The organism is Burkholderia anthinoferrum (genome assembly GCF_002925705.1).
In the GTDB taxonomy this organism is placed as follows: domain Bacteria; phylum Pseudomonadota; class Gammaproteobacteria; order Burkholderiales; family Burkholderiaceae; genus Burkholderia; species Burkholderia semiarida.
Genome location: NZ_LFZP01000028.1, coordinates 1 through 86791 on the forward strand (window position 1 = coordinate 1; position 86791 = coordinate 86791).

The window sequence follows — 86791 nt, forward strand, 5'->3', positions numbered from 1 at the left end:
GGAGCGGTAGTTCAGTCGGTTAGAATACCGGCCTGTCACGCCGGGGGTCGCGGGTTCGAGTCCCGTCCGCTCCGCCAAACAAACAACAATGCCCGCCTCGTGCGGGCATTGTTGTTTGTGCGTTGTGGTTTTGCGCCCGCTGGCGGGCGCGTGACTGCGGAGTGGAGGAAGGCGCCTGCGCGGCTTCCGGCGGGACTCGAAGGGTTGCGCGTGCACGCGCAACCGCGGCCTGCAGGATGTGGGCGAGTCCCGTCCGCTCCGCCAAACAAACAACAATGCCCGCCTCGTGCGGGCATTGTTGTTTGTGCGTTGTGGTCCCGCATGCTGCATCGAGCACCGCGCCCCTACGAGAAATTCGCGATTGCATCCGTACGCGACTGCGCTATCGTGGCGGGATGCGTTTCCGACTCCTGCGCGATGCTCGATCCGACCGACCTGCGACTCCTGTATCAGCTCCGGCCCGCGGAGCCCGATGATTTTCCGTATGCCGAAGCGTTGACGCACGGCAACATGGGCGGCTACTACAAGCGCCATGGGCTCGTATGGCGCAGCGACCTGTTCTATGCGAGCTGGCGCGAATCCGAAAACTTCATCCTCGAGGCCGACGGCGAGCGCATCGGCGTGCTGCGCGTGACCGAGGAGGGCGATTCGCTGCATATTCGCGACGTGCAGATCGCGGCCGGCCATCGCGGGCAGGGCGCCGGCACCTACATGCTCGAGATGTCGCATCGCTGGGCACGTGCGCGCGGGCTGCACGAACTGCAGTTGCGCGTGTTCGTCGACAACCCTGCCGCGCGTTTGTACCTGCGCATGGGCTACCAGGTGACCGGCCCGCGGCTCGCGCAACTCGGCTCGATCCGCCACATGGTGCGGCCGGTCTGACGGCCCGGCGCGCCGGCGCGCGAGGGTCAGCGCGCCGTGTCGATCGCGCCGTCGTCGTCCCGCGCGTCGTCGTCCGCGCCGCGGCCTTCCGGGCCTCGATGTTCGTAGCCGCGCAGCATGAACGCACGCGGGCTTTCGCCGAATGCCCGGCGGAACATGGCCGAGAACGCGCTCTGGCTCTGGTAGCCGAGTTCGCGCGCGATATGCGACAGCGGGCGCCCTTGGTTCAGCAGCGGGATCGCCCGCGCGAGCAGCGCCTGCTGACGCCACTGCGAAAAGCTCACCCCGAGTTCCTGCTTGAAGAGCCGCGAGATCGTGCGCGTGCTCGCGCCGACCTCGCTCGCCCAGTGTTCGAGCGACTCCGCATGTGCGGGATGCGCGAGTACCGATTCGCACAGAAGACGCAACCGTTTCTCGTCGGGCATCGGCACTGCGAGCGGCAACGGTTCGGCATGACTCAGTTCGTCCAGCACGAGCCCGCACAGCAGGTGCTCGCGCGCGGTGCTCAGCTCGCGCGCATCGAGTGCGACGATCAGTTCGCGCAGCAGCCCCGTCACCTCGACGACGCGGCACGCATCGAGGCCGCCCGGCACGATCGATTCGTCGATGTACAGCGTGCGCAAGTAGGCCTCTTCGACGATCGTGACTTCGTGCGTCACGTGCGGCGGCACCCAGATCGCGCGGGACGGCGGCACCATCCAGGTCGTGCCGGTCGTCGCCACGCGCAGCACGCCGCGCGATGCGTATGCGAGTTGCGCCCACGCATGCGTGTGCAGCGGAATGCGGTGGCCGGCATCGACCTGCCGTGCGCGCACGCGCATCGGATGAACGGCGGTCGGCGCGAATTCCGGCGGGATGTCGATGACGTCGTACGGGTTCGATACGTCGGCTGGAGCGGGCGGATTCATGAACGGTTCGGGCGGCGCGGCGGCGATGCCGTCATTTTAGAAGGCGCAGCGCGTGCGCATGCGGCGGTTTGTCGGGTCATCATGCCGGGTTCAAATGAACTTTGTGTGGGCATCGGCGAATCCGGAGCGGCGCCGCAGCCGCGCGCGCGACCGTTCGAACCATCGGGCCGGTATCGCGGTCTATCGATGCGTGCGCCAGATCGCGCCCATCGCGCACCGATCGCACGCAAACACGGCAACACACGAATTGAAGAGGAGAACCACGATGCGCCACGTATTCGTCTATGGCACCTTGAGAGCCGGACAGGCCAACGACATCGGCCATGCGGCCGCCCGCCACGGCATCGCCGCGCCGACGCTGCTGGGCGCTGCCGCGCTGCCGGGTGAGCTGTACGATTTCGGCACGTATCCGGGCATGATTGCCGGGACGGTCGGCAAGTCGCTGGTGTGGGGCGACGTCTACGAGGTCGGCGAGCGGCTCGTCCCGGTGCTCGACGAGATCGAGCGCGTCTATCCGGGCGTCGACTCGCTGTTCAAGCCGCAGGAGGTAACGGTCGAGCTCGGCGGCCGGCAGTATGCCTGCCTGTATTATCCGGTCGCCGCGCACGCGGCAGCCGGGCGCCCGCGCATCACGTCGGGCGACTGGGTCCAGCACCGGCGCGAGCAGGAAGCCGCCGCCTGAGCGTGCCTGCCGGCGGCGGCTGGCATCGCCGCAAAAAGGAAGCGCCCCGCGGGGCGCTTCCTTCATGCCGTCCTCCATGCGGCCGGCGGTGCGGCGTGGGGCCGGCCGCCGATCGCAACGGACGTGCCGTCAGATTTCCTCGTACAGCGGCAGCGTCAGGAATTCGGTGAAGCCTTCCGACGTCGACATCTGCTCGAAGATCGCCGCGGCGCGTTCGTACGGCTGCGTGTTGCCGCCGACCGCGCGCTTCACGTTGTCGAGTTCGATCTTCGCGAATTCGCGCACGAGCTCGGCCGTGACCTTGCGGCCGTCGTCGAGCACGCCCTTCGGCGAGCGGATCCATTGCCACACCTGCGAACGGGAAATCTCGGCCGTCGCCGCGTCTTCCATCAGGTTGTGGATCGGCACGCAGCCGTTGCCGTCGAGCCACGCGCCGAGGTAGTGGATCCCGACGTTGATGTTGTTGCGCAGGCCGGCTTCGGTGATCGGCGCTTCCGGCTGGAAGTCGAGCAGGTTTTTCGCTTCGACCTGCACGTCGTCGCGCTGCTTCGCGATCTGGTTCGGCTTGTCGCCGAGCACCTTGACGAATTCCTCCATCGCGATCGGCACGAGGCCCGGGTGCGCGACCCAGCCGCCGTCGTAGCCGTCGGTCGCGTCGCGCTGCTTGTCCGAGCGCACGCCGCCCATCGCCTTGTCGTTCGCTTCCGGATCGTTCTTGATCGGAATCAGCGCGCTCATCCCGCCGATCGCCGGCGCGTTGCGCTTGTGGCAGGTCTTCAGCAGCAGCAGCGCGTATGCACGCATGAACGGCACCGTCATCGTGATCTTCGAACGGTCGGCCAGGCAGAAGTCGCGGTCGTTCTTGAACTTCTTGATCGCCGAGAAGATGTAGTCCCAGCGGCCGGCGTTCAGGCCCGAGCTGTGCTCGCGCAGCTCGTACAGGATCTCGTCCATCTCGAACGCGGCGAGGATCGTCTCGATCAGCACCGTCGCGCGAATCGTGCCGCGCGGCACGCCGACCGCTTCCTGCGCGGCGACGAAGATGTCGTTCCACAGGCGCGCCTCGAGATGGCTTTCCATCTTCGGCAGGTAGAAGTACGGGCCCGAGCCGCGCGCGAGCAATTCCTTCGCGTTGTGGAACAGGAACAGCGCGAAATCGAAGATGCCGCCGGACACGCGCTGGCCGTCGACCGTCACGTGCTTCTCGTCGAGGTGCCAGCCGCGCGGGCGCACGATCAGCGTCGCGACCTTGTCGTTCAGCTTGTACGACTTGCCGTTCTGTTCGAGCGAGATCGTGCGGCGCACCGCGTCCTTCAGGTTGATCTGGCCGTCGATCTGGTTCGTCCAGCTCGGCGCGTTCGAATCCTCGAAGTCCGTCATGTACGAATCGGCGCCCGAGTTCAGCGCGTTGATGATCATCTTGCGCTCGACGGGGCCCGTGATCTCGACGCGGCGGCATTGCAGGTCGGCCGGCAGCGGCGCGACCTTCCAGTCGCCTTCGCGGATCGCCTTCGTCTCGGCGAGGAAATCAGGGCGTTCGCCCGCGTCGAGGCGCTTCGTGCGCTCGACGCGGGCCTGCAGCAGCGCCTGGCGACGCGATTCGAACGCGCGGTGCAGCGCCGCGACGAGTGCCAGCGCGTCGGGCGTCAGGATCGCTTCGTAACCCGGCTTGATTTCGCCGGTGATCGTCATGCCTTGCGGCAGCGTGATCGGGGTGCTCATGAGTCTCATCTCCTTGGTCGGTCAGTTGCGGTTTCGGTGAAGGGGGAAGGCGGCATCCGCGAGCGTCATGCACCCGGGCTGGGGCGCGTGCGGTTCGCGGGTCTGCCGGACGGAGCCGGGGCGGGTGTGGCGAGGAAGGCGAGCAGGTCGGCCATGCTGGTGCCGGCGCCGTCGGGCGGCGCGCCGAGCTCCTCGGCGGGCGCGCCCGTGCGGTTGAGCCAGAACGTCGTGTAGCCGAACCAGGTCGCGCCGGCGACGTCCCACGCGTTCGACGATACGAACACGATGTCGCGCGGGTTCGCCCCGAACGCGGCGGTGCCGAGCGCATAGGCGGCCGGACTCGGCTTGTACGCGCGCACGGTGTCGGCCGACAGCACGCGATCGAACAGGCCGGACATGCCCGCGCTCTTGATCGCGATGTCGAGCATCTGCGGGGTGCCGTTCGACAGGATCGCGAGCGGCCGGCGCGGGTCGAGCGCGCGCAGCTTACGCAGCGCGGGCACCGTATCGGGATAGGTGGACAGGCACGCGTATTCGTCCATCAGCCGCTTCTCGGCCGCGCCGTTCAGCACGAGCCCGAGCCGGCGCGCGGCGAACCGCAGCGCATCGAGCGTGATGTCCCGGAACGGGCGGTAGTGCGCGCCGGCCGGATCGGCGAGCGTGCGCAGCTGCGAGTATTCGATCTGCTTGCGTCGCCACAGCTGCGACAACCGTTCCCCGTGTCCGGGGAACATCTGCTCTGCCGCGGCCAGCACGGCACGCACGTCGAACAACGTGCCGAATGCGTCGAAGAGAATGGCGTCGGGAGAGGAGAGTGTCGTTGTGGCCGACATAGCCTTGCGCTCCAGTTTCAGAGGTCGGGTCGATTGTATTCGTGATAGAAGATGCTAAAAAATACGCTAAACATCACTTGATCTTTTACTTTCATATACCTAATCTGAGCGGCTCAAGCTATTTGAAGGGCGGCGATGCCGTCCTCTCGCGAGCGTCATGGACCGGTTCAAACAGATCGAAACGTTCGCCGCTGTCGCGGCAAAAGGCAGCCTGTCGGCGGCCGCACATGCGGAAGGAGTCGCGCCGGCGATCATCGGCCGCCGCCTCGACGCGCTCGAGGAGCGGCTCGGCGTCAAGCTCCTGGTGCGCACGACGCGCAAGCTCACGCTGACGTTCGAGGGTTCGGCGTTTCTCGAGGATTGCCAGCGCATCATCAACGACATGCAGAACGCGGAAGCGAGCGTGTCCGCCGGCGGCGTGAAGGCCAGCGGCCACCTGCGCATTTCCGCGCCAGCCGGCTTCGGCCGCCGACACGTCGCGCCGCTCGTGCCCGAATTCAGCGTCGGGCACCCGGACGTGTCGGTCACGCTCGACCTGTCCGACCGGATGGTCGATCTCGTCAACGAAGGATTCGATTGCGCGGTGCGGCTCGGCGAGCTGCCCGACTCGTCGCTGGTATCGCTGAAGCTCGGCGAGAATCGCCGCGTGTGCGTCGCGTCTCCCGCATATCTCGAGCGGCGCGGCATGCCGGTCACGCTCGCGGAACTGGCGCGGCACAACTGCCTCGCGCTCGCGGCGAACGCGAACCAGCAGCGCGGCTGGACGTTCCAGGAAGACGGCAAGGTCGTGTCGATCCGCGTGAACGGCACGATGGAATGCTCGGACGGCGCGGTGCTGCACGAGTGGTGCCTCGCCGGCCATGGCCTGGCGTGGCGCTCGTGGTGGGAAGTCGGCGAGGACATCGCGGCCGGCCGGCTCGTCAGCGTGCTCGATGCATTCGCCGCGCCGCCGATCGGCATCCATGCGGTGTTTCCGCAGCGCCGGCATCTGCCGTTGCGCGTGCGCCTGTTTCTCGATTACCTGAAGCATACGTACGAGCGACCCGGCTATTGGGGCGGGTAGGCGACGCGCGCCCGCGTGTTTCCGATATGAGGGCGAACCCGCTGGCGGCGCGGCGTGCGCGGTTTCGCGCACTACAATCGTAAGAGGCATGCGCGCCGTGTCGCGGCCGGCTCGGCCGGCGCCGCGGCGTGTGGCGTGCAATCGACGAAGGAGGGCGCGATGTTCCGGCACATCCTCGTTCCAACCGACGGTTCCGAACTGTCGCAAAAGGCGATCGACGGTGCGATCGATCTGGCTCGCGCGGTCGGCGCGCGCGTGACGGCCTACGCGTGCCTGCCGCAATACCCGTACTCGCCGTTTTCCGAAGTGATCATCGAGCCGCCCGCGGATTTCCGCGCGCGCAGCGAGCGCGAGGCGCGTGCGCATCTCGACGAGGTGGAAGCGGCCGCGAAGGCGGCCGGGGTCGCGTGCGACACGTGGACGAGCGTGCATCCGTCGCCGTATCTCGGCATCATCGAGGCGGCCGAACGCGGCGGGTGCGACGTGATCTTCATGGCGTCCCACGGACGCCGCGGGCTCGGCAGCCTGCTGATCGGCAGCGAGACGCAGCGCGTGCTGACCCATACGAAAATTCCGGTGATCGTCTATCGGTAGGGCAGCGCCGGCCGTGGCCGGGCGGCTGCACCGCGGAAAAAGGGCGCGCCGGACCAAGCCGGCGCGCATCGTTGCTGGCGGCCCGCAGGCCGCGCGGCCGGTCGCGCGATGGGACTCGCGCGCCTGCCGTCTCCTCCCTGATTGTTGTTCCGGTGGCCGACGCCGCGGCGTCGCGAGACGCGGCGGGCATCGGCGTAGCGCCTGCGCGCGTTATGCAACCTTCTTGCCGTCGAAGAACTGTTCGTCCTCGGTCGACCCGTGCAGCGCGGTCGTCGACGCTTCCCGTTCGACCGTCTGCGTGACCGCGTCGAAGTAGCCCGTACCGACCTCGCGCTGATGCTTGACGGCCGTGAAGCCCTTGTCGGCGGCCGCGAACTCGGCCTGCTGCAGTTCGACGAACGCGCTCATCTGCGTGCGGGCATAGCCGTGCGCGAGGTTGAACATCGAGTAGTTCAGCGCATGGAAGCCGGCCAGCGTGATGAACTGAAACTTGTAGCCCATCGCGCCGAGTTCCTTCTGGAACTTCGCGATCGTCGCGTCGTCGAGGTTCTTCTTCCAGTTGAACGACGGCGAGCAGTTGTACGACAGCAGCTTGCCCGGAAACTGCTTGTGGATCGCTTCCGCGAACTTCTTCGCGTACTCGAGATCCGGCTTGCCCGTTTCGCACCAGATCAGGTCCGCGTACGGCGCATACGCGAGGCCGCGCGAGACCGCCTGCTCGAGGCCCGGCTTCGTGCGGAAAAAGCCTTCCACCGTGCGCTCGCCCGTCAGGAACGGCTTGTCGTTGTCGTCGACGTCGGACGTGATCAGGTCGGCCGCTTCCGCGTCGGTGCGGGCGATCAGCACGGTCGGCGTGCCCATCACGTCGGCCGCGAGACGCGCGGCCGACAGCTTCGCGACGGCTTCGCGCGTCGGCACGAGCACCTTGCCGCCCATGTGGCCGCACTTCTTCACCGACGCGAGCTGGTCCTCGAAGTGAACGCCCGAAGCGCCTGCCTCGATCATCGCCTTCATCAGCTCGAACGCGTTGAGCACGCCGCCGAAACCGGCTTCCGCATCGGCGACGATCGGCGCGAAGAAGTCGACGTAGCCTTCGTCGCCCGGGTTCTTGCCTTCCGACCACTGGATCTGGTCGGCGCGCATCAGCGTGTTGTTGATGCGCTTCACGACGAGCGGCACCGAGTTCGCCGGATACAGCGACTGGTCCGGGTACATTTCGCCCGCGACGTTGGCGTCGCCGGCCACTTGCCAGCCGGACAGGTAGATGGCCTTCAGGCCGGCCTTCACCTGCTGCATGGCCTGGTTGCCGGTCAGCGCGCCGAGTGCGTTGACGAACGGCTCGTTGTTGACGAGGCTCCACAGTTTTTCCGCACCGCGCTTGGCCAGCGTGTGTTCGATGGGGACCGAGCCGCGCAGGCGGACCACGTCCTCAGCCAAGTAGCTGCGCTTGATGCCCTTCCAGCGCGGATCGGTTTCCCATTGTTGTTGCAGTTCCTGTGCCTGTTGCTGACGCGACATGATGAGCTCCTTGATGCGATGTATGCCTGCCGAATCTGACGGTGATGCTGTTCGCGAAGCGGGGAAGCAGTGCGTTCCGTTTCGTGAAGTCTTGTATAAGAGTCTAGGCAAATCGACGGGAGTGAAACAGGGGCCGGTTCGTGACGTGCGTAATTTTTTAATTGTTTTGAATCAATGGCTTGTGTGCGTAGTTTCGAGATAAGAAATGCATTTTCCTATCCTGCAATCGCGTGGGTTGTGCCGTGCAGCATGATTTTTTACGACACAAAAATTTTTTCCGTATTGTGAAATATACGGAAGGGACGAAAAAAAAAACCGGCGCGGATGCGCCGGTCGGCTGGATGGGCGGGTTGCCGATCCGCTGGGCGGCCGACGGCCGCCCGTGTGTGCTTACGATGCCGAATTGCTGCGGCGCGGGCCGCCGCTGCGCTGGCCGTCGCGACGCGGGCCGCCGTCGCGGCTGCCGCCGGGCTTGCCGCTCCAGCCGCCGCCATTGCCGCCGCCGTAGCTGCGGCCGTTGCCGCTGCCGCCATAACCGCCGCCCGGCTTGCCGCCGAAACGACGACCGCCGTTACCGCCGCCCGGACGGCCGCGGCCGCCGGTGCCGCCGTTACGCGGGGGCGCCTTGCGCGGCTCGAAGCCTTCGATCACGTTGACCGGCAGCGGCGAGCGCACGAAGCGCTCGATGCGCTTGAGCGCGCCTTGCTCGGCGTGATGCACGAGGCTCACCGCGATACCCGAACGGCCTGCGCGGCCGGTACGGCCGATACGGTGCACGTAGTCTTCCGCGAACTTCGGCAGGTCGTAGTTGAACACGTGCGTGATACCCGGGATGTCGATGCCGCGTGCCGCGACATCGGTGGCCACCAGCACGCGCACGCGGCGCTCGCGCAGCGCACGGATCGTGCGGTTGCGCGCGCCCTGCGGCAGGTCGCCGTGCAGCGCGGCCGATTCGAAGCCTGCGTCGGCGAGACGGCCGGCGAGCTGGTCGGCGTCGATCTTGGTCGCCGTGAAGATGATCGCCTGGTCGAGCGCGTCGTCGCGCAGCAGGTGATCGAGCAGGCGATCCTTGTGATCGCGGTCGTCGACGTAGTGGACGGTCTGCGCGATGTTCGCGCGCGATTCGAGGCGCTGCTGGATCTCGATGCGTTCCGGATCCTTCAGCAGGCGGCTCGTCAGCGAACCGATCTTGCCGTCGAGCGTGGCCGAGAACAGCATCGTCTGGCGCGATTCCGGCGTGGCGGCGACGATCGTTTCGATGTCTTCGATGAAGCCCATGTCGAGCATGCGGTCGGCTTCGTCGAGCACCAGCATCTTCAGTTCCGACAGGTCGATGCGGCCGCGCTCGAGGTGGTCGAGCAGGCGGCCCGGCGTGGCAACCAGGATTTCCGGGTTCTTCGCGAGCAGCATCAGCTGCTGGCCATAGGCGACGCCGCCGAGGATGCTGACCGTGCGCAGGCGCTTCAGGTGCTTGCCGTACGTCGACGCGGCCGTCGTGACCTGCATCGCGAGTTCGCGGGTCGGCGTCAGCACGAGCAGGCCCGGGCGCGCGACGGGTTGCGGGCGGCGCGCGCGGCGATCGCCCTGGTTCGGTTCACGCGGCGCGCGCGGTTGCTGCGCCTGCGTCTTCTGGAGCTGCGCGAAACGTTCGATCGCGGGCAGCATGAATGCGGCCGTCTTGCCCGAACCGGTCGGGCTCGACACCAGCAGGTCGCGGCCGGCGATGCCGGCCGGAATCGCGCGCTGCTGGACCGGCGTCGGCTTCACGTAGCCGGCGGCCTGCAGCGCGGAGACGATCTCCGGCGACAGCCCGAGCGACGCGAAGCTCGGCTCGTCCGACGCCGGTTCGATCGCGGCCGGTGCGGCGGCGGCGTCGAGACCGAGCGCCTGGTCGGCGATCGCGTTGAGCGGGCTGGTGTTGATGCTCGAAGTCATAACAATCCTTGAAACACAGTGGGTGAAACGTCGGCGCCAATCGCGCATACCCAAGTCGTCGGATTCAGCGAGCAAATCGGGAAACGGGTGCAATCCGCCGAACCGTCGGCGGATGAGGCATTAGAAGCTGTTTTGGGTGCGGCGCGCTTCAGGAGCGGGGCCGCCAGCCTAGTTGACGACCGCAAGGGTCGAAGCAGGAGGGGACAGGTTCTAAACCGGATTGGAGCTTAACGCTACGAGGCGTCGGGCCGGAACGGCTTGCGAGCCGAGCGCGGGAGATGACGCAGGCAGCATTATAAAGAAATTTGCTGCGCTGCGCCACTGATTTGATTGCCTATTGCGATGACCGTGATTCGGTCAGGACGCCGTGCCGTTTTTCAGCGATTCGACGAGTTCGACGTACTGTTGCTTCGCCGCATCCTGCGACGTGCCCTTCAGGGCTTCCCAGGCATCGTACTTGTATTTGCCGACGATGTCGGTGAAGCCGGGCTTGTCGCCGTGCGCATCGCCGTCGGTCGCCTGCTTGAAGAGCGCATACAGGCGCAGCAGGGTCAGGTTGCCCGGCCGTTCGGTCAGTTGCTTGACGTCGATCTGGGCCTGGTCGAATTGCGCGGTCAGGTCGCTCATCGGGTGTCTCCGTAAGGGTTTCAGGTCGGCCGATCTTAACAAGCGGACCGCCGCGCGGGGTCGAGCGATCCTTCCAAACTGCGGGCGACGCCGCACGCGCGACAGATCGGGCCCGATCGCCCGTGGGAGCGGGGCGGCGCATTACAATGTCGCCCATGACGCAAACAGTGCTCCTCGCCATCGATACGTCGACCGAATACTGCTCGGTCGCGTTGCTGCGCTCGGCCCACGCCGATGACGCCGTTTCCCCCCCGCAAACCTGGGTCCGTCACGAGCTGACGGGTGCCGTGTCGAGCACGCGCGTGCTGCCGGCGATCCAGGAACTCTTCGCCGAATCCGGGCTGACGCTCGCCGACTGCGACGCGATCGCGTTCGGCGCGGGCCCGGGCTCGTTCACGGGCCTGCGGACCGCGACGGGCATTGCCCAGGGCCTCGCGTTCGGCGCCGGGCTGCCGGTCGTGCCGATCGGCACGCTGCTCGCGTGCGCCGAACATGCGCGGCTGCGTACGCCTGGTACGACCCGCGTGCTCGCCGCGCTCGACGCGCGGATGGACGAAGCCTACTGGGCGGATTTCGAATGGGACGCCGCCGCCGGCGACTGGCGCACGCGGCATCCGGCGTCGCTCGACGCACCGGGCGCCGTCGGCGTGCCCGACGCGCCGTTCACGCTCGCCGGCAATGCGGCCGCGGCGTTCGGCGCGCAATTGCCGGCCGCCGCGCGGGCAGCCGCGATCGACGGCGATGCGCTGCCGCATGCGCTGGCGGTCGCGCATGCCGCGCTGCGCGCGTTCCGCGCCGGGCGTGCAGTGCCGGCCGACCAGGCCGCACCCGAATACGTGCGCGACAAGGTCGCGCAGACCACGGCCGAGCGCGTCGCGGCACGAGCGGCACAGACGGGCGGGGCGAAGGGATGACGGGCGTCCTGCTGAGCGACCGCTATCTGGCGCCGATGACGGACGCCGATCTCGACGAGGTCGTCGCGATCGAGCACGTCGCGTACGAATTTCCGTGGAGCCGCGGCAACTTCGAGGATTCGTTGCGCAACGGCTATCTGGGCGTGTGCCTGCGGCACGTGACGGGGTCGCTCGTCGGCTATTGCGTGCTGATGCCCGTGATCGACGAGATGCATTTGCTGAACCTGTGCGTCGCGCCGGCCGCGCAGCACGCGGGCGCGGGCCTCGCGCTGCTGCGCGAGGCGGTGCGCATTTCGCGCGCGGAGGGGCTCGACGGCGTGCTGCTCGAAGTGCGGCCGACCAATTCGCGCGCGATTCATCTGTACGAACGCTTCGGCTTCGTGACGATCGGCCGGCGCAAGAATTACTATCCGGCGAAGCATCGCAGCCGGGAGGACGCGATCGTGATGCGTCTGACGCTGAACAAGGACGGGGGGGACACGCATGGCGTGGGCTGAAGCGGCGCTCGAGGAACTGGGTCTCGCGCAAGTCTGGGTGCGGCGCGGGCAGCGCGCGGACGAAGGCGCGGCCGCCGACGCGCCGGCCGTCGTACAGGCCGCGACGGCCGACGATGGTCGCGCTGTCGCGGCCGAGCGGCCGGTGCGCGCCGCGCGGGCGCCGGTGCGGGACGATGCGCCCGCGGCCGTCGCGCATGGCGCGGCCGGCGGTGTGCCGGCTCGCGAGTCGCTGGCGGCGCACGGCGTCGTCGATCGCGATCGCCCGCCCGCGCGGGCCGCATCGACCGCATCGGCGGCATCGCCCGATACGATGCCGCCGAAGGGTGACGCGCCGCCGGCAGGTGACGACGATTTCGCGTGGTTCGACGCGGCGCCGCCGGGCGAATCCGTGCCCGTGCCGGCCGTCGAATCGCGCCCCGCCGGCATGCCGGTCGCCGCGCTCGACTGGGATGCGCTGGCCGAGCGCGTGGCCGGCTGCACGCTGTGCCGCCTCTGCGAGAAGCGGACTAACACCGTATTCGGCGTCGGCGACCGCGAAGCGGACTGGATGCTGATCGGCGAAGCGCCGGGCGAGAACGAGGACAAGCAGGGCGAGCCGTTCGTCGGCCAGGCCGGCAAGCTGCTCGACAACATGCTGCAGTCGCTGTCGCTCAAGCGCGGCGACAACGTCTACATCGCGAACGTGATCAAGTGCCGGCCGCCCGGCAACCGCAATCCGGAGCCGGACGAGGTCGCGCGCTGCGAGCCGTATCTGCAGCGCCAGGTCGCGCTCGTGAAGCCGAAGCTGATCGTCGCGCTCGGCCGTTTCGCGGCGCAGACGCTGCTGAAGACGGACGCGAGCATCGCGTCGCTGCGCGGCCGCGTGCATGCGTACGAGGGCGTGCCGGTGATCGTCACGTACCACCCGGCCTACCTGTTGCGCAGCCTGCAGGACAAGGCGAAGGCGTGGGCCGACCTGTGCCTCGCGCGCGACACGTTCCGGCGTGCGCAAGGCGCCGACGCGAACGGTCCGACCGGGCCATGACGACCGGCGCGGCGTACGCGTTCGTCGATACGCTGCATGACGTCGCGGTGCGCGATCTGGGCTGGCTGCTGGCCAGCCCGAGCCTGCTCACCGCGGTACCGGGCGCGCCGCTCGCGCGCCCGTGGCCGGATGCGGCGGGCCAAGCGGCCGTCGAAGCCTGGCTTGCCGCGCTCGATGCGCACCCCGGGCCGCTGCATCGCGCGCTCGACGGGTTCCGGCCCACGCGGCTCGGCCGCTACGCCGAATGCCTGCTCGAATACTTTCTGACGCACGGGCCGGCGCTACGGCTCGTCGCGGCCAATCTGCCGCTGCGCAGCAATGGCCGCACGCTCGGTGAAGTCGATTTTCTGGTCGATGCGCCGGACGGCCGGCGCCTGCACTGGGAACTCGCGGTGAAGTGCTATCTGTGCGCGCCGGTGCGCGGCGGCGCGGCGCTCGCCGACTTCGTCGGCCCCAATCTCGTCGACCGCTTCGACCGCAAGCGCAGCCGGCTGCTCGACCACCAGTTGCGGCTCGGCCAGCACGACGCTTTTGCCCGGCTCGGCTACGGCGCGCCGTCCGACGCGCAGATGTTCATCAAGGGCTGGCTGTTCCATCCGCACGGCGCGCCGGTGTTGCCAGTATCCGCCGAAATCGCGCCGGATTACCCGCGCGGTTTCTGGCTCACGCACGCGCAGTGGCCGGCGTGGGCGGCCGCGCAGCGTGACGGTGCCGCATGGAGCGTGTTGCCGCGACTGGCGTGGCTGGCGCCGCGGCGTGCCGTCGCCGGCGCCGGTTTCGAGCCCGAGCCGCTGGCGAGCGCACCGGAGTTGCCGGCCGTGCTGGCGGCGCGCGGAGCGCCCGACCTGATCGCGATCCACGAAAGGACCGGCGACGGCACGTGGCGCGAGACGGCGCGCGGTTTCGTCGTGCCGGACGACTGGCCGGCGCGCGCGCAGGCGTTCGCCGCACAGGATCGCTGACGCCGCGCGAGCCGCCGCTCACCACCAGCGATGAAAATGGTGGACCGGGCCGACGCCGTGGCCGACGTCGAGGTGGGCGCTCGCGACGATTGCGCCGGTCAGGTAGGTCTTGGCCTCGCGTACCGCGCTTTCGAGGTCGGGCTGCTGCGGCAGCAGCGCCGCGATCGCCGACGACAGCGTGCAGCCGGTGCCGTGCGTGTTGCTGACCGGCACGCGCGTGCCGTCGAGCCGCACGGTGCGCGTCGTTTCGACGAGCCAGTCGGGGCTCGCGGACGCGTCGGGCAGGTGGCCGCCCTTCATCAGCACGGCGCGTGCGCCCGTCTGCAGCAAGGCCCGGCCTTGCCGGACCATGTCGTCTTCGGTGGTGGCGGGTGCGTCGTTGAGCAGCGCGGCCGCCTCGGGCAGGTTCGGCGTGACGACCGTCGCGAGCGGCAGCAGCGTGTCGCGCAGCGCGTCGACGGCATCGGGCGCGAGCAGCGCGTGCGCGCTCTTCGAGATCATCACCGTGTCGAGCACGACGAAGCGCGGCGCGTAACGGCGCAGCGCGTCGGCCACCGCCTGCACGATCGCCGCGTTCGCGAGCATCCCGATCTTGACCGCATCGATGCGGATGTCGCCGAACACCGCGTCGAGCTGCGCGGTCACGAAGGCGGCGTCCGGCGCATGCACGCCCGTCACGCCGCGCGTGTTCTGCGCGGTCAGCGCGGTGATCACGCTCGCGCCATACGCGCCGAGCGCGGAAAACGTCTTCAGGTCGGCCTGGATGCCCGCGCCGCCGCCCGAATCGGAGCCGGCGATCGTCAGGATGTTGGGTATCGGGTGCGTCATGAGGGCAATGCGCCGGTTCGAGGCCCGGCGCCGGCGGACGAAAACCGAAAGTGTAGCGTCAGTGCCGCGATTCGCCGATCAGCGCCACCGAGTCGAACTGACGCTGGTTCGCCTGATGGCGGCGCATCACAAGCCACATCGTCAGGCAGACGAACGTGCCGAACAGCACGATCACGACGCCGACCGGCACGTCGAGCCACACGAGCACCGCATACAGGCACAGCATCACGAGCACCGACAGGTTCTCGTTGAAGTTCTGCACCGCGATCGAATGGCCGGCCGACAGCAACACGTGGCCGCGATGCTGCAGCAGCGCGTTCATCGGCACGACGAAGTACCCGGACAGCGCGCCGACGCCGATCAGGAAGATGTAGGCGACGATCAGGTAGAACGGCAGGCGCAGGTGGCCGACATGCACGGCCCAGTGCGACGGGAACAGGTCGCGCGTGTAGAACGCCATCAGCATCACCGCGATGCCCATGATGATGCCGACGGGCAGCACGGTCAGCGACTTCTTCAGCGGGATCCGGGCGGCGGCGGCGATCGCGCCGGCCGCGACGCCGACCGCGACCACGGCCTGCAGGATCGCGCCTTCGGACAGCGACATGTTGAGCGACACCTCGGCCCACTTCAGCACGATGAACTGCAGCGTCGCGCCCGCGCCCCAGAACAGCGTCGTGACCGCGAGCGAGATCTGGCCGAGCTTGTCGCGCCAGAGCACCATGAAGCAGTCGGCGAAATCGGTGAGCAGCTTGACCGGGCCGCGCTCCTGCTTCGGATAGCGGGCTCCCGTGTCGGGAATGCGCAGGTTGAACAGTGCGGCGACCACGTAGATCGCCATGATGATCGCCATCGCCGCTTCGGCGGGCGTGCCGATCCAGGCGGGCGTGTGCGCGATCACGTGGGACGCGATGTGCGGGCTGATCAGCGCGCCGCCGAGCACGGTGCCGAGGATGATCGAGCTGACGGTCGTGCCTTCGATCCAGCCGTTCGCGGCGACCAGCCGGTCGGCCGGCAGCAGCTCGGTGAGAATGCCGTACTTGGCCGGCGAGTAGGCTGCCGCGCCGAAGCCGACGATGCCGTACGCGATCAGCGGGTGGGCGCCGAACAGCATGATCAGGCAGCCGATCACCTTGATCGAGTTCGTGATGAACATCACGCGGCCCTTCGGACGCGAATCCGCGAACGCACCGACATACGCCGCCAACACCACATACGACAACACGAAGAACAGCTTCAGCAGCGGTGTCATCCAGTTGGGGGCGTGGAGATCTTTCAGCAGGGCGATGGCGGCGATGAGGAGCGCATTGTCGGCCAGCGACGAAAAAAACTGCGCGGCCATGATGGTGTAAAAACCTTTTTTCATCTGATGCGATGCTTTCGTCGCTGCGGCAGGGCCGCGTAGGCCGCCTGGTATGCGATCGGCTTATTCCGTTCGAAATGGGTTGTGCGCACGGCTTTATAACATGAAAATACGCGAATTCGGACTAGCAAGATTCCCCGATCGTTCCGCAAATTGTCGGCTTCGGTGCTCAAAAGGCGCGGTAAGCTGATGATTCGCAAGCGTCTTTACGTAAATTTCCCATGCCGCGCCCGATCTCCGCCACCATCCACACCGCCGCTCTCGCGAACAATCTCTCCGTCGTCCGCCGCTTTGCCGGCCCGTCCAAGGTCTGGGCGGTCGTCAAGGCCAACGCGTACGGCCACGGTCTCGCCCGCGTGTTTCCGGGCCTGCGCGGCACCGACGGTTTCGGCCTGCTCGACCTCGACGAGGCCGTGAAGCTGCGCGAGCTCGGCTGGGCCGGCCCGATCCTGTTGCTCGAAGGCTTCTTCCGCTCGACCGACATCGACGTGATCGACCGCTACAGCCTGACCACGACGGTCCACAACGACGAGCAGATGCGGATGCTGGAAACGGCGCGGCTGTCGAAGCCCGTCAACGTGCAGCTCAAGATGAACAGCGGGATGAACCGGCTCGGTTACGTGCCGGAGAAATACCGCGCCGCTTGGGAGCGTGCCCGCGCGTGCCCCGGCATCGGCCAGATCACGTTGATGACCCATTTTTCGGACGCGGACAACGAGCGCGGCGTCGCCGAGCAGCTCGCGACGTTCGAGCGCGGCGCGGAAAACATTGCCGGCGCGCGCAGTCTCGCGAATTCGGCGGCCGTGCTGTGGCATCCGGATACGCACTTCGACTGGGTGCGGCCGGGGATCGTGCTGTATGGGGCGTCGCCGTCCGGGCTGTCGTCCGACGTCGCGGACACGGGGCTGAAGCCGGCGATGACACTCGCGTCGGAGCTGATCGCGGTGCAGACGATCGGAAAGGGGCAGGCGATCGGCTACGGCTCGACGTTCTCCGCGCAGGCGCCGATGCGCATCGGCGTCGTCGCGTGCGGCTACGCGGACGGCTATCCGCGCGTGGCGCCCGAAGGCACGCCGGTGATCGTCGACGGCATCCGCACGCGGATCGTCGGCCGCGTGTCGATGGACATGATCACCGTCGACCTGACGCCGTGCCCGCAGGCCGGCGTCGGCGCGCGCGTCGAGCTGTGGGGCAATGCGCTGCCGATCGACGACGTCGCGCGCCATTGCGGGACGATCGGCTACGAGCTGATGTGCGCGGTCGCTGCCCGCGTGCCGGTGCGAGCGGAATAAGGGCGTCGCGCGTGGCCAAACAGAAAACCGTATACGTCTGCAGCGAGTGCGGCGGACAGACCCCGAAATGGCAGGGCCAGTGCCCGTCGTGCCAGGCGTGGAACACCCTCGTCGAATCGGTTGCCGAGTCGCCGGCCGCCCATCGTTTCCAGTCGCTCGCGAAGCGCGCGCCGGTGCAGCGCCTCGTCGACATCGAGGCCGCCGACGTACCGCGCTTCTCGACCGGCATCGGCGAATTCGATCGCGTGCTGGGCGGCGGGCTGGTGCCGGGCGGCGTCGTGCTGATCGGCGGCGATCCGGGCATCGGCAAGTCGACGTTGCTGCTGCAGTCGCTCGCGGATATCGCGAGCGAGCGGCGCGCGCTCTATATCAGCGGCGAGGAATCGGCCGCGCAGATCGCGTTGCGCGCGCAACGGCTCGCGCTGCTCGACGGCGGCGCGCCGGCGGCCGAACTGAAGCTGCTCGCCGAGATCCAGCTCGAGAAGATCCAGGCCGCGATCGATGCGGAGCGGCCGGACGTAGCCGTGATCGACTCGATCCAGACCGTCTATTCGGAGGCGCTCACGTCGGCGCCCGGTTCGGTCGCGCAGGTGCGCGAGTGCGCGGCGCAGCTCACGCGCATCGCGAAACAGTCGGGCACCGCGATCATCATGGTCGGGCACGTGACGAAGGAGGGCAACCTTGCCGGCCCACGCGTGCTCGAGCACATCGTCGACACGGTACTGTACTTCGAGGGCGACACGCATTCGTCGTTCCGGCTCGTGCGTGCGTTCAAGAACCGTTTTGGCGCGGTCAACGAGCTCGGCGTGTTCGCGATGACCGAGCGCGGGCTGCGCGGCGTAGCCAACCCGTCCGCGCTGTTCCTGTCGCAGCACGAGCAGGTCGTGCCCGGCTCGTGCGTGCTCGTCACGCAGGAAGGCACGCGCCCGTTGCTCGTCGAGATCCAGGCGCTCGTCGATACGGCGCACGTGCCGAACCCGCGCCGGCTCGCGGTCGGCCTCGAGCAGAACCGGCTCGCGATGCTGCTCGCGGTGCTGCACCGGCACGCGGGCATCGCGGCCTTCGATCAGGACGTGTTCCTCAACGCGGTGGGCGGCGTGAAGATCACCGAGCCGGCCGCCGACCTCGCGGTGCTGCTCGCGATTCACTCGTCGATGCGCAACAAGGCGCTGCCGAAAGGGCTGATCGTGTTCGGCGAGGTGGGTCTGGCGGGCGAGATCCGGCCGTCCCCGCGCGGGCAGGAGCGGCTGCGCGAAGCGGCGAAGCTCGGCTTCACGTCCGCGCTGATTCCGAAGGCGAATGCGCCGAAGCAGCCGATCGAAGGGCTGAACGTGATGGCCGTCGAGCGGCTCGAGCAGGCGATCGACCGCGTGCGCGATCTTGAATGAGCGGCCCGGCCCGTGCACGGGCCGTATCGAGCCGGGCGATCTGTCGCGTAATTCGCTGTAAACAATATGTAGGCTGATGTAACCCGCCGGACATCGCTTTTCCCTATCCTTGGCCGGATTGTCGAACCGCGCAATGCGAAGGGAACCTATGTTGAAATCGTATGGGGAAGCGCCTGGCGGACGCCTTTACAACCTGCGCGGCTGCCGCGTGTCGGAGCCGATCCGCCAGCCGTGGGGCGGCGGATGCCGGATCGTCGAATGGATCGACGAAGAAGGGCGGCTGGCGCGTAAGGTCGTGTCCGAGGACGTGACGGAAGCGGAAGTCGCCGCGGCGATCCGCCGGCCGATCAAAGGGCGCCGGCACCTGATGGGCGACGACGAGCAGATGCCGCGCGACACGCTGCCGCGCCGCTGAGCGGATGGTGCGGCGGGCATAAGGGCCGGCCGCCGCAGCCGCGTCGAACGCAGCCGTGACAAAGAGGCCGGGCCAGCGCGCCCGGCCTCGTCGTTTCCGGGGGCGGGGCGCGGCCAGGCGGGTTCGTGGGGCGTCGACACCCGACCGCCGCGGCGCACCCGCCGCCGATGAAGCGATCGGCTACGGCGCCCGGGCCGCGTTCAGCCGATCTGCTCGAGTTCTTCCTGCACGGCGAGCCAGTCGGCCTCGACCGTCTCGAGCCGAGTCGTGACTTCGCCGAGCTTGCGGATCGCGTCGGTCAGCTCCGTCTTGCGCGCGGCCTCGTAGCTCGCCGGATCGGCGACGAACGCGTCGAGGCGCGCTTTCTCCGCGTGCAGCGTTTCCATTTCCTTTTCGAGCTTCGTGATGCGGTTCTGCAGCGGCTTTTTCAGTTGCGACAGCCGCTGGCGTTCCTCGGCGGCCAGGCGTTTCTGATCCTTGCGGTTGATGCCCGGATCGGCGCCTGCGGCTGCCGCGCTGTCGGCCTTCGCGGCCGCGCGTTGCTCGGCCGCATGCTGCAGCAGCCAGTCGCGGTAGTCGTCGAGGTCGCCGTCGAACGGCTGCAGCCGGTGCTTCGCGACCAGCATGAACTGGTCGGTCGTCGCGCGCAGCAGGTGGCGATCGTGCGACACGAGGATCAGCGTGCCTTCGAATTGCGCGAGCGCCATCGTCAGCGCGTGGCGCGTTTCGAGGTCGAGGTGGTTCGTCGGTTCGTCGAGCAGCAGCAGGTTCGGCTTTTGCCAGATGATCAGCGCCAGCGCGAGGCGGGCTTTCTCGCCGCCCGAGAACGGCCCCACCGGGCTGGTCGCCATGTCGCCCGAGAAATTGAAGCCGCCGAGGAAGTCGCGCAATTCCTGTTCGCGCGTGTCGGGTGCGAGCCGCGCCAGGTGCGCGAGCGGCGAATCGTCCTCGCGCAGCGTTTCGAGCTGGTGCTGCGCGAAATAGCCGATCGTCAGCCCCTTGCCGTCGCGCACGTGCCCCGACAGCGGCGCGAGCGTGCCGGCCAGCGTCTTGATCAGCGTCGACTTGCCTTGGCCGTTCGCACCGAGCAGGCCGATGCGCTGGCCGTTCTGGATCGACAGCGCGACGCGCTCGACGATCGGGATGTCCGTTCCGTCGTCGGCGTGGTAGCCGCAGCGGACGTCCTCCATCACCATCATCGGGTTCGGCGCGGCGTCGGGCGTGCGGAATTCGAACGTGAACGGCGACGCGATGTGCGCGGGCGCGATCAGCTCCATCTTCTCGAGCGCCTTCATCCGGCTTTGCGCCTGCTTGGCTTTGGTCGCCTTGGCCTTGAAGCGGTCGACGAAGCTCTGCAGGTGCTCGATCGTCTTCTGCTGCTTTTCATAGGCGCTTTGCTGCAGCGCCAGTTGCTGCGCGCGCAGTACCTCGAACTGCGAGTAGTTGCCGCCGTAGCGCTTCACCTGGCGATTTTCCAGATGCAGCGTGACGTTGCAGATCGAATCGAGGAATTCGCGATCGTGCGAGATCACGACGAGCGTGCCGGCGTAGCGGTGCAGCCAGTCTTCGAGCCAGACGATCGCGTCGAGGTCGAGGTGGTTCGTCGGTTCGTCGAGCAGCAGCAGGTCGGAGCGGCACATCAGCGCCTGCGCGAGGTTCAGGCGCATGCGCCATCCGCCGGAGAAGCTCGCGACGGATTCGCGCGTTTGCGCGAGCGTGAAGCCGAGGCCGAGCAGCAGCGCTTCGGCGCGGGCCGGCGCGGTGTAGCCGTCGGCATCGGCGAACGCCGCGTGCGCGTCGGCTTCGGCCGCGCCGTCATGCGCGGCCGACGCGGCGGCGATACGCGCCTCGATCTCGCGCAGCGCGGTGTCGCCGTCGAGCGTATAGTCGAGCGCCGAGCGGTCGACCGCGGGCGTTTCCTGCGACACGTGGGCGATCCGCCACGACGGCGGCATCGAGAAATCGCCTCCGTCGGAATGCAGCTCGCCGCGCAGGACGGAAAACAGCGTCGACTTGCCGGCGCCGTTCGCGCCGATCAGGCCGGCTTTCTCGCCGGGATTGAGCACGAACGAGGCCGACTCGAACAGCGGCTTGGTGCCGCGCGCAAGGCTGAACTGATTGAAACGGATCACGGCGGAAATGGCTGGCCAAAACCGCTATTCTAGACTGCGCGCCGCGTGCGCCGGGCATCGGCCGATCGGCGGATGCCGCAACGGCGCAATTTCGCCTAGACTCCACGTCGATCCGGTTTCGTAAAAGGAGTGCCCGATGTCCACCCTGTATTCGTTCAGCGCGGAGACGCTCGCCGGTGCGCCGGTATCGCTCGACGCATATCGCGGCAAGGTGCTGCTGATCGTCAATACCGCGAGCGAGTGCGGTTTCACGCCGCAGTACGCGGGCCTGCAGAAGCTGTACGACCAGTACGCGGCGCGCGGCTTCTTCGTGCTCGGCTTCCCGTGCAACCAGTTCGGCAGGCAGGAGCCGGGCGACGCCGCGCAGATCGGCGCGTTCTGCGAACGCAACTACGGCGTCACGTTCCCGATGTTCGCGAAGATCGACGTGAAGGGCGACCATGCGCATCCGCTGTATCGCTACCTGACCGACGAGGCGCCCGGCATTCTCGGCCTCAAGGCGATCAAGTGGAATTTCACCAAATTCCTGATCGACCGCGAAGGGCGCATCGTCAAGCGCTACGCGCCGTCCACCAAGCCCGACGAAATCGCCGCGGACATCGACAAGCTGCTTTGACGGTGACGCGCGGCATGCGCCGCGGCCGTTACAGGATCGGCGCGAACAGCCGCGCGACGTGCATCGCGATGCGCCGCCAGGCGGGCGACCGACGGTATTCGTCCGCATCGACCTCGTACGCCTGCGCGAAGTCGGCATCGAGCATCGCTTCCACTTCGTCGGCGAACGCGCGATCGACGGTCATGACCATGACCTCGAAATTGAGGCGGAACGAGCGGTTGTCGAGATTCGCGCTGCCGACCGCCGCCGCGATGCGGTCGATCAGCACGACCTTCTGGTGCAGGAAGCCGGGCCGGTAGCGGAACACCTTCACGCCCGCATCGACGAGCTCGCGTGCGTAAAGCTTCGACGCCTCGAACACGACGTAGTGATCGCGCCGGCTCGGGATCAGGATGCGCACGTCGACGCCGCGCATCACGGCGAGCTTCAGCGCGCAGACCACGGCTTCGTCGGGAACGAGGTACGGCGTGGTGATCCAGACCCGTTCGCGGGCGGCATTGATCGATTCGACGAAGAACAGCGAGCCGGTTTCCTGCTTGTCGGCCGGCCCCATCGGCACCGCGAGGCAATGCATGCCGTCGCCAGGCTGCGCGGGCGGCGGCAGCGCGATGGGCGGCAGCTTCTGCGTCGCCCAGTGCCAGTCTTCGGCGAACACGTATTGAATACTCGCCACCACGGGCCCGCGGATCTCGATGTGGGTGTCGCGCCATGGCGACAGCCGCGAATTCGCGCCGAGATATTCGACGCCGATGTTGTGGCCGCCGACGAACGCGCGATTGCCGTCGACGACGACGATCTTGCGGTGGTTGCGGAAGTTCAGCTGGAAGCGGTTGACGAATTTCCGGTTGGTCGCGAACGGATGGACTTCGACGCCGCCCCGGCGCAACGCGTCGACGTAGCGGTGCGGCAGGTCGAAGCTGCCGATGCTGTCGTACAGCACGCAGCAGCGCACGCCGGCCGCCGCACGCGCGAGCAGCGAGTCGCGCAGCATCCGGCCGAGCGCGTCGTCGCGCACGATGAAGAACTGGACGAGCACGTAGTCGCGCGCGGCGTCGATCGCCGCCAGGATGGCCGAGAACGTCGCGTCGCCGTTGACGAGCGTGCGCACCGAATTGCCGCCGAGGAACGGCATGCCGCCGAGCCGCGTGAGCGCGAGCACGGCGGCCTGTCCCAGCGCGTCCGCGGCCGGCCCGTCGGTCGCGTCGGCGGTGCGCCACGGCGAGCGAGGCGTGTGCGTGCGCAACATTTCCAGCTCGTGGCGCCGGGCGTCGACGTAGCCGGAGAATTTGCTGCGGCCGAGGAACAGGTACGGAACGAGCGTCAGGTACGGCATGGCCGTGAGCGAGACGGCCCACGCGATCGCGCCTTGCGACGTGCGCGTGTTCATGATTGCGTGGCACGCCGCGACGATCCCGAGCACGTGGATGATCAGGATCAGGGTGCCGAGATGTAGCCAGTCGAGGGTCATGAGTGCGTAAAGAACTGCCGAGGGACTGCCGGGAGAGCTCCCGAAGGGATTCCGCAGGTCGTGCGGCCGGGCGGCCGCCTACGCGCATCTTACCCAACCGTGCGGCGCAACGGTGCGCCGCACGGCGGATGGCCCGCACACGCTCAGGCCTTGCGCGGCAGGTCCGATGCCTGGATCAGGAACACCGCGTCGTCGCCCGCGCTGGTGGGCAGCCACGTGAGCTCGAGGCCGCCGAACGCCGCTTCGACGTTCTCGCGTTCGTTGCCGATCTCGACGACGAGCACGCCGTCGTCATGCAGCCAGCGGTGCGCGTCGGCGACGATGCGCCGCACGATGTCCATCCCGTCGTCGCCGCCGGCGAGCGCCATTTCCGGCTCGTGCCGGTATTCGGGCGGCAGCGCGGCCATCGACGTGGCATTGACGTACGGCGGGTTCGTCAGGATCACGTCGTAGCGCGAGTCGGGATCGGTGCGGAACGCGGGCAGCGGGGCGTAGAGATCGCCACGGTGCAGCCCGATGCGATCTTCGAGGCCGTAGTCGCGCACGTTGATTGCCGCGACTTCGAGCGCCTTGTCCGACAGGTCGACCGCGTCGATCTCCGCGTTCGGGAACGCGCTCGCCGCGAGGATCGCGAGGCAGCCGGAGCCGGTGCACAGTTCGAGCACCGCGCCAACCTGCTCGGGATCGGCGACATACGGCTGCAGCCCGTCGTCGAGCAGTTCGCCGATGAACGAGCGCGGCACGATCACGCGTTCGTCGACGTAGAAGCGGTGGCCGTGCATCCACGCTTCATGCGTGAGGTACGCGGCCGGCACGCGATCGGTCGCGCGTCGTTCGATCACCGCGAGCACGGCCGCGATTTCGTCGGGCAAGAGGCGCGCGTCGAGGAACGGTTCGAGCGTGTCGAGCGGCAGGTCGAGCGTATGCAGCACGAGGTAGGCCGCTTCGTCGTACGCGTTGTCGGAACCGTGGCCGAACGCGAGCTTCGCTTTCGAGAAGCGCGTGACCGCGTAGCGCAGCAGGTCGCGGACCGTGGCAAAAGGTGTCGTCATGCGAGGCTCCGTCAGGCGATCAGTTGTTCGAGCACGCGTCGGTACACGTTCTTCAGCGGGTCGACGAAGCGCAGCTCGATGTGCTCGTCGATCTTGTGGATGCTGCCGTTCGGCGGGCCGAACTCGATCACCTGCGGGCAGATGCGCGCGATGAAGCGGCCGTCCGACGTGCCGCCCGTCGTCGACAGCTCGGTCGTGATGCCGGTCTCGGCGCGGATCGCGTTTTCCAGCGCGCCCGACAGTTCGCCGCGCGGCGTGAGGAACGGCAGGCCGCTCACCGACCACTTCAGCGTGTATTCGAGGCCGTGCTTGTCGAGGATCGCATGCACGCGGGCCTGCAGGCCCTCGACCGTGCTCGCGGTCGAGAAGCGGAAGTTGAACAGCAGGTCGGCGTGGCCGGGGATCACGTTGGTCGCGCCGGTGCCGGCGTGCAGGTTCGACACCTGCCAGGTGGTCGGCGGGAAGTATTCGTTGCCGGCGTCCCACTGCTCGGCGGCGAGCTCGGCGAGCGCCGGCGCGAGCAGGTGGATCGGGTTCTTCGCGAGGTGCGGATACGCGATGTGGCCCTGCACGCCCTTGACGACCAGTTCGCCGGACATCGAGCCGCGGCGGCCGTTCTTGACGACGTCGCCGAGCTCGGCGGTCGACGTCGGTTCGCCGACGATGCAGTAGTCGAGCCGCTCGCCGCGTGCCTGCAGCAGCTCGACGACCTTCACGGTGCCGTCGGTGGCCGGGCCTTCCTCGTCGCTCGTGATCAGGAACGCGATCGCGCCGCGGTGGCCTGGATGGGCCGCGACGAATTCCTCGGACGCGACGACGAACGCCGCGAGCGACGTCTTCATGTCGGCCGCGCCGCGGCCGTACAGCTTGCCGTCGCGATGGGCGGGGATGAACGGCGGCGAGGTCCACTGTTCGAGCGGGCCGGTCGGCACGACGTCGGTGTGGCCCGCGAACACGAGCAGCTTGCCGTCACGGCCGTCGGTGCCGCGCTTGACGGCCCACAGGTTGGTCACGCCGTGCGACGCGATGGTCTCGCATTCGAAGCCGAGCGCGGCGAGGCGCTCGGTCATGATCTGCTGGCAGTGCTGGTCGTCGGGCGTCACGGACGCGCGGGCGATCAGCTGTTCGGTAAGGGCTAGGGTGGCGGACATGGTTCGGACCACTTTCGATAAAAAATGCCGGCGCGGTGGCCGGCAGCGACAGGGCGTCGGGCCAGCGCAAGCCCGTTATTAGCGTGAACAGGCCCGCCCGCAGGCGCGGCGCGGGCGGCCCTATGCGGCAAACAGCGCCGCATATTGGTCGGCCGCGAAGCCGAGCGACTTCACGCGGCCGTTGACGACGAGCACGGGGCGCTTGATGACCGACGGCTTGTGGATCATCAGCGCGACCGCGCCGGTCTTCGTTTCGGCGGCCGCCTTCATCGCGTCGTCCAGGCCGCGCCACGTCGTGCCGCGCTTGTTCACGAGCGCGTCGAGCGACACGTCCTTCAGCCAGTCTTCGATCAGCGGCGCGCTGACGCCGAGCTTCTTGAAATCGTGGAATTCGAATTCGACGCCGTGATCGTCGAGCCACACGCGGGCCTTCTTCACGGTGTCGCAGTTCGGAATGCCGTAGACGACCACGGTGTGCGGCTTCGCCATCAGTCGCCTCGCAGCAGCTCGTTCAGGCCGACCTTCGCACGCGTCTTCGCGTCGACCTTCTTGACGATCACCGCGCAGTACAGGCTGTGCGAGCCGTCCTTCGACGGCAGGTTGCCGGCGACGACGACCGAGCCGGCCGGGATGCGGCCGTAGCTGACCTCGCCCGTCTCGCGATCGTAGATCTTCGTGCTCTGGCCGAGGTACACGCCCATCGAGATCACCGAGTTTTCCTCGACGATCACGCCTTCGACGACTTCCGAGCGCGCGCCGATGAAGCAGTTGTCCTCGATGATGACCGGGTTCGCCTGCAGCGGCTCGAGCACGCCGCCGATGCCGACGCCGCCCGACAGGTGCACGTTCTTGCCGATCTGCGCGCACGAACCGACCGTCGCCCACGTGTCGACCATCGTGCCTTCGTCGACGTACGCGCCGATGTTGGTGTACGACGGCATCAGCACGACGTTCCTCGCGATGAACGAGCCGCGGCGCGCGATGGCCGGCGGCACGACGCGGAAGCCGCCCGCGGCGAAATCCTCGGCCGTGTAGTTCGCGAACTTCGACGGCACCTTGTCGTAGAACTGCGAGTAGCCGCCGGCCGGCATCGGCGCGTTGTCCTCCAGGCGGAACGACAGCAGCACGGCCTTCTTCAGCCACTGGTGGACCGTCCAGTTGCCGTCGATTTTCTCGGCGACGCGCAGCGTGCCCTTGTCGAGTTGCTCGATCGCGTGAGCGACGGCCTCGCGGACGTCGGCGGGCGCGGCCTTCGGCGACAGCTCGGCGCGGTTTTCCCAGGCGGTATCGATGATTTGCTGAAGTTGTTGCGACATGTTCGTTTTCGCAGGAGATGGATGGAATTGATCGGGATGGACGTCTTACCGCGCGAGAGCCCGGCAGAAATCGACGATGCGTTGCGCGCCCTCGACGCATTCGGGGGTGCCCGCGACGAGCGCGATCCGGATGAAATCGCGGCCCGGGTTCGCGCCGTGCGCATCGCGCGCGAGGTACGAGCCGGGCAGAACCGTCACATTATAGTCGGCGTACAGGCGGCGGGCGAACTCAGTGTCCGACAGGCCGGTGCGCGACACGTTGGCCCACAGGTAGAACGCGGCGTCGGGCAGTTTCACGTCGATCACGTCGGCGAGCATCGGCGTGACCGTATCGAACTTCTGCCGGTACAGCGCGCGGTTTTCGCGCACGTGCGCCTCGTCGTTCCACGCGGCGATGCTCGCGTGCTGCCAGACCGGCGACAGCGCGGCGCCGTGATACGTGCGGTACAGCAGGAATTGCTTCAGCAGCGCGGCGTCGCCGGCGACGAAGCCCGAGCGCATGCCCGGCACGTTGGAGCGTTTCGACAGGCTCGACAGCATCACGAGGCGCTCGAAGCCGCGGCCGAGGCGGTGCGCGGCCTCGAGGCCGCCGAGCGGGGGCGCCGCTTCGTCGAAATAGATTTCCGAGTAGCACTCGTCGGACGCGATCACGAAACCGTGGCGGTCGGACAGCGCGAACAGCTCGCGCCAGTCGTCGAGCGTCAGCACGGCGCCTGTCGGGTTGCCCGGCGAGCACACATACAGCAGCTGCGTGCGCGCCCACACGTCGTCGGGCACGGCCGCGTAGCCGCACGCGAAGTTGCGGGCCGGGTCGCTGTTCGCGAAATAGGGTTCGGCACCGGCCAGGAGCGCCGCGCCTTCGTAAATTTGATAGAAAGGATTCGGACAGAGTACGATCGCCTTCTTGCCGTCCGCGGTCGCGCGCGCGTCGATCACGGTCTGCGCGAGCGAGAAGAGCGCCTCGCGCGAGCCCGACACCGGCAGCACCTGCGTGGCCGGATCGATGGCCGGCAGCCCGTAGCGGCGCTCGAGCCAGCGCGCGATCGACGTGCGCAGCGCGTCCGAGCCGGCGGTGGCCGGATACGACGCGAGGCCGTCGAGCGCGGCCACCACGGCGTCGCGAATCAGCGCCGGCGTCGCGTGTTTGGGCTCGCCGATGCCGAAGCTGATCGGTTTCAGGTCGCCGGAAGGCGTCACGTCCTTGAACAGGGCGCGCAGCTTTTCGAAGGGATAGGGCTGGAGCGAGTCGAGTCGAGGGTTCACGGGCGAAGCGGCCATCGCGGCCGGTTGGAGCGAAAGAAGCGGCGGGCGCGCCGCGCGGCTGCGAACGGCGCCTCGGGCGCGCGGGTCGCAGCGGATGATTATAGCGTGACGGAATGCGGTCACGGCCTGCCGGCGCGGCGGCCGGGGCCGCTCGAATAAAGGGTATCGAACCAATTGACGTCCTCGTCCGCCTAAAGGCGGAGGATTCCCACACCTGGCGATGCACGTCCGCATCGGAGAATGTTCAGCGCAGCGTTGATATCACGATCATGTTCGACACCACAGTCACTGCAGGTCCACTCTCTTATTCGCAGTCCCGCGATACCTTTCGGCCGCGTCGTGCTGTCTTGCGACCCGCACGACGAACAGGACTGGGTCGAACCGCTTTCGTCGACTTCCTCGAACGTGGCCCCGTGCGCGATCGCTTTGTAGCGGAGCTTGTTTCGGAAGGACGACCAGGATGCGTCGTAGACGCTCTTCGCCATCCTGGTTCTGGCAAGTTTGACGGCAGATACGTCGCCGACAGCGATGTAATCGAAACGCCGCACCAGATCGAGCGCGAGCTTATGCTGGAAATCGGCACGGGCATTCGCGACCTTGGCGTGCAACTTCGCGATATGACGCTTGTGCTTTCGCGCCCGTTGCGCTTTCGCCAGCTTTTCCGCCGCCCGTCGACCGAACTGTTCATTGGGCAGCTTCTCGCCGGTCGAAAGTGTGGCGAAGTCTTTCAGACCGAGATCGATGCCGACGCCGGAACGGATCGGGCGGGCCTGCACATCGGGCATCTCGATCACGATGTTCAGGAACCAGTTGCCGCGCGCATCCTGCGCAAAGTTGGTCCCGTCCTTGATCTTGCCTTCGGGAAGCGGTCGGCTGTTGAACACGCGAAACGTGTTGCCGGCGAAACGGAACGCGTCACCCTCGCGCTTCAGGTCACGGCCCTTCAGCGGCACCCAGCCCAGCGATTTCCTGCCGCGATAGCGCAGGTAGGGCCGTCGGTGCTGACTGCGCGACTTCGCATATTGCTCGCACGTCGCGTTGATCGTGCCGGAGTGGATGCCGAGTTCCTTGCTGCTCCCCGTCGTCAGCACGTTCAGATCGAACCCCGTCGGCCACTTCTTGCTCCACTTGAGCGCGTGCTTCTGCGTGTCATTGCAGAAGTTCCAGACGTAGTTCACCGCGCGGCTCTGCTTGTTAAGCAGTCCGTTGAGCGATTTCACCCGGTAGCGGTAGACAAGGATCATGCCGGTGATCCTAACCTGTGGGAAAAGCTGCCTGTCAACAGCACGCCTTTCCTTCCCGCCATCAATGGCGGGGTTTCTCGGAGCAAATTCTGATGAACAACGCGGTACGCGGCAGCCTGCCGACGCTGGCCATCCTGATCGGCGCGTCGGTATGGGGCCTGATCTGGTATCCGCTGCGGATCCTCGCGTCGCTCGGCGTGACGGGCACGCTGGCGAGCGCGCTGACGAGCCTCGTCGCATTCCTGTTCGTGATCGTCGCGCGGCACCGCGCGATCGCGACGCTGCGCTGGCACTGGGTGCTGCCGGGCATCGCGGTGACGGCCGGCGTGACGAACCTCGGTTTCGTGTGGGGCACGATCCACGGCGAGGTGCTGCGCGTGATGCTGCTGTTCTACCTGACGCCGGCCTGGACCGCGATCTACGCGCACTTCCTGCTGCGCGAGCGGCTGACCTGGGCCGGCGCGGGGCTCGCGGCGCTGTCGATCGGCGGCGCGATGCTGATGCTGTGGTCGCCGGCGCTCGGCTTGCCGCTGCCGGCCAACCCGGCCGAATGGGCGGGCCTCGCGGCCGGCCTGAGCTTCGCGATGAGCAACGTGCTGGTGATCAAGGCGAGCCGCGAGCTGCCCGACATGCGCGCGGAAATGCGCACCGCGACGCTGTTCGGCGGCGCGGCCGTGTTCGGCGCGATCGCGTCGCTGTTCGAGGGGCTGCCGGCCGCGCCGGCGAGCGGCCAGCTTGGCGTCGCCGCATTGATCATCGCGGCGATCGGCGTGACGATGGCGTCGAACAACCTGCTCGTCCAGTACGGCCTCGCGCGTGTGCCGGCGAACCGTGCGTCGATCATCATGCTGTTCGAGATCGTGATCACCGCGCTGTCCGCGTGGGTGTTCGCGAACGAGCTGCCGAGCGCGCGCGAGTGGGCGGGCGGCGCGTGCATCGTGCTGGCGACGCTGCTGTCGAGCCGGGTCCATCGTGCCGCGCCGGCACCGGACAAACCCGACGCCGGTCGGGACGGCGCACGCGCGATGGTATGATGGACGCCGTTTGCGGGGCCCAACGCTGGATGCGCGCGGCCCCGTTTTTGAATTCCGGGGCGCGTGGCGCGCAGGGGCTCTCCGGCCCCGCGCCGTGCGGCCCCGTCCGTCTCACACCTTCTTCACATCCGATACCGCCGTGCGTCTGAGCTCGATCAAACTCGCTGGCTTCAAATCCTTCGTCGATCCCACGCATTTCCAGGTTCCGGGCCAGCTCGTCGGCGTGGTCGGCCCGAACGGATGCGGCAAGTCCAACATCATCGATGCCGTGCGCTGGGTGCTCGGCGAGTCGCGCGCGTCCGAGCTGCGCGGCGAATCGATGCAGGACGTGATCTTCAACGGTTCGACCGCCCGCAAGCCCGGCAGCCGGGCCAGCGTCGAACTGATCTTCGACAACTCCGACGGCCGTGCGGCCGGGCAGTGGGGCCAGTACGGCGAAATCGCCGTGAAGCGCGTGCTGACGCGCGACGGCACGTCGAGCTACTACATCAACAACCTGCCGGCGCGCCGCCGCGACATCCAGGACATCTTCCTCGGCACGGGCCTCGGGCCGCGCGCGTACGCGATCATCGGGCAGGGCATGATCGCGCGGATCATCGAGGCGAAGCCCGAAGAGCTGCGCGTGTTCCTCGAGGAAGCCGCCGGCGTGTCGAAGTACAAGGAACGCCGCCGCGAAACCGAGAACCGCCTGCACGACACGCGCGAGAACCTGACGCGCGTCGAGGACATCGTGCGCGAACTCGGCGCGAACCTCGAGAAGCTCGAGGCGCAGGCGGTGGTCGCGACCAAGTACAAGGAGCTCGTCGCCGACGGCGAGGAGAAGCAGCGCCTCTTGTGGCTGCTGCGCAAGAACGAGGCCGCGGGCGAGCAGCAGAAGCAGCAGCGTGCGATCGAACAGGCGCAGATCGACCTCGAGGCGCAGACGGCGAAGCTGCGCGAAGTCGAGGCGCAGCTCGAGACGCTGCGCGTCGCGCACTACTCGGCGAGCGACGCGATGCAGGGCGCGCAGGGCGCGCTCTACGAGGCGAACGCCGAGGTGAGCCGCCTCGAAGCCGAGATCAAGTTCATCGTCGAATCGCGCAATCGCGTGCAGGCGCAGATCGCCGCGCTGAACGCGCAGCGCGAGCAGTGGCGCGCGCAGGCCGAGAAGTCGCAGGACGAGCTCGAGGAAGCCGAAGAGGCGCGCGCGATGGCCGACGAGAAGGCCGCGCTCGCCGAAGACAACGCGGCCGCGAAGCACGATGCGCTGCCGGCGCTCGAAGCGAAGTGGCGCGACGCGCAGGCGCAGCTCAACGACGAGCGCGCGCGGATCGCGCAGACCGAGCAGTCGCTGAAGCTCGAAGCCGCGCACCAGCGCAACGCCGACCAGCAGCTCCAGCAGCTTCAGCAGCGCCACGAGCGCCTGAAGAGCGAAGCGGGCGGGCTCGACGCGCCGGACGAGACGCAGCTCGAAGAGCTGCGCATGCAGTTGGCCGAGCAGGAAGAAATTCTCGCTGAAGCGCAGGCACGCCTCGCGGACGCGCAGGAAACGGTGCCGCGCCTCGACGGCGAACGCCGTGCCGCGCAGGAGCGCGTGCAGGCCGAAGCCGCGCAGATCCACCAGTTGGAGGCGCGCCTCGCCGCGCTGAAGCAGCTGCAGGAGAACGTGCAGACCGAAGGCAAGGTGCAGCCGTGGCTCGACAAGCACGAGCTCGGTGCGCTGCCGCGGCTGTGGAAGAAGCTGCACGTCGAGGCCGGTTGGGAAGCGGCGCTCGAGGCCGTGCTGCGCGAGCGCCTCGCCGCGCTCGAAGTGTCGAATCTCGACTGGGTGAAGGCATTCGCGGCCGACGCGCCGCCCGCGAAGCTCGCGTTCTATGCGCCGCCCGCGGCCGGCGAGCCGCCCGCCGCGGCGGCCGGACTGCGGCCGGTGCTGTCGCTCGTGCGCATCGACGACGCCGGTATCCGCGCGGTGCTGAACGACTGGCTCGGCAACGTGTACGTCGCCGACGACGTCGCGCAGGCGCTCGCCACGCGTACGCAGTTGCCGGCAGGCGGCGCGTTCGTCGTCAAGGCCGGCCACATCGTCACGCGCGTCGGCGTGCAGCTGTACGCGGCCGATTCGGAGCAGGCCGGGATGCTGGCCCGCCAGCAGGAAATCGAAAACCTGACGCGCCAGGTGCGCGCGCAGGCGCTGCTCGCCGACGAGGCGCGCACGGCGGCCGTGCGGGCGGAAGCCGCGCACACGCAGGCCACGCAGGCGCTCGGCGACGTGCGCGCGCAGGCCGAGCGCGCGACGCAGCGCGTGCATGCGCTGCAGATGGACGTGCTGAAGCTCGCGCAGGCGCACGAGCGTTATACGCAGCGCAGCACGCAGATCCGCGAGGAACTCGAGGAAATCGGCGCGCAGATCGAGGAGCAGCGTGCATTGCGCGCGGAGTCGGAAGCGAATTTCGAGCGCTTCGACGGCGAGCTCGCGGAACTGCAGGCGCGCTTCGAGGACAACCAGCTCGCGTTCGAGTCGCTCGACGAATCGCTGACGCAGGCGCGTCAGGAAGCGCGCGATCTCGAGCGCGGCGCGAACGACGCGCGCTTTGCCGCACGCAACGCGGCGACCCGCATCGACGAACTCAAGCGCACGATCCAGGTCGCGCACGAGCAGAGCGAGCGCGTCGCCGCGTCGCTGGAAGACGCGCGCGCCGAACTCGAGACGATCAACGAGCAGACCGCGCACACGGGCCTGCAGGACGCGCTCGAGATTCGCGCGGTGAAGGAAGAAGCGCTGCAGGCCGCGCGCATCGAACTCGACGACCTGACCGCGAAGCTGCGCGCGTCGGACGAGCAACGGCTCGTCGCCGAGCGTTCGCTGCAGCCGCTGCGCGACCGCATCACCGAGCTGCAACTGAAGGAGCAGGCCGCGCGCCTGTCCGTCGAGCAGTTCGCCGAGCAGCTCGCGGCCGCCGAGGTCGACGAGGCCGCGCTGGCCGCGAAGCTGACGCCGGATCTCAAGCCGTCGTACCTGCAGGGCGAAGTCACGCGCCTGAACAACGCGATCAACGCGCTCGGGCCGGTGAACATGGCCGCGCTCGACGAGCTGAAGGCCGCGAGCGAACGCAAGGTGTTCCTCGACGCGCAGTCGGCCGACCTGATCGACGCGATCACGACGCTCGAGGACGCGATCCACAAGATCGACCAGGAAACCCGCACGCTGCTGCAGGGCACCTTCGACGAGGTCAACCGTCATTTCAGCGATCTGTTCCCGCGCCTGTTCGGCGGCGGGCAGGCGAAGCTGATCATGACGGGCGACGAGATTCTCGATGCCGGCGTGCAGGTGATGGCGCAGCCGCCGGGCAAGAAGAACGCGACGATTCACCTGCTGTCGGGCGGCGAGAAGGCGCTGACCGCGACCGCGCTGGTGTTCGCGATGTTCCAGTTGAACCCGGCGCCATTCTGCCTGCTAGACGAGGTGGACGCGCCGCTGGACGACGCGAACACCGAGCGTTTCGCGAATCTCGTGCGCGCGATGTCCGACAAGACGCAGTTCCTGTTCATCTCGCACAACAAGATCGCGATGGAAATGGCGCAGCAGCTGATCGGCGTGACGATGCAGGAGCAGGGCGTGTCGCGGATCGTCGCGGTGGACATGGAAACCGCCGCGGGTTTTGCCCAGAATTGACGTTTGACGAAACCGGACCGCGTTCGCGCGGCGCCTGGGCGCCCGTTCGCGGTCCCGACGAAAAAGAATTGCTGATGGAGCGTGCATGGACGAGTTGACACTCGGTTTGATCGGCGCGGGCGCCGTCGTGGTGGGCGGCGTCGTGGTCTACAACGCATGGCAGGGCGCGAAAGTGCGGCGCAGGATGCCGCGCCCGATGCCGGAGGAAGCGGCCGAGGCGATGAACCGCCCCGAGCGCGACGAAGAGCCGCCGTTCATCGAGCCGGTGCGTCAGCCGGTGCGTCGCGAGCCCGCGGCGCCGGTCTCCGCGGGTACGGCGGCCACGGCCGAAGCCACGCGCGTCGAGCCCACCTTCGGTGCGGCCGCGGGCGGCGCCGCGCCGGCCGATACGCCGGCCGACCTGCAGGCCGAGGCGACGGGCGTCGACACGTCGGCCCCACCGACCGAACCGGCCGCGGGCGAGCAAGCCGTGCCCGCCGCCACGCACGAGGCGGCGGCCGAGCCGACCGAACCGGTGTTGCCGGCCGCGACGACGATCTCGTCGGCGCCGCCCGCGATCGTCGATCGCCGGATCGACTGCATCGTGCCGATCCGTCTCACCGGGCCGCTGCCGGGCGACAAGATCCTGCCGATCGCGCAGCGGCTGCGCCGCGCGGGCAGCAAGCCCGTGCACATCGAAGGCAAGCCGGAAGGCGGCCAATGGGAGCTGCTGCAAAACGGCGTGCGCTACGAAGAGCTGCGCGCGGCCGCGCAGCTCGCGAACCGCGGCGGCGCGCTGAACGAGCTCGAATTCTCCGAATTCGTGACGGGCGTCCAGCAGTTCGCCGACGCGATCGACGGCGCGCCGGAATTCCCGGACATGATGGAAACGGTCGCGATGGCGCGCGAGCTCGACGCGTTTGCCGCGCAGTGCGACGCGCAACTGTCGATCAACGTGATGTCGGACGGCGCGCCGTGGTCCGCGAACTACGTGCAGGCGGTCGCGTCGCAGGACGGGCTGCTGCTGTCGCGCGACGGCACGCGCTTCGTGAAGCTCGACGCGAAACAGAATCCGGTGTTCATGCTGCAGTTCGGCGATACGAACTTCCTGCGCGACGACCTGACGTACAAGGGCGGCAACATGATCACGCTGGTACTCGACGTGCCGGTGGCCGAAGAGGACATCCTGCCGTTCCGGCTGATGTGCGATTACGCGAAATCGCTGTCCGAGCGGATCGGCGCGCGCGTCGTCGACGATTCGCGCCGGCCGCTGCCGGAGTCGACGCTGCTCGCGATCGAGCAGCAGTTGATGAAGCTGTACGCGAAGCTCGAGGAAGCCGGCATTCCGGCCGGTTCGCCGGTCACGCGCCGCCTCTTCAGCCAGTAACGCGATCGCGCGGACGGCGGCGCCTGGCGCCGTCGTTCGTCGCCGCGGCGCACACCGCTCGGTGTGCGCCGCAGCATGCCATCGGGCCCGCATTGCGCACCCCGCCGCGGCGTCAAACTGAGATAATCGGAAATCCGATTTTTCAGAACGAATCTGCCGCCAGCATGGCCCGAACCCAAGCCGAACCGCCAGCCAGCCAGCCCGACGCGCGCGCCGCGTGGCTGCGCGACCAACTCGAGCGGGCGAACTACGCCTATTACGTGCTCGATCAGCCGGATCTGCCCGACGCCGAATACGACCGGCTGTTCCGTGAGCTGCAGCAGCTCGAAACCGACCATCCCGAACTCGTGACGCCCGATTCGCCGACGCAGCGCGTCGGCGGCGAAGCGGCCGGCGGCTTCACGCCGGTCGTCCACGATGCACCGATGCTGTCGCTGAACAACGGCTTCGCCGACGAGGACATCGTCGCGTTCGACAAGCGCGTCGCCGACGCGCTCGCCAAGACGACCGATCTCGCCGGCTCGGTGACGGACCCCGTCGAATATGCGTGCGAACTGAAGTTCGACGGCCTCGCGATTTCGCTGCGCTACGAGCAGGGCGTGTTCGTGCAGGCGGCGACGCGCGGCGACGGGACGACCGGCGAGGACGTGACCGAGAACGTGCGCACGATCCGCTCGATTCCGCTGAGGCTGAAGAGCAAGCACGTGCCGGCCGTGCTCGACGTGCGCGGCGAGGTGCTGATGTTCAAGCGCGATTTCGCGCGCCTGAACGAACGCCAGCGCGCGGCCGAGCAGCGCGAATTCGCGAACCCGCGCAACGCGGCGGCCGGCAGCCTGCGCCAGCTCGACTCCAAGATCACCGCGCAGCGGCCGCTGTCGTTCTTCGCATACGGGATCGGCGTGCTCGACGGGATGCCGATGCCCGACACGCACAGCGCGCTGCTCGACTGGTACGAGTCGCTCGGCCTGCCGGTGAACCGCGAGCGCGCGGTCGTGCACGGCGCCGAAGGCCTGCTCGACTTCTTCCGCAAGGTGGGCGAGAAGCGCGAGTCGCTGCCGTACGACATCGACGGCGTCGTCTACAAGGTCAACCGGCGCGACGAGCAGGAGCGCCTGGGCTTTGTGTCGCGCGCGCCGCGCTTCGCGCTCGCGCACAAGTTCCCCGCGCAGGAAGCGCTGACGAAGCTCGTCGCGATCGACGTGCAGGTCGGCCGCACCGGCGCGATCACGCCGGTCGCGCGTCTCGAGCCGGTGTTCGTCGGCGGCGCGACCGTGACCAACGCGACGCTGCACAACGAGGACGAAGTGCGCCGCAAGGACATCCGGATCGGCGACACCGTGATCGTGCGCCGCGCGGGCGACGTGATTCCGGAAGTGGTTGGCGCGCTGCTCGACCGGCGCCCGGCGGATGCGGCGGAATTCGTGATGCCGACCGAATGCCCGGTGTGCGGCTCGAAGATCGAGCGCCTGCCGGACGAGGCGATCGCGCGCTGTACGGGCGGGCTGTTCTGCCCGGCGCAGCGCAAGCAGGCGCTGTGGCATTTCGCGCAGCGCCGCGCGCTCGACATCGACGGCCTCGGCGAGAAGATCATCGATCAGCTCGTCGAGCTGAATCTGGTGCGCACGCCGGCCGACCTGTTCAATCTCGGCTTCGCGACGCTGGCCGAACTCGACCGGTTTGCCGAGAAATCCGCGCAGAATCTGCTCGATTCGCTCGAGAAGGCGAAGCATACGACGCTCGCGCGCTTCATCTACGGGCTCGGCATCCGCCATGTCGGCGAATCGACCGCGAAGGATCTCGCGAAGCATTTCGGCTCGCTGACGCCGATCATGGACGCGTCGATCGAGGAACTGCTCGAAGTCAACGACGTCGGGCCGATCGTCGCCGAGTCGATCCACCAGTTCTTCGCGGAAGAGCACAACCGGACCGTGATCGAGCAGTTGCGCGCGCCGGGCAAGGTCACGTGGCCGGAAGGGCCGCCCGCGCCGAAGGCGCCGCAGGGCGTGCTGGCCGGCAAGACGGTCGTGCTGACGGGCACGCTGCCGACTCTCACGCGCGATGCGGCGAAGGAGATGCTCGAAGCGGCGGGCGCCAAGGTGGCCGGTTCGGTGTCGAAGAAGACGGATTACGTGGTCGCGGGCGCCGAAGCCGGCAGCAAGCTCGCGAAGGCCGAGGAACTCGGCATCCCCGTGCTGGACGAAGACGGTCTGCACCAACTCCTGGAGGGCAATACGCCATGATTCGCGAGATCCTGAAGATGGGCGATCCGCGCCTGCTCGAAATCGCCCAACCGGTCGAGCGGTTCGATACCCCCGAGCTGCACGAGATCGTCGCGGACATGTTCGAGACGATGCATCACGCGAACGGCGCCGGGCTGGCCGCGCCGCAGATCGGCATCGGGCTGCAGATCATCATCTTCGGCTTCGGCAACAACAACCGCTATCCGGACGCGCCGCCGGTGCCCGAGACCGTGCTGATCAACCCGAAGATCGAGTATCTGCCGCCGGACATGGAAGAGGGCTGGGAAGGCTGCCTGTCGGTGCCGGGCATGCGCGGCGTCGTCAGCCGCTACGCGAAGGTGCGCTACAGCGGTTACGACCAGTTCGGCCAGAAGATCGATCGCGTCGCCGAAGGATTCCACGCGCGCGTGGTCCAGCACGAATACGATCACCTCATCGGCAAGCTGTATCCGATGCGGATTACCGACTTCACGCGCTTCGGCTTCACCGAGGTGCTGTTCCCGGGGCTCGATCCGGCCGACGACGACTGATCGTCCGCGCTTTGCGCGGAAAAGAAAAAGCCCGCGCAAGCGGGCTTCGTCATGGCGGGGCGCACGTCGCGCGTGCCCGAGGTCAGAACGTCTCGTCGGCCGACAGGTAGCGCCATTGGCCCTGCGGCAGCGCGCCGAGCATCACGCGGCCCATCCGCACGCGCTTCAGGCCGATCACGTCGAGGCCGACCAGTTCGCACATGCGGCGGATCTGGCGCTTCTTGCCTTCGCGCAGCACGAAGCGCAACTGTTCGCCGTTCTGCCAGCTCACCATCGCCGGCTTCAGCGGAACGCCATCGAGCTCGAGGCCGTGGCGCAGCTTCGCGAGCGATTCCGCCGGGAAGTGCTGGTCGATGTCGATCAGTCGCTCGCCGAAGCGCACGCGCACCAGGTATTCCTTGTCGATGTCCGACTGTTCGCCGATCAGCTGCTTCGCGATCACGCCGTTCTGCGTCAGCACGAGCAGGCCGGTGGAGTCGATGTCGAGACGGCCGGCCGGCGCAAGCGCATGCAGATGCTGCGGCGAGAAGCGCAGCGGCGAATGATCGCCGCTCCAGCGGTTCGCGCGCGTGATCAGCACGGACGCCGGCTCGTAGCCGTCTTCCGCCTGGCCCGACACGTAGCCGACCGGCTTGTGCAGCAGGATCGTCACCTGCGCGGCCTGCGCGGCGCTCGCCCGCTCGTCGATCTCGATCTTCTGATCGGCGCGCACCTTGGTGCCGAGCGTGTCGATGCGTTGGCCGTCGACGAGCACCCAGCCCTTTTCGATCCATTCGTCGGCTTCGCGGCGCGAGCACATGCCGAGCTCGGACATCCGCTTCGACAGGCGCATCAGGCCCGTTTCGTCGCCGTAGTCGACATCGGCCGCCGCCGCGCGCTTGACGGGTTGCGCGGTCTTCACCGCGCCGAACGAACGGCGCTCGCCGTCGCGCGCGGGGCGGGCCGGGCGATCGCCGAAGCTGCGCTTCGCGCCTTCGCCGGCGGCCTTGTCGCGGTAGGACGGGCGTTTGCCGTCGTCGGTGCCTGCCGTGCGGCGCGGGCGATCGGACGACGTACGGCGCTCGCCATAGCTGCGCTTCGCGCCTTCGCCGGCGGCCTTGTCGCGGTAGGACGGGCGTTTGCTGTCGTCACCGCCCGCTGCACGGCGCGGACGCGTATCGTCGTCGCTGCGGCGCGGCGGGCGATCCGATGACGTATTGCGGTCGCCATAGCTGCGTTTCGCACCTTCGCCGGCAGCCTTGTCGCGATAGGACGGACGCTTGCTGTCGTCACCGCCTGCTGCGCGACGCGGACGGGCGTCGTCATCACGGCGGGGAGGGCGGTCGGAAGACGTGCGACGCTCGCCGAAGCTGCGCTTCGCGCCTTCGCCGGCCGCGTTGTCGCGATAGGACGGGCGCTTGCCTTCGTCGCCACCCGTGCGACGCGGACGTGCGTCGTCATCGCGACGCGGCGGGCGATCCGACGACGTGCGACGCTCGCCGAAGCCGCGCTTCGCGCCTTCGCCGGCCGCGTTGTCACGATAGGACGGACGCTTGCCTTCGTCGGCACCGGCACGGCGCGGCCGCGCATCGTCATCGTTGCGGCGCGGCGGGCGATCCGACGACGTGCGACGCTCGCCGAAGCTGCGCTTCGCACCTTCGCCGGCCGCATTGTCGCGATACGGCGCGCGCGTGCCGCGCTCGGCGCCGCCGTCACGCGGCGCGCGCTTGGCCGGTGCGCGATCCGCGCCGGGGCGTTCGGCGCCGGCGGCGCCGCGCGGCTTGAACGAGCGCTCGCCGGTGGCGGCCGCCGCGGGCGCCTTCTTCGGGCGGGCCGGCTTGTCCGCCGCCGGCGGCGCGGCGGGGCGTACCGCCTTGCGGGCGACGAGGCTGCCGGAGCGGACGGGGGCGCGAGTCGGCGACGCCGGCTTCGGATTCTTGACGGTTAATTTGGTGCGCATAAACGCTGGGATTCATTCAGACTGCGATCGCACGCAGCAATTCGGTTTCGAGCTGGATCTGCAGGCGGTTGTCGGACAGGCCGGCACCCGCGAGCAGGAAGATGTCTTCGACGCGCTCGCCGAGCGTATTGATCCGCGCCGCATGGACGCCGATCCGATGTTCGGCGAGTACGCGCGCGATCGAATAGAGAAGGCCCGGCCGGTCGTTGGCCGACACGGACAGGATGTAGTACTGACCGCGCTCGTCGGCCCGCAGGTCGACGCGCGGCGTGATCGGAAACGTCCGCGACAGCCGCGACAGGCGGCCCTTCGACGGCTCCGGCAGCGATGCGGTTTCCGCCAGCCGAGTCGCGAGCTGCTGCTCGACGAGATTCGCGATGTCGCGGTAGCGCACGTCGCGTTCGGTCTGCGTGACGATGAAGTTGTCGAGCGCATAGCCGTGCCGCGTCGTGCTGACGCGCGCGTCGAGCACCGACAGCCCGTTGCGGTCGAAATACGCGCAGATGCCCGCGAACAGGTCGGGGCGGTCCTTCACGTACACGAGCACCTGCAGCGCGTCGCCGATCGGCGACGGCCGCGCGCGGACGATCGCGGTTTCGGCGTTCACGTGCCGGTACAGCACGCGCGTCTGCCACGCGATGTCGGCCGCGTCGTGACGCAGGAAGAAGCCGACGTCGAGCTGATCCCACAATGCGCGGTGCGCGTCGTCGGGCACGGTTTCCAGGCGCAGCAGCGCGAGCGCCTGCTCCTGCCGTGACTTCAGCTCCGAATGCGCGTCGGGGTTCGCGCCGCCGAGCACCGCGAGCGTGATGCGGTACAGATCCTCGAGCAGCTTGCCCTTCCACGTGTTCCATACCTTCGGGCTCGTGCCGCGGATATCGGCGACGGTCAGCAGGTAGAGCGCGGTGAGGTAGCGTTCGTTGCCGACGACTTCGGCGAAGCGCTTGATGACCTCGGGGTCGCTCGTGTCCTGCTTCTGCGCGACCTGGCTCATCGTCAGGTGATGCTGGACGAGCCACACGATCAGCGCCGCGTCGTCGCCGGCGATCCCGTGCTCGCGGCAGAAGCGCCGCGCGTCGGCCATCCCGAGCGTCGAGTGATCGCCGCCGCGGCCCTTCGCGATGTCGTGGAACAGCGCCGCGACGTACAGCACCCACGGCCGCTCGAAGTTGCCGATCAGCTGGCTGCAGAACGGGTATTCGTGCGCATGTTCGGCCACCGCGAAGCGGCGGATGTTGCGCAGCACCATCAGGATGTGCTGGTCGACCGTGTACACGTGGTACAGGTCGTGCTGCATCTGGCCGACGATGCGGCGGAAATTCAGCAGGTAGCGGCCGAGCACGCTCGTCTGGTTCATCAGCCGGAACGCATGCGTGATGCCTTCGGGCTGCTGCAGGATCCGCATGAACGTGCGGCGGTTCTGCGGATCGCGGCGCCACGCGTTGTTCATGATTTCGCGCGAGTTGTACAGCGCCCGCAGCGTGCGGGCGGACAGGCCCTTCACGCCGCGCGTCGTCTCGTACAGCAGGAACGCTTCGAGGATCGCGTCGGGATGGCGCTCGAACACGCCGTCGTCGACGATCTCGAGCATGCCCTGTTTCTCGACGAAGCGATCGGCCGACAGCACGCGCGTGATGCCGCTCGTCGCGGGGAACAGCTGCGCCTCGATGTTCTGGATCAGGATCGTCGCGAGCTGCGTGACGGCTTTCGCGGCCCAGTAGTAGCGGCGCATCAGTTGCTCGCTCGCGCGCTTGGCCTGCGTCGGCTGGTAGCCGAAGCTCTCGGCGGCCTGCGTCTGCAGGTCGAACACGAGCATGTCCTGACGGCGCCCGGCGATCACGTGCAGCCGCGCGCGCAGCGTCTTCAGGAAGCCTTCGTTGCGACGCAGCTCGCGTGCTTCGCGGTCGGTGATGAGCCCGCGCGTGTCGAGTTCGCGCCAGCTGCTGCCGAAGCCGGCCGCGCGCGCGATCCACAGGATCGTCTGCAGGTCGCGCAGCCCACCCGGGCTTTCCTTCACGTTCGGCTCGAGGCTGTACGGCGTGTCCTGGAACTTCGCATGGCGCTGGCGCATCTCGAGCACCTTCGCGGTGAAGAACGCGCGGGCGTCGAGCGCTTCGTGGTAGCGCACGGTGAAGCGCTCGAACAGCGCGGTGCTGCCGACGATGCGGCGCGCTTCGAGCAGCGAGGTCTGCACCGTGACGTCCTGCGACGCCTCCTCGATGCACTGCGCGACCGTGCGCACGCTGCTGCCGATCTCGAGGCCGAGATCCCACGCCATCCCGATGAAGCGCTCGATGCGCGCGTCGAGCGCCGCGTCGTGCGCATCGGGCAGCAGCACGAGGATGTCGACGTCGGAATAGGGCGCGAGCTCGCCGCGCCCGTAGCCGCCGACGGCGACGAGCGCGAGCGTCGCGGGCAGCCCGCATTCGTCCCACACGCGCTTCAACGCGTCGTCGGTGAGTTTCGACAGCGCGTGCATCAGCGACGCGACGTTCGCCGCGCGGCGAAAACGCTCGAGCATTTCCGTCTTGGCGGCCTTGAATTCGGCGCGCCGCGACAGCGCTTCGGGCGAGGGGGCAGCGTGAGCGCTCATGGGCAGCCGTTCAGGTGCGAAAGTGGGGCGGGCTGGCGTGACGTCGCTCAGACGGCGGCGGCCGGTTGCGCGAACACGGGGCGCGCCGGCGTGCCGGCCGACACGGTCAGCACTTCGTAGCCGGTTTCGGTGACGAGCACCGTGTGCTCCCACTGCGCGGACAGGCTGCGGTCGCGCGTCTTGACCGTCCACTGGTCGGGCATCGTGCGGATGTCGCGCTTGCCGGCGTTGATCATCGGCTCGATCGTGAAGATCATGCCGGCCTTCAGCTCGACGCCGGTGCCCGGGCGGCCGTAGTGGACGACCTGCGGATCCTCGTGGAACACCGTGCCGATGCCGTGGCCGCAGTATTCGCGCACGACGCTGTAGCCTTGCGCTTCCGCGTGCTTCTGGATCGCGTAGCCGATGTCGCCGAGGTGCGCGCCGGGCTTGACCTGGTCGATGCCGAGCCACATGCATTCGTAGGTGGTCTGCACGAGGCGCTTCGCGAGGATCGACCCCTCGCCGACGATGAACATCCGGCTGGTGTCGCCGAAATAGCCGTTCTTGATCACGGTGATGTCGATGTTCAGCGCGTCGCCGTTCTTGAGCACCTTCTCGCCCGGAATGCCGTGGCAGATCACGTCGTTGACCGAAATGCAGGTGGCCTTCGGGTACGGCGGATAGCCGGGCGGCTGGTAGTTCAGCGGCGCGGGGATCGTGCCTTGCTCGTTGAGCATGTACTCGTGGCAGAGGCGGTCGAGTTCGGCGGTCGTGACGCCCGCGACGACGTGCGGCGTGATGAAGTCGAGCACTTCGCTCGCGAGACGGCAGGCGACGCGCATCTGGGCGATATCGTGTTCGTTTTTGAGCGTAATAGCCATCGAGGTATGCCTGCAATGCGGTGAATTGACGGATTATCGCACCTTATGGCGGGCCTCGCAGCCCCTGCGGGCCGCGCGGATGCGGGTTTTCGCGGATTGTCCGGCCCGCTGCCGCACGGCACGCGAAAGTGCCGCGCGACTTGAGAGCGGACAATTCCGCGTGCTATACTCTCTGGCTAAGTCGATATCCAAATGCCGAATTTTCCCCGTCTTGGGGCGGCATCGCGATGAAAGGCTTACGGCACGGGCGTTTTGCACGTGCCGAATCGCAAGCCGGCGCAACCAGGGTGCCGGCCGCGCGGCATCCGCGCCCTTCGGGCGGGTTCGCGCGGCGGTACGGCAGCCGGCTTAAGACCCAACCCTCGTGGAGAATTTACATGGCAGTCACGATGCGCCAAATGCTGGAAGCGGGTGTCCACTTCGGTCACCAGACGCGCTTCTGGAACCCGAAGATGGCTCCGTTCATTTTCGGTCACCGCAACAAGATTCACATCATCAACCTCGAAAAGACGCTGCCGATGTTCACGGACGCACAGAAGTACGTGCGCCAGCTGGCAGCGAACCGCGGCACGATCCTGTTCGTCGGCACGAAGCGCCAGTCGCGTGACACGATCGCCCAGGAAGCGCAGCGTGCGGGCATGCCGTACGTCAACGCACGCTGGCTCGGCGGCATGATGACCAACTTCAAGACGCTGAAGGTGTCGATCAAGCGCCTGAAGGACATGGAAGCGGCTGTCGAGGCAGGCGAGCTCGAGAAGATGAGCAAGAAGGAGGCGCTGCTGTTCGAGCGCGAAATCGCCAAGCTGCAGAAGTCGATCGGCGGCGTGAAGGACATGGGCGGCATTCCGGACGCGATCTTCGTCGTCGACGTCGGCTACCACAAGATCGCCGTCACGGAAGCGAACAAGCTGGGCGTGCCGGTCATCGCCGTGGTCGATACGAACCACTCGCCGGAAGGTGTGGATTACGTGATCCCGGGTAACGACGACTCGAGCAAGGCAGTCGCGCTGTACGCGGAAGGCGTGGCCGACGCGATCCTCGAAGGCCGTGCGAATGCGGTCAACGAAGTGGTCCAGGCTGCACGCGGCGACGACGAGTACGTCGAGGAAAACGCGTAACTGGCCCCGAGCCGGCGCAAAAAGGGGGCTCTCAACAGGCCCCCTTTTTTTAAGCTTGTGCGCCGGACCTGATCGCGCCGAATCGGCGCGGGTCCGGAAACGAATCTCGGCCGTTCGCGTCCAAGCGGGCGGCGTTGTGAATACAGACTCAAGGAGCGAATGATGGCGGCAATTACCGCAAGCATGGTGGCAGAACTGCGCGCAAAGACCGACGCACCGATGATGGAGTGCAAGAAGGCGCTGACGGAAGCCGACGGCGATCTGGCCAAGGCTGAAGAACTGCTGCGCGTCAAGCTCGGCAACAAGGCGAGCAAGGCCGCGTCGCGCGTGACGGCGGAAGGCGTCGTCGCATCGTTCGTCGGCGGCAACGCAGGCGCGCTGGTCGAACTGAACTGCGAAACCGACTTCGTCGCGAAGAACGACGACTTCCTCGCGTTCTCGAAGACGGTGGCGGAACTCGTCGCGACGCAAAACCCGGCCGACGTGGCGGCACTGTCGGCGTTGCCGCTCGACGGCTCGACCGTCGACGCAGTGCGTCTGGCGCTGATCGGCAAGATCGGCGAGAACGTGTCGATCCGCCGTTTCGTCCGTTTCGAAACCGCGAACAAGATCGCCACGTACCTGCACGGCGCGCGTATCGGCGTGATCGTCGAGTACACGGGCGCGGACGAGCAGGTCGGCAAGGACGTCGCGATGCACATCGCGGCGATGAAGCCGGTCGCGCTGTCGTCGGCCGACGTGCCGGCGGAACTGATCGAGACGGAACGCCGCGTGGCCGAGCAGAAGGCCGCGGAATCGGGCAAGCCGGCCGAAATCGTCGCGAAGATGGTCGACGGCAGCGTCCAGAAGTACCTGAAGGAAGTGTCGCTGCTGAACCAGACGTTCGTGAAGAACGACAAGCAGACGATCGAGCAGATGCTGAAGGCAGCGAATGCCGCGGTGCAGAAGTTCGCGCTGTTCGTCGTCGGCGAAGGCATCGAGAAGCGCCAGGACGACTTCGCTGCCGAAGTGGCCGCGCAAGTCGCCGCAGCAAAGCAGCAGTAAGCAGTCAGGCAGTAACCGCGGCGGGCGTCCGCTCCGCCGCGGCCGGCGGCGCCGCCGGCCGGCCGGGTACCCCGGCCCGGTCGTCGGCGCTTGCCCGAATCAGTATTTCGCCCCTACAGTTCGTGGTTGTCATCCTCTCGTCGCTCGGAAGCCCCTATGTCCAATGCCTATAAACGCGTCCTCCTCAAACTCTCCGGCGAAGCGCTGATGGGCGACGACGCCTTCGGCATCAATCGCGCGACGATCGAGCGGATGGTGGCGGATATCGCAGAAGTCGTGCGCCTCGGCACGCAGCTCGCGGTCGTGATCGGTGGCGGTAATATTTTCCGCGGCGTCGCGGGCGGCGCGGCCGGCATGGACCGCGCGACGGCCGACTACATGGGGATGCTGGCGACGATGATGAACGCGCTGGCGCTGCAGGACGCGATGCGCCACGCGGGCATCGAGGCGCGCGTGCAGTCGGCGCTGCGGATGGACCAGGTCGTCGAGCCGTACATCCGGCCCCGCGCGATCCGTCAGCTCGAGGAAGGCCGCGTCGTGATCTTCGCGGCCGGCACCGGCAACCCGTTCTTCACGACGGATACCGCGGCCGCGCTGCGCGGCTCGGAAGTGGGCGCCGAAGTCGTGCTGAAGGCGACCAAGGTCGATGGCGTATATTCTGCCGATCCGAAGAAGGATCCGTCAGCTACGCGCTATACGACGATCAGCTTCGACGAGGCGATCAGCCGCAACCTGCAGGTGATGGACGCGACGGCGTTTGCGCTGTGCCGCGACCAGAAGCTGCCGATTCGCGTGTTTTCGATCAACAAGCCGGGTGCGCTCAAGCGCATCGTGCTGGGCGAGGACGAAGGTACGCTCGTCCACGTGTAAACTCCCGCGGATGCGGGCGACTGACGGCGGGCCACCGGCTATGTGCGACTGGCTGCGGGTTGCCGGCCGCGGCGCGCGACATGCGCCGGTCGGCGCTCGCGTTCTTTGAAGGTTTGAAGGTTCGGAGGTTGAAATGAGTGTCGCTGATGTCAAGAAGGGCGTCGAGCAAAAGATGCAGCGCTCGATCGAAGCGTTCAAGAACGATCTGGCCAAGATCCGTACGGGCCGTGCACACACCGGTCTGCTCGATCACGTTCAGGTCGACTACTACGGCTCGATGGTGCCGATCTCGCAGGTCGCGAACCTGACGCTCGTCGACGCGCGCACGATCGGCGTGCAGCCGTGGGAAAAGAACATGGTTGCGAAGGTCGAGAAGGCCATCCGCGAAGCCGATCTGGGCCTGAATCCGGCCACGGCCGGCGACCTGATCCGCGTGCCGATGCCCGCGCTCACGGAAGAGCGCCGCCGCGAGCTGACCAAGGTCGTGAAGAGCGAAGGCGAAACGGCCAAGGTCGCGATCCGCAACCTGCGCCGCGACGCGAACGAAGCGCTGAAGAAGCTCGTGAAGGACAAGGAAATCTCGGAAGACGACGAGCGCCGCGCAAGCGACGACGTGCAGAAGCTCACCGACAAGCACGTGGCCGAAGTCGACAAGCTCGTGCAGACCAAGGAAGCCGAGATCATGACGGTCTGACGACCGTCCTCGCGCGCCGCCTTCTTCCCGCATTACTGTCTCAACGGCCATGACCTATACCAGCTCTACCGTTCGCGTGCCTGACGTCGGCGTCGTGCCGCGTCACATCGCGATCATCATGGACGGCAATGGCCGTTGGGCGACCGAACGCCGCTTGCCGCGCGTCGCGGGGCACACCCGCGGCGTCGATGCCGTGCGGGCGGTGGTCGAAGGCTGCGCGCGCGCCGGCGTCGAATACCTGACGCTGTTCGCGTTCAGTTCGGAAAACTGGCGCCGGCCGAACGACGAAGTGTCGTTCCTGATGCGGCTGTTCATCACCGCGCTCGAGCGCGAGGTGGGCAAGCTGCATGCGAACGGGATCCGCCTGCGTGTCGTCGGCGATCTCGACCGTTTCGAGCCGCGCATCCGTGAACTGATTCGCCGCGCCGAAACCAAGACGGCGCGCAATACCCGTCTGACGCTCACCATCGCGGCCAACTACGGCGGCCGATGGGACATCCTGCAGGCGACGAAGAAGCTCGTCGAGCAGGCCGTGCGCGAAGGTCGCGAGATCGAAGTGACCGAGGACGCTTTCGCGCCGCACCTGGCGATGGCCTACGCGCCGGAGCCCGATCTCTTCATCCGCACGGGCGGCGAGCAGCGCGTCAGCAACTTCCTGCTGTGGCAGCTCGCGTACGCCGAATTCTATTTCACCGACAAGTACTGGCCGGATTTCGACGGCGCGGCACTGGCCGACGCGATGGCGTCGTATACCGAGCGCGAGCGCCGTTTCGGGCGCACGAGTGCGCAGCTCGAACCGCAATCGCAGAACGCCGACTCCCTTTCATGCTGAAAACCCGTGTGATCACGGCGATCGTGATGCTGGCCGTGCTGCTGCCGGTGACGCTGTTCGCGCCGCTCGCCGGGTTCGGCGCGCTGATCGGCGTCGTGCTGGTGTTCGCCGCGTGGGAGTGGGCGCGCCTGCTGAAGCTCGGCGGCGCCGCGCCGGTCGTCTATGCGCTCGTCGCGGCGCTCGCGCTCGCGGCCACCGCGCCGCTCGGCGTCGACGCGGCTTCGTCCCGTCCCCTTTTCATGGCGGCTGGCGTGTTCTGGCTGCTGGTCGGCCCGTTCGCGCTGCGGCGCAAGCCCGAACTCGCGGGGGGCGTGTGGCGACCGTTCCTGCTGGCCGCCGGTCTCGTCGTGTTCGCCGCCTGCTGGCACGCGCTCGTGGCAGCCCGCGCGCAGGGCGTGCCGTTCGTGCTGTCGCTGCTTCTGGTCGTCTGGCTGGCCGATATCGGCGCATACTTCGCCGGCAAGGCCTTCGGAAAGCGTAAACTGGCCATCACGATCAGCCCCGGCAAGAGCTGGGAAGGCGCGATCGGCGGCTGGTTCGCGGTGATGGTCGTCGCCGGTGTCGCGATGGCCGTACACGCTTTCGAACCGACCCTGTTTTCCGCGCTCGCCGCGCGCTACGGAATGCCCGGCGCGTGGGCCGCACTGACGCTGCTGGTTGCATACAGTGTGATCGGCGACCTGTTCGAGTCGCTGCTGAAGCGGCAGGCGGGCGTGAAGGATTCGAGCGGACTGCTGCCGGGCCACGGCGGCGTGCTCGATCGGGTCGACGCGCTGCTGCCGGTGCTGCCGCTCGCGATGCTGCTGCTTGGTTAAACCATTATTTCTGTTATGCAAAAACGCCTGACATTGCTCGGTTCCACGGGCTCGATCGGAGACAGCACGCTCGACGTGGTCGCGCGCCATCCCGAGCGCTTCTCGGTCTACGCGCTGACCGCGCACCGCAACGGCGACAAGCTCGTCGAGCAGTGTCTGCGCTTCGCGCCTGAAGTGGCGGTGGTCGGCGATGCCGCGACGGCCGCGCACGTCGACGCGAAACTGCGCGCGGCGGGCAGCAGGACGGTCGTGCTGCACGGGCCGCAGGCGCTCGTCGACGTGTCGAAGAGCGACGGCTGCGACACGGTGGTCGCCGCGATCGTCGGCGCGGCCGGCCTTGCGCCGAGCCTGGCGGCCGCGCGCGCCGGCAAGCGGATCCTGCTCGCGAACAAGGAAGCGCTCGTGATGTCGGGCGCGATCTTCATGGACGCCGTGCGCGACCATGGCGCGATCCTGCTGCCGGTCGACAGCGAACACAACGCGATCTTCCAGTGCATGCCGCGCGACGCGGCCGAGCACGGCGGGATCTCGAAGATCATCCTGACCGCGTCGGGCGGCCCGTTCCGCACGCGCGAGCCGGCCACGCTCGTCGACGTGACGCCGGACGAGGCGTGCAAGCACCCGAACTGGGTGATGGGCCGCAAGATCTCGGTCGATTCCGCGACGATGATGAACAAGGGCCTCGAGGTGATCGAGGCGCACTGGATCTTCGGGCTGCCGGGCGACCGGATCGACGTGCTGATCCATCCGCAGAGCGTGATCCATTCGCTCGTGTCGTATCGCGACGGCTCGGTGCTCGCGCAGCTCGGCAACCCCGACATGCGTACGCCGATCGCGCACGCGCTCGCGTTTCCCGAGCGCGTCGACGCGGGCGTCGATCAGCTCGACCTCGCGCAGATCGCCCAGTTGTCGTTCGAGAAGCCCGATTACGCGCGCTTCCCGTGCCTCGCGCTCGCGCTGAAGGCGCTCGAGGAAGGCGGTATCGCGAGCGCCGCATTGAACGCGGCGAACGAAGTGGCGGTCGAAGCATTTCTCGAGCGCCGGATCGGCTTCATGGCGATCGCGGCGACGGTCGACGCCGTGCTCAACACGCTGCCGAACCGCGCGCCCGACGGGCTCGACGACGTCCTCGCGGCGGATGCCGAGGCTCGCCGCCTCGCCGCCGCGATCATTGCGAAAGCGCCTGCGCCACGCGTGGAGCGTGCGGTCTGAATGGAGTGCTCATGAACGTACTGGTCGAACTGGTCGCGTTTGCGGTGGCGATCGGGGTGCTGGTCGTCGTGCATGAGTATGGACACTATCGCGTCGCGCGCTGGTGCGGCGTGAAGGTGCTGCGTTTCTCGATCGGCTTCGGCCAGCCCGTCGCGCGCTGGGTCAGCCGCAGGACGGGCACCGAGTGGACGCTGTCCGCGCTGCCGCTCGGCGGCTACGTGAAGATGCTCGACGAGCGCGATCCGGGCCCGGGCGGCATTCCGCCCGAGGAACTCGGGCAGGCATTCAACCGCCAGTCGGTCTACAAGCGCATCGCGATCGTCGCGGCCGGACCGATTGCGAACTTCCTGCTGGCAATCGTGCTGTTCTCCGCCATATTCGCCACCGGCGTGACCGAGCCGACCGCGATCGTCGCGCCGCCGGCCGCCGGCACGGTGGCGGCTCGCGCGGGCTTCGACGGCGGCGAGACGGTCGTGTCGATCCGCGACGTGCGCGTGGGCGACGCGCAGGGCGGCGAGTCGGAGCCGGTGCGATCGTGGTCGGACCTGCGCTGGAAGCTGCTGTCGGCCGCGCTCGACCATCGCGAGGTCGTGCTCGGCGCGCGGGACGGCAATGCGACGTTCGATTTCCGCGTCGACCTGCGCAACGTGCCCGACAGCCAGCTCGACGACGACTTCATGGCCCGTCTCGGCTTCGAGGCCGGCGGCGGCACGTTGTCGGTCGCGTCGGTGCAGCCGGGCAGTGCGGCGGAGCAGGCGGGCCTGAAGGCCGGCGACAAGCTGGTCGCGCTCGACGGCAAGCCGATCGGCGGCGCGTCGCGTTTCATCGATACGGTGAAGCACCATGCGGGCCAGCCGCTCGCGCTGCAGATCGAACGCAACGGCGCCGCGCGGACGGTGTCGATCGTGCCGCAGATGCAGCGCGACGACGAATCGGGGCAGCAGGTCGGCCGCATCGGCGCGGCGCTGTCGATGCACGCACCGTCGGTGGACGTGCGCTACGGGCCGATCGAGAGCCTGCGGCTCGGCGCGCACCGCACGTGGGACATTTCCGTGTATTCGCTGAAGATGTTCGGGCGGATGATCACGGGCAACGCGTCGCTGAAGAACCTGTCGGGCCCGGTGACGATCGCCGACTACGCAGGCAAGAGCGCACGGCTCGGTCCGTCGGCGTTCCTGTCGTTCCTCGCCCTTGTCAGCATTAGCCTTGGCGTCCTGAACTTGTTGCCGATTCCCGTTTTGGACGGGGGGCATCTGTTATATTATGCGGTTGAAGCCGCGACCGGGAAAGCCGTCTCGGAGCGCTGGCAGCTGATTCTGCAAAGAGCCGGGTTGATCTGCATCGTCGCGTTGTCGGCGATCGCGCTGTTCAACGATCTGGCTCGGTTAATCCATTTCTGAAGCGTCAGGCGGCGGCCGCTGGCCAGCCGCCCGATTTGATGCAGCTAAATATTGGGGATGCATGTTGTTCAAACCTCATCGCTTTGTATCTAAGACAGTTGCAGCGGCCGCGCTCGCCGCGCACGGCCTCGCGGCGCATGCAGCGGCACCGTTCGTGGTGCAAGACATCAAGATCGAGGGGCTGCAGCGCGTCGAAGCGGGTTCGGTGTTCGCCTATCTGCCGATCAAGCAGGGCGATACCTTCACGGACGACAAGGCATCCGAAGCAATCCGCGCGTTGTACGCGACGGGCTTTTTCAACGACGTGCGCGTCGCCACGCAGGGCAACGTCGTGATCGTGCAGGTGCAGGAGCGGCCGGCCATCGCGTCGATCGACTTCACCGGCACGAAGGAATTCGACAAGGACAACCTGACGAAGGCGCTGCGTGCGGTCGGCCTCGCCGACGGCCGCTACTACGACAAGGCGCTCGTCGACAAGGCGGAGCAGGAGCTCAAGCGCCAGTACCTGACGCGCGGCTTCTATGCGGCCGAAGTCAAGACGACGATCACGCCGGTCGACGCGAACCGCGTGTCGATCCTGTTCGCGGTGGCCGAAGGCCCGAGCGCGAAGATCCGCCAGATCAACTTCATCGGCAACAAGGCGTTCAGCACGAGCACGCTGCGCGACGAGATGCAGCTGTCGACGCCGAACTGGTTCTCCTGGTACACGAAGAACGACCTGTACTCGAAGGAAAAGCTCACGGGCGACCTCGAGGCCGTGCGCTCGTACTACCTGAACCGCGGTTACCTCGAGTTCAACATCGAGTCGACCCAGGTATCGATCTCGCCGGACAAGAAGGACATGTACCTGACGGTCACGCTGCACGAAGGCGAGCCGTACACGGTGTCGGGCATCAAGCTGTCGGGCAACCTGCTCGATCGCGAGGCCGAACTCAACAAGCTGATCAAGATCAAGCCGGGCGACCGCTTCTCGGCCGAAAAGCTGCAGCAGACCACCAAGTCGATCGTCGACAAGCTCGGCGAATACGGCTACGCATTCGCGACCGTCAACGCGCAGCCGGACATCGACCAGGCGAACCACAAGGTGAACCTGAACCTCGTCGTCGATCCGAGCCGCCGCGTGTACGTGCGCCGCATCAACGTGGTCGGCAACACGCGTACGCGCGACGAAGTGGTGCGCCGCGAAATGCGCCAGCTCGAAAGCTCGTGGTTCGACTCGAACCGCCTCGCGCTGTCGAAGGACCGCGTGAACCGCCTCGGCTACTTCACCAACGTCGACGTGACGACGGTGCCGGTCGAAGGCACGAACGACCAGGTCGACGTGAACGTGAAGGTCGACGAAAAACCGACCGGCGCGATCACGCTGGGCGCCGGCTTCTCGTCGACGGACAAGGTCGTGCTGTCGGCCGGCGTGTCGCAGGACAACGTGTTCGGCTCGGGCACGAGCCTGTCGGTGAACGTCAACACCGCGAAGAGCTACCGCACGCTGACCGTCACGCAGGTCGATCCGTACTTCACGGTCGACGGCATCAAGCGGATCACCGACGTGTACTACCGCACGTACCAGCCGCTCTACTATTCGACGAGCTCGAGCTTCCGGATCATCAGCGCGGGCGGCAACCTGAAGTTCGGCATTCCGTTCTCGGAAGTCGACACCGTCTACTTCGGCGCGGGCTTCGAACAGAACCGCCTCGACGTCGATTCGAACACGCCGCAGAGCTACCAGGATTACGTGAACGAGTTCGGCCGCGTGTCGAACACGGTGCCGCTGACGGTGGCATGGTCGCGCGACGCGCGTGACAGCGCGCTGATTCCGAGCCGCGGCTACTTCACGCAGGCGAACATGGAGTACGGCGTGCCGGTCGGCAAGATCCAGTACTACAAGGCCGACCTGCAGGCGCAGTACTACTATTCGTTCTCGCGCGGCTTCATCCTGGGCCTGAACCTGCAAGGCGGCTACGGTAACGGTATCGGCAACCCGTACCCGATCTTCAAGAACTACTACGCGGGCGGTATCGGCTCCGTGCGGGGCTACGAGCCGAGCTCGCTGGGCCCGCGCGACACGAAGACGAACGACCCGATCGGCGGTTCGAAGATGCTGGTCGGCAACATCGAGCTGACGTTCCCGCTGCCGGGCACGGGTTACGACCGTACGCTGCGCGTGTTCACGTTCCTCGACGGCGGTAACGTGTGGGGCAATGCGCCGGGCGGCACCAGTACGGGCGCCAACGGCCTGCGCTACGGCTACGGTGTGGGTCTCGCGTGGATCTCGCCGATCGGCCCGCTGAAGCTGAGCCTCGGCTTCCCGCTGCAGAAGCACGAAGGCGACCAGTACCAGAAATTCCAGTTCCAGATCGGGACGGCGTTCTGACCGAACGCATGACAACAGCAACGAGAGGGTAATTTTGCTAACCGGTAAGTTTTCGAAACGAGTGATGTGCGCGCTGACCGTTGCGCTGGCCCTGGGCGCGGCAACGGTGCACGCACAGGACGTCGCCCGCATCGCGGCGGTCAATTCGGATCGGATCCTGCGCGAGTCGGCGCCCGCGAAGGCGGCGCAGACGAAGCTCGAAGCCGAGTTCGCGAAGCGTGACAAGGATCTGCAGGACCTGGCGGCCCGTCTGAAGTCGATGTCCGATTCGCTCGACAAGAACGGCACGTCGCTGTCGGCGGCCGATCGCGCGCAGAAGCAGCGCGATCTCGCGCAGCTCGACACCGACTTCCAGCGCAAGCAGCGCGAGTTCCGCGAAGACCTGAACCAGCGGCGCAACGAAGAGCTGGCGGCCGTGCTGGAAAGGGCGAACAAGGTCATCAAGCAGATCGCCGAGCAGCAGAATTACGACCTGATCGTGCAGGAAGCCGTGTACGTCAGCCCGCGCATCGACATCACCGACAAGGTGCTCAAGGCGCTCGCGTCCGGCTCGACGAACTGAACGGAGCAGACGACGAATGGCATTGACGCTTGAGGCACTCGTAAAGCGGTTCGGCGGCGAGATCGCCGGCGATGCACAGTGCACGGTCGGCGGCCTCGCGCCGCTCGACCAGGCAGGCCCTCAGCAGCTCGCGTTCCTCGCGAACCCGAAGTACCTGTCGCAGGTCGAGACGACCCGCGCCGGCGCGGTGCTGATCGCGCCGAAGGATCTGGAAAAGCTGGGCGCGGCCGCGAAGGGTCGCAACTTCATCGTGACGCCGAATCCGTACGCGTACTTCGCGCGCGTCGCGCAGATGTTCATCGATCTCGCCACGCCGCCGCGCGCGGCCGGCGTGCATCCGAGCGCGACGATCGATCCGGCCGCGAAGGTCGCCGCGACCGCGGTGATCGGCCCGCACGTGACGGTCGAGGCCGGCGCGGTGATCGAAGACGGCGTGCAGCTCGACGCGAACGTATTCGTCGGCCGCGGCACGACGATCGGCGCCGGCTCGCACTTCTATCCGAACGCATCGGTGTACCACGGCTGCAAGATCGGCCCGCGCGCGATCGTCCATGCGGGTGCCGTGATCGGCTCCGACGGCTTCGGCTTCGCGCCGGATTTCGTCGGCGACGGCGACGCGCGTACCGGCAGCTGGGTCAAGATTCCGCAGGTCGGCGGCGTGACGATCGGCCCGGACGTCGAAATCGGCGCGAACACGACGATCGACCGCGGTGCGATGGCGGATACCGTCATCGAGGAATGCGTGAAGATCGACAACCAGGTCCAGATCGGCCACAACTGCCGGATCGGCGCGTACACGGTGATCGCCGGCAGCGCCGGCATCGCGGGCAGCACGACGATCGGCCGCCATTGCATGATCGGCGGCGCGGCCGGGATCGCCGGCCACGTGACGCTCGGCGACTATGTCATCATCACCGCGAAGTCGGGCGTATCGAAGTCGCTGCCGAAGGCCGGCATCTATACCAGCGCGTTCCCGGCCGTCGACCACGGCGAGTGGAACAAGAGCGCCGCGCTCGTGCGCAACCTCGACAAGCTGCGCGAGCGCATCAAGGCGCTCGAAGCCGCGCTCGCCGCCCAGGGCGGCACCCACGCCTGAGCCCATCATGCGAGACCACGAACCGGGCACGGCCAGCGCAACCGGCCCGGTTTGCCAGACTGGGCCGCGCGGCGGCCCGCTTCAGCCTTTGCATCACCACCGCGCAGCCTCTGCGTGAGACGAACCATCATGAGCACTGAAAAAATCAATCTCGACATCCACAAGATCCTCACGCTGCTGCCGCATCGCTACCCGATTCTGCTCGTCGACCGCGTGCTCGAACTCGAACCGCACAAAGGGATCAAAGCGCTGAAGAACGTGTCGATCAACGAGCCGTTCTTCCAAGGGCATTTCCCGAAGCGGCCGGTGATGCCGGGCGTGCTGATCCTCGAGGCGCTCGCACAGGCCGCGGCGCTGCTGACGTTCGCGGAAGAGCAGCCGAAGGATCCGGAGAACACGCTGTATTACTTCGTCGGGATCGACGGCGCGCGCTTCAAGCGCGTGGTCGAACCGGGCGACCAGCTGATCCTGAACGTGACGTTCGAGCGCTACATCCGCGGCATCTGGAAGTTCAAGGCGGTGGCGGAGGTGGACGGCAAGGTCGCGGCGGAAGCCGAGCTGATGTGCACGGTCAAGACGGCCGACGCGGCGCCCTGAGCGACGCGGCACGCATGGGCAACATAACGCGAGCAACGCGACACATGATATCGAGAGGCAACGGCGCATGACCAGGATTCATCCTACCGCGATCGTCGAGCCGGGCGCGCAGATCGACGAATCGGTCGAGATCGGCCCGTACGCGATCGTCGGCCCGCACGTCACGATCGGCGCGCGCACGACGATCGGCTCGCACAGCGTGATCGAAGGCCATACGACGCTCGGCGAGGACAACCGCATCGGCCATTACGCGTCGGTCGGCGGGCGTCCGCAGGACATGAAGTACAAGGACGAGCCGACGAAGCTCGTGATCGGCAACCGCAACACGATCCGCGAATTCACGACGATCCACACGGGCACCGTGCAGGACGTCGGCGTGACGACGCTCGGCGACGACAACTGGATCATGGCCTACGTGCACATCGGCCACGACTGCCGCGTCGGCAACAACGTGATCCTGTCGAGCAACGCGCAGATGGCCGGCCACGTCGAGATCGGCGACTTTGCGATCATCGGCGGCATGTCGGGCGTGCACCAGTTCGTGCGCATCGGCGCGCATTCGATGCTGGGCGGCGCGTCGGCGCTCGTGCAGGACATCCCGCCGTTCGTGATCGCGGCGGGCAACAAGGCCGAGCCGCACGGGATCAACGTCGAAGGGCTGCGCCGGCGCGGCTTCTCGGCCGACGCGATCTCGGCGCTGCGCAGCGCGTACCGCGTGCTGTACAAGAACAGCCTGTCGCTCGAGGAAGCGAAGGTGCAACTGCGCGAGCTCGCGGAAGCGGGCGGCGACGGCGATGCACCGGTGAAGGCGCTCGTCGAGTTCATCGACGCGTCGCAACGCGGCATCATCCGCTAAGCGATGCCGCTTCCGACCAACCAGCTCCGGCTCGCGATGGTGGCCGGCGAACCGTCGGGCGACCTGCTCGCGGCCTCGCTGCTCGGCGGCCTGCGCGAGCGGCTGCCCGAATCGGCCCAGTATTACGGGATCGGCGGGCCGCGCATGATCGCGCAGGGCTTCGACTCGCACTGGCAGATGGACAAGCTGACCGTGCGCGGCTATGTCGAGGCGCTGGGCCAGATTCCCGAGATCCTGCGGATTCGCGGCGAACTGAAGCGCCAACTGCTCGCCGAGCGGCCGGACGCGTTCATCGGCGTCGACGCGCCTGATTTCAACTTCAACGTCGAACAGGCCGCGCGCGACGCAGGCATCCCGTCGATCCACTTCGTGTGCCCGTCGATCTGGGCGTGGCGCGGCGGCCGGATCAAGAAGATCGCGAAATCCGTCGACCACATGCTGTGCCTGTTCCCGTTCGAACCGGCGATCCTCGACAAGGCCGGCGTCGCATCGACCTACGTCGGTCATCCGCTCGCCGACGAAATCCCGCTCGAACCCGATACGCACGGCGCGCGCATTGCGCTCGGCCTGCCGGCCGACGGCCCCGTGATCGCGGTGCTGCCGGGCAGCCGGCGCTCGGAGATCGCGCTGATCGGCCCGACATTCTTCGCGGCGATGGCGCTGATGCAGCAGCGCGAGCCCGGCGTGCGATTCGTGATGCCGGCCGCGACGCCCGCGCTGCGCGAACTGCTGCAGCCGCTCGTCGACGCGCATCCGCAGCTCGCGTTGACGATCACCGACGGCCGTTCGCAGGTCGCGATGACGGCCGCCGACGCGATCCTCGTGAAGAGCGGCACCGTCACGCTGGAAGCCGCGCTGCTGAAAAAGCCGATGGTGATCTCGTACAAGGTGCCCTGGCTGACCGGGCAGATCATGCGCCGGCAGGGCTACCTGCCGTATGTCGGCCTGCCGAACATCCTGGCGGGGCGCTTCGTCGTGCCGGAGCTGCTGCAGCATTTCGCGACGCCCGAGGCGCTCGCCGATGCGACGCTCACGCAACTGCGCGACGACGCGAACCGCCGCACGCTGACCGAAGTGTTCACTGAAATGCATCTTTCGCTGCGGCAGAACACGGCCGCGAAGGCGGCCGAGGCCGTCGTGCGCGTGCTCGAACAACGCAAGGGGCGCGCATGACCGCAGTCCGTGCGCCACGCCGCCGCGCGTCGGCCGACGTGCAGGGCGGTTTCGATTTCAGCCGCCCGGACGAGATCGTCTGCGGCGTCGACGAAGCCGGACGCGGCCCGCTCGCGGGGCCGGTGGTGGCCGCCGCGGTGATCCTCGATCCGGCTCGGCCGATCGACGGGCTCGACGATTCGAAAGCGTTGTCCGCGAAGAAGCGCGACATGCTGTACGAGCTGATCGTCGCGCGTTCGCACGCGTATTGCGTCGCGTCGGCGAGTGTCGACGAGATCGATACGCTGAACATCCTGCACGCGACGATGCTCGCGATGAAGCGGGCCGTCGAGGGCCTGTCGGTGCTGCCGACGCTTGCGCAGATCGACGGCAACCGCTGCCCGACGCTGAGCGTGCGCGCCGAGGCGATCGTCAGCGGCGACGCGCTCGTGCCGAGCATCTCGGCCGCGTCGATCCTCGCGAAGGTCACGCGCGACCGCATGCTGGTCGACCTGCACGAACGCTTCCCGGTGTACGGCTTCAACGTGCACGCGGGCTACGGCACCGCGAAACATCTTGCCGCACTGCGCGAGCACGGCCCGTGCGAAGCGCACCGGCGCTCGTTCGCGCCGGTTCGTGCGGCGCTCGATCTGATTCGATGAAAAGCATCACTTCCCGCGACAACCCGCTGTACAAGCGCCTGAAGGCGCTCGCGGGTTCGACGCCCCAGCAGCGCCGCAGCGGCCAGGCGCTGCTCGAAGGTTTCCATCTCGCGAGCGCGTACCTCGATACGGGCGCGACGCCGGAGCTGTGCGTCACGACCGAAGGTGCGCTCGGCCACGCGGAGGCGCAGGCGATCGTCGCGCGCATCGACGCGCAGCGGGTCGTCTCGCTGCCGGACGCGCTGCTCGGGCAGTTGTCGAACGTCGTCAACGGCGTCGGCTTCCTGCTGCTGGTCGACCGGCCGGCGCACCCGCTGCCCGCGCGCGTGACGCATACGTCGGTCGTGCTCGACGGCGTGCAGGATGCCGGCAACGTCGGCTCGATCCTGCGCAGCGCGGCGGCGGCCGGCGTGCGTCACGTGTTCTGCGCGCCGGGGACGGCCTATGCGTGGTCGTCGAAGGTGCTGCGCTCGGGCATGGGCGCGCATTTCCTGTTGTCGATCCATGAGGACGTCGAAGCCGCGGCGCTTGCCGAACGCCTCGACGTACCGGTCGCGCTGACCGATTCGCACGGCGCGCGGGCGGTCTACGACTGCGATCTGTCGGGGCCCGTCGCATGGGTGTTCGGCAATGAAGGCGCCGGCGTGTCGGCATTCTGGCGCGACGCGGCCACGCATCGCGTGACGATTCCGCAGCCGGGCGGGATGGAGTCGCTGAACGTCGCGGCCGCCGCCGCGGTGTGCCTGTTCGAGCAGGTGCGGCAGCAGCGGCCCGCGTGACGCCGCACGCGCGCAATTGATTACCGTAAAACGAAACAAGGCCGCGTTCGACGCGGCCTTGTTGCTTTCGGCGGCGGCTGGACAGCCGCCCGCGCATCCGCGCTCAGTACGACTGCCGGTCGAGGCGGATTTCCTGCAGGATCGTCGTCGCGATTTCCTCGATCGACTTGTGCGTCGACGACAGCCACTTGATCCCTTCGCGGCGCATCATCGCCTCGGCCTCGTTGATCTCGTAGCGGCAGTTCTCGGGCGCCGCGTACTTGCTGCCGGGTCGGCGTTCGTTGCGGATCTCCGACAGGCGCTGCGGGTCGATCGACAGCCCAAACAGCTTCTCGCTGTACGGCGCTAGCGCCGACGGCAGCTTGCCGCGTTCGAAATCCTCCGGAATCAGCGGATAGTTGGCGGCCTTCACGCCGTACTGCATCGCGAGGTACAGGCTCGTCGGCGTCTTGCCGCTGCGCGACACGCCGACCAGGATCACGTCGGCCTCCGACAGGTTGCGGTTCGACTGGCCGTCGTCGTGCGCGAGCGAGAAGTTGATCGCCTCGATCCGCGTCTTGTATTCCTCGGTGTCCGCGTTCTGGTGGCCGCGGCCCATCGCGTGGCTCGACTTGAGCTCCAGTTCCTGCTCGAGCGGTTCGACGAAGCGCTGGAACATGTCGAGCACGAGCGCGTTCGAGCGTTTGACGATGTCGTTCGACTCGCTGTCCACGAGCGTCGTGAACACGATCGCGCGACGGCCGTCGTGCACGGCGGCCTCGTTGATCTTCTCGACGGTCGCGTAGGCCTTGTCGAGCGAGTCGACGAACGGCACGCGCACGAGGCGGAATTTCTGGTCGAACTGGGAGAGGATCGAGTGCGCGAAGGTTTCGGCAGTGATCCCGGTGCCGTCGGAGACGATGAATACGGTAGGCAGCATGAATCTGGACGTCGAGCGTGAAGGGCGGTTGCGCGGACCGCTGGAGGTTCGCCTCCACACGCAGTGACAAGGTCGCGCCACATCCGGCAGCCGGCACGGTAGAATAGCGGCAACCTGTTGGATAAGCAATTGCGGGGCGGGGCGCGAACGGCGGCCCGTAGCTGGGCCGCACGATTCCAGAATTCCCGGCAAGTCTGGCGATTTGTCTGCAAATATCGCCCTTCTGCCGGGATTTTTGCAAATCGGGTCTGAACATTTTCGCCGCTGCGAGTGCTTATCTAACAGGTTGCGCAAGACGCGCCGCGCCTTTTTGCAAGCGCCCGCGTTCGAGCCCACTTGCGCGATCGAGCATTTTTTTCACACTTAGGGGCTTGTATGACTAACGCAGCAAACGTCGCAAAGGACCAGGCGTATGTAATTCCGTTCGAGCAGTTGCGGATGACCGATGTGGAAATCGTGGGCGGCAAGAATGCGTCGCTCGGCGAGATGATCAGCCAGCTTTCCGAAGCAGGCGTTCGCGTACCCACCGGTTTCGCCACGACCGCGCTCGCATTCCGCGATTTCCTCAAGCACAACGACCTCACCGATCGCATCGCCAAGCGTCTCGAGTCGCTCGACATCGACGACGTGAAGGCGCTCGCCGAAGCCGGTGCCGAAATCCGCAAGTGGATCGTCGACGCGCCGCTGCAGCCGCGCCTCGAGCAGGAAATCCGCGCGCAGTTCGAAGTGCTGAAGAACGGCTCGCCGAGCGAGCTGTCGTTCGCCGTGCGCTCGTCGGCGACCGCGGAAGACCTGCCCGACGCATCGTTCGCGGGCCAGCAGGAGTCGTATCTGAACGTCGTCGGCATCGACGACGTGCTCGACCGCATGAAGCACGTGTTCGCGTCGCTGTATAACGACCGCGCGATCTCGTACCGCGTGCACAAGGGCTTCACGCACGCCGAAGTCGCGCTGTCGGCCGGCGTGCAGCGCATGGTCCGCTCGGACGTCGGCGCCGCCGGCGTGATGTTCACGATCGATACCGAATCGGGCTTCAAGGACGCCGTGTTCATCACGTCGAGCTACGGCCTGGGCGAAACCGTCGTGCAGGGCGCGGTGAACCCGGACGAGTTCTACGTGTTCAAGACGACGCTCGCGCAGGACAAGTATCCGATCATCCGCCGCTCGATCGGCTCGAAGCTGATCAAGATGGAATTCACGCAGCCGGGCGAGCCGGGCCGCGTGAAGACGGTCGACGTGCCGCACGAGCAGCGCAACCGCTACTCGATCACCGACGAAGACGTGATCGAGCTCGCGAAGTACGCGGTCATCATCGAGAAGCACTACCAGCGTCCGATGGACATCGAGTGGGGCAAGGACGGCCGCGACGGCAAGATCTTCATCCTGCAGGCACGCCCGGAAACGGTGAAGAGCCAGGCATCCGGCAAGGCCGAGCAGCGCTTCAAGCTGAAGGGTCAGTCGCAGGTGCTCGCGACGGGCCGTGCGATCGGCCAGAAGATCGGTGCGGGTCCCGTGCGCGTGATCCAGGATCCGTCGGAAATGGAACGCGTGCAGCCGGGCGACGTGCTGGTGGCCGACATGACCGACCCGAACTGGGAGCCGGTGATGAAGCGCGCGGCGGCGATCGTCACGAACCGCGGCGGCCGCACCTGCCACGCGGCGATCATCGCGCGTGAGCTCGGCGTGCCGGCGGTCGTCGGCTGCGGCGATGCGACCGACATTCTGAAGGACGGCGCGCTCGTCACCGTGTCGTGCGCGGAAGGCGACGAAGGCAAGATCTACGACGGTCTGCTCGAGACGGAAGTCACGGAAGTGCAGCGCGGCGAACTGCCGGAAATCCCGGTCAAGATCATGATGAACGTCGGCAATCCGCAGCTCGCGTTCGACTTCTCGCAACTGCCGAACGGTGGTGTTGGCCTCGCGCGTCTCGAGTTCATCATCAACAACAACATCGGCGTGCACCCGAAGGCGATTCTCGAGTACCCGAACATCGACCAGGACCTGAAGAAGGCGGTCGAGAGCGTCGCGCGCGGCCACGCGTCGCCGCGTCAGTTCTACGTCGACAAGCTGACGGAAGGCGTCGCGACGATCGCGGCGGCGTTCTATCCGAAGCCCGTGATCGTGCGTCTGTCCGACTTCAAGTCGAACGAGTACAAGAAGCTGATCGGCGGTTCGCGCTACGAGCCGGACGAGGAAAACCCGATGCTGGGCTTCCGCGGCGCGTCGCGCTACATCGCCGACGACTTCGCGCAGGCGTTCGAGATGGAATGCCGTGCACTGAAGCGCGTGCGTGACGAGATGGGCCTGACCAACGTCGAGATCATGGTGCCGTTCGTGCGGACCGTGAAGCAGGCGGAGCGCGTCGTCGGCCTGCTCGAGAAGTTCGGCCTGAAGCGCGGCGAAAACGGCCTGCGCCTCGTGATGATGTGCGAAGTTCCGACCAACGCGATCCTCGCCGAAGAGTTCCTCGAACACTTCGACGGTTTCTCGATCGGCTCGAACGATCTGACGCAGCTCACGCTCGGCCTCGACCGCGATTCGGGCATGGAACTGCTCGCAGTCGACTTCGACGAACGCGACCCGGCCGTCAAGTTCCTGCTGAAGCGTGCGATCGATACCTGCCGCAAGATGGGCAAGTACGTCGGTATCTGCGGCCAGGGCCCGTCCGATCACCCGGATTTCGCGCAATGGCTGACCGACGAAGGCATCGCGTCGATCTCGCTGAACCCGGACACGATCATCGATACGTGGCAGGCGCTCGCCAACCGGAAGTAACGATCCGTCATGCAACGTCGGCGAAAGGGCGGTCCACCGCGCTTTCGTTGAAGGCAAAATGCAAGGTTCATGCTATAAACACCCCGGTAAGCACCGGGGTGTTTTTTTTCGTCGGTACGCGCCGGCCGCTTCGCCCAGTTGCGAGCGCAGCGAATATAGTGAGCATCGGGGGCGTTTTTCGGGAGACCACAATGATGTCGGGGCATCTGTTCTGGTGGGTCGCGGTGGGCGTGCTGGTCGTCGCCGAGTTGCTGACGGGCACGTTCTATCTGTTGATGATCGCACTCGGCTTTCTCGCGGGCGGCTTGCTGCAACTGGCCGGTTTCGCGCCGCACGTGCAGTTCGGCGCGGCGGCCGCGGTGGCGATCGTCGCGATGATCGTGCTGCGCCGGTCGGGGCTCGGCCGCAAGCAGAAGCGCGACACGTCGGCGAATCCCGACGTCAATCTCGATATCGGCTCGACCGTCACGGTCGACGCGTGGCGTGACGGCCGCGCGCGCGTGCAGTATCGCGGCGCCGACTGGGACGTCGAGCTCGCGCACGGCGAGCGCGACGATGCGCACGTGTACCAGGTGAGCGCCGTGCGCGGCAATTGTCTCGTGGTCGTGGCGAAACCCGCGGGCTGATCGTCCGCCAATACAACAAGGAGGGAATATTTCATGGATTCGCTGATCATCTGGGTTGTCCTGCTCGTCATCGCGATCGTGATCGTGTCGAAGACGGTGAAGATCGTGCCGCAGCAGCATGCATGGGTGCTCGAGCGGTTCGGGCGCTATCACGCGACGCTGTCGCCCGGTCTCAATATCGTGCTGCCGTTCGTCGATCGCATCGCGTACCGGCACGTGCTGAAGGAAATTCCGCTCGACGTGCCCAGCCAGGTCTGTATCACGCGCGACAACACGCAGTTGCAGGTGGACGGCGTGCTGTACTTCCAGGTGACCGATCCGATGAAGGCGTCGTACGGGTCGAGCAACTTCGTGCTGGCGATCACGCAGCTCGCGCAAACCACGCTGCGCTCGGTGGTCGGCAAGCTCGAACTCGACAAGACGTTCGAGGAACGCGATTTCATCAACCACAACATCGTGTCGGCGCTCGATCAGGCCGCGGCGAACTGGGGCGTGAAGGTGCTGCGCTACGAGATCAAGGACCTGACGCCGCCGAAGGAAATCCTGCATGCGATGCAGGCGCAGATCACCGCCGAGCGCGAAAAGCGTGCGCTGATCGCCGCCTCCGAAGGCCGCAAGCAGGAACAGATCAACCTCGCGTCGGGTGCGCGCGAAGCGGCGATCCAGAAGTCCGAAGGCGAGCGGCAGGCCGCGATCAACCAGGCGCAGGGCGAAGCCGCCGCGATTCTGGCGGTGGCCGAGGCGAACGCGCAGGCGATCCAGAAGATCGCGAGCGCGATCCAGTCGCAAGGCGGGATGGATGCCGTGAACCTGAAGGTCGCCGAGCAGTATGTCGGCGCGTTCGCGAATCTCGCGAAGCAGGGCAACACGCTGATCGTGCCGTCGAACCTGTCGGATCTCGGCACCGCGATCTCGTCGGCGCTGACGATCGTCAAGAGCGCGGGCGCGGCGTCGGGCGCGAAGGGCTGAGCCGACATCGACGCGCGCGCGGCTGCCGCGTGCGCGTCGTCGTGCGGCGAATCGTCGCGCAGCCGCGCGACCGGCCGGTGCGATTCACCAGGTCCAAAGCAACACGGCCCGCTTCGAGCGGGCCGTGTCGTGTGCGATGAATGCGGTGGGCGTCAGGTGCCGGCGCGCATGATGCGTGCCTTCTCGCGTTCCCAGTCGCGCTTCTTCTCGGTTTCGCGCTTGTCGTGCAGCTTCTTGCCTTTCGCGAGTGCGATGTCGCACTTCACGCGCCCGCCCTTGTAGTGGAAGTTCAGCGGCACGAGCGTGTAGCCGCGCTGCTCGACCTTGCCGATCAGTTTCTTGATTTCCTCGCGGTGCAGCAGCAGCTTGCGCGTGCGAACCGGGTCGGGCTTGATGTGCGTCGAAGCCTCGGGCAGCGGGCTGATATGGGTCCCGATCAGAAAGATCTCGGCGTTCTTCACCACGACGTAGCCTTCCTTGATCTGGCCGCGTCCGGCGCGCAGCGCCTTGACTTCCCAGCCCTCCAGCACGAGCCCCGCTTCGTAGCGTTCCTCGATGTGATAATCGAAGTGCGCTTTCCTGTTGTCGATGATGCTCATGAAAGGATTGGGCCAACTCGTTTAAAATCACGATTTTAGCAAAGCGGGGCGGCAATTGCCCGGCTTGGCGTTTCCACTTTCAGCGATGCCGCGCGATTTATGGCAGATGTCCAGAAAACCGTATTGATTCGCCATTCGGCGGAACAGATGTTCGACCTCGTCACCGACGTGGCCGACTACCCCAATTTCCTGCCCTGGTGCGGCGGTGTCGAGATTCGCCGTCAGGACGAGAGCGGAATGGAAGCGCGCATCGACATCAACTTCAAGGGCATCAAGCAGCATTTCGCGACGCGCAACACGCAGCAGCGCCCGACCCGCATCGACATGGAGTTCGCGGACGGGCCGTTCAAGAAGTTCACGGGTTCGTGGCGCTTCATTCCGCTGCGCGCCGACGCGTGCAAGATCGAATTCGCGCTGCACTACGAATTTTCGAGCATCCTGCTCGAGAAGATCATCGGGCCGGTGTTCAGCCACATCGCGAACACGTTCGTCGATTCGTTTGTGAAGCGCGCGGACCAGCGGTACGGAAAGGGGTGACGCGATGCTGTCGATCGAAGTCTGCTACGCATTGCCGGACCGCCAGACGCTGATTCCGCTGTCGCTGCCCGAAGGGGCGACCGTGCGCTCGGCCATCGACGCGAGCGGCGTGCTCGCGCTGCACCCGGAGATCGATCTCGCGCACGCGAAGACGGGCGTCTACGGCAAGCTCGCGCCGCTCGATGCGCCGCTCGTCGATCACGACCGCGTCGAGATCTATCGTCCGCTGATCGTCGATCCGAAGCTCGCACGCCAGCGGCGTGTCGACAAATCCCGCCGCGACGGCTCGATCGAGGGCCGCAAGTGGATGCACAAGGACGCGCGCTGATGCGCTTTTCGTTCCGATTGATCTGATCAAGCGCCGCGGCGCTCAGTGGGCCGCGGCGTTTGCGTTTGCGGGCGCGCCGCCCGGCGTGTCGCCGTGCCGTCGCACCGAGCCGTATACGCCCGCGAGCAGCAGCACGAGCGCGGCGATCTCGAGTGCGCGCGGCATCCGCTGGTCGTACACGGACGCATACAGCATCGCGAACACGGTTTCGAACACGATCAACTGGCCCGACAGCGTGAGCGGCAGCCGCTTCGACGCGGCATTCCACAGTCCGTTACCGAGCCACGACGCACCGATCGCAAGCACGAGGTTCAGCAGCCAGAACAATTGCCAGCGCGAGGCGGGGACGGCCGCCTGTACCGTCCCGGCGGGCAGCGCGAGGATCGCCAGCCAGCAGAGCCCGCCGATCAGGCCCGTCACGACACCCCACAGCACCGACCATTCGTTGCCGCCGAAGCGGTGATGGCGCTGCAGGTAGCGTGTGTTTGCCACCGCATACCAGGTCCAGCTCGCGAGCGCGCCCGCCGCGCAGGCGATACCCGCAAGCTTCTGGGCGAGCGTCGTCGCGTGCGCGGCTTCGGACGTAAACAGATCGACGTTGATGCACACGATGCCCGCGATCACAAGCGCGAGCGGGGCGGCGAGCCGCCGCAGCGGCATTGCGCCGTGGTCGCCGAGGCCCGCGAGCGTGACGGTCACCGGCAGCACGCCGACGATCAGCGAACTGGGCGCGATGCCGATCAGGTGCACGGCGCCGGACAGCAGCATGTAGTACGCGACGTTGCCGATGACGGCGAGCCTCACCAGTGCGACGAGATCCGCGCGGGTCAGCCGATCGAGCAGCGAGCGGGCGGCCGGCAGCGCGGCCGCGAGCGACACGAGGCCGTACATCGTGTAGCGGCCGGCGCTCAGCAGCAGCGGCGAGAAATCGGTCAGCAGCCGCGGAACCAGAAACACCATGCCCCACAGGGCGCCTGCCAGGACACCGTACACCACGCCGCGCTGCATCGACCGCTCCGAACGAATGACTGAGGTGCGCGCATCTTAGCGATGCCGGCGCGGCGGCGTCTTGTTCATTCCTGCACTCGCGGCCGGGTGCGGCCGTCACGCGGCTTCGGCGGGCGGCGAATCATTCGTCCGCCGAATCGGGGGTTGGCCGCGTGCCGTCGCCGGCAGCATCCGTGCGCGTCGGGCGGCGCACGGCACGCAGCTTGCCGCTGTTGCCGCCGCCGCAGTAGAAGCGGTCGCGGCCATCGGATTCGAGGCCCGACACGCCGACGCCGGGCGGCATGTCGACCTGCTCGAGCACTTCGCCCGTGCGCGGATCGATGCGCCGCAGGTCGCTGCGGTCGGCTTCCCACGTGCCGTGCCACAGCTCGCCGTCGACCCACGTCACGCCGGTGACGAAGCGGTTCGACTCGATCGTGCGCAGCACGGCGCCCGATTGCGGATCCACCTGATGAATCTTGCGCTCGCGGTACTGGCCGACCCACAGCGTGCCTTCCGCCCACGCGAGCCCCGAATCGGCGCCGCCGCCGGGCGCCGGAATCGTCGCGAGCACGCGGCCCGATTCGGGGTCGATCTTCTCGATGCGGTCCTCGACGATCTGGAACAGGTGGCGGCCGTCGAACGCCGTGCCCGCGTGCGCGGCGACGTCGAGCGAGCGGACGATCGTGCCGCGCTCGGGGTCGAGCGCATTCAGCTTGTCGCCGGACGCGTACCACACGTGCCGCCCGTCGAACGTGACGCCGTGCACGCCGTCGACGCCCGGAAACGGGCCGTACTCGTGAAGGATGTCTGCGGTGGAGCGCTTCATGTTCGTCACCTCGTCGTTCGATGGGGCCATCCTAATCGCCCGGCAGCGCAAGCGGGAGTAACAAGGTCGTCGCGAATCCGGGCAGCGGCGGCGTGAGCCAGCGGCGCGCGCGTCCGCGGCCGAGTGCCTGCACCTTGCCGGTTTGCGCGAGCGCATCGAGCGCGCGCTGCACGGTGCGCTGGCTGGCGCCGAGCGCGAGCGCCAGCGCGGAGCTCGACCACGCTTCGCCGTCGGCGAGCAGCGCGAGCACGGCCGCGTGCCGATCGTCGACCGGCCGCGCGAGGACGACGGTTTCGCGCACGCCGAGCGGTTCGAGCGCGAAGCCGCGCGGTGTCGCGACGACGTTCGCGAGCGGGCGCAGCACCGCGCGCAGCCGGCCGATCTCGACACGCAGCCGCGCGCGATGCGATTCGTCGGCGTGTTTCGCGCGGAACGCGGCGTAGACGAGCGCGTTTCTCGACACGTCGGCCGGCCAGGCTTCGCCGAGCGCACGGGCGAGCACGAACAGCACCGGGCGTCGCGCGAGCGACACGGTCGTGCGCGCATCGCGCACCGTGTGGCGGCACGCGTCGACGACGAGCGCATTCGACTCGAACAGCGTCTCGACTTCGTCGAGCGGCACGAGCCGCGACGTGCCGCGCGCGATGAGCCGCGCGGCCGGTGCGTCGAGCACGCGCGCCGCGGTGTCGACCTCGGCCGCCAGCGCGGCGATGCCGGCGGCGCGGGCGGCTGTCCGTGCGCGGCCGAGCGCCGCGCGGGCCGCGTGCGTGCGGATGCGGCGCATCGCGATGCCGGCCGCGATCAATTCATGGGCGGCGCGCGACGCGGGCGGCAGCGGCGCGGGGTCGAGATGCGCGAGTAGCCGCTCGGCTTCGTCGAGATGGCCGATCAGCAGCAAGCGGCGGACGCCGAGATAGCGGGCGTGCGCGGCGTTCGCGCGGTCGCCATGCGCGTCGAGCGTCGCGCAGGCCGCATCGAGCGCGCGCGTCGGCCAGTGCAGGTCGCGCGACGCGAGCGCGATTTCCGCTTCCGCGACGACGCAGCGTGCCCGTGCGACCGCTTCCTTCGCGCCGAATGCGCGTGCGGCGCCGCGCACGAGCGACCGTGCCCGTTCGAAATCGCCGAGCTGCGCCAGCGCGATCCCGCGCAGCGCGAGCGCCGGCGCATCGTCGCGCAGCGCGACGCGGTTCAGCGCGCCGAGCGCGTCACCGGCCGCGAGCGCGTGCGCGGCCGCCGTGATCAGCGAATCCATTCGAATCCCGACACACTTGTCACTCCCTTCGGTCCGATGCCCGCCACTAATCTAGCACCACGCACACGGCCCGTACGCCGTGCCCGGATACCCATCGGAAGGAGGAACCCGCAATGACGACCCATCTCACCGGAACCCGCGACGAATGGCTGACCGCGCGCCGCGCGCTGCTCGACGCGGAAAAGGCGCTGACGCGGCACAGCGACGAGCTCGCGCGGCAGCGCCAGGCGCTGCCGTGGGTGCGGGTCGACAAGACCTACCGGTTCGACACCGAAGCAGGGCAGGCGACGCTCGACGACCTGTTTGGCGGCCGTTCGCAACTGCTCGTCTATCACTTCATGTTCGGCCCCGACTACAAGGCCGGCTGCCCGTCGTGCTCGGCGCTCGCCGACGGCTTCGACGGCTTTGCCGTGCATCTGGCGCATCACGACGTGACGCTCGCGGCCGTGTCGCGCGCGCCGCTCGCGAAACTGCTCGCGTACCGGCAGCGGATGGGGTGGACGTTCCCGTGGGCGTCGTCGGTCGGCAGCGATTTCAACTTCGACTTCAACGTGTCGTTCACCGAAGCGCAGCAGCGCGCGGGCGACGTCGAATACAACTATGCAAAGGCTGGACACGCGATGGACATGGATCCGCCGCCGGCGCCCGTCGTGCAGTTCGCGGCCACGTGCGGCACCGATCCGGTCACGTATGCGCTCGATCGGCCGGGAATGAGCGCGTTCGTGCGCGAGGACGGCGCCGTCTATCTCACGTATTCGACCTACGCGCGCGGCCTCGACGGATTGTGGGGGATGTACCAGTGGCTCGATCGCGCGCCGCGCGGACGCAACGAGGCCGGCCCGTGGTGGCGCCGTCACGACGAATACGCGCGTGGCTGAGCGGGCCGGCCACGGGCGGGAGCGCGCGATGACGCGAACGGCAACCGGCGAGGCGGCCCCCGATCCGCGGGCATTCGGCGTGGCGGCCACCGCCGTGTTCGCGCTCGCCGCGGTGGCGACGCTCGCGCAGCATGCGTCGATGGCCGCGATGGGCGGCGAACCGATGCCCGGCGGCTGGATGGCCTCGGCCGCCTGGCTGCGGCCGTGCGGGCAGGGCGCCGGGCGCGCATTCGCGGCGTTCGCCGGAATGTGGGGTGCGATGACGGTGACGATGATGCTGCCCGTGCTCGCGCCGCTGCTCTGGCGTTACTGGAAGCGCATCGGTCCGCGGACGGCGCAGCCGGCCTGGCGCGTCGTCGTCGCGGAGGTGGGATATTTCTCGGTCTGGATGGCGCTCGGGGCGCTCGTGTTTCCGATCGGCGCCGCACTGACGACGGCCGCCACGCGCCTGCCGGCGCTCGCCCGGGCGATGCCGTTCGCGGCCGGCGCCGTCGTGCTGGCCGCGGGCGCGTTGCAATTCTCCCGGTGGAAGGCGCGCCGGCTCGCGTGCTGCCGGCACGCGGCGGCGCACGGTGGGCACTTGCCGCGGGCGGCGGCCGTCACGGCATGGCGGTACGGCGTGCACGCCGCGATCCGGTGCGCGGCATGTTGCGGGAATCTGATGGCGGTCGCGCTGGCGGCCGGCATGATGGACCTGCGCGTGATGGCCGCCGTGACGGTCGCGATCGCCGCCGAACGCGTTGCGCCTGCCGGCTGGCGCGTGTGGCGGATCGTCGGTTGCGGGACGGTGGCGGGCGGCATCGCGATGATCGCCCGTGCGGCCGGTCTGGCGTGAGGTCGGGCAGGCAAGCCGCTTCGGCGTGCGGGTCGCCGGGCCGTGCGCGGCCGCCGCCGTCGCGCCCGTGTCGCCTCGCCGCGACACGCGCACGTGCCGTCCGGCCGCCGGCTGCGCGAATGGCTCGACGCAGCGGTGAAACGAAAGTCGATCGAAAACGAACCGAACGGCGATCCGAACGATTCGGCCCCCGAACCGCCGAAACCGGCTAAGCCGTTGTTCGTGTTGTGAAAAATCACGGCGCTTCGCGTATAATTCGCTTTTGCGCCCATAGGATTTGCCATGCGTCTGATCCAAAAAGCACTCACTTTCGATGACGTGCTCCTCGTTCCCGCCTTCTCCGACGTTCTCCCGCGCGACACCAGCCTCAAGACCAAGCTGACCCGCAACATCTCCCTGAACATGCCGCTCGTGTCCGCCGCGATGGACACGGTCACCGAAGGTCGCCTCGCGATCGCGATGGCGCAGCAGGGGGGCGTCGGTATCGTCCACAAGAACCTCACGCCGGCCGAGCAGGCCCGCGAAGTCGCGAAGGTCAAGCGTTTCGAGTCGGGCGTCGTCCGCGACCCGATCACGGTGCCGCCGCAAATGAAGGTGCGCGACGTGATCGCGCTGTCGCGCCAGCATGGCATCTCGGGCTTCCCGGTCGTCGAAGGCCCGCAGCTCGTCGGCATCGTCACGAACCGCGACCTGCGTTTCGAAACGCGCCTCGACGAGCCGGTCAAGTCGATCATGACGCCGCGCGAGCGCCTCGTCACGGTCAAGGAAGGCACGCCGCTCGCCGAAGCGAAGGCGCTGATGCACAGCCACCGCCTCGAGCGCGTGCTGGTCGTCAACGACGCGTTCGAGCTGCGCGGCCTGATGACCGTCAAGGACATCACGAAGCAGACCGAGCACCCGGACGCGTGCAAGGACGAACACGGCAAGCTGCGCGCAGGCGCGGCGGTCGGCGTCGGCCCGGACAACGAAGAGCGTGTCGAGCTGCTGGTGCAGGCCGGCGTCGACGTGATCGTCGTCGATACCGCGCACGGCCACAGCAAGGGCGTGCTCGAGCGCGTGCGCTGGGTCAAGCAGAACTTCCCGCACGTCGAGGTGATCGGCGGCAACATCGCGACGGCCGCCGCCGCGAAGGCGCTCGTCGAATACGGCGCGGACGCGGTCAAGGTCGGTATCGGCCCGGGCTCGATCTGCACGACGCGCATCGTCGCGGGCGTCGGCGTGCCGCAGATCAGCGCGATCGCGAACGTCGCGGAGGCGCTGAAGGGCACCGGCGTGCCGTGCATCGCCGACGGCGGCGTGCGCTTCTCGGGCGACGTGTCGAAGGCGCTCGCGGCCGGCGCGAACGCGGTGATGATGGGCAGCATGTTCGCGGGCACCGAAGAGGCGCCGGGCGACGTGTTCCTGTACCAGGGCCGCCAGTACAAGTCGTACCGCGGCATGGGTTCGGTCGGTGCGATGAAGGACGGCGCGGCTGACCGCTACTTCCAGGACAACTCGGCGAACATCGACAAGCTCGTGCCGGAAGGCATCGAAGGCCGCGTCGCGTACAAGGGTTCGGTCAACGCGATCCTGTTCCAGCTGGTCGGCGGCGTGCGCGCGAGCATGGGCTACTGCGGCTGCCGCACGATCGACGAGCTGCACGAGAAGGCGGAATTCGTCCAGATCACCGCGGCGGGCATGCGCGAGTCGCACGTGCACGACGTGCAGATCACGAAGGAAGCACCGAACTACCACGTGGACTGATCGCCGATGAAACCGCTGCTGCGAGCCGTGCTGATCGTCGATGCCGTGCTGCTGCTGGCGTTCGGCGCGCCGTTCGTGCTGACGCCCTGGCAGGCGCTGTTCAATGCGCTGCAACTGGCGAACATCCAGCCCGCGATGCTCGGCCAGGCGTTCGGCATCGCGCTGCTCGGGCTCGCGTGGCTCGCGTTTCATGCGGCGTTCAACGGCGATCTCACGGCGCCCGTCGCGCGCCCGGTCGGCCACGTGTACTGGCTGACCGGCGTGCTGACGGTCGTGTGGTCGATCGGCACCGGCAGCGGGCCGGCGCTCGCGGCCGCCGGCCGGGTGCTGTCGGCCGTGGCCGGCGTCGCGCTGATCGTGCTCGGCCTCGGCGGCGTGCGGCTCGCATCGGCCGTGCGCCGGCGCGAAAGGGCCGACAAGGCGCAGGCGCTCGAGGGCCGCGATGCGAAGCGTCCGGTCGAACCGGCGCCGGCCTCCGTGGCGCAGCCGCGAGTCGAGCCGGTCGTCAGCCGTCCGGTGGCGCCTGCGGCGCCGGCCGCGGCTACCCCGTCGGCCGCATCCGACCGTGCGTCAGGCAGCGTCGCGTTCGACGCGCGCCCGCCGTCGCAGGATTGACCGGCGATGCGTCGCGCGAGCCGCCTGCCGCCCGACGCCGCTGTCCATGTTTTTGACGCAGCGCTCGATGCGCTGCTTTTCTTATTCTCTTCATCCCGTCCGCAGCCATGCACGACAAAATCCTGATTCTCGACTTCGGTTCGCAAGTCACCCAACTGATCGCGCGCCGCGTGCGCGAAGCGCACGTCTACTGCGAAATTCACCCGAACGACGTGTCCGACGACTTCGTCCGCGAGTTCGCGCCGAAGGCGGTGATCCTGTCGGGCAGCCACGCGAGCACGTATGAAGACCACCAGCTGCGTGCGCCGCAGGCCGTGTGGGATCTCGGCGTGCCGGTGCTCGGCATCTGCTACGGGATGCAGACGATGGCCGTGCAGCTCGGGGGCAAGGTCGAGTGGAGCGATCATCGCGAATTCGGCTACGCGGAAATGCGTGCGCACGGCCATACGCGCCTGCTCGACGGCATCGAGGATTTCACGACGGCCGAAGGCCACGGGATGCTGAAGGTCTGGATGAGCCACGGCGACAAGGTGGCCGAGTTGCCGCCGGGCTTCGCGCTGATGGCGTCGACGCCGAGCTGCCCGATCGCCGGCATGGCCGACGAGGCGCGCGGCTACTACGCGGTGCAGTTCCACCCGGAAGTCACGCACACGGTGAAGGGCCGGCAGATCATCGAACGCTTCGTGCTGCAGATCGCCGGCGCGAAGCCCGACTGGATCATGAAGAACCACATCGAGGAAGCCGTCGCGAAGATTCGCGAGCAGGTCGGTGACGAGGAAGTGATTCTCGGCCTGTCGGGCGGCGTCGATTCGAGCGTCGCGGCCGCGCTGATCCATCGTGCGATCGGCGATCAGCTGACCTGCGTGTTCGTCGACCACGGCCTGCTGCGCCTGAACGAAGGCGAGATGGTGCTCGACATGTTCGAGGGCCGCCTGCATGCGAAGGTCGTGCACGTCGACGCGTCCGACCAGTTCCTCGGCCATCTGGCCGGCGTGACCGATCCGGAAGCGAAGCGCAAGATCATCGGCCGCGAGTTCGTCGAGGTGTTCCAGGCGGAAGCGAAGAAGCTGTCGAAGGCGAAGTGGCTCGCGCAGGGCACGATCTACCCGGACGTGGTCGAATCGGGCGGCACGAAGACGAAGAAGGCGACGACGATCAAGAGCCACCACAACGTCGGCGGCCTGCCGGAAACGCTCGGCCTGAAGCTGCTCGAACCGCTGCGCGACCTGTTCAAGGACGAAGTGCGCGAGCTGGGCGTCGCGCTCGGCCTGCCGCCGGAGATGGTGTACCGCCATCCGTTCCCGGGCCCGGGCCTCGGCGTGCGGATTCTCGGCGAAGTGAAGCGCGAGTACGCGGATCTGCTGCGCCGCGCGGACGCGATCTTCATCGAGGAACTGCGCGGCACGGTCGCGACCGCGCAGGATGCGGCGGCCGGCCTGTGCGGCGACGCCGACGTCGGCAAGAGCTGGTACGACCTGACGAGCCAGGCGTTCGCGGTGTTCCTGCCGGTGAAGTCGGTCGGCGTGATGGGCGATGGGCGGACGTATGACTATGTGACGTCGTTGCGGGCCGTGCAGACGACCGACTTCATGACCGCGCATTGGGCGCATCTGCCGTATGCGCTGCTCGGCCGTGCGTCGAACCGGATCATCAATGAAGTGCGCGGGATCAACCGGGTCGTGTACGACATCTCGGGGAAGCCGCCGGCGACGATCGAGTGGGAGTGAGCATTTCGGCTAAATCGGCGTTCGATTCCGCTTGTGTCGTGGCGCATCGCTTGATGTCGCGATAGTTCGCAAGCGGATGACCTTCGGTTGGCTTGCTGCCCCGGCTCACGCAGGGGCAAGAAGCGGCCTGGCAATTGATTGCCAGGCCGTTTTGCGTTAACGCATGAAATCGGCGAGCGTGGCGTTTTCCGTTCCGGGACCGGATACGTCACACATGCGCCCGCCCGAGCGACCGCAGATACATCGGCACTTTCGCCTTGGTCGTCGCCTGAACCCGCGACATCAGCGCATGATCGATGCGATCCAGCCCATAAGTCCGCGAAATATCCTGCTGCAACCGGCACCATAGATGGCCGGCCATCTCCGCATCGACCATCGCGCGGTGCGCACGGCCCGATTGCGGCAGCCGCAGCATCTCGGCCAGGCTCGACAGGCGGTGACTGCGCGCGTCCGGGTAGATCCGTCGCGCCACCAGCATCGTGCACGCAAACGCATGGTTGGCCGACATGCCGAGCATCCCGAGTTCCGACTGCCAGAAGCGTTTGTCGAAACCGGCGTTGTGGGCCACGACCGCATGCTGGCCGACGAACGCCGCCGCTTCCTTCATGACTTCGGAAGCCGGGGGCGCCGCCGCGATCATGTCGTTCGTGATGCCCGTGAGCGCGACGACGTCGGACGGGATGCGTCGGCCCGCATTCATCAAACTCTGGAAACGGTCGACGACCTGCCCGTCGCGCAGCAGGATGACGGCAATTTCGGTTGCACGGTCGCCCAGATTCGGCGACAGCCCGGTTGTTTCGAAGTCCAGTACCGCGACGGTTTGCATGTTGAATTCGAGTGCTTCATTAGAAGATGTCGAGTGTGGCCGAGAGGGTAGCATCTTCGGGCGCGCGAACGGCGGGTTCGTCGAGCGGCGAGTGGGCAAGCTGCCGATTGACGATAATGAAAATCTCAGCCCGTCGGGATGATTTTCAGTCTCGACCGCACCCGCGATAACGAAGGTGAATCAGCGGATAAGGCCGCCCCTGTCCATCCAGCTCCGATCGCCCGCAGCGCTCGAATCCGAGCCGTTCATAGAATCGTGCCGCCGCTTCGTTCTGTTCGTTGACGTCGGTCGACAGGTCGGGATGGCGCTTGATCGCCTCTTCGACGAGCAGCCGCCCGACCCCCGCGCGATGGTGGGCGGGATCGACGAACAGCGCTTCCATGTGGCTGCCGTCGAGCAGCATGAAGCCGATCGGGCGATCGGTTTCGTCGACGGCCAGATCGAGCGGTGCGCCCGGCAGGAACGCGACGACTTCGGATTCGATCGCGCGACGATCGTCTTCGCTCAGGAAGTGATGCGTGGCATCGACGGCTTGGCGCCAGATGTCCAGTACGCGTGTGCCGTCGGCCTCGGTGGATTGTCGAATTTTGATCATGGTTTGATATGGGATGACTTGGCGCTCGCCGGGGGCCGCCTCGGTGGCGGAGCGAACGCGTCGCGGTAATGCACAAGCGACAGCGAAGTGTCACGCGGATGGCTGCCGCGCGTGCTCCAGCACCACCGCCCGCTCGATCGCCCGTCGCGCGACATCGCGCACGCCCGCGCTCATCGGCAAATCGTCGCGGTCGAGTTCGTCGAGGCCGAACCAGCGCGCGTCGAGCGCGTCGTCGCCGGCGGCTGGCGTGCCGCGCAGCCATCTGCACAGCACCGCGACCATGATGAAATGCTGGCGCACGGCGCCGTGCGCATCGTAATCGAACGCGTCCAGCGCGGTAAAGGCGTCGAGCGCCTCCACGTCGATCGTCGTTTCTTCCGCGATCTCGCGCACGACCGCCTCGGCAAGCGGCTCGCCCGGCTCGATCTTGCCGCCGGGGAAGCCCCAGCAGCCGGCATCGGGCGGGTTCGCGCGGCGCACGAGCAGCACGTCGCGCTCGCGCAGCACGATGCCGATCACGGCGGGAACGGGGCGCAAGGGTGCAGCGTTGCCGGTTGCGGACGTGCCGGTTGCGGACGTGCCGGTAGCGGACATGGTCGGGCCTATCCGTTGGTTCGAACAAACGCGGGCGCGGGGACACCGCTCATCGCATGTCCCCGGTACGCCGTTCGATCGCGCGGATCACGGCGACCATGTCGGCCGCGCCATGGCCGGCCTGCTCGGTTTCCGCGTAAAGCGCATGGCAGATGTCGAGCAGCGGCGACGCGATGCCGATGCCGCGCGCGGACTCGGCGACGAGGCGCGCGTTCTTCAGCACGTCGCTGATCGCGGCCTGCACCGAGAAATCTTCCGTGACGAACTTGCCGAGCTTCACGCGCGACACGTCGCTCGCCATCGGACCGGCATTCAGCACGTCGGCGAAGCGCGCGAGGTCGATGCCGTGACGTTGCGCGAAGTGCGTGGCTTCGGCGAGACCGGTGACCATCGTGATCAGGAACAGGTTGACGGCGAGTTTCATCGTCAGCGCCGCCGGCACTTCGCCGCACACGAAGCTGTCGCGGCACAGCGGCTTCACGAGCGTGCGGATGGCATCGACATCGTCCGGCGCGCCGGCCAGCATCACGACGAGCTGACCGGCTTCGGCCGGCTTGCGCGAGCCTGATACCGGCGCCTCGACGTAGCGGCCTGATGCGGCGGCGATGTCGTCGGCGAGCGCGCGAGAATACTCGGGCGCATTCGTGCCCATGTTGACGATCGTGTGTCCACCGACCCGCGCGGCAAAAGCACGTGTGCCGCGGGCGAGAGCGGCATCGATGGCCGCGTCGTTCGCGAGCATCAGGATCACGGTGCGGCAGGACGCGAATACGTCGTCGATGCCGTCGGCCACCCGTGCGCCGGCGTCGCGCAGTGCATCGTCGCTGCGGTGCGAACGACTCCACACGACGAGCGGCGTGCCGGCGCGCGCGAGATTGAGCGCCATCGGCGTGCCCATCACGCCGAGGCCGATGAATCCGACTGCGGTTTGCATGATGCTGCTCCCACGGTGGGTGATGCGATCGTGGGCGTCAGTATCGCAGCGTTTGCGCATGCCTGCCATCCGGCCCGCGCGACCGCGGCAGCCGGGTCATCGCCGCGACGCGATCTCCGCCAGGTACGGCCACGGATAGATGCCGCGTGCATGGCCGTCGCCGAACAGGAAGCGCACGCCGTAGCCGAGCGCTTCCACGCCGTCCAACGTCAGGCTGGCCCGCGCGTCGATATGGCCGCCATCGAAGCGGATTCTCCGGCATTGCGCACACGGGCAATCGCCGCGCAACCGCGCATAGCCGATGCGTTGCGTGACGCCGCCGGGCCAGTGCAACGTCAGTGCATGCGCGGGGTGATCGAGTGCAATTTCGGTCGGCGCGATCATCGCGACGCCTCGTCGATCTGTCCGATCGCGATCCGCGCGGCCTTGCGTACTTCGGGGTCGCGATCGTCGAGTGCGCCGTGCAGCGCGGGCAGCGTCTCCCGGTCGCGCAATTCGCCGAGCGCGAGTGCGGCTTCCTTGCGCAGATTGCTGATCGCATGCGAGAGCAGCGCGACGACGGCCGATGCCGCGGCCGCATCGCGCAATTGGCCGAGCGCGCGGACGGCGCGCACGCGCACTTGCCAGTAATCGTCGTCGAGCGCGGCGACGAGCGGGTCGCGCGCAACGGCGGCGCGCAGCTTGCCGAGCGTGGCAGCGGCTTCCTCGCGCACCTGCCATGCGCCGTCGCGCAGTGCCGCGAGCAATGCGGTGACGACGGCCGCATCGCTCGCCGAAGCAAATCCGATTGCGCCGACCGCGGCGCGGCGCACGTCCACATCGGTGTCCGTGGTCGCGACGCGCGCGAGCGGCGGCAGCGCGCGGCCGTCCTTGAGCCAGCCGAGCACGACGACCGCCTCGGCGCGGACGTCCGCATTGCTGGCATCGAGCGCGCGCAGCGCCGGCGCGAACGCATCGGGGTCGCGCAACTCGCGCAAGCCGCGCAGCACGGCGGCGCGCACGAACGGCTCGGGCCGGTCGACCCAGCGGCACAGCGCGGCGCCCGATGCCGGGTTCTTGAGTTCGGACAGGCTTTGCGCGGCGGTCGCGCGTACGCCGTCGTCCGGATCGAGCAGCGCGTGGCACAGCGCGTCGACGACATCGGGCTGCTCCCACGCGTCGAGCACGCGCGCAGCCTCGCGGCGCACGTCGGCCGACGCATCGTCGCGCAGCGCGGCGACGAACGACGGCACGAGTTCGGGCGCTTCGAGATCGGCGAGTTCGAGCAGCGCGATGCGGCGCACCGATGCATCGGCTGCGGCGAGGCGCGCGACGAGCGCGGCATGATCGGCGTGATCGCCGGCCGGCACGCCCGGCAGCGGAAAAGCGGAGGAAGAAGCGGTCATGGATAAAGTCGGTGCGGTGGACGGGCCGGCATGCGTACTGATGCGACGTTCGCGCGATAGCGCGAGACAGCGGCGCTCGATGTCGACGAAAGCCGGCTCGGTCGTGCCGTCGCCGGTGCGGGGCCGCGCGCCGTGTCAGCGCAGCAGGTAAGGGATGTCGACCTTGACCGCGCCGGTCGGGCAATCGCGTTCGCACGGCATGCAGTACCAGCATTCGTCGAACTGCATGTAGGCCTTGCCCTTGGTGACGTCGATCGCGAGCAGGTCGAGCGGGCACACGTCGACGCACACGGTGCAGCCCTTGTCGGCGATGCACAGCGACTCGTCGATCGTCACGGGCGCGCTGCTGCGCTGGAAGATGTCGTGCGGGGTATGCGGCATGGCAAGGTTCCTCAAAGGGCGGCCGCGAGCGCGGCCGGTTCGCGGATGCGCAATTGCGCGTAGGCGCCGCGTTCGTCGTCGGCAAGCGGCACGACGTACGGCTCGACCGGCCGCTTCTCGCTGCGCATCGCGCCTGCGGCATCCTTGCGCAGCCAGGTGTGGCAGAACCATTCGGCATCGTTGCGATGCGGAAAATCGACGCGATGGTGGTACAGGCCCCAGCGGCTTTCGGTGCGGAACAGCGATGCACGTGCGGCCATTTCCGCGCAGTCGCGGATCGCGCGCACTTCGGCCGCGCGCATCAGCTCGTGCGGATGGTTTGCTTTGATCTCTTCGATATCCTCGGTAATGGCGTCAAAGCGTTGCAGCCCGATTTCCATCTTGCGCGTCACCTTCGGCGGTTGCAGGTAGTCATTCACCATGCGGCGCAGCTTGTACTCGACCTGCGCCGGCGCGAGGCCGCGCTCGCGCAGCAGCGGCGCGAGCACGCGGGTGCGCTCGGCGTCGACCTGTTCGTCGTCCACCGGCGCATGTTCGCGGCCGGCCACGTAATCGGCCGCGTTCTGCCCGGCGAACCAGCCGTACGTAAACGCCCCGAGCATGTAGTTGTGCGGGACGGCCGCCATGTCGCCCGCTGCGTAAAGCCCCGGCACGGTCGTCTCCGCGCGTGCATTCACGTACACGCCGGATGCGCTGTGGCCGCTGCAGAAGCCGATTTCGGAGATGTGCATCTCGACCATCTGGCGGCGGTAGTCGGTGCCGCGCCCCGCATGGAAGCGGCCGCGGCTCGGCCGTTCGTTCGTATGCAGGATCTGCTCGATGGTCCGGATCGTTTCTTCCGCGAGATGGTCGAGCTTCAGGAATACAGGACCGTTGCCGCTTTGCAGTTCCTGGTAGAACTCCCACATCATCTGGCCGCTCCAGTAGTCGCATTCGATGAAGCGTTCGCCCTTGCCGTTCGCGGTGAATCCGCCCAGGGGCCCCGTCACGTACGCGCACGCCGGGCCGTTGTAGTCCTTGATCAGCGGATTGATCTGGAAGCATTCGAGATTCGCGAGCGCCGCGCCCGCGTGATAGGCCATCGCGTAGCCGTCGCCCGCGTTGGTCGGGTTCTCGTACGTGCCCATCAGGTAGCCCGACGCCGGAAGGCCCAGGCGGCCGGCCGCGCCGCAGCAGAGGATCACGGCCTTCGCGCGGATCGCGTGGAACTCGGCGGTGCGGCAGTCGAAGCCGAGCACGCCGCTCGCGTGGCCCTGCGCGTCGGTCAGCACGCGCGTCGCGACGATCCGGTTCGTGATCGCGATGCGTGCGCGCTTCAGTTGCCGGTACAGGACCTTCTTGATGTCGTGGCCCTCCGGCATCGGCAACACATACGAGCCCATGTGATGGACCTTCTTCACCGCGTAGTCGCCGGTGCCGTCCTTCTCGAACTTCACGCCCCAGCGATCGAGCTGCTCGATCGTCGTGAAGCTGTGCGCCGCGTACGCGTACACGGCCGCTTGATCGACGATCCCGTCGTTGGCGATCGTGATCTCGCGCGTGTACTGCTCGGGCGTCGCATGGCCGGGAATCACCGCGTTGTTCAGGCCGTCCATCCCCATCGAGATCGCGCCGCTGCGTTTGACGTTGGCCTTCTCGAGCAGCAGCACGCGCAGCGACGGATCGCGCTCCTTCGCCTTGATGGCCGCCATCGGCCCGGCCGTGCCGCCGCCGACCACGACGATGTCGTATTCGTGCACATGGGTGTTCATCGTGGGTTCCTTGCAGGTTTGCGCGCCTTCTGCCGGTCGACGCGCAACCGGTACTGGAAGGCGTCGCCGCGGAAGTACAGGTGTTCGTAGTCGATCGGCGCCCCCGACGCGTCGTGCGTGAGGCGCTCGATGCGCAGCACGGGGCTGCTTTCCTCGACGTGCAGTGCGTCGACGATGTCGTCGTCGGCGAGGATCGCGTCGATCGACACGTCGGCGTGGCCGAGCGGGATGCCGCAGTCGTTCTCCAGGATCAGGAAGATGTCGCGGGTCGCGAGATCGGCACCCGCGAGCCGCTTGCCGAGCGCCTCCGGCACCCAGGTCTGTTCGAGCGACACGGGTTCGCGGTTCAGCAGCCGCACGCGATGGATCTCGACGAGCGGCGCGCCTTCCGGCACGTTCAGCTTCGTCGCGAGATGGCGATCGGCCTTCACGGTGCGCAGGCTGCGCAACTGGTTGACGATCTCGTAGCCCATCGACGACATCGCCTCGGCGAACCCTTGCAGCGACGTCACGTTCTGGAAGGCCTTCGGCTTCGACACGAACGTGCCCTTGCCGTGCAGCTTGAACAGCAGGCCTTCCTTCTGCAGGTCGCCGAGCGCCTGGCGCACCGTGATGCGGCTGACGTCGAACATCGCGCAGAGTTCGTGCTCGGACGGCATCCGGCTGTGCGGCGCATAGGTGCCGTCGAGAATGCGCGCGCGCAGCGTGTCCTTGATCTGCACGTAGAGCGGGGCCGCTGACAGCGGCACGACGTTGGGTGGGGGCATCGGTCAACTTGTTATGACAAGATGAGGCGAGTGTAGCCAGCGCAAGGGCGCGGCCCAACCAAGCATTTCTGATTTCGATTTCCCGTGGCGGAAAAAGGGGGGCGGCGGCGCGAGCGGGTGAACCGACCCTTGCGAGCCGAGCGGGATCGCCCACAATAAAAAACGTGGCCCGATGCGCGCCGCATGTCGATTCCCGGATGCGTCGCCCGTCGTATCGATATCGACCGGGCAGTGCGCCGCGCCATGCGGCCGGCACCCCGGTTTTCCGCGAATGGCGCAACGAACGAGGAGAGACCCCATGACACGCCACATGCCGGATTCCCGATACCGCTGGGTCATTGTCGCCGCGGGCGGCCTGATGGGGTGCGTCGCGATCGGCGCGATGTTTTCGTTGCCGGTGTTCCTGCGGTCCATCGCGCACGATACGGGCTGGTCGATGACCGGCATTTCCGCGGCGATGACGCTCGGCTTCATCGCGATGGCGTTCGCGAGCATGGCGTGGGGCAGCCTGTCGGACCGCGTCGGCACGCGGCCCGTCGTCATCGCGGGGGCCGTGCTGTTGTCGGCCAGCCTGGCGCTCGCGAGCCGCGCACCGTCGCTGCTGGTGTTCCAACTTACCTTCGGGTTGGCCGTCGGCAGCGCGACGGCCGCGATATTCGCACCGATGATGGCGTGCGTGACCGGCTGGTTCGACACGCACCGCAGCCTCGCGGTGTCGCTCGTGTCGGCCGGCATGGGAATGGCGCCGATGACGATGGCGCCGCTGGCCGCGTGGCTCGTGTCGGTGCGCGACTGGCGCACGTCGATGCTGCTGATCGCCGTGCTGGCGGCCGTCGTGATGATTCCGGTGTCGCTGCTGGTGCGCCGGGCGCCCGCGCTCGAGCACGCGTCCGCGCAGGCGGCGGCCGAGTCGGCGCCTGCCGGCGCGCCGGCCCCGACGATGTCGGTCGCGGATGCGCTGCGCTCGCCGCAGTTCATGGTGCTGGTGCTGACCAACTTCTTCTGTTGCGCGACGCATTCGGGCCCGATCTTCCATACGGTCAGCTATGCGGTGACCTGCGGGATTCCGCTGATCGTCGCCGTGTCGATCTACAGCGTCGAAGGGCTGGCCGGCATGGGCGGCCGGATCGCGTTCGGGATACTCGGCGACCGCCTCGGCGCCAAGCGCATGCTGGTCGCCGGACTGCTCGCGCAGGCGTTCGGCGCGCTCGGCTACTACTTCGTGCGCACGCTCGACGGCTTCTACGCGGTCGCGACGCTGTTCGGCTTCATCTATGCGGGCGTGATGCCGCTGTATTCGGTGCTCGCGCGCGAGAATTTCCCGCTGCGCATGATGGGCACGGTGATCGGCGGCTGCGCGATGGCCGGCAGCCTCGGGATGGCCGCGGGCCCGGTGGCCGGCGGGCTGATCGTCGATGCGCTCGGCAGCTACGGCTGGCTGTACCTCGGCTCGTTCGCGATCGGGATCGGCGCGTTCCTGATCGCGACGCTGTTCCGCCCGTTCGCGAAAGCGCGACAGGAAACGGTGGCTGCGTAATCGGGCGGGGAGTGGGGCGCCTCGCGTTTTCGCCGGGCGCGCTGTGGCCACCTTCCTGGCGCGGATAAAAAATGGCTCGGACATCGCGCCCGTTCGGACGCGGTCGAACGGCGCTCGGCCTGCTGCGGCGCAGCAGCGCGGCAAGTGGCTGCGATCGGCGCGCATGCGCTGCGATTCGGCCCCTAAAAGCACAATATCGAGCATGTATTCGAAGGGCCTGTCATACCGGCGTCACCCTGATAGAATTCGGCCTGCCGCATTGTTCCGATTGACTGATGAGATTGCTTGACGCTCTGGTCGAACAACGTATTGCCGCCGCCGCCGCGCGGGGCGAGTTCGACGATTTGCCGGGTACCGGCGCGCCGCAGGCGCTGGATGACGACCTGCTCGTGCCCGAGGAGGTGCGGGTGGCTAACCGTATCCTGAAGAATGCGGGCTTCGTGCCGCCGGCCGTCGAACAACTGCGCGCGCTGCGCAACCTGCACGACGAGGTGCAGGCGGTCAGCGACCGCGCCGCGCGCTGCCGGCTGCAAGCGAAGATCCTCGCGCTCGACATGGCGCTCGAATCGCTGCGCGGCGGCCCGATGGTGATGCCGCGCGACTACTGCCGGCGTATCGCGGAACGCCTGTGCGAGCGCGGGCTCGACGAAGCGCCCGCCGAAGCGGGGCCGATGTGACGTCCGGCGCGCTGCCCGACGCAGCCCCTGCTGGCCTTGCGGCAGCCGCCTCGGGTGCCGAACCCGCCGCCGATTCTCCCGTTCTGGAAGCCGCGCCCATCTCGGCGCGCGATCTGCATTTCATGCGTCTTGCGCAGGCCGCCGCCGAAGAGGCGCGCGCGGCCGGCGAAGTGCCGGTCGGCGCGGTGCTCGTGCGCGGCGACGAAGTGATCGCGCGCGGCTTCAACCATCCGATCGGCGGGCACGACCCGTCCGCGCATGCCGAAATGGCCGCGCTGCGCATGGCCGCGCAGCACCTGCGGAATTACCGGATGCCCGGCTGCGAGCTGTATGTGACGCTCGAGCCGTGCCTGATGTGTGCGGGCGCGATCATGCATGCCCGCATCGCGCGGGTCGTCTATGGCGCGGCCGACCCGAAGACGGGCGCGTGCGGCAGCGTGATCGACGCATTCGCGAATCCGCAACTGAACCACCATACCGAAGTGACGGGCGGCGTGCTCGCCGACGAATGCGGCGCCGCGCTGAAGTCGTTCTTCGCCGAGCGCCGACGCGCGCTGCGCGAAGCACGGCTTGCCCGCGACGCCGAATCCGGCGCGTCATAGGCGCGTCGCCGCCGCGCCCGTCGTTGTGGGCGCGCATGGTTTCGTGAACCGCCCACGGTTCGGACCCTCTAAGCAGGTTTGACGACCCCGACACCTTTCGCCATGTCCTTCCAGCCCGCCGCGTCCTACACCATTCGCCTGCTGGCGCCGTCCGGCTATCCGCACGACCCCGACGCGATCAACCGCGCGCTCGAGCGCCTGAGCACCGCGCAGCAGCGCATCGAGAACATCGAGGCGACGCAGCGCCGCTTCCAGCGTTTCGGCGGCACCGACGGCGAGCGGGCAGGCGACCTGAACCGCCTCGCCGATCCCGCACGGCCGTTGCCGGACATCGGGCTCGCGGTGCGCGGCGGCTACGGCGCCGCGCGCATCCTGCACGGGCTCGACTATCGCGGGCTCGAACGCCGGCTGCGCGACCAGCCGGTCGCGCTCGTCGGTCACAGCGACTTCACGGCGATCCAGTTGGCGCTGTACGCGAAGGCGCGCATCAAGACGTTCGGCGGCCCGATGCTGTCGGCCGATTTCGGCGCGGAAACGCCGAGCGACTTCACGATGCAGCATTTCTGGCAGACGCTGACGCAGCCGAGCACGACGATCGTGGCCGACGCCCCGCAGGTGCAGGCGGTGAACGTGACGGGCACGCTGTGGGGCGGCAACCTCGCGATCCTCACGTCGCTGGTCGGCACGCCATACATGCCCGACATCGAGGGCGGCATCCTGTTCATCGAAGACGTCAACGAGCAGCCATTCCGGATCGAGCGGATGATCTATCAACTGCACCTGTCGGGGCTGCTCGCGCGGCAGCAGGCGCTCGTGCTCGGCCAGTTCACCGGTGCGCGGCCGTTCGAGTACGACAACGGCTACGACATGCAGGCGATGATCGACCAGGTACGGGCGGTGGTCGGGATTCCGGTCGTCACGGGGCTCCAGTTCGGCCATGTGCCCGACCTGTTGACGCTGCCGTTCGGCGCACAGGCGCAACTGGTCGCGAATGCGCACGGGTTCCGGCTCACGCTGTCGGACTATCCGCATCTCGGCTGACGCCGGCGATGCCGGCGCGATCGATCGAAAGGCGGGTTTTGAACTGACCCCGCAAAGTTGGACAGTTAAAGGCTAGGCGCCCAAGGGCTGAGTCCTGTATTGCACGGGACTCAGCC

The 86791-nt window shown here is 67.6% G+C and carries 80 protein-coding genes, 1 tRNA gene and 1 pseudogene; 48 read left to right on the plus strand and 34 right to left on the minus strand.

The genetic code is table 11. The features are described from left to right. Together C5F75_RS07760 and C5F75_RS07765 are read left to right on the plus strand one after the other, a co-directional pair. Nucleotides 1-77: transfer RNA gene (locus C5F75_RS07760), tRNA-Asp, on the plus strand. A gap of 340 nt (nucleotides 78-417) precedes the next feature. Next, complete coding sequence (locus C5F75_RS07765; protein WP_059573669.1) at nucleotides 418-882, plus strand: GNAT family N-acetyltransferase; 465 nt, start codon at nucleotides 418-420, stop codon at nucleotides 880-882. A 26-nt stretch (nucleotides 883-908) separates the two neighbouring features. On the opposite strand, the gene C5F75_RS07770 is transcribed toward C5F75_RS07765, so the two are convergent. Further along, the gene (locus tag C5F75_RS07770) at nucleotides 909-1790 is read right to left on the minus strand and encodes an AraC family transcriptional regulator (protein WP_059573670.1); all 882 of its coding nucleotides are present in this window, start codon (nucleotides 1788-1790) and stop codon (nucleotides 909-911) included. 265 nt (nucleotides 1791-2055) lie between these two features. On the opposite strand from C5F75_RS07770, the gene C5F75_RS07775 reads away from it, so the two are divergent. Then, the gene (locus C5F75_RS07775; protein ID WP_104012060.1) at nucleotides 2056-2472 is read left to right on the plus strand and encodes a gamma-glutamylcyclotransferase family protein; all 417 of its coding nucleotides are present in this window, start codon (nucleotides 2056-2058) and stop codon (nucleotides 2470-2472) included. Between the two features lie 129 nt (nucleotides 2473-2601). Here the strand turns inward: C5F75_RS07775 and aceB are convergent, their stop codons facing one another. Next, complete coding sequence (aceB, locus tag C5F75_RS07780) at nucleotides 2602-4194, minus strand: malate synthase A (protein ID WP_104012033.1); 1593 nt, start codon at nucleotides 4192-4194, stop codon at nucleotides 2602-2604. A gap of 65 nt (nucleotides 4195-4259) precedes the next feature. After that, nucleotides 4260-5027, minus strand: a complete 768-nt coding sequence (locus C5F75_RS07785) for a haloacid dehalogenase type II (RefSeq protein ID WP_104012034.1) — start codon at nucleotides 5025-5027, stop codon at nucleotides 4260-4262. A 157-nt stretch (nucleotides 5028-5184) separates the two neighbouring features. On the opposite strand from C5F75_RS07785, the gene C5F75_RS07790 reads away from it, so the two are divergent. Together C5F75_RS07790 and C5F75_RS07795 are read left to right on the plus strand one after the other, a co-directional pair. Next, on the plus strand, nucleotides 5185-6090 hold the full coding sequence (locus tag C5F75_RS07790; protein ID WP_059573672.1) for a LysR family transcriptional regulator: 906 nt from the start codon (nucleotides 5185-5187) through the stop codon (nucleotides 6088-6090). A gap of 159 nt (nucleotides 6091-6249) precedes the next feature. Then, nucleotides 6250-6684, plus strand: coding sequence for a universal stress protein (locus C5F75_RS07795; protein ID WP_011549516.1), 435 nt, complete (start codon nucleotides 6250-6252; stop codon nucleotides 6682-6684). Between the two features lie 210 nt (nucleotides 6685-6894). Here the strand turns inward: C5F75_RS07795 and aceA are convergent, their stop codons facing one another. From aceA to C5F75_RS07810, 3 genes are all read right to left on the minus strand, one after another. Beyond that, complete coding sequence (aceA, locus tag C5F75_RS07800) at nucleotides 6895-8202, minus strand: isocitrate lyase (RefSeq protein ID WP_059573673.1); 1308 nt, start codon at nucleotides 8200-8202, stop codon at nucleotides 6895-6897. Between the two features lie 390 nt (nucleotides 8203-8592). After that, nucleotides 8593-10137 (minus strand): DEAD/DEAH box helicase, encoded by a 1545-nt coding sequence (locus tag C5F75_RS07805; RefSeq protein ID WP_059573674.1) that lies wholly within the window; start codon nucleotides 10135-10137, stop codon nucleotides 8593-8595. 357 nt (nucleotides 10138-10494) lie between these two features. Continuing rightward, on the minus strand, nucleotides 10495-10764 hold the full coding sequence (locus C5F75_RS07810; RefSeq protein ID WP_011885170.1) for an acyl-CoA-binding protein: 270 nt from the start codon (nucleotides 10762-10764) through the stop codon (nucleotides 10495-10497). 146 nt (nucleotides 10765-10910) lie between these two features. On the opposite strand from C5F75_RS07810, the gene tsaB reads away from it, so the two are divergent. The 4 genes from tsaB to C5F75_RS07830 are packed head-to-tail and all read left to right on the plus strand — an operon-like array spanning nucleotide 10911 to nucleotide 14161. Then, nucleotides 10911-11678 carry a tRNA (adenosine(37)-N6)-threonylcarbamoyltransferase complex dimerization subunit type 1 TsaB gene (gene tsaB, locus C5F75_RS07815; protein WP_104012035.1) on the plus strand — a complete coding sequence of 256 codons (768 nt, stop codon included), beginning with the start codon at nucleotides 10911-10913 and terminating at the stop codon, nucleotides 11676-11678. Next, nucleotides 11675-12175, plus strand: a complete 501-nt coding sequence (gene rimI, locus C5F75_RS07820) for a ribosomal protein S18-alanine N-acetyltransferase (protein WP_089464925.1) — start codon at nucleotides 11675-11677, stop codon at nucleotides 12173-12175. The genes tsaB and rimI overlap by 4 nt, the downstream gene beginning before the upstream one ends. Next, entirely contained in the window at nucleotides 12162-13199 is a 1038-nt protein-coding gene (locus C5F75_RS07825) for a uracil-DNA glycosylase family protein (RefSeq protein ID WP_104012036.1), read from the plus strand. The genes rimI and C5F75_RS07825 overlap by 14 nt, the downstream gene beginning before the upstream one ends. Next, on the plus strand, nucleotides 13196-14161 hold the full coding sequence (locus C5F75_RS07830) for a DUF1853 family protein (RefSeq protein ID WP_104012037.1): 966 nt from the start codon (nucleotides 13196-13198) through the stop codon (nucleotides 14159-14161). Before C5F75_RS07825 ends, C5F75_RS07830 begins: the two co-directional genes overlap by 4 nt. A gap of 18 nt (nucleotides 14162-14179) precedes the next feature. On the opposite strand, the gene thiD is transcribed toward C5F75_RS07830, so the two are convergent. Continuing rightward, nucleotides 14180-14989 carry a bifunctional hydroxymethylpyrimidine kinase/phosphomethylpyrimidine kinase gene (gene thiD, locus C5F75_RS07835; protein WP_060316843.1) on the minus strand — a complete coding sequence of 270 codons (810 nt, stop codon included), beginning with the start codon at nucleotides 14987-14989 and terminating at the stop codon, nucleotides 14180-14182. 58 nt (nucleotides 14990-15047) lie between these two features. After that, complete coding sequence (lplT, locus tag C5F75_RS07840) at nucleotides 15048-16355, minus strand: lysophospholipid transporter LplT (protein WP_059573680.1); 1308 nt, start codon at nucleotides 16353-16355, stop codon at nucleotides 15048-15050. A 218-nt stretch (nucleotides 16356-16573) separates the two neighbouring features. Here lplT and alr point away from each other — a divergent pair, with 218 nt between their 5' ends. From alr to C5F75_RS07855, 3 genes are all read left to right on the plus strand, one after another. After that, nucleotides 16574-17644, plus strand: coding sequence for an alanine racemase (gene alr / locus C5F75_RS07845; RefSeq protein ID WP_089464921.1), 1071 nt, complete (start codon nucleotides 16574-16576; stop codon nucleotides 17642-17644). Between the two features lie 11 nt (nucleotides 17645-17655). After that, nucleotides 17656-19032 (plus strand): DNA repair protein RadA, encoded by a 1377-nt coding sequence (gene radA, locus C5F75_RS07850; protein WP_060316840.1) that lies wholly within the window; start codon nucleotides 17656-17658, stop codon nucleotides 19030-19032. Nucleotides 19033-19180: 148 nt separating this feature from the next. Continuing rightward, a complete protein-coding gene (locus tag C5F75_RS07855; RefSeq protein WP_006488228.1) occupies nucleotides 19181-19447 on the plus strand; it encodes a DUF2866 domain-containing protein in 267 nt (88 codons plus the stop codon). Nucleotides 19448-19647: 200 nt separating this feature from the next. On the opposite strand, the gene C5F75_RS07860 is transcribed toward C5F75_RS07855, so the two are convergent. Then, entirely contained in the window at nucleotides 19648-21579 is a 1932-nt protein-coding gene (locus tag C5F75_RS07860) for an ATP-binding cassette domain-containing protein (RefSeq protein ID WP_089464920.1), read from the minus strand. Nucleotides 21580-21715: 136 nt separating this feature from the next. On the opposite strand from C5F75_RS07860, the gene C5F75_RS07865 reads away from it, so the two are divergent. Beyond that, nucleotides 21716-22195, plus strand: a complete 480-nt coding sequence (locus C5F75_RS07865; RefSeq protein ID WP_059573684.1) for a glutathione peroxidase — start codon at nucleotides 21716-21718, stop codon at nucleotides 22193-22195. A 28-nt stretch (nucleotides 22196-22223) separates the two neighbouring features. Here C5F75_RS07865 and cls read toward each other — a convergent pair whose 3' ends face one another. The 7 genes from cls to C5F75_RS07900 form a co-directional block, all read right to left on the minus strand. Beyond that, nucleotides 22224-23663: a cardiolipin synthase gene (cls, locus tag C5F75_RS07870; RefSeq protein WP_104012038.1), complete on the minus strand. Its 1440-nt coding sequence runs from the start codon at nucleotides 23661-23663 to the stop codon at nucleotides 22224-22226. Between the two features lie 143 nt (nucleotides 23664-23806). Next, a complete protein-coding gene (gene prmB / locus C5F75_RS07875; RefSeq protein ID WP_089464918.1) occupies nucleotides 23807-24715 on the minus strand; it encodes a 50S ribosomal protein L3 N(5)-glutamine methyltransferase in 909 nt (302 codons plus the stop codon). Nucleotides 24716-24726: 11 nt separating this feature from the next. Continuing rightward, nucleotides 24727-25866 carry a succinyl-diaminopimelate desuccinylase gene (gene dapE / locus C5F75_RS07880; protein ID WP_089464917.1) on the minus strand — a complete coding sequence of 380 codons (1140 nt, stop codon included), beginning with the start codon at nucleotides 25864-25866 and terminating at the stop codon, nucleotides 24727-24729. A gap of 120 nt (nucleotides 25867-25986) precedes the next feature. Continuing rightward, nucleotides 25987-26355, minus strand: a complete 369-nt coding sequence (locus C5F75_RS07885; RefSeq protein WP_034207673.1) for an ArsC family reductase — start codon at nucleotides 26353-26355, stop codon at nucleotides 25987-25989. After that, entirely contained in the window at nucleotides 26355-27182 is an 828-nt protein-coding gene (gene dapD / locus C5F75_RS07890) for a 2,3,4,5-tetrahydropyridine-2,6-dicarboxylate N-succinyltransferase (protein ID WP_060316818.1), read from the minus strand. Before dapD ends, C5F75_RS07885 begins: the two co-directional genes overlap by 1 nt. Nucleotides 27183-27227: 45 nt before the next feature. Further along, nucleotides 27228-28460 (minus strand): succinyldiaminopimelate transaminase, encoded by a 1233-nt coding sequence (gene dapC / locus C5F75_RS07895; protein WP_104012039.1) that lies wholly within the window; start codon nucleotides 28458-28460, stop codon nucleotides 27228-27230. A 176-nt stretch (nucleotides 28461-28636) separates the two neighbouring features. Next, the gene (locus C5F75_RS07900; RefSeq protein WP_059573690.1) at nucleotides 28637-29689 is read right to left on the minus strand and encodes an RNA-guided endonuclease InsQ/TnpB family protein; all 1053 of its coding nucleotides are present in this window, start codon (nucleotides 29687-29689) and stop codon (nucleotides 28637-28639) included. Between the two features lie 92 nt (nucleotides 29690-29781). Between C5F75_RS07900 and C5F75_RS07905 the strand changes: the two genes are divergently transcribed. The 5 genes from C5F75_RS07905 (at nucleotide 29782) to def (ending at nucleotide 38511) form a co-directional block, all read left to right on the plus strand. Further along, nucleotides 29782-30723, plus strand: a complete 942-nt coding sequence (locus tag C5F75_RS07905; RefSeq protein WP_104012040.1) for a DMT family transporter — start codon at nucleotides 29782-29784, stop codon at nucleotides 30721-30723. 139 nt (nucleotides 30724-30862) lie between these two features. Further along, nucleotides 30863-34375: a chromosome segregation protein SMC gene (smc, locus tag C5F75_RS07910; protein WP_059645383.1), complete on the plus strand. Its 3513-nt coding sequence runs from the start codon at nucleotides 30863-30865 to the stop codon at nucleotides 34373-34375. An 85-nt stretch (nucleotides 34376-34460) separates the two neighbouring features. Next, on the plus strand, nucleotides 34461-35741 hold the full coding sequence (locus tag C5F75_RS07915; RefSeq protein WP_104012041.1) for a cell division protein ZipA C-terminal FtsZ-binding domain-containing protein: 1281 nt from the start codon (nucleotides 34461-34463) through the stop codon (nucleotides 35739-35741). A 164-nt stretch (nucleotides 35742-35905) separates the two neighbouring features. Beyond that, a complete protein-coding gene (gene ligA, locus C5F75_RS07920; protein ID WP_104012042.1) occupies nucleotides 35906-37981 on the plus strand; it encodes an NAD-dependent DNA ligase LigA in 2076 nt (691 codons plus the stop codon). After that, the gene (gene def / locus C5F75_RS07925) at nucleotides 37978-38511 is read left to right on the plus strand and encodes a peptide deformylase (RefSeq protein ID WP_059573695.1); all 534 of its coding nucleotides are present in this window, start codon (nucleotides 37978-37980) and stop codon (nucleotides 38509-38511) included. The genes ligA and def overlap by 4 nt, the downstream gene beginning before the upstream one ends. An 82-nt stretch (nucleotides 38512-38593) precedes the next feature. Here the strand turns inward: def and C5F75_RS07930 are convergent, their stop codons facing one another. Genes C5F75_RS07930 through map form a run of 3 tightly spaced genes read right to left on the minus strand, consistent with a single transcriptional unit; the run spans nucleotide 38594 to nucleotide 43906 of the window. Then, a complete protein-coding gene (locus tag C5F75_RS07930) occupies nucleotides 38594-40450 on the minus strand; it encodes a pseudouridine synthase (protein ID WP_104012043.1) in 1857 nt (618 codons plus the stop codon). A 16-nt stretch (nucleotides 40451-40466) separates the two neighbouring features. Beyond that, nucleotides 40467-43043, minus strand: coding sequence for a [protein-PII] uridylyltransferase (locus C5F75_RS07935; RefSeq protein ID WP_104012044.1), 2577 nt, complete (start codon nucleotides 43041-43043; stop codon nucleotides 40467-40469). Nucleotides 43044-43090: 47 nt separating this feature from the next. Beyond that, nucleotides 43091-43906, minus strand: a complete 816-nt coding sequence (map, locus tag C5F75_RS07940; RefSeq protein ID WP_059573697.1) for a type I methionyl aminopeptidase — start codon at nucleotides 43904-43906, stop codon at nucleotides 43091-43093. 377 nt (nucleotides 43907-44283) lie between these two features. Between map and rpsB the strand changes: the two genes are divergently transcribed. The 16 genes from rpsB to C5F75_RS08025 all read left to right on the plus strand — a co-directional run bounded on the left by rpsB (nucleotide 44284) and on the right by C5F75_RS08025 (nucleotide 59966). Then, nucleotides 44284-45024, plus strand: a complete 741-nt coding sequence (rpsB, locus tag C5F75_RS07950; protein ID WP_006483818.1) for a 30S ribosomal protein S2 — start codon at nucleotides 44284-44286, stop codon at nucleotides 45022-45024. Nucleotides 45025-45186: 162 nt separating this feature from the next. Further along, a complete protein-coding gene (gene tsf / locus C5F75_RS07955) occupies nucleotides 45187-46068 on the plus strand; it encodes a translation elongation factor Ts (protein ID WP_006483826.1) in 882 nt (293 codons plus the stop codon). Nucleotides 46069-46224: 156 nt separating this feature from the next. Next, complete coding sequence (gene pyrH, locus C5F75_RS07960; protein ID WP_006402648.1) at nucleotides 46225-46938, plus strand: UMP kinase; 714 nt, start codon at nucleotides 46225-46227, stop codon at nucleotides 46936-46938. Between the two features lie 133 nt (nucleotides 46939-47071). Further along, nucleotides 47072-47632 (plus strand): ribosome recycling factor, encoded by a 561-nt coding sequence (gene frr, locus C5F75_RS07965; RefSeq protein ID WP_006483822.1) that lies wholly within the window; start codon nucleotides 47072-47074, stop codon nucleotides 47630-47632. Between the two features lie 49 nt (nucleotides 47633-47681). Further along, entirely contained in the window at nucleotides 47682-48464 is a 783-nt protein-coding gene (gene uppS, locus C5F75_RS07970) for a polyprenyl diphosphate synthase (RefSeq protein ID WP_034201584.1), read from the plus strand. Further along, complete coding sequence (locus C5F75_RS07975; protein WP_059573698.1) at nucleotides 48458-49279, plus strand: phosphatidate cytidylyltransferase; 822 nt, start codon at nucleotides 48458-48460, stop codon at nucleotides 49277-49279. The genes uppS and C5F75_RS07975 overlap by 7 nt, the downstream gene beginning before the upstream one ends. 15 nt (nucleotides 49280-49294) lie before the next feature. Beyond that, complete coding sequence (locus C5F75_RS07980) at nucleotides 49295-50491, plus strand: 1-deoxy-D-xylulose-5-phosphate reductoisomerase (RefSeq protein WP_089464911.1); 1197 nt, start codon at nucleotides 49295-49297, stop codon at nucleotides 50489-50491. Nucleotides 50492-50502: 11 nt separating this feature from the next. Next, entirely contained in the window at nucleotides 50503-51891 is a 1389-nt protein-coding gene (gene rseP, locus C5F75_RS07985; protein ID WP_104012045.1) for an RIP metalloprotease RseP, read from the plus strand. A 61-nt stretch (nucleotides 51892-51952) separates the two neighbouring features. After that, nucleotides 51953-54262 carry an outer membrane protein assembly factor BamA gene (gene bamA / locus C5F75_RS07990; RefSeq protein WP_104012046.1) on the plus strand — a complete coding sequence of 770 codons (2310 nt, stop codon included), beginning with the start codon at nucleotides 51953-51955 and terminating at the stop codon, nucleotides 54260-54262. 64 nt (nucleotides 54263-54326) lie between these two features. After that, nucleotides 54327-54824, plus strand: coding sequence for an OmpH family outer membrane protein (locus C5F75_RS07995; RefSeq protein WP_048248617.1), 498 nt, complete (start codon nucleotides 54327-54329; stop codon nucleotides 54822-54824). Between the two features lie 16 nt (nucleotides 54825-54840). Next, on the plus strand, nucleotides 54841-55920 hold the full coding sequence (gene lpxD / locus C5F75_RS08000) for a UDP-3-O-(3-hydroxymyristoyl)glucosamine N-acyltransferase (protein ID WP_060966269.1): 1080 nt from the start codon (nucleotides 54841-54843) through the stop codon (nucleotides 55918-55920). Nucleotides 55921-56049: 129 nt separating this feature from the next. Beyond that, on the plus strand, nucleotides 56050-56517 hold the full coding sequence (gene fabZ, locus C5F75_RS08005; RefSeq protein ID WP_006495559.1) for a 3-hydroxyacyl-ACP dehydratase FabZ: 468 nt from the start codon (nucleotides 56050-56052) through the stop codon (nucleotides 56515-56517). Nucleotides 56518-56584: 67 nt separating this feature from the next. Then, nucleotides 56585-57373 (plus strand): acyl-ACP--UDP-N-acetylglucosamine O-acyltransferase, encoded by a 789-nt coding sequence (gene lpxA, locus C5F75_RS08010; protein WP_059573703.1) that lies wholly within the window; start codon nucleotides 56585-56587, stop codon nucleotides 57371-57373. Nucleotides 57374-57376: 3 nt separating this feature from the next. Next, nucleotides 57377-58546: a lipid-A-disaccharide synthase gene (lpxB, locus tag C5F75_RS08015; RefSeq protein ID WP_059573704.1), complete on the plus strand. Its 1170-nt coding sequence runs from the start codon at nucleotides 57377-57379 to the stop codon at nucleotides 58544-58546. Then, complete coding sequence (gene rnhB / locus C5F75_RS08020; RefSeq protein ID WP_059573705.1) at nucleotides 58543-59187, plus strand: ribonuclease HII; 645 nt, start codon at nucleotides 58543-58545, stop codon at nucleotides 59185-59187. The genes lpxB and rnhB overlap by 4 nt, the downstream gene beginning before the upstream one ends. Then, the gene (locus tag C5F75_RS08025; RefSeq protein WP_104012047.1) at nucleotides 59184-59966 is read left to right on the plus strand and encodes a TrmH family RNA methyltransferase; all 783 of its coding nucleotides are present in this window, start codon (nucleotides 59184-59186) and stop codon (nucleotides 59964-59966) included. The genes rnhB and C5F75_RS08025 overlap by 4 nt, the downstream gene beginning before the upstream one ends. A 103-nt stretch (nucleotides 59967-60069) precedes the next feature. On the opposite strand, the gene ppsR is transcribed toward C5F75_RS08025, so the two are convergent. Then, entirely contained in the window at nucleotides 60070-60885 is an 816-nt protein-coding gene (gene ppsR / locus C5F75_RS08030; RefSeq protein WP_011549549.1) for a posphoenolpyruvate synthetase regulatory kinase/phosphorylase PpsR, read from the minus strand. A 375-nt stretch (nucleotides 60886-61260) separates the two neighbouring features. Here ppsR and ppsA point away from each other — a divergent pair, with 375 nt between their 5' ends. The 3 genes from ppsA (at nucleotide 61261) to C5F75_RS08050 (ending at nucleotide 65255) form a co-directional block, all read left to right on the plus strand. Continuing rightward, the gene (gene ppsA / locus C5F75_RS08040) at nucleotides 61261-63660 is read left to right on the plus strand and encodes a phosphoenolpyruvate synthase (protein ID WP_059573707.1); all 2400 of its coding nucleotides are present in this window, start codon (nucleotides 61261-61263) and stop codon (nucleotides 63658-63660) included. Between the two features lie 191 nt (nucleotides 63661-63851). Next, complete coding sequence (locus C5F75_RS08045; protein ID WP_060316775.1) at nucleotides 63852-64286, plus strand: NfeD family protein; 435 nt, start codon at nucleotides 63852-63854, stop codon at nucleotides 64284-64286. Between the two features lie 33 nt (nucleotides 64287-64319). Further along, nucleotides 64320-65255, plus strand: coding sequence for an SPFH domain-containing protein (locus C5F75_RS08050; RefSeq protein WP_059573709.1), 936 nt, complete (start codon nucleotides 64320-64322; stop codon nucleotides 65253-65255). Nucleotides 65256-65407: 152 nt separating this feature from the next. Here the strand turns inward: C5F75_RS08050 and smpB are convergent, their stop codons facing one another. After that, nucleotides 65408-65854 (minus strand): SsrA-binding protein SmpB, encoded by a 447-nt coding sequence (gene smpB / locus C5F75_RS08055; RefSeq protein WP_006478511.1) that lies wholly within the window; start codon nucleotides 65852-65854, stop codon nucleotides 65408-65410. A 99-nt stretch (nucleotides 65855-65953) separates the two neighbouring features. On the opposite strand from smpB, the gene C5F75_RS08060 reads away from it, so the two are divergent. Both C5F75_RS08060 and C5F75_RS08065 read left to right on the plus strand, forming a co-directional pair. Further along, on the plus strand, nucleotides 65954-66391 hold the full coding sequence (locus tag C5F75_RS08060) for a type II toxin-antitoxin system RatA family toxin (RefSeq protein WP_006483809.1): 438 nt from the start codon (nucleotides 65954-65956) through the stop codon (nucleotides 66389-66391). A gap of 4 nt (nucleotides 66392-66395) precedes the next feature. Continuing rightward, the gene (locus tag C5F75_RS08065) at nucleotides 66396-66719 is read left to right on the plus strand and encodes an RnfH family protein (protein WP_050012887.1); all 324 of its coding nucleotides are present in this window, start codon (nucleotides 66396-66398) and stop codon (nucleotides 66717-66719) included. Between the two features lie 42 nt (nucleotides 66720-66761). Here the strand turns inward: C5F75_RS08065 and C5F75_RS08070 are convergent, their stop codons facing one another. The 3 genes from C5F75_RS08070 to C5F75_RS08080 form a co-directional block, all read right to left on the minus strand. After that, on the minus strand, nucleotides 66762-67727 hold the full coding sequence (locus C5F75_RS08070) for a DMT family transporter (protein WP_104012048.1): 966 nt from the start codon (nucleotides 67725-67727) through the stop codon (nucleotides 66762-66764). Nucleotides 67728-67848: 121 nt separating this feature from the next. Continuing rightward, complete coding sequence (locus tag C5F75_RS08075) at nucleotides 67849-68535, minus strand: Vgb family protein (RefSeq protein WP_059573731.1); 687 nt, start codon at nucleotides 68533-68535, stop codon at nucleotides 67849-67851. A gap of 31 nt (nucleotides 68536-68566) precedes the next feature. After that, the gene (locus C5F75_RS08080; RefSeq protein ID WP_104012049.1) at nucleotides 68567-69787 is read right to left on the minus strand and encodes a helix-turn-helix domain-containing protein; all 1221 of its coding nucleotides are present in this window, start codon (nucleotides 69785-69787) and stop codon (nucleotides 68567-68569) included. A gap of 113 nt (nucleotides 69788-69900) precedes the next feature. Between C5F75_RS08080 and C5F75_RS08085 the strand changes: the two genes are divergently transcribed. The 5 genes from C5F75_RS08085 to guaA all read left to right on the plus strand — a co-directional run bounded on the left by C5F75_RS08085 (nucleotide 69901) and on the right by guaA (nucleotide 75585). Then, nucleotides 69901-70665 carry a DUF899 domain-containing protein gene (locus C5F75_RS08085; protein ID WP_104012050.1) on the plus strand — a complete coding sequence of 255 codons (765 nt, stop codon included), beginning with the start codon at nucleotides 69901-69903 and terminating at the stop codon, nucleotides 70663-70665. Between the two features lie 28 nt (nucleotides 70666-70693). After that, nucleotides 70694-71500 (plus strand): DUF2182 domain-containing protein, encoded by an 807-nt coding sequence (locus tag C5F75_RS08090; protein WP_104012051.1) that lies wholly within the window; start codon nucleotides 70694-70696, stop codon nucleotides 71498-71500. Nucleotides 71501-71782: 282 nt separating this feature from the next. Next, nucleotides 71783-73243, plus strand: a complete 1461-nt coding sequence (gene guaB / locus C5F75_RS08100; protein WP_034207642.1) for an IMP dehydrogenase — start codon at nucleotides 71783-71785, stop codon at nucleotides 73241-73243. 6 nt (nucleotides 73244-73249) lie between these two features. Further along, on the plus strand, nucleotides 73250-73858 hold the full coding sequence (locus tag C5F75_RS08105; RefSeq protein ID WP_104012052.1) for a hypothetical protein: 609 nt from the start codon (nucleotides 73250-73252) through the stop codon (nucleotides 73856-73858). A gap of 107 nt (nucleotides 73859-73965) precedes the next feature. Next, nucleotides 73966-75585, plus strand: coding sequence for a glutamine-hydrolyzing GMP synthase (gene guaA / locus C5F75_RS08110; protein WP_104012053.1), 1620 nt, complete (start codon nucleotides 73966-73968; stop codon nucleotides 75583-75585). Nucleotides 75586-75793: 208 nt separating this feature from the next. Here the strand turns inward: guaA and C5F75_RS08115 are convergent, their stop codons facing one another. The 10 genes and pseudogenes from C5F75_RS08115 to C5F75_RS08155 form a co-directional block, all read right to left on the minus strand. Beyond that, nucleotides 75794-76411, minus strand: a complete 618-nt coding sequence (locus tag C5F75_RS08115) for a 3'-5' exonuclease (protein ID WP_104012054.1) — start codon at nucleotides 76409-76411, stop codon at nucleotides 75794-75796. Between the two features lie 145 nt (nucleotides 76412-76556). Continuing rightward, nucleotides 76557-77006 (minus strand): acetyltransferase, encoded by a 450-nt coding sequence (locus C5F75_RS08120; RefSeq protein ID WP_089464901.1) that lies wholly within the window; start codon nucleotides 77004-77006, stop codon nucleotides 76557-76559. Between the two features lie 90 nt (nucleotides 77007-77096). Next, on the minus strand, nucleotides 77097-77600 hold the full coding sequence (locus C5F75_RS08125) for an NUDIX hydrolase (RefSeq protein ID WP_104012055.1): 504 nt from the start codon (nucleotides 77598-77600) through the stop codon (nucleotides 77097-77099). Nucleotides 77601-77649: 49 nt separating this feature from the next. Further along, nucleotides 77650-78594, minus strand: coding sequence for an NAD(P)-dependent oxidoreductase (locus C5F75_RS08130; RefSeq protein ID WP_146075174.1), 945 nt, complete (start codon nucleotides 78592-78594; stop codon nucleotides 77650-77652). Between the two features lie 36 nt (nucleotides 78595-78630). Next, nucleotides 78631-78918: a gamma-butyrobetaine hydroxylase-like domain-containing protein gene (locus C5F75_RS08135; protein WP_059573720.1), complete on the minus strand. Its 288-nt coding sequence runs from the start codon at nucleotides 78916-78918 to the stop codon at nucleotides 78631-78633. Further along, nucleotides 78915-79919: a HEAT repeat domain-containing protein gene (locus C5F75_RS08140; RefSeq protein WP_104012057.1), complete on the minus strand. Its 1005-nt coding sequence runs from the start codon at nucleotides 79917-79919 to the stop codon at nucleotides 78915-78917. Before C5F75_RS08140 ends, C5F75_RS08135 begins: the two co-directional genes overlap by 4 nt. Before the next feature lie 48 nt (nucleotides 79920-79967). After that, nucleotides 79968-80048 (minus strand): annotated as a pseudogene (locus tag C5F75_RS37500) (ABC transporter ATP-binding protein); the annotation flags it as partial. Nucleotides 80049-80054: 6 nt separating this feature from the next. Then, a complete protein-coding gene (locus C5F75_RS08145; RefSeq protein WP_006490846.1) occupies nucleotides 80055-80300 on the minus strand; it encodes a 4Fe-4S dicluster domain-containing protein in 246 nt (81 codons plus the stop codon). An 11-nt stretch (nucleotides 80301-80311) separates the two neighbouring features. Continuing rightward, the gene (locus C5F75_RS08150) at nucleotides 80312-82051 is read right to left on the minus strand and encodes a fumarate reductase/succinate dehydrogenase flavoprotein subunit (protein WP_104012058.1); all 1740 of its coding nucleotides are present in this window, start codon (nucleotides 82049-82051) and stop codon (nucleotides 80312-80314) included. Then, a complete protein-coding gene (locus tag C5F75_RS08155) occupies nucleotides 82048-82818 on the minus strand; it encodes a GntR family transcriptional regulator (RefSeq protein WP_059573723.1) in 771 nt (256 codons plus the stop codon). Before C5F75_RS08155 ends, C5F75_RS08150 begins: the two co-directional genes overlap by 4 nt. Before the next feature lie 310 nt (nucleotides 82819-83128). Here C5F75_RS08155 and C5F75_RS08160 point away from each other — a divergent pair, with 310 nt between their 5' ends. From C5F75_RS08160 to ldcA, 4 genes are all read left to right on the plus strand, one after another. Continuing rightward, entirely contained in the window at nucleotides 83129-84355 is a 1227-nt protein-coding gene (locus C5F75_RS08160) for an MFS transporter (protein ID WP_104012059.1), read from the plus strand. 275 nt (nucleotides 84356-84630) lie between these two features. Then, the gene (locus C5F75_RS08165; protein ID WP_012328731.1) at nucleotides 84631-85032 is read left to right on the plus strand and encodes a DnaJ family domain-containing protein; all 402 of its coding nucleotides are present in this window, start codon (nucleotides 84631-84633) and stop codon (nucleotides 85030-85032) included. Between the two features lie 11 nt (nucleotides 85033-85043). Further along, the gene (tadA, locus tag C5F75_RS08170; protein ID WP_373453007.1) at nucleotides 85044-85634 is read left to right on the plus strand and encodes a tRNA adenosine(34) deaminase TadA; all 591 of its coding nucleotides are present in this window, start codon (nucleotides 85044-85046) and stop codon (nucleotides 85632-85634) included. 102 nt (nucleotides 85635-85736) lie between these two features. Then, on the plus strand, nucleotides 85737-86675 hold the full coding sequence (gene ldcA / locus C5F75_RS08175) for a muramoyltetrapeptide carboxypeptidase (protein WP_059608799.1): 939 nt from the start codon (nucleotides 85737-85739) through the stop codon (nucleotides 86673-86675). The last annotated feature ends 116 nt before the right edge of the window (nucleotides 86676-86791 follow it).

Excerpts from the sequence above, each read along its gene's own strand:
- C5F75_RS07765 (WP_059573669.1), top strand. The coding sequence starts at position 418 with ATGCTCGATCCGACCGACCTGCGACTCCTGTATCAGCTCCGGCCCGCG.
- C5F75_RS07770 (WP_059573670.1), bottom strand. The coding sequence starts at position 1,790 with ATGAATCCGCCCGCTCCAGCCGACGTATCGAACCCGTACGACGTCATC.
- C5F75_RS07775 (WP_104012060.1), top strand. The coding sequence starts at position 2,056 with ATGCGCCACGTATTCGTCTATGGCACCTTGAGAGCCGGACAGGCCAAC.
- aceB (WP_104012033.1), bottom strand. The coding sequence starts at position 4,194 with ATGAGCACCCCGATCACGCTGCCGCAAGGCATGACGATCACCGGCGAA.
- C5F75_RS07785 (WP_104012034.1), bottom strand. The coding sequence starts at position 5,027 with ATGTCGGCCACAACGACACTCTCCTCTCCCGACGCCATTCTCTTCGAC.
- C5F75_RS07790 (WP_059573672.1), top strand. The coding sequence starts at position 5,185 with ATGGACCGGTTCAAACAGATCGAAACGTTCGCCGCTGTCGCGGCAAAA.
- C5F75_RS07795 (WP_011549516.1), top strand. The coding sequence starts at position 6,250 with ATGTTCCGGCACATCCTCGTTCCAACCGACGGTTCCGAACTGTCGCAA.
- aceA (WP_059573673.1), bottom strand. The coding sequence starts at position 8,202 with ATGTCGCGTCAGCAACAGGCACAGGAACTGCAACAACAATGGGAAACC.
- C5F75_RS07805 (WP_059573674.1), bottom strand. The coding sequence starts at position 10,137 with ATGACTTCGAGCATCAACACCAGCCCGCTCAACGCGATCGCCGACCAG.
- C5F75_RS07810 (WP_011885170.1), bottom strand. The coding sequence starts at position 10,764 with ATGAGCGACCTGACCGCGCAATTCGACCAGGCCCAGATCGACGTCAAG.
- tsaB (WP_104012035.1), top strand. The coding sequence starts at position 10,911 with ATGTCGCCCATGACGCAAACAGTGCTCCTCGCCATCGATACGTCGACC.
- rimI (WP_089464925.1), top strand. The coding sequence starts at position 11,675 with ATGACGGGCGTCCTGCTGAGCGACCGCTATCTGGCGCCGATGACGGAC.
- C5F75_RS07825 (WP_104012036.1), top strand. The coding sequence starts at position 12,162 with ATGGCGTGGGCTGAAGCGGCGCTCGAGGAACTGGGTCTCGCGCAAGTC.
- C5F75_RS07830 (WP_104012037.1), top strand. The coding sequence starts at position 13,196 with ATGACGACCGGCGCGGCGTACGCGTTCGTCGATACGCTGCATGACGTC.
- thiD (WP_060316843.1), bottom strand. The coding sequence starts at position 14,989 with ATGACGCACCCGATACCCAACATCCTGACGATCGCCGGCTCCGATTCG.
- lplT (WP_059573680.1), bottom strand. The coding sequence starts at position 16,355 with ATGAAAAAAGGTTTTTACACCATCATGGCCGCGCAGTTTTTTTCGTCG.
- alr (WP_089464921.1), top strand. The coding sequence starts at position 16,574 with ATGCCGCGCCCGATCTCCGCCACCATCCACACCGCCGCTCTCGCGAAC.
- C5F75_RS07855 (WP_006488228.1), top strand. The coding sequence starts at position 19,181 with ATGTTGAAATCGTATGGGGAAGCGCCTGGCGGACGCCTTTACAACCTG.
- C5F75_RS07865 (WP_059573684.1), top strand. The coding sequence starts at position 21,716 with ATGTCCACCCTGTATTCGTTCAGCGCGGAGACGCTCGCCGGTGCGCCG.
- cls (WP_104012038.1), bottom strand. The coding sequence starts at position 23,663 with ATGACCCTCGACTGGCTACATCTCGGCACCCTGATCCTGATCATCCAC.
- prmB (WP_089464918.1), bottom strand. The coding sequence starts at position 24,715 with ATGACGACACCTTTTGCCACGGTCCGCGACCTGCTGCGCTACGCGGTC.
- dapE (WP_089464917.1), bottom strand. The coding sequence starts at position 25,866 with ATGTCCGCCACCCTAGCCCTTACCGAACAGCTGATCGCCCGCGCGTCC.
- C5F75_RS07885 (WP_034207673.1), bottom strand. The coding sequence starts at position 26,355 with ATGGCGAAGCCGCACACCGTGGTCGTCTACGGCATTCCGAACTGCGAC.
- dapD (WP_060316818.1), bottom strand. The coding sequence starts at position 27,182 with ATGTCGCAACAACTTCAGCAAATCATCGATACCGCCTGGGAAAACCGC.
- dapC (WP_104012039.1), bottom strand. The coding sequence starts at position 28,460 with ATGGCCGCTTCGCCCGTGAACCCTCGACTCGACTCGCTCCAGCCCTAT.
- C5F75_RS07900 (WP_059573690.1), bottom strand. The coding sequence starts at position 29,689 with ATGATCCTTGTCTACCGCTACCGGGTGAAATCGCTCAACGGACTGCTT.
- C5F75_RS07905 (WP_104012040.1), top strand. The coding sequence starts at position 29,782 with ATGAACAACGCGGTACGCGGCAGCCTGCCGACGCTGGCCATCCTGATC.
- C5F75_RS07915 (WP_104012041.1), top strand. The coding sequence starts at position 34,461 with ATGGACGAGTTGACACTCGGTTTGATCGGCGCGGGCGCCGTCGTGGTG.
- ligA (WP_104012042.1), top strand. The coding sequence starts at position 35,906 with ATGGCCCGAACCCAAGCCGAACCGCCAGCCAGCCAGCCCGACGCGCGC.
- def (WP_059573695.1), top strand. The coding sequence starts at position 37,978 with ATGATTCGCGAGATCCTGAAGATGGGCGATCCGCGCCTGCTCGAAATC.
- C5F75_RS07930 (WP_104012043.1), bottom strand. The coding sequence starts at position 40,450 with ATGCGCACCAAATTAACCGTCAAGAATCCGAAGCCGGCGTCGCCGACT.
- C5F75_RS07935 (WP_104012044.1), bottom strand. The coding sequence starts at position 43,043 with ATGAGCGCTCACGCTGCCCCCTCGCCCGAAGCGCTGTCGCGGCGCGCC.
- map (WP_059573697.1), bottom strand. The coding sequence starts at position 43,906 with ATGGCTATTACGCTCAAAAACGAACACGATATCGCCCAGATGCGCGTC.
- rpsB (WP_006483818.1), top strand. The coding sequence starts at position 44,284 with ATGGCAGTCACGATGCGCCAAATGCTGGAAGCGGGTGTCCACTTCGGT.
- tsf (WP_006483826.1), top strand. The coding sequence starts at position 45,187 with ATGGCGGCAATTACCGCAAGCATGGTGGCAGAACTGCGCGCAAAGACC.
- pyrH (WP_006402648.1), top strand. The coding sequence starts at position 46,225 with ATGTCCAATGCCTATAAACGCGTCCTCCTCAAACTCTCCGGCGAAGCG.
- frr (WP_006483822.1), top strand. The coding sequence starts at position 47,072 with ATGAGTGTCGCTGATGTCAAGAAGGGCGTCGAGCAAAAGATGCAGCGC.
- uppS (WP_034201584.1), top strand. The coding sequence starts at position 47,682 with ATGACCTATACCAGCTCTACCGTTCGCGTGCCTGACGTCGGCGTCGTG.
- C5F75_RS07975 (WP_059573698.1), top strand. The coding sequence starts at position 48,458 with ATGCTGAAAACCCGTGTGATCACGGCGATCGTGATGCTGGCCGTGCTG.
- C5F75_RS07980 (WP_089464911.1), top strand. The coding sequence starts at position 49,295 with ATGCAAAAACGCCTGACATTGCTCGGTTCCACGGGCTCGATCGGAGAC.
- rseP (WP_104012045.1), top strand. The coding sequence starts at position 50,503 with ATGAACGTACTGGTCGAACTGGTCGCGTTTGCGGTGGCGATCGGGGTG.
- bamA (WP_104012046.1), top strand. The coding sequence starts at position 51,953 with ATGTTGTTCAAACCTCATCGCTTTGTATCTAAGACAGTTGCAGCGGCC.
- C5F75_RS07995 (WP_048248617.1), top strand. The coding sequence starts at position 54,327 with ATGTGCGCGCTGACCGTTGCGCTGGCCCTGGGCGCGGCAACGGTGCAC.
- lpxD (WP_060966269.1), top strand. The coding sequence starts at position 54,841 with ATGGCATTGACGCTTGAGGCACTCGTAAAGCGGTTCGGCGGCGAGATC.
- fabZ (WP_006495559.1), top strand. The coding sequence starts at position 56,050 with ATGAGCACTGAAAAAATCAATCTCGACATCCACAAGATCCTCACGCTG.
- lpxA (WP_059573703.1), top strand. The coding sequence starts at position 56,585 with ATGACCAGGATTCATCCTACCGCGATCGTCGAGCCGGGCGCGCAGATC.
- lpxB (WP_059573704.1), top strand. The coding sequence starts at position 57,377 with ATGCCGCTTCCGACCAACCAGCTCCGGCTCGCGATGGTGGCCGGCGAA.
- rnhB (WP_059573705.1), top strand. The coding sequence starts at position 58,543 with ATGACCGCAGTCCGTGCGCCACGCCGCCGCGCGTCGGCCGACGTGCAG.
- C5F75_RS08025 (WP_104012047.1), top strand. The coding sequence starts at position 59,184 with ATGAAAAGCATCACTTCCCGCGACAACCCGCTGTACAAGCGCCTGAAG.
- ppsR (WP_011549549.1), bottom strand. The coding sequence starts at position 60,885 with ATGCTGCCTACCGTATTCATCGTCTCCGACGGCACCGGGATCACTGCC.
- ppsA (WP_059573707.1), top strand. The coding sequence starts at position 61,261 with ATGACTAACGCAGCAAACGTCGCAAAGGACCAGGCGTATGTAATTCCG.
- C5F75_RS08045 (WP_060316775.1), top strand. The coding sequence starts at position 63,852 with ATGATGTCGGGGCATCTGTTCTGGTGGGTCGCGGTGGGCGTGCTGGTC.
- C5F75_RS08050 (WP_059573709.1), top strand. The coding sequence starts at position 64,320 with ATGGATTCGCTGATCATCTGGGTTGTCCTGCTCGTCATCGCGATCGTG.
- smpB (WP_006478511.1), bottom strand. The coding sequence starts at position 65,854 with ATGAGCATCATCGACAACAGGAAAGCGCACTTCGATTATCACATCGAG.
- C5F75_RS08060 (WP_006483809.1), top strand. The coding sequence starts at position 65,954 with ATGGCAGATGTCCAGAAAACCGTATTGATTCGCCATTCGGCGGAACAG.
- C5F75_RS08065 (WP_050012887.1), top strand. The coding sequence starts at position 66,396 with ATGCTGTCGATCGAAGTCTGCTACGCATTGCCGGACCGCCAGACGCTG.
- C5F75_RS08070 (WP_104012048.1), bottom strand. The coding sequence starts at position 67,727 with ATGCAGCGCGGCGTGGTGTACGGTGTCCTGGCAGGCGCCCTGTGGGGC.
- C5F75_RS08075 (WP_059573731.1), bottom strand. The coding sequence starts at position 68,535 with ATGAAGCGCTCCACCGCAGACATCCTTCACGAGTACGGCCCGTTTCCG.
- C5F75_RS08080 (WP_104012049.1), bottom strand. The coding sequence starts at position 69,787 with ATGGATTCGCTGATCACGGCGGCCGCGCACGCGCTCGCGGCCGGTGAC.
- C5F75_RS08085 (WP_104012050.1), top strand. The coding sequence starts at position 69,901 with ATGACGACCCATCTCACCGGAACCCGCGACGAATGGCTGACCGCGCGC.
- C5F75_RS08090 (WP_104012051.1), top strand. The coding sequence starts at position 70,694 with ATGACGCGAACGGCAACCGGCGAGGCGGCCCCCGATCCGCGGGCATTC.
- guaB (WP_034207642.1), top strand. The coding sequence starts at position 71,783 with ATGCGTCTGATCCAAAAAGCACTCACTTTCGATGACGTGCTCCTCGTT.
- C5F75_RS08105 (WP_104012052.1), top strand. The coding sequence starts at position 73,250 with ATGAAACCGCTGCTGCGAGCCGTGCTGATCGTCGATGCCGTGCTGCTG.
- guaA (WP_104012053.1), top strand. The coding sequence starts at position 73,966 with ATGCACGACAAAATCCTGATTCTCGACTTCGGTTCGCAAGTCACCCAA.
- C5F75_RS08115 (WP_104012054.1), bottom strand. The coding sequence starts at position 76,411 with ATGCAAACCGTCGCGGTACTGGACTTCGAAACAACCGGGCTGTCGCCG.
- C5F75_RS08120 (WP_089464901.1), bottom strand. The coding sequence starts at position 77,006 with ATGATCAAAATTCGACAATCCACCGAGGCCGACGGCACACGCGTACTG.
- C5F75_RS08125 (WP_104012055.1), bottom strand. The coding sequence starts at position 77,600 with ATGTCCGCTACCGGCACGTCCGCAACCGGCACGTCCGCAACCGGCAAC.
- C5F75_RS08130 (WP_146075174.1), bottom strand. The coding sequence starts at position 78,594 with ATGCGCAAACGCTGCGATACTGACGCCCACGATCGCATCACCCACCGT.
- C5F75_RS08135 (WP_059573720.1), bottom strand. The coding sequence starts at position 78,918 with ATGATCGCGCCGACCGAAATTGCACTCGATCACCCCGCGCATGCACTG.
- C5F75_RS08140 (WP_104012057.1), bottom strand. The coding sequence starts at position 79,919 with ATGACCGCTTCTTCCTCCGCTTTTCCGCTGCCGGGCGTGCCGGCCGGC.
- C5F75_RS08145 (WP_006490846.1), bottom strand. The coding sequence starts at position 80,300 with ATGCCGCATACCCCGCACGACATCTTCCAGCGCAGCAGCGCGCCCGTG.
- C5F75_RS08150 (WP_104012058.1), bottom strand. The coding sequence starts at position 82,051 with ATGAACACCCATGTGCACGAATACGACATCGTCGTGGTCGGCGGCGGC.
- C5F75_RS08155 (WP_059573723.1), bottom strand. The coding sequence starts at position 82,818 with ATGCCCCCACCCAACGTCGTGCCGCTGTCAGCGGCCCCGCTCTACGTG.
- C5F75_RS08160 (WP_104012059.1), top strand. The coding sequence starts at position 83,129 with ATGCCGGATTCCCGATACCGCTGGGTCATTGTCGCCGCGGGCGGCCTG.
- C5F75_RS08165 (WP_012328731.1), top strand. The coding sequence starts at position 84,631 with ATGAGATTGCTTGACGCTCTGGTCGAACAACGTATTGCCGCCGCCGCC.
- ldcA (WP_059608799.1), top strand. The coding sequence starts at position 85,737 with ATGTCCTTCCAGCCCGCCGCGTCCTACACCATTCGCCTGCTGGCGCCG.